The organism is Dehalobacter sp. MCB1, from assembly GCF_003590275.1.
Classification (GTDB): domain Bacteria; phylum Bacillota; class Desulfitobacteriia; order Desulfitobacteriales; family Syntrophobotulaceae; genus Dehalobacter.
The window spans coordinates 1-96,217 of the sequence record NZ_LXPC01000005.1 but is presented as its reverse complement, the minus strand read 5'-3'; the positions used below and the strand labels follow the sequence as shown (position 1 = coordinate 96,217).

Here is a 96,217-nt window from a genome sequence, read left to right as displayed (position 1 = left end):
ACACACTAATAAGGACTTGACTTAATGGCCAGCACAATGATCCAGAGAATAATGCTTGGGACCAGCACTCTAGCATATTTGAACGATGACAGATAAAAGATATTATCGGTCCCTACTTCGGCCCAGGTGTAACCAATCACTGTATTCTGGTAATACAGCGGTACAGCAACCGCAATAATACCCTGGCCGTTCCAGTCAATAACGCCCGTTTCATTGATAAATTTCGCATTCCCGGATTGAAAAAGCCGGAAGAACTCGGCATTAAGCTGATCCTTAACAACGGATTCCGCACTAGGTGCAAAAATAATATTCTGATCTATTTCCTTGTCAAAATAGCCCATGCGAATATTGGAGTACTTTGCGGAAAGGTTGGCAACATCCTGGCCGAGCAACGCATTCATTTCTGTTATCTTTTCTTCGTTAGAAAGATTGCGATCATCTTTGTAAAGCTTGATGTCCGTATAATGCGCTTGAATCTGATTTTCTAAAACTGACGCTGCACTCATCAGTTCAAACTCTTTCTTTAATACTTCTTCATCCCAATAAATATTTGCGATAAAAAAATATAAAATGACCATGATACCGAACATAAGCAAAGTTATCTTAATCATCGTCGACTGAATAATTGACTTACTGAATCCCATTCTTCTACCTCTTTCCACAAATGCCAATAACGTTCCAAAATATGCTCACTTGTGTAAACAGCTATTTATATATTACTTGTTTATATTACTTTCCATTATTTCAGAACTTTGGCATTAATTCAATAAGTTTCTTAAGAATAAGAAGCAAGAAACTGCAAATAATAACAGAAAAAAGTAACAAAGGAAGTATTTATATGGGATATTTTACAATAAAAAGTAGGAATTGGTCTACAAAATTATTTTGCTTTTTTATCATTTCTTTATTATTTTTTTCGGGATGCAGCATGCTGAATAAAATTACAGGCAAGCAGCCCGAAGAATCGGTAAAGTCCGAAACAGTCCCTAAACAGCTCGAAGACATCGAGTCATCGATCGAAAAAATCTTTAGCGTTTTAAAAGGGCCGTCCCTCATGGCGGAAGAAACAAAAGACCAGAATGAACAGACCCAAGCCGGTGGACAGAATCAAGCAGGTAGTCAGAATCAAACGAACAGTAAGAGTCAAACCGAAGGAGGCAGTCAGCAGCAAGAGCAGTCGGGACAGGACACCTCCGGACAGGCAAAGACGACGAATCAGACCCCGGATCCGTTACAGCAGGCAGCACTCGAAATTAGCCAGCTCCATAATCTTTGGAATGAAGTTATGCCTAAAATCAATCAAAAAGGCGCTGCCAAAAAACTTATCGAGAATTTCAGCGATGCCCTGAATACTCTTACAGAATCTGTGACTACCAAAGACAAAATGAAAATCATGATGGCCTTAAATGCCCTATATGAGAAAATTCCGGATATTTATGCGCTTTATCAAACCAATACTTCTCCTCAAATCAAGAATATCATCTATTTCAGCCGAAGCTCCATTTTGTTTGCGGAGTCTAAAGACTGGGAAAAAGCATCGGCGGCGATAAAAGAGCTTAAATCATCCTGGGCTATGTTCAATAACGCGCTGGAGGGGAAACAGCAGGATGATTCCAGCAAACTGGACCTATCCATTCTAGAGCTCGAAAAAGTGATTCAGGAAAAAAATACGCAGCTGGTGCAAATCAAAGGGAAAATCACGCTGGCCAATATTGCCGCACTCGAGAAGTCCTTGCAGGAAGCGGAGCAAAGCAAAAAGCAAAAGAAATAACAATCCAAAGCAAGGTAGGCCTGTTTCAGATTATTTTAACAATCACACTGGTAAAAACTTGGATTATTTGTACAATTAATTCTGTATTCCGGTATTTTTTTTCTGAAGTACTTTTTACAGCACCCTCAATGCCTTATAATAGTAGGAATAAGATGATTGATTTCAAGGCCAAAGGAGATACCAAATGAAAATACAGAATTTTAATAAAGTGCTGGTCGCAAACAGGGGAGAAATTGCGATTAGGGTTTTTCGGGCCTGCAAAGAGCTCGGGATCAGAACCGTTGCTATTTATTCGGAAGAAGACAAATACGCTTTGTTCAGAGCGAAAGCGGATGAATCCTACCTGATTGGTGAGAAAAAGAAGCCGATCGAAGTATACTTAAGCATTGGTGAAATTATTAACCTCGCTCTAAAAAAGGGCGTCGACGCCATTCATCCCGGCTATGGCTTCCTATCCGAAAACCCGGAATTCGCGGAAAAGTGTGAGGAAGCCGGTATTGTTTATATCGGACCGTCTGTTCATACACTTGAAAATCTTGGGGATAAAATCAAATCCAAACTGCTAGCCCAAAATGTAGGAGTTCCTGTCATTCCCGGCGTGGACAAACCGATGACTTCCGTGGACGAAGCTGTGGTCTTTGCCGAAAAATATGGATATCCCGTGATTCTGAAAGCGGCAGCAGGTGGCGGCGGAAGAGGGATGCGCGTCGTCTACAGTGAAAAGGACCTGGAGCGTGAATTTAATAATGCCAGAACAGAGGCTAAGAAGGCTTTTGGCATTGAAGATATTTTTATTGAGAAATACCTGGAAAGACCCAAACACATTGAAGTTCAAATTCTGGCCGACAAGTACGGCAATATCGTTCATCTGTATGAGCGGGACTGCTCCGTGCAGCGCCGCCATCAGAAAATTCTCGAATTTACGCCGGCTTTTTCGATTCCCCAGGAAGTCAGAGATCGCCTGTATCAGGATGCGCTTAAACTTTCCAGAGCTGTCAATTATGTTAATGCAGGCACTGCGGAGTTTCTGGTTGACAAGCACGGCAACCACTATTTTATTGAAATGAATCCCCGGATCCAAGTCGAGCACACAATCACTGAGATGACGACAGGGATCGATATTGTTCAGAGCCAGATTTTGATCGCTCAGGGCTACCCGCTAAATTCAAAAGAAATCGGGATTTCGTCCCAGGAATCGGTGGTTCCGCGCGGATACTCTATCCAGTGCAGAATTACCACGGAAGATCCGCTCTCAAACTTTATGCCGGATACAGGAAAAATTGACGTATACCGGACCAGTTCCGGTTTCGGCATCCGGCTCGACGGCGGTAATGGCTACACCGGCGCAAACATCTCACCTTACTATGACAGCCTGCTCGTTAAAATTATCTCCTGGGCCAGAACGTTTGAAGGAACCACGCAAAAAGCAATTCGTTCCGTTAAGGAAATGAATGTCAAAGGGGTCAAGACCAACGAAGCCTTCCTTATCAATGTCATGAATCACGAGAAATTCTTAAGCGGAGAATGTGATACCCATTTTATCGATGACACACCGGAGCTTTTTGACATCAAACCCAAAAAGGATTACGAAACAAAGCTTCTAAAATATATCGGCGAAAAAATTGTCAACGAAGTCAAGAGCACCAAGAAAGACTATAACATCGCCCCAGTCCCAAAAATTGAACTGCCTTCCGAACGTACAGGAATCAGAGACATCCTGCAGCAGCGCGGTGCTGACGGCTTCGTATCCTGGGTCAAAGACCAGAACAAACTACTGCTGACCGACACGACTTTCCGGGACGCGCACCAGTCCCTGCTGGCAACGCGGGTTCGGACCAAGGATCTTGTCTCGATTGCCGAAGCGACTTCCGTCCTGGCCAGTGATCTGTTCTCCATGGAAATGTGGGGCGGAGCTACGTTTGATGTTGCCTACCGCTTTTTACGGGAATCCCCCTGGCGCAGGCTGCAAAAACTCAGACAGCTCATCCCGAATATCCCGTTCCAGATGCTGATCCGTGGCGCCAATGCCGTAGGATATACCAACTATCCCGATAACCTGATCCGAGCCTTTATCCAGGAAGCCGCAGTACAAGGCATTGATATCTTCAGGATCTTTGACAGCCTGAACTGGCTGAAAGGCATGGAAGTGGCTTTTGATGAAGTGATGAAGACCGGGAAAATAGCAGAAGTATGTTTATGCTATACCGGGGATATCCTCGATGAAAGCAAAGAAAAATACTCGCTGAACTATTACCTGAAGATGGCGAAAGAAATCGAGAAGATGGGCGCCCATATACTTGGCATCAAAGATATGTCCGGTCTGCTGAAACCCTATGCCGCAGCTAAACTGATCAAAGCCCTGAAGCAGGAAATATCCATTCCGATTCACCTGCATACGCATGATACCAGCGGAAACGCTGTCGCCACAATTCTGATGGCGGCCGAAGCAGGGGTGGACATCGTCGATGCGGCGCTCAGTCCAATGGCAGGGACTACAAGCCAGCCTTCCATGGATTCAATCATTGCTGCGCTCCGCAATACCAAGATGGATCCGGGAATGGACCTCGATGATATTCAAAAGCTCTGCAATTACTGGAGTGAAGCCAGAACGTTCTATGAGCAGTTTGAATCCGGACTGAAATCCGGAACTGCTGAAATATACAAATATGAGATCCCTGGAGGCCAGTATTCCAATTTAAAGCCACAGGTGGAAAGTTTTGGTCTTGGCCACAAATTTGATGAAGTCAAAGCGATGTATATAGAGGTCAATCAGATTCTCGGTGACATCGTCAAGGTTACCCCTACCTCCAAAGTGGTTGGAGATATGGCCATCTTTATGGTCCAGAACGGACTGACCAGAAGAAATCTGCTTGAAAAGGGAAAAGCGCTTGCGTTTCCCGACTCAGTCGTCGACTATTTCAAAGGGATGATGGGCCAGCCGGAGGGCGGTTTCCCAGAAGAGCTGCAGAAAATTGTTCTGAAAGGACAGGATCCGATTACCTGCCGGCCCGGTGAAATTCTTGAAGCGGTCGATTTTGAAAAAATCAATAAAAAGCTCCAGGAAGAATACCATATAGAGCCCAATATCCGGAACGCCTTGAGCTATGCACTTTATCCAAAAGTATACAGCGATTATCTCAGATCCCTGGATGAATTCGGGCATCTCTATAACCTGGAAAGCCACGTCTTTTTCTACGGATTGAAAGAAGGCGAGACCAGCGAAATCGAACTTGACGAAGGCAAGACCATGATCTTGAAGTTGGTTGAAGTCCGCGATGTGGATGAAGAAGGCTATAAGACGCTGCTTTTTGAGATCAACGGTAACAGAAGAGAAGTACGGATCTTTGACCGAAACTTTGAAGAAAAAGAAAAGGTCTCCGTCACACTGATGGCAGACCCGAATAATCCAAAGGAAATCGCCTCATCGATCACCGGAATTATCTCCAAAGTATTTGTCAAAGAAAACGAAAAAATTATCAATAAACAAAGCATGCTGATCATTGAGGCCATGAAAATGGAGACAAATATTATGGCCCCAACGGACGGAGAAATCGAAAGCATCCTAATCAGCGAAGGCCAGCAGGTAAAATCCGGTCAACTGATTATTAAACTAAAGTAAAAAGAAAACCCGGCATAACAGAGTCCGAAGAGCGACACAATGTGCCCGCCTCGACATCTGTAATACCGGGTGTTTTTTCAATCATGGTTATTTACAATTTGGCAGCCGTATCTTTTACCGTCTCCGCCAGCTTCCGCAAGTGATCGATCGTGGCTGCATTTTCCTGAGTGGCCGCAGCCTGCTGCTGGGCGATCTGTCCCGATTCTTCAGCTGCATTGGTCATGTCGGTGACCGCCGAAGAAATCGACTCAATAATCTGCCGGACTTCTTCCGCTGCTTTTTTACTGTTTTCGGCTAACTTCCTGATTTCCTGGGCAACTACGCCGAACCCGCGGCCGTGTTCCCCGGCCCGGGCCGATTCAATCGCGGCATTTAGACCAAGCATATTCGTCTGATTCGAGATGTTTGTGATGGTGTTGATAATGACTTCAGTTTCATTAATTTTCTGGTTAGATTCCTGCGCCTTTACGGAGAGGGCTTGACCGACTTCGGCCAGTCTCCCGGCACCCATGGCGATCTCCTCGACCGCTGAGGCAATCTGATCCAGATAATTGGACAGCTGTACAGCTACCTCATTAACATCCTGCTGTTTCTTCCTTCCGGTCGCACATACCACCGTCCCGACAGGACTTCCGTTTTCATCAGGTATCGGTATATTAACTCCGCGAAACAACGTCCCGATCCGGACATTAAACACGGTCTTCCTGTTCTCTTTCATACATTTTTCGGTAGCTGTTCCCAAAACTTCATTACCGACTTCAATACCAATAGTAAGCTCTTCTCCCTCGGTTGCCTGAAGATACTTTTTCCCATCCGTCACGTATAAGGCCATGTCAGGAGGAAGAGCCTTAACAACATAAGGCAATATGCCGCAGAGTGCGTTAATTGCATCTTGTCCCTTGAGCAATTCCATTCTATTCCACCCTTACTCGAACAATTATTTGTACTTTATTTGGTATTCGACGCAATTAAGGCAATTCCTTTTTGTTAAAAAAATAACTTGTATATTCAACTTGAAAAAGAAGTCCGCTCAGCTTTTCTTCTGGCTAAGCGGGCAGTATTTGAATGTACCAGATAAAAAAGCCTGCAAGCAGGAGGAATACTGTCGTAGCAGTCCATCTGAGAATTGACAGGATTCCTTTAACTGAAGCTGCCAGGCTTTCAATATCTTTTTCTTTTTTGACGCACTCCATCTCCTGCTCTTTCATCCTTTCGTCGTGACTGCTAAGCATCTCCTTAATATCAAAGCTAAACTCCATTAACTGCTCGCACAAACTGTCTAGCCGTTTGGATTCCAGTACAGAGGAAGATTCCAAAATAGCCAGCCGCTCATCATGCTTCTGGAGTGTCTCTTCATGATCCTTCAATCTTTCTTCCAGTCCTTTCTTTCTCTTCTCAATCCCGTTGACAGCCATGACCCTTTCCTCCCTTCTTTTTCTTATTGCAACACCTCGCTGATCAGAGTATTGTCCTGGTCATAGGTCAGGAGATAGGTCTTGATTGCCTTGGCGGTTACGCCGTCTTCGTGATAATAGGTATCCGTCCGGACGGAATAATACGGCGGAGTTCCCCCGCTGAAGACCGACCGCTTGGCAAGCGTCCCATTCTCCCGTTTCCACTGCAGCTCAACAAAGACACCAAAAGCGTCTTTGTTGAGCTTATACAGGCTTAAACATTCCAAATGCGCTATCCGGTCCGAAAAATGTTCCGTAAGCGCATTGTCGATCACATCCAGGTTGTCGTTATAGTCTCTTAGCTCCATCTGTTCTGTTTCGGTGGGTTTTTTTAGATAGAGTTTCGGGGTGAAGAACGGCATTATGGTTGACCTCCTAATAAACTTTATAAATCATCCAGCCAGACATTAAAGGGCATCAGAAAAAACCAAAGGATAGCGAATCGAGGGCATATCTGACCATAGACATTTCCCTGTTTCTCGGTACAATCCTATATCCCAAGGCCGAGCCAAACATTGAGGATCATCCCGGATAAAAATTCAACCGCCAGAACGATGACGGTCCCGATGAGGCATTGTTGCCAAATTTTGAGGCTGTAATACTTCAAATGATAGTTTAGTTGGCCAACTAGCACCGTAGCTGTACCGCAGACGAAAAGCATTGATATATTTGTCCAACCTCTGGCGAAGCCCTCCATTGTCAGGTAAGTCATCCCCAGGATAAAGAAAAGGAACAACTGCTTCTTAATCATAATGATCACCCAATTCCGAGCAGGGTGTTCATGTTTGTAAGCATGTCTTCCGGCAACTGGCTTCTGTAGGTTATGGCTGTCACTTCTTCGATAGTCGTACAACGCTTTACCCATGCGGCTAAGTAATTATAATATGTTGTATTATAAGTGACATGAGCTTTCCCGGCAGCAATAATTGCTGAAAGCTCCTCAGCAGAAAAGTTCCTGCATAATGTACTGTCAGCATGATAAGGGAAGCCTGTAGCTCCGCCTGCCAGCTCGATACCGATAGCAGAAAGGTTCATCTGATCTTCTTCCTTCAAAGAAAAGTGTTCAACTCCCTGCGAAGTTGTAACATCAATACCCGCGTAGATTGCTTCTTTGCACGCTTTTGAAAGCTCATAGAGCTTATTTTCCTGATAGTCAACAAATGTTACTGGGGGAGTAATTGGCGGCATTTCTCCAAGATTCTTCTTTAAATCAATAAGTTCTTGCTCTGGAGTTTTACGTTCGACATAATTCTGGCTGAGATAAAATCCCCGTGATTTGCTGTAACAGTATTTTTGGGGAGCGACTTCAGAAGGTGCTTCGACGTCAAAAACCTCACCCATTGGATAGATGCAGCCATTGATCAATTTACCATTCTCTTTCTGTTCATAAGAATCCATAATGGATATAACTATTTCATTTTCGACCAAAATCATATTTAATTACCTCCAATCGTAACATGTAATTGTCTGTCCAATCGTACCGCCATTTACAGCAACACCCTCACCCTTTTTAATGAAAGTTATATCGGAAACTGTCAAATAACCGTTATTACTACTGTCATTTCTAATAACAACAAAATATTTTGCACTTTGCATTTTAATAAGGATTTCCATAGATGTACTATTTGTTGTGTATGTGCTTGCAGTTCCGACACTAATTGTCACATTATTTATAATAAACAAAATTGTTTTACTTGTATAACCATAAGTTACCCTAACAACGTTAGTATCAAATAATGCAATAGCAAGGTCTTGAACTGTCATGCTACTTTCAAAAACAACAGATGTATTAACTATAATATTCGTATCAGAAATACTTAAAATAACCGCTGTACCGTAATTACTATTGCTAACATCTTTATAAGCAAATATAACGCGACTAGAATCTAAAGGAAGTGAGCCACGATCAAGTATATTAAAACTGGCGGTGTGAGTGTCAATATTAACTGCCGTTCCTCCTGATATACTTGTATCAGATACCGTTAAAACTTTTGCTCGTATATAGTAAGTTGTTGACACAAACGATTCATATATTAACAAGGCTTTTGTTGTTGATAATATACTAAGCGTTGTGCCACCTTGATAACCGTCTGTCGCAGAATTAAAGATTGTTCCATTTGTCAATGTTGTATCGGTACAACTCAATGTACACGTTGCAACGGTTGTATTATATGCCCAGCTGCAAATTAACTTGTTTGTGTCTATTAATCTAAGACTTAAACTACTTGCCATGTATGTGCCATCTGTATACAAGTTTAACGCGGTATTAAGTGTAGGCGTTGTACCTGAAACCGTTATTACTCTTGCATATACATAATAATTATTTGGTTGTGTAAAATACAAGAGAACAGCTTTATTTGTATCCAGTTTTGCTAGTGATGTACCGAGGCAATAAGCGACGCTTGTTGTCACCGGAGTGCCTACAGTTACAGTTAAACCCGTTATTGTTAAAACAACAACTTTCATAGTGTAGCTGCTTAATTGTTCAACATAGGACACAAGTATTTTATAATCGTCAATTAAAACTGCGCTTATTGCCTGTGAATATGCTGAATTAACTACAGTGTTTGATACTTGATAAGTTGCGCTAACGGGAGACGCTTTTTCATTGATAAATTTGACCAAATCACCAGTCTCAATCGTATTGTCTGTAACCTCATAACTACCAATAATACTACCAAGCGGTTCTGGAAGCATTCCTGTTACACCAAATATAGATACACCTGCCTTAATGTTTGCCGCCACAAAATCAGCATCCGTTATTGTTACCTTGTCATCCACACCATCCCTGTACCCTTCTGAAGCAAGCAATTTTAAGGTTGTTCCAGAAACAGCACTAGAAAGTGCGGCTGTTTCTCCAGCTCTGTTGGGCATAGTTCCTGTATAAGTTCCGTTGTCATTTGTAAATGTATCTCCGGCTAGTACGTGACTGACAACGGCAGTTCCCTCACCACTAGCTTTGATAAAAAAACAGTCACCGATTTCATCGTACCAAATGGTATAAGCCTTGCCAGTGACAAGGCTTGGTGTATCTGTAGTGTTAGGCTTGTATAACGGTTTGTTGTTTATGGTTGTGGCAGCTCCATTATTATTTGCTGAAGCAATAAATGTTTTGGGGTGTCCATCTTCCAAAATTACGTTTGTAAGAGTAATTGCTGTAGCCGTTCCTCCTGCTGTTTGGTATACATAATCCGCCTTATGCTCCGCTAACGCATTCCCAATATTGGTATCAATTGCCTCCACCAAACTATTATGTGCGGCCAAACTGACGTTTTCATTGGCCAATGATTTCGGTAAGTTAAATTGAGTCGTATATTCCGGCATTCTTCTTCGCTCCTTTGTCCTTTATTGTTCATTTCAGATTGGTTCCTGCTCCGGATTCCAGGTTTCAAATTTCGCCCAGGTGAATTGGGCTGCATCCAGCTCAGCCCAGCTTAGCCCTGCCCCATTCAACGCTAACCAGGTCAGATACGTATACAGATACTCGACCATGAGGTGCGCTGGAATGGCCCGATTAATCGCTGGCTGAAAATCGGACATATTTGGGGGAATACCGTAAATACCGGCAAACTTGATCTGCACTTTGTTCTGCCCTGGGAGGTCCAGGACATCGACATTCCCATTTTGATAGCTTTCGGCCGTTGCTTCGATTAACGCAGCTGTGGTCGTACCGGCACCCCTAAGTTTGGCTTTAACAACACTCTGCCTGTAGCTTAACGGTTTGCTTTCATTTACAGAAATTCCAAGATACTCTTCCCAGTATTTGATGCCCCAGGTCGCCGTATCAACAAAACATTGGGAAAGGACATCCTTGACAGCGTCTTCCGCCAGGCCGGTATCCCGTCCAAAGGATTCCAATACCGATTTGATCGGCTCCTTCTCCGTTAGCCAGTTAGGAAGATAGGATTTGACGATGGTTATCCGGTCACTCATGCCAGCGTCACCGTCCCAGCTACTGCGACTTGGCAGTTATCAAAGGTAATACCGATCGCAATATTCGCTGTTCCTCCGTTAACCATAAGTCCGGTATGGTCCAATATCCCGGGGGTCTCGAGCAGTGTACTGCCGATCCTGGCAAAACTAACATAATCCTGTTTAAAAGCGATATCTTTCAGGTGATCCGTCAATAGTGCCCGAAAAGAATCTGTCACTTGTCCGAGCGTATAGTTTTCTGCGAGGGTGACAGTCGCCGCCACATTGATATCGACTCCGGCAGCTGATTCAACCGTCACCTCGGCCCCGACTGGTCTCATTGACTCAATATACGCCGCTGCGGCTACCACTATCTCTGCTTCAGCCGGTATTTTCTCCGAATCCACGATAACTACCTTGACGGTCCCGGCTCCATCCCACAATGGAAAAACCTTGGCATCGCCGACTCCGCTTACCTCTCCGGCCCATTGCAGGTAATGTGCTGCATTGCCGCTCGTCGCCGGATTCCGTACTTTCAGCAACAGCCTGGAAAGAAGGTCTTCATCGCTTTCCTGATCTGTCCCTCCGGTTATCGCGCTTTCATTCGTGATTTCCGTGACCCCCTGAAGAGCAACCTGCAATGTTTTGACTGCCCCTGCAGGAACATTGCCTGTGATTCCCTCCTCCGCTGCCTGAACAGAAATATCGACTGACCCATTGTCCTGGATAACTGCTGCCTTGGTCGATTCAAATCCAATTCCACCGTCGGTCAAAAAGATTGTTCCCTGGCCGATTGCTACACCCGGATTCCCTGTGACTTTGACGATTCCGGCTGCCTTTACAGCAGCCTTTCTGGTCAGCCCATGTTCTCCAGCCCTGTAATCGAGATATTGGCCGCTGGTCGTCTGTGCAAAAGCCAGAGTCAAAACTAAATCCAGACTGGTATACAGCTGGGCGATTTCCAACGCTGCAGGGGACAAAGCATCATGAATAAAACTGCCTTCCGTAGTATCTATCTCGGAAGGTACTTTGCTTTTTAGCCTTTGCAGGATTTCCTCATAAGTTTGTGCTTCAAACAACGACATTCACCTCTCCATAATCTGTTACGAGTGCACATGTAACTTTTAATGTTGCATTCTCCAAATTAACATTAAGATTTTTTACTTCTGTAATGTTTGGATTGACAAGTAAAGCCTCAGAGATGTACCGTTTTGCTTCACTCAGGGTCGCCTCTTTACTCAGACTTTGGCCAAAAAGGTTTTCCAGTTCGTGACCGTAATCCCAGGAGTACGCCAGATATCTACATCTTGGTACCCGCAAGGCTTTCATCGCCCAGATTTTCACTGCATCCTGCCCGGTTACGGTGCTTAGCTTTCCGTCGACCAATTGAAAACAGTCGCGGTCGAAATCCCAGGCGTACTCCCTCTGTATGGTTGTTTGATTGCTTGCTGTGGAATTTTCCTTTGTAACTGTTTCCAGAATAAATGGGAAAATTGATTCACCCATTTGGGCTCACCACCTTGCTTAAGACGATATAGGTTTGCTCTCTTTCTAAAGGAAGTAAAGCGACCAGAGCACCTTTTTGCAGACAACTCTCAATCTGAAGTACGCCCTCCGTCGTTTCGCCGTAACCTTCGGTTGTGGTTAGGATAGCCTGACGGTCATGATCAAGAAGGACATCGGACATTAGCAAGTTTTCTGAATCCAGCTGCAGGTCCCCCATTTTAATCCGGAGCTTCGGCGGTGGATTTGTCACCTGGCCGATACAGATATAGGGTGGATTATACTTTGATCCCTGATCCTGTATAAGCATTACCAGTTCTGAATAGGGGTTTTTTGGTTCCATGTTGATCCTCCTGTTTGCTTATTCGATATTGCTGAATTTCAGCCCGAGGTCCATCATATAGCTGCCATCCTGCCAGGTATGGGCATCCGTCGCGATTTCAAACAACCCCTTGAGTCCTGTAAACGGTTCTAGAATCTTTACTGATTTACCGGTAAGACATTCACTGTTCCCCAGGACGGAAATATTTCCGTTCCGTTCCAATCCTTTCAGCATGCTTTTCGCTACAGTTTTTGGATCGCTGCCGGCTTCCTTTTGATAAATTTCCTGAAGAACACCGTATTTCTTCATCCATTCTTGGCTCTCGACTTTACCCAGACTGTCTCCATTATCGTTATAGATCATGACCCGGTTGATCATATTTTCAATACTTTCAGAATAAGTGGCATCCGTAATATTCAGATTCGACCCAATAACTAGAGATGCTGTAATCGCTGTAATCGTCCCTTTTTCGAGTACAAACAACTTTCCATTCTGCATTTGGACGTTGTATCTTTTGCCGTTTTGCTTGCCCGCTGCTGTATAAGCCGCTGTAATAATCTCATACGGACTTTGCGCATTGACAAGCAGGTTTTGGATGATACCGGTTTTCTTGAGTTCCCCGACTGAAAGAACAAAATCACTGGCGATCCTGGCTGCAATCGATTCAGCCGTAGTCTTCTTAAAGTTATAGGTTGCTTTAGATTTAAGTAAGTAAATTAAGCTGTCATAGGCCGTCACGCGGATCATATGGTTTGACCTGGATCTTTCCTGGTAAAAAATAACCCCTGCAAACAGCTCAACTCCGTTATCATCCAACAGTTTGAGCATGTTGCCCGGGCTTAAGCTTATTTTCGGGATGTTTTCATCCGTTGAGGCGGTCACTTCAAGTTCCATCTTTCGGGCTGCTTGTTTTTCATCTCCGCTCCAGACAATTTTTTTGATTAGCTGGGTGATGTCGGTCCTTTGGCTGGGTTCAATCAAATAGATTTTCATAGCTTCAGCACCTGCCCGGCATAGATCAGATTTGGATTCTTGATGTTGTTCTTCGCTGCCAGAGTTGGATACTTTGCTCCATCGCCATAGAACCTTTTAGCAATAGCCCACAAAGTATCTCCTGATTTTACGATGTAGGATGGGGGCACATTTCTGTCGGATGATCTGGAGTTTTGGGATTGCGATGGACTTGTCGAAGATGTTGTTGATTCCGTCTGCGCAGTGATTTGCCGATATTCCTTCAGTTCAAGTATGAAATAAACATCTCCGGTACCTTCTCCCTTTTCGCCGTATTGAAATCTCTCAATGGACGCCGAAATATTGATGTCCGTTGATGTAATGATCAGTCTGACCGGTTTCCCAGACTTCCTCCAGCTTTCAATGCGACCAACACAGTCATAAGGAGACGGGAATCCGCTATACTGGCAAAAATAATACTCTTCCTTGGGAAAGAAAGAGTTCAAGGTGATTGTCGCCAGCTTTTCTTTGCCGATCAGGTTGATTTCCCCTGCATCCTGTATGTTAACTGTTGTATTCAGATTGCCCTGAGTAATATCAAAGGAGGACGGCGGGATCGGAAGCTGCAGTGTCTCTGTATTATTGTAGTTCTTGAGCCAAAATTCCAATGTGATTTACCTCCCTACTGCTAAGCCATATTTACAGCTGCCATCTTAATTTTACCGACAAGGGCATTAGCGACCCTGTCGATATCGGCCTGTTCACGAACAATGATCGTGTCCGAAAGTTTAGCGATGCTGACCGAACCAAAACCTGAGCGTATATTGTTGGTTTCTCTTTTGGTCAGAACAGATTCGCCTTCATGCAGGAGGGCAGGATAGTTATCATAAGGGACGCGGGGGATGCCGATGGCAAATTGTTTCGTATTATTTTTTTTCCCTTGACCAACAACTCCTATCCCTGTTGAATTAAATAGTTTTTGTAGCAAATTATCTATTATTGTTGCAGCAATTGATCCGACAACAACTGATATAACCGCTAGCGCTAAGGGATTCACTGCAAGGCTGCCTAATAACCCTGCAAACCCAAGGGAAGCACCTAGCGTTCCCAGTCTCCCCACTAATATTTTGGGAATTTGTTTTATCATTTGTTTTACTAAACTTGAAAAAATCCCTTCAAATATGGAGCTCAATCCAACCTTTCCGAAAATTTCAAGTTTGTCCTTAAATCCAAGTGTGCCTTTTTCCTTTTTTGCCGTAGCTATCTCATACATTATTTGTGGAAGAATAGTTAACGGTTTAGTATGACCTTTCACAAAAAATTTCTGGGATTTTTTCAGTTCTTTTAAAGCGGTTTCAGAAAGCCAATCGTCAAAAATAGAATACATTCTTTGTATATTATCAATGATAAAGCTGCCTAGATGCGTCGGTTTAGATTGTTTTTTTTGAGAAGGAGATTTATTTTTTTGGTTTTCAATATTATTGTATAACGCATAGCGATTAAAATATGGATTAGAATTTATTAGGTTACTGCGATATTTCTGACCTTTGCTTAATTCCTGTAAAAAATTCCCCCTTAAAGTTGTATCTTGCAAAATAATCACCTAGCTTTCAATTGTTCTTATAAAGCATTTAATAATATTTTTAACAATAAATAAACTTTAGCATCAAGAGTACTCGTTTTCTGGCATAAACCTCGATAATCCAAGGTATTATTTATTGTTCAACTTTTAATTCCCGAATCTCCTTCTCATAAAACGCCCTGATTACAAGCTTTTCTCCATACGGCAGCGAGGCAAGCACGGATGGACGGATGCCTTTGGTTACCCAATAGTAGTACAGCATTTCTGCCCAGCCATCCGTGCTGATTAGTTTTTTATTTCTTTAATCACGTCGTCTCCGAAGCCGCTAATTTCGGAAATAACATTGAAAATCATTACAATCTCACCCGGAAGCAGCAGTTTTTTTACTAGCTCAGCCGGTGTGGGAACTTTAAAATGGGCCATAAGCTCCTTATCTTTTAAATTCGGCTCAATCACACCTGCCAGTACCGTGGCCATCTGGACTTCTCCCATGTCGATCCCCTGAATCTGGCTATTGGTAAAGTCAGCAGCGGCTTCCTGGATTTCATTATATTTAGACGGCGATAACGCTTGACAGGTAAATACCGCCTGACCGCCAAACAAGGCGGAGAGTCTTGGTATTTCAACTTTCCGAATTGGAAGCTTGAATTGATCTGTATCTGCTTTTAACAGCAGTTCCAATGTATTCATTTTTTTTAATTCCTTTCATATCTATTTTACTTTCCGACACCCAAGATAAGCCTTGCCCAGCGTTGGCGCGGTAGCTGAGCATGCAAATCTTTTCTAGCCGGAATTTCAAAGTACAGCTTGCACTGACCTCTGATTGAGTCTCCGTAATGGATGGCCAGCGTCAAGCGGAGCACGATGCGAAGCGCGGGATTTTGTGTCAAGGATGACACAACGACCGAAAGCGGCCATCCATTACGGTGACTACCCAAAAAAAACAAATGTATCACTGTTGAAAAAACTAACAAAATTTTTCTACGCTTGAACCAGCGCAGGATCAATCACATCCAGCAAATCAAAATCGCTGAAGGTAAACGGGATCGTTTCCTCACCGTTTTTTCCTGCTTCCCAGTCAGCCAGGGACACTTCGTCAAACATCACGTTCTTTAGGACAATACGTTCCGAACCATAGGCATCGGGATCGGCCAGCTTGGAAACAATCGTGCAGGTGGTTCCCTTGCCATTTTTGATGTCCTGCGCGATCTTATTGATCATCCGGCTGGAAACCTTATGAAGCTTCAGGCTTCCTTTGCCTTCCCATCCGGTGACCTTATATCCTTTTGCCATTCGGCCACAGATCTGAACATCACTTTTCATCAGATTAATCTTGGCCTGAAGGCCGCTGCATTCAGCCACCTTTTCATCATCCAGCCAAATTTCGCCATGGGTTCCGTTCATAATTCTATCGGGACTCAGTGCCATAATTTTTCTCCCCTTTTCTTATTTATAAATAAATATCTATCTACTAGATGCTGATTTTCAGTTCAAAGTCTTCGATCGCATCCACGATTTTGATCGGTCCGGAAAGGAAGATCTTGTCTCCGGTATTGGCCTCTTTGATTTGCTGATCTGTCATCGTACTGGTATCTACCCCGGCGGACTGCAGATAAGTTTTCTGGGCAGTAATGTCGATATCGACAGAATTTTTTCCACGGTCCAACAGTTGCTGATTTTCCAGAGATTCGTAGTAGGCCCGGATCGCGGTAATCAGCAGGCATTTATTGTCATAGGTATTAGGCAGTTTCCCAATATACGCATCATTCGTGGTCTTCTTAATATCGGCATAGATCATATCCATGATATCCACAAGCTTAATCTTCTTAAAGGCTGCACCTTTATCCGCAGTCGTCGTAGTCAGACTGTTGACAGCGCGCGCAATCTTCACCTTTTCTCCATCATTCATCAGCACCAGTTTCCCGGCATCGATCGCCGTGTCAAACTGACTGTTTGTTAAATGCGGAACATCGTCAACTTCGGACAAGACCTGGAACGTCGAACTGATTGAAAGCGGATTTCCTGCCAAAATCCCAGCAATCCTGGAGCAGTAATTTGCCGCGCTGTATGTGGATCCGCCGATCACGATACTATCTGTGGCAAAATTGATAATTCCTTCGTGGTCGGCAGCCGCATTCGGCAGAACGGCTTTAACTCTGAGGTTCTGCGTGTCCCTTAAGCCTTTGAGCCAGGTTGCCATTGAAGCGGCATCAACCGAGCTGATCCCAGGGACTGTTAGATAGTTCCATTGCGACCCTTCCAAATAGGTCTGGGCATCCGTGTAATTCTCGGCTGTGGTTGGTAGGATATAGACCAACAGCTTCAGCGGTGGATTCACCCCGCCGGTAAAGGCCAGCTGGAGCTGTTCCTTGTTCGCGGTGCTGAGATCTGCGGGAATATCACTGCTCGTTTCGTAGACATTGGCTCCGTTGTGGACACTATCTTTCAGGATTAGCGCCACAATTCCGCGCTCTCCTCGGAGGATGGCTGTGTTTGCAGCCTCCTGAAACAAAATGTTGATTTTGGGTAATGGCATATTTTTTGCCTCCTTTTTATTTCCAATTTCATTAATCTGACTACTTTAATTAAAACAGGTTACAATTAAAAACGTTTATACCCTCTCAAAAACGTGTTTACATATCAAACTGAATTTGCATACTTCCGGCTAGCTCAGCCTGTCCGGAAGGCTCCGGTCTGCTTTCGGTGGTATCAAGGTTAAATCCAAGATAAATTTCTTTTCCTTTCGGTCCTCCGGTGATTTGCCGGATCTTGATTTTCCTATCCCCGACACTGAAGAAACCGCTGCTGAATAACTCCCGGATGTTTTCGTAGACTGTATACTGCATCGCTTTGTCAGGGTTGTTATTGGCATTCAACGCCGCATTAAAAATGACATATAAAATAATGTTTCGGGCATAAAAACGCTGGTTCTTATCTGTCTGTGTTTCCTGAATAAAGACCACAGAAAAAGAAGGTCTGCTAAAGCCTTCCTGTATCTCTTCCAGATAGATGTCATAATCCGGATAAGCGGTCTGGACCAGACTGCTGACCGCATCAATGATTGCTTGCATTTTTTTGTTCTTACCTCCTTTCCACCAAATCTATATTTTATGCACCCCGGCCCCTCCCTGCCTTCTGGATTGCATCGTACCCGCCGTTTCCAGCACTCCGTTTTAATACTTAAAATAAAAACGCCCTTACAAGGACGTTCCAATTAAGTTACCAAACTATGTTTGGTGTGATTCTCACTGTACTCAGCATACCCGAAATCTTGCTTCAAAATCGGCAAATAACCGGAAAAAGTTCGGAAAACTTTATCCGTTAAAAACCTTATTATCCAGATATGTTATTTGAATTAGATATGTTTTTTGCCTCAGATGATCCTTGGTTTTCGAGATTATTTCTCAAATTCTCTTTATCCATGGCCTGCAAAACAGCTTTCTCCTTCGTTGGAGCCACAATATAGTCATGCGCGGCTCCGGCGATCAACGCAACAAGAAAAGCATTAATGACGGCCAGTCCAATGTTTTCAGCACTAACTTCTTCCCGAATGACCAGTGTCCAAATAATAATCAGGAAGGAAATCAGGACAGAGGACGGACGCACGATCCAGTCCCCTGACCCGTCTTTGGAAATTCTCTTTCCCAATATTTTCAGGTAATCTTTCAGGAAAGATACAATGACGTAGACAGCAATTACTGTACCACCGAGTGATGAAAGATCCTGCAGGGTAAAAAAAGTCTGGGGCAACGTAATCGTATCCATAACTTCCTCCTTACTTTCCTTTACATAGATCAAGCACTTTTTGGCAGGTATCGTAGCGATCCATGCCGATGATATTGATTGATTTTGCTACTACCTGATAATTGTTGCCGATCACATAAACTTTTTCTGCACAGTCAATAAACTCTTTTGTCACATTCGCAAGGTAACATACCGGTGCCTTCAGATAATCTGCCAGATAAGCTGCTGCTCTCTCATCCGGACCCGGATTACATAAAATGATATTTTGAACCATCTTTTTTCCCTCCTCACTTGAATTCGCAGAAAGACTTTTTACAGGCCCTTCTTCATTCTCCATCCCTAGAAACACAGCTGGATCAATTTCATGATTGTTTGTCCACGGCGCTCTCCTGACCTCAAAATGAAGATGAGGGCCGGTGGTGTTTCCGGTTCTGCCCATCATACCGAGAATGGTTCCTTCATTGAGTGTCTGTCCGCGGGTCACCTTCATGGAGGCAAGATGGGCATGGATCAGATCGTAATTGCCATTCCTGGTTCTCAGGATAACGTAATTTCCCCACCCTGTCGGATCTGCACCCTGACCACCGGCATAGGCTGCCTTAATGACAGTGCCTGCAACAACAGCATATATCACTTTATTTTCTGAAATCAGATCAATTCCCTGGTGATAACCTTTACCATATACACTGTTTCTGACACCATAGGGGTAAGATACGCTTGCTGATTTTAAAGGCATCATCCGCTTTCCCACCTTTCCGATAGACCAAAGAAAATAAGACCTGTCCTTCATTAGATAAATATTCATAAAGTATCAGGTCTTATACATTAATATGTGGCTTGTCTCATTCTTGTGCGATTAGCCGGACTTAACAAGGTGTTTTACTTTCAAATAATCCCTAAGTTTCTGGTTAATGTTTTTCCGGCGATATCTTATGGTCTTTTCGTCCATATTCAATGCCAGTCCGATTTGCAAATTACTTTTTCTTTTTAAACCATAATACTGTTCACAAATCATTCGTTCCACGGGATCCAGCAAGTTTAGCGCAAAACCAATCCCCTCAATGGAAGATTCCAGATGCATGATCTCCATTTTTAGCCTAATCTTTTTTTCAAGCAAAATCACAAGCTCCCTTTGCGATTTTTCCATGGAGCGTGTAAATTCCGCATAAGCTTGCGCAGTTGGATCACAGATCAGGCCGTTTCCTCCTCCCAGGACGGGACGATAGCTCGAAACTGTTCCTTTGGAAGGAATAAGCTGATTTACATCCAATAATATTCTTCTGATATCTTCGGCATTCTTTTCCACTGCTTCCAAAGCTCTTTTCTTGACCTGCAGTTCATCTAATTTCCGGTAATAGCTTTGCAAGGCGGCTTCCATACCTTTCATAGCGGTGTCGTTCATGTTCACTCTCCTCTCCAGTTGTTCGTGTATGTTCTTTATGGAGAATACTTCCACTGTAACAAGCATACGTTATTTTCAAGGATTAATTCGGCAAAAGCCAGGAAAAAGTTCGGAAATCTCTTTGCATCGTCTGATTATTGATTCACACACAAACGGTCCTGCAGGTAAAGACTGAGCTTCTGATTAATTTTTTTCCTTCTGCACCGAATTGTTTTTTCGTCCATTCGAAGTTCTTTGGCAATTTGAAGATTGCTGTGCTCCTTAAGACCGTAACACTTCTCACATATTGTCCGGTCAACAGGGTCAAGTAAACTTAAGACATAAGTAATCCCTTCAATGGCTGATTCAAGATAGATGATCTGAATCTTCAGTTTGGCACTGCGGTGCAGCAACGCAGCTAATCTCTTCTCAAATTTTTCTACGGATGAAGTAAATTCATAATAGTTTTGCGCAGTCCTATCGCAAACGTACATACAACCGCCTGAAACAGCCATATATCGTGCAACGATCCCTTTAGAGGGTACCAGTTCATTGACATCCAGCAAAATATTTCTGATCTCCTCAGCATTTTTTCTAAGGTTTTTAATAATCCCCTTTTTCACCCACAATTCATTCAAGCTTCGATAGTAATTTTTCAGCATATCCTCTGTGTCTGTTATCTGTGATTTCCGCAAAACTTCACACCCCTTTTTTGTCCGGAACCAAATGTTCTTACGTTCCAATTCAAAGCGTATATTAATTATATTGCTACATTTTGTAGCAGTCAACTTATATTTTTGGAATTTTATGTTGTTATTTACATTTTGTCCTATTGAATTGCTACTCATTGTAGAGTAGAATATTTTCTTAGAGGTGATGATGTGGATTTTGGTGAAACTTTAAAATATTTGCGTGGGACGAAGAAAATTACGCAGAACCAGTTGGCCTTACACCTGGAAGTGTCGCGTTCAGCTTTGTCTTTGTATGAACTTGGTTTAAGAGAACCGGATTATAAATTTCTGCAAAAAATTTCTGATTTCTTTGGGGTCTCTCTGGATAGCCTGCTGGGTAATAACCCTGCGATGAACGAACTGCCAAATTTTAATAACGGACATACTATTCCTGATCTTGCTATGGTTCCAATTGTCGGCCGAGTCCCCGCCGGAACCCCAGCCATTCCTTTTGAAGACATTGAAGATTATTTGCCTGTTCCCCGTTCGTTTGTCCGTGAAGATGAATTGGTCTTTGCCCTGAAGATTAGAGGCGATTCTATGATTGATTTAGAAATCAATAACGGCGACCTCGTGCTGGTAAGAAAACAGCAAACCGCCCAAAACGGACAGACAGTGATAGCTAGGATCAACGGGGAAGAAGTAACCTGCAAAAGGTTCTACAAGGTTGATGATAGAATTACGCTGGAACCGGCCAACCCTGCCTACCGAGCGTTAGAACCTGATCATGTTGAAATTGTTGGTGTTGTGTTCAAAGTTATCAAAGATATTTTTTAAAAAAGCAAAAGAAGAATGAAAAAGCAAAAGACTTCGTTTCATTTAATTTGAAACGAAGTCTTTTGCTTGGGAAATAAGCCGTTTACTATTGATCCATCGGCTTATTTCTAGATAAGTATTTTCTTGCTTCCTTTTTTGTATAGATGATTGCTTCAACAAGCATTTTTTTATTTTCAAAGACTTTTGGTCCTGCTAATATTTCCGGTGTATTGTCATCCTCAGACAGGCAGAGTCTGGCTTTTTCCCCCATGCAGTCAATGATCCAAACTCTTATCTTCATAATAATTTCCTCCTCCTGATGTAAAAGAAGACCATGAAAGGAAATATTAATGGTTTTACTGCCGTGAAGCTATAACTTTTTTATTAATGTCAATTTTGTTAAGACAGATCTTCATGTTGAAATTGACTAAAAATTTATATGTATCTCCTCCCTTCGTATTTGGCTCAAAATCTTAATGAGTAAAAGTAATTATACCATTTACTTCCTGCGAAAATTGTAGAAATACTTGATTTTCATAAAAAAATGACCTTAGGATAGTACTTTCGTCCTAAGATCAAATACTGCGTTGACGTTTAACCGGTTGCCAGATCCTGGTGATTAATAATTATTATGTATATAGAATACATAATTCTTTATAAAAAGAATCATCTTATTCTCTTTTTTTTGATAAAATGGCTATGAGGATTTCAGCTTTATTTTTTATAAAGAAAGGAAATACAACATGCCAAAAAGGACCGATATTAATAGTATCCTGATTATTGGGTCAGGTCCCATTGTGATTGGACAAGCCTGCGAGTTTGACTATTCGGGGACCCAGGCCTGTAAAGCGCTTCGCAAACTGGGCTACAAGATCGTACTGGTCAATTCCAATCCTGCCACCATCATGACAGACCCCGGAATTGCTGATGTCACCTATATCGAACCATTAAACCTTGAAAGTCTGACGAAAATCATCGCCAAGGAACGTCCCGATGCCCTGCTGCCAAATTTGGGCGGTCAGTCGGCCTTGAACCTTTCCTCCGAGCTGCATCAGGCAGGCGTTCTTACGAAGTATAACGTCAAAGTCATTGGTGTTCAGCTGGATGCGATTGAACGTGGTGAAGACCGAATTGCTTTCAAAGAAACCATGAACAGGCTCGGTATTGAAATGCCCCTCAGTAAAGCAGCCTACAGCGTAGAAGAGGCTGAAGCGATTGCCCAGGAACTAGGGTATCCGGTGGTTATCCGCCCGGCTTACACCATGGGCGGAACCGGCGGTGGTCTGGTTTACAATGCTGAAGAACTGAACGTGATTGCGAGCCGCGGTATTGCCGCAAGCCTGGTCGGTCAGATCCTGGTGGAAGAATCCGTACTTGGCTGGGAAGAACTCGAGCTTGAAGTCATCCGTGATGCCAAAAACCAGATGATCACCGTATGTTTTATTGAAAATATTGATGCAATTGGTGTCCACACCGGCGATTCCTTTTGTTCGGCCCCAATGCTGACGATCAGTCCCGAGCTTCAGGAGCGCCTGCAAAAATATTCTTATTCTGTCGTCGAAGCCATTGAAGTCATTGGCGGCACCAATGTGCAGTTTGCGCATGATCCGAAGACCGGTAGGGTTGTCATCATTGAGATCAACCCGCGTACTTCCCGATCCTCAGCATTGGCCTCCAAAGCAACAGGTTTGCCGATTGCGCTGATCTCTTCCATGCTGGCGGCAGGGCTGACCCTGGACGAAATCCCGTACTGGAGAGACGGCTCTCTGGACAAATACACACCTTCAGGCGACTACGTTGTTATCAAGTATGCGCGCTGGGCCTTCGAAAAATTCCCGGGTTCAGTGGACAAGCTTGGAACTCAGATGCGCGCCGTCGGTGAAGTCATGAGTATCGGGAAAAACTACAAAGAAGCGCTGCAAAAATCCATTCGCTCTCTCGAGATCAACCGTTACGGCCTGGGCTTTGCGAAAGATTTCCATCAGCGGTCTCTGGAAGAACTGATGGCCATGCTGGCCGAACCGACCAGCGAGCGTCAGTTTATCCTTTACGAAGCGCTGCGCAAAGGCGCAGATATCCATGATCTGTACGCTTTGACCTATATCAAGCCTTACTTCCTGCAGCAAATGAAAGAACTTGTAATGCTGGAAGAAGAGATCTTAAAATACAGCGGCCAAAAGCTGCCGGATGAACTGCTGACTCAGGCCAAAAAGGACGGCTTTGCAGACCGTTACCTTGCAATGCTCTTAAACTTAAGTGAAGCGGAAATTCGTAAACAGAGAGTTGCTCTGGGGGTAGTGGAAGGCTGGGAAGCTGTCCCAGTAAGTGGCGTTGAAGATGCCTACTATTATTTCTCTACCTATAATGCTCCCGACAAGACCACAAGCAGCAACCAGCCAAAGGTAATGATCCTCGGTGGCGGACCGAACCGCATCGGTCAGGGCATAGAGTTTGACTACTGCTGCGTGCATACCGCCTTTGCGCTGCGTGATCTTGGCTATGAGACTGTCATCGTAAACTGCAATCCCGAAACGGTTTCTACGGACTACGATACCTCCGATAAACTATATTTTGAACCACTTACCGTTGAAGATGTCCTGAGCATCTACGAAAAAGAAAAACCACTTGGCGTAATCGTGCAGTTTGGCGGCCAGACCCCACTGAACATTGCAGATGAGCTCAAAAAAGCCGGTGTCAAGATTCTCGGCACAACCCCGGAAACCATCGCGCTGGCTGAAGACCGCGATTTGTTCCGTAAGATGATGGAAAAGCTGGATATTCCGATGCCGGAATCCGGAATGGCCGTCAACCTGGAAGAGGCGCTTGTTATCGCTGACCGGATTGGTTATCCTCTGATGGTCCGTCCTTCGTTTGTTCTGGGTGGACGTGGTATGGAAGTTGTTCACGACGCAGAGATGCTAAGCCGTTACATGGCAGCTGCGGTAGGCGTGACGCCCGACCGGCCGATTCTAATCGACCGTTTCCTGAGCAATGCGATCGAAGCGGAGGCCGACGCGATCGCGGACGGCAAGGATGCTTTTGTACCTACCGTCATGGAACATATCGAGCTGGCCGGTATCCACTCTGGAGACTCGGCCTGCGTCATTCCGCCGATCAGCATCCCTGAAAAGCACCTCGCAACGATTGTGGAATACACGAAAAAAATTGCCAAAGAGATGAACGTTATCGGGCTGATGAACATGCAGTATGCAATCGCCGACGACAAGGTTTATGTCTTGGAAGCAAATCCGAGAGCTTCAAGGACCGTACCACTCGTGTCCAAAGTCTGTAATATTTCCATGGCCCGTATTGCGACCGAAATTATGATGGCTGTCAATGACGGTAAGGAAACATCCGTTAAAAACTTGACTTCCAAAACAGTACCTTATTTCGGAGTCAAGGAAGCAGTTTTCCCGTTTAATATGTTTACCGAAGTTGACCCTGTACTCGGACCGGAAATGCGTTCGACCGGCGAAGTACTCGGCCTGGCCGATTCGTTTGGTCTAGCCTACTACAAAGCACAGGAAGCAACCAAGTCCCCGCTGCCGGAATCAGGTACTGTGCTGATCAGCGTCAATGACGACGATAAGCCTGCCGCACTCGAGGTGGCCAGGAGTTTTGCTCAGACCGGCTTTAAGATCATGGCTACAGAAGGGACCCACAAATTCCTGCTGCAGAACGGAATCGAAGCCGAAAGAATCAAGAAGCTGTATGAAGGCCGTCCGAACATCGTGGACAGTATCACCAACAAGGAAATCCATCTGGTGATCAATTCGCCGTCCGGCAAACGCAGCAAACATGCAGATGCCTATATCCGCAAAGCGGCAATCAAGTATAAGGTCCCGTATATCACCACGATGACCGCTGCCGCGGCAAGCGTCAAAGGCATTGCCGCCTATGACGCGAATGGCGCATCTGGAATAACCTTAAAGTCCCTGCAGGAATACCATGCCGAAATTAAAGGGTAACGCAGGCGTCCTATTAAGAATTTTTATTCTTCACAAGCTTTAGCTTTTCCATGACTTCCAGAAATTTGACGGAATCAATGGGTTTGGATGCATACGCGTCACACCCATATTCAAAGGCCTTTTGCACAAAATCCGATTCAGCCAGAACGGTCGTCATGATGATCTTGGCTTGTTTTTCACGTGGAACCCCTTTTTGTATTTCCAGATCACGAATAGCCTTTAACGCCCTGACTCCATCAACTTTCGGCATCATGACATCAAGACAGATCAGCTCATAAGGGCTCTCTTCCTTAAGCGACATCAGATAAGCATCGATTGCTTCCAGTCCGTCAACAACCAGATCGCACTCACCATATTCTGATAATAATTTGTACAAATATTTTCTGCTGGCTAAATCATCTTCAGCTATGAGTATCTTTAACATCCCAATCCCTCCTATTACGTCGTTATTTCGTACTTCATTGCCTAATAGCTTATAACTTAATTGCTAAGTGACTTTTTAAAAACATCATACGCTTCTTTAAATAAGCTGAAGTACTCAATCTCATCCTCAATATTATTTTTTCTTCTCGCCAATTCGATTTTAAAAGCACAGAATTTTAATTCATCTGCTTCGATCTGATTGCACAGGTTTTTCAGCCGATTGGCAATCGATTCTATGGCTTCATATTGCATGCTCTCAAAATGATCGTCGAGTTCTTTAACGCAATGCTCGATTTCCTGCATTACCGAAGTATAATGTTCAGTGTCTTTATTCCCAGATTTATTTGTAAAAATAATTTCGCCATGGTCCCCAAGCTCAACCTTATCCGGAAACTCTTGCCGGTCTCGACCCACAAAACTAATTTTTTCCATCAGACCATTGATGTCAATCGGTTTTGCCAGATAACTATCCATTCCCATCGCCAGAAACCTTTGTTCGTCACCCTGCAACGCATAGGCAGATACTGCAATAATTGGTGTATGGGTTCGGCTGCCTTCAGATTCTCTGATAATCTTCGTTGCTTCTATCCCATCCATCACGGGCATCTGGATATCCATCAGGATCAGGTCATATTTTTTTTTCTTAAAAAGATCCAGGACCTCCAAACCATTGTCTGCAGTATCGACCTGATGGCCCCTTTCCTTCAGCATGCGGCGAAGAAAGACTTGACTTACCTCATCATCTTCAGCAAGAAGAATATGCAAAGGCCGGATGATTGGGCTGATGTCAGGTCTAAGGAACGGTACCGTCTTGCTTTTTATTCCTATTTTAAATTTGATCGTAAAATAGAACGTGCTTCCTCTTCCTTTTTGACTGCTTACCTGCATGGTCCCACCCATTAGCTCGACTAGCTGCTTGGAAATTGCCAACCCCAGGCCTGTTCCGCCATATTTTCGGGTAATAGAACTATCGACTTGGGTAAATGTTTTGAACAGGAAGGTCTGATCTTCTTCGGAAATACCTATTCCGGTATCCTGAACAGCAAATTTCAGTTCAATGTCCTGATCTGTCTTCAGAACGTCGTTTACAGTGACAAATATTTTACCGGTATCCGTGAATTTTATCGCGTTATCAACCAGGTTATTTAGGACCTGCCTAAGTCTATTCGGATCACCGATCAGATACTTCGGGATGCTAGGATCGAGATCATACGTTAATTGAAGCCCCTTTTTACTGGCCCGTAGCGTATGCACCTTCGAATTCTTCTCAAGCAGATCATGCATGTCAAAATTGATGTTTTCAACAACGAGTTTCCTGGCCTCAATCTTGGAAAAATCGAGGATATCACTGATTAACGCCAACAGGGAGTTGGCACAGATTTTGGCCGTTTCGAGGTTATCCCGTTGTTCAGGATTCAAGTCCGTGGCCAGCGTTAAATCAATCATTCCGTTAATGCCGTTCACCGGCGTCCGGATCTCATGACTCATGTTGGCGAGAAATTCACTTTTGGCCCGATTCGCAGCTTCAGCTTCTTCTTTGGCCTTGATAAATATTTCCTCATTCTTTTTTCTCTCCGTAATATCCCGTGCAATGAGAATGAGATAGTCTATATGATTAAGTTTAAATTGCCGTATATTGATCTCAACGGGAATTTCTCTGCCATTTTTGGAAATATGGATATCTTCAAACACATAGGTTTGATAATTTCGAACTTGAGTCATTAATATATCCACTTCCGCTTTGCCTATTCTAGAGATTATCTTTGGCGAATGTCCGATCAGCTCATCCCGCGTATATTCGAGTCCTTTGCAGGCGACTTCATTCACTTCGACAATCGTGATTTCACCTTTTTCATTGACTTGCTCCAGGAAAATGGCATCTTTGGCATTTTCAAAGACGCTTCGGAATTTTTCTTCACTCTCGATTAGCGCCCGCTCCGAAGCTCTCCGCTCGGATATATCCCGCGCCAGGGAATATATGCATGTTTTGCCGTTAGTATTTATCAGATGTGCACTGACTTCAACCGGGATCTCCCTTCCGTCTTTAGTGACATGCACATGTTCGGCTGTATCGAATCCCTGCTGTATCAGCTTTTCCAATTGTTCAATTTGATTTTTCGTATCGTATTTAACGATATCCGGCAGATATAGCTGAAAGAGTTCCTCTCTCGTATAACCAAGTCTTTGACAGGTAATATCATTGACTTCAATTATTTTCCCGATCCGATCGTCATTCTCAATAATTTCAACGATATAGATTGCATCCGTAACATTGTTATATAAATTCCGATAACGTGTTTCGCTGTCCTGCAGCTGTTTTTCAATTTTTTTACGTTCGGTTATTTCTCTAAGCACGCACAACAATACCTGTTGACCATTGATCATCGTGGTCTGTGCGCTCACTTCAACAGGAACTATACTTCCGTCTTTCCGTTTCGTGTTTGTTTCGATAAAGAGTCCTTTTTCCACGGCAATCTTCAGTTGTTCTCTGGCAAACGTTACATCTTCTGCAAAATCAAAAACTGTTTTTTGCACAATCTCATGATGATCATAGCCATAAGCTTTCAAAGCTGCTTTGTTGGCTTCGAGAATTTTCCCATCCTGTGAAACGAACAGGATTATATCTCTGGCATTCTCCGACAACAGTTGATAGCGTTTTAAAGCGTCTTCAGCAATTTTTCTGTCGGTGATGTCCAGAATAATACCGATTAGTCCGGCATACTCACCTTCAAGGTCATAGTATGGGCCGCCGGAACTGAGACACCATCGATACTCCCCGTCATAATGTCTTAGGCGAAGCTCATATTCAAAAGATGTCTGATTTGCTTGTGCATTTTTTATAATTTTTTTATAAGCGGCTCTGTCTTTTGGATGTAAAGCTGATAACCATTTACTGCCCATACACTCTTCAAAACTCATACCCGTAAAATCCAGCAGATTTTTGTTCACGTAAGTTATTTCTTTTTCTGCGGAACGCCATATGGAAACCGGAAAATAATCCAACAGTTTCAGCTGAAAATCGTGGGACTTTACCAACGACGTTTTCAGTACTTTTTCTTCAGTGATATCATTTAAGGCTATTACAATATTTCTTTTGCCGTCTACCATCAGCGGAGAGATGCTGACTTGGAACCATAATTGTTTTGTTTTGCCGCCAAGAATAAATGTCTGGGAGAACTCAAGCCCCTCGATAGATTCATTGTTTTTTAGTGCCCGCAAGCCGGCACGTTTAATCTCACACTGTTTGCATTTCACTGCGTAGCCACAGCCCCTGGGATCTTCAAAGCCGACTGCACATTTGAAAGCCTGTCCGAATGTTTTACCAAGTACATCTTGTTCTTGCACATGCATCAATTTGAGCGCCGCATTGTTTACGTGGCTGATGTATGTCTGCTCATCGACAATGACCATATTGACCGGGGACGAATAAAAGATCGTCCTAAAATTTTCTGCTTCATTTTTATAGTTGTTTTCAATTTCTTTGATTCTAGTGATGTCCCTGAAAACAAAGATGACCCCTCTGACTTCACCGTCTTGTTCGATCACTGGGGAACTGCTTGCCGAAATACAGATGATTTGGCCATCTTTTTTGATCAATGCCGAATGGTTTTTTAAGCCCAGAGCTTTCTTTTTCCTAATGGTCAGCTCGATCGGAGAATCCATTATTTCTTTGGTTTCATTATTAATCACCGGAAAGACTTCTTCAAATGTTTTGCCCTGAACCTCTTCCGGAAGCCAGCCCGAAAGCTTGGCAGTGGAATCATTGATGTATAAAATGGTTCCCAGATGATCCGTATACACGACACCATCTCCAATACATGCCAAAGCTAACGCCATTTCATTTGTTGTGACATTGTAGCTTTTTTTGCTTTTATTCATTGGCCCTTATTCCTTACTTCAACATCGTACAAATCAACTGGGGAATGTTCATTAAAGAAGTTTGTCTTTCAACGGCCCCGATATCATAAGCGACTTTCGGCATACCGTAAACCACGCAGGAATCCCGGTCCTGACCGATCGTTCTGGCCCCTTTTCTTCTCATCTGCAAGAGTCCCTTAGCCCCGTCATATCCCATACCGGTTAAAATAACACCCAGCGCATTTTTGCCTGCTTCCTTAGCCACGGATTCAAATAAGACATCGACGGAAGGACAATGGCCGTTGACCTTTTCTCCTGTGAAACACTCGATCCTGTACCTATTCGCTATCTTTTTGATTTTGACATGCTGGTCGCCGGGTGCAACCAGGGCCATTCCCTGTTCCAGGTAATCTCCGGTCCGGGCTTCCTTGACCTTCAGTTTGGTCTGGTTATTCAGCCGCTCGGCAAACATCCGGGAAAAAACAGGAGGAATGTGCTGAACAACCACGATCCCCGGTATATTGGCAGGCAGCCGCTTCAGGATGCTGCAGACAGCTTCTGTTCCCCCAGTGGAAGCCCCGATCGCAATGATCTTTTCGGAATGATCGACAAGCTGGTTTTCGATTTTTTCCGCCGTATCCTTTAGCGACGGAAATATCCGTGCGACTGAAGCCACCTTGATCTTGATCTTTAACTCATTTAGAAAATTTTCCACTCTTTGTGCGGCATTCATATCCGGCTTGCCGACAAACTCGACAGCCCCTGCATTCAGCGCATCAAAGACAGCATCGCTTACCGTGCTGATCACAATCACCGGGATCGGGTACTGCGGCAGCAGCTTGCGGATAAATTCAATGCCGTTCATTTTGGGCATCTCGACATCACAAGTCATGACGTCCGGTTCAACTTCCAGAATTTTATCCCTGGCTTCAAACGGGTCTGCGGCCATACCCACGACTTCGATCTCCGGGTCGCTGGCGATTCCTCTGGCCAGAACCTCCCGGAAGACAATGGAATCATCTACAATTAAAACCCTAATCTTTTTTTTGGCCATGATATCAACCTACTTCTAAATATTATTCTTTTCTGTATACGGCTGGCATGACATATTTATATTGGGTTGTATCTTTGTTAAGCGATTCGGAATGTCCGATGAACAGGTAGCCGCCATACTCCGTCATGTCATAGAATTTCTGGACAAGCTGTTCTTTGGTCGGCCCGTCAAAATAAATCATCACATTCCGGCAGAAAATCACATGGAACTTCTTTTTAAAAGGAAATACCTTTTCTATCAGATTAAAGTTCCTGAAAATTACTTCATTTTTAATTTTTTCTACAACAATCGCATTTTCCCTGTCGAGCTTTCTAAAATAATTTGTTCTCCACAGTGCTGGCAGTGCCGCAATCTTATCATTGGCGTATTCGCCATTTCTGGCAATCGTTAAGGCTTTGCTGGAAATGTCGGTTGCGAGAATCTTCGTATCCCACCAGACTTTTTCCTTGCCAAAAAACTCATCAATGATCATCGCGAGGGTATACGGTTCTTCACCGCTGGAGCACGCCGCGCTCCAGATCCGCAGATCCTTATCTCGACAATGGGCCGCCAGTCTAGGCAGAACGTTCTCTTTTAAGAAAGTAAAATGCTCCGCTTCCCGCATAAAAAATGTATGGTTGGTGGTAATCTTATTAATAAAGGTGGTCATGGCCTCCCCACCGTTATGTGAAGTAATGAAATCGTAATATTCCGAGAAACTTTTAAAGCCGTTCTCGATAAGGACACCCTGCAGCCTGCCGTTAATCAGCGATTGCTTTTCTTTTTTCAGATGAATCCCATAATTGGCTTCGATATACGCTGCAAACTTCACAAATTCTTTTTCCGTTATCGTTATCATAACAGACCACCATCTTCTCCAACCATTTTTTCGAAAAGAGGGCCCCGAATCAGGCCCTCTTTTCTCTTGCATTTTACTTAGTACTTGCCGAATTCGTCGTCACTCAGGACAATTTTCTTTTTTGGCTTTTCCTTTAGTGCGGGAGCCGGACTGCTGCTGTTCATATTCTCGAGCATTTTCAAAATATCCGGGCTCATATTTTCGATCCCTTTTAACGAAGCGTACTGGCCGTTTTTCCGCAGCTTGAATTTGGCAACTTGAACATTCAGCAGCTCGGACTGGCTCGCCAGTTCCTCACTTGCAGCGGCACTCTCTTCAGCAGTTGCCGAGTTGGTCTGAACGACTTCCGCGACCTGAGCAATACCCTGGTTGACCTGGTTGATGCCAATGGCCTGTTCGTTGGAAGCTACTGCAATGTTGTTCACCAGGTTGGCTACCTTCGAAATTCCTTCGACGATATTGTTTAATTCCTTCGCCGTGTCGCTGGCAATCCGGGTGCCATTATCAACATTCTTGATCGAACCCTCGATCATATCCGTTGTTTCTTTGGCAGCATTGGCCGAACGGGCAGCGAGGTTTCTGACTTCCTCTGCCACAACGGCGAACCCTTTGCCATGCTGTCCTGCCCTTGCAGCTTCGACAGCGGCATTCAGGGCCAGGATATTGGTTTGGAAGGCAATATCGTCAATGACTTTGATAATTTTGGAAATATTATTAGAAGAATTGTTGATTTCATCCATTGCACTGAGCATTTCTTTCATCTGGCTGTTGCCCTGGGCAGCATTTTTCTTGGCTTCTTCGGCCAGCTGGTTTGCCTCATTGGCATTTTGGGCATTGAGTTTGGTCTGGGAACTAATTTCTTCCAGAGAAGCCGTCAGTTCTTCAATGGAACTAGCCTGCTCGGTTGCGCCCTGGGAAAGGGCCATGCTGGAATCGGACAGTTGTTTCGAGCCTGAAGCGACCTGCTCGGAAGCACTGTTGATATTACTGATCACTTCATTCAGGGTCAGCGTCATGGTCGAGAACGATTTAGCAAGCGCTCCGATTTCATCTTTGCCGCGGACATCTATATCGACATTTAGATCGCCGTCAGCAATTTTATCGGAAACTTCTACCAGTTTGCGGACAGGGTTTGTGATCGAGCGAGCCATAAAAAATCCGAGGATGATCGACAGAACGATTGCGGTCAATGTGGAGACGGCCAGTATAATTATAGTTCTGGTTTCTTTGGATGCAATACGATCTTTTGCCGTATCAATGTTTTGAGCTCTTTGCTCTGCCATTTGCGTATTTAAATCGATTAAGGCTTTTGTTTCCGGTGCAATTTTTGCCCCAACTGCCGTGATTTGTGCAGCATTGCCTCCTTTGACTGCGGCAAACAGCTCTCCACTTACCGCAGCGGTCCAGGCGTTGCTTCTCTCTACCATGGCCTTGTTCTCAGGCGTATTCTCCATGGCTAACAATTCCTCTTGCAGTTTGGTGCACTTCTGGGAAATCACATTGAAATCGTCAACATAGGACTGTTTTCCATACAACATGTAGGCTCTGGCCAGACTTGCTCCATCGGTGAAGCTTAAGGCCAGATCTTCATTAATTTGGAATTTCACAAATTCGACTTCTGTCATCTGATTAACGTCTTTGACCATAGAATTAACCTGAGTATAAGTGACTACAGAAATGATTGCCAGGATGACGACAATGACAATATAGCCGGCTAAAATCTTGGTTTGAAGCTTGTTAAAATTCATGATATTACCCCCTCACTAAGTGTAGATGTCAGGTTGGATAGTTCTTCTTCTTTTAATAATTTGTCGCAATCAAGAATGAGCTTGATACTGTTGTCGACCTTGCCGATTCCTTTAATGTATTTGTTGCTGGCACCTCCATTAACACTGGGAGGAGGCACGATTTCGTCTTCAGGGATGACAAGCACCTCGCATACGCTGTCCACGATTAGACCAATTGATATTTCCTGAATGTCGATCACGATGACGCAGGTCCGGTCACTATATTCCATAAATGGTTTTTTGAAGCGCAGGCGCACATCGATGACCGGAATGATCTTCCCTCTCAAATTGACAATTCCGCGAACATAATTGGGCAGCTCCGGCACTTCAGTAACCGGCTGGATACCGATAATTTCTGTCACGTACTTAATTTCAATCCCGTAGATTTCGTTGCCAAGAGAAAAGGTTAAAAACTTGTTTTTCTGAGTATCTTCTTCCAAAAAATCTTCTGCAATCATTTCTGCCATTAAAATCACTCCTTTCCTGTTACTTCTTCACAAGTCTGGTTATACTCTGGATGTCAAGAATTAGACTAATGTTTCCGTCACCTAAAAGCGTACACCCTCCTAACTCGTTATCTTTTTTAAAATTTTGAATGTAATACGGCAGTGCTTTCACAACGACCTGTTGTTCTCCAAGCAGTTCATCAGCAAATAGACAACAGGACTTTTCTTCATCTTCAACCATGATAAATATGCCCTGGCTGAATTCTGTAACCTCCGTTTTTACTTTGTACAGCGTATGGAGCCTGATAACCGGATAACACTCACCCCTTACCATAATCATTTCATTTCCGTCGGGATCTCTGATAATATCGGATTCTTTCGGTCTGAATGATTCTCTAATGGATATTGTCGGTATGGTATACCTTGAATTTCCGACTTTGATGTTCATTCCGCCGATGATCGCCAACGTTAATGGGATCTTCATCGTAATCGTAGTTCCTGTACCTTCAACACTATCTACCGAAACGGATCCGCCTACCGTCTGGATATTCTTGGAGACAACATCCATGCCCACACCTCTGCCGGAAAATTCCGAGATACTTTCCTTGGTTGAAAATCCGGGCAGAAAGATCAAATTAAAAATCTCTCGGTCGCTCATCTCCTGTTCAGATTTGATCAGTAGGCTGTTTTGTCTGGCCCTAATCAGGATTTTTTCTTTATTCAGCCCTTTACCATCATCTCTGACGATGATCAGAACATCACTTCCGGCATTTTTTGCTTCCAAGGTGATTGTTCCGGCTTTGGATTTCCCTGTCGCAACCCGTTCCGCGACCGCCTCAATCCCATGGTCAATCGCGTTGCGAATCAAATGCATCAGTGGATCAGAAATATGTTCAATGATATTTTTATCGACTTCCGTTTCCTCCCCGATGATTTCCAAACGAATTTCCTTGCTCAGCTTCTTGCTCATATCACGTACGATTCTATGCATTTTGTGGAAAGTCGTCGACAGTGGAACCATCCGAATCGCCATGACCATATCTTGTAATTCCCCGGTAATCTTTCCAAGCTGCCGGGCTGCCTTATAGAAATTATCAAGCTGCAGCCCTTTAAGGTCAGGGTTTTGGGTAACCATGGCCTCGGCAATCACCATTTCCCCGACCAGGTCCATCAGTCTGTCCAGCTTGACAACATTGACACTGATGATGCTTTGCTGGGCAGAAGATGAAGAAGAAAGTTGGCCTTCTTTCTCAGCCTTTTCCTCCCTTTCAGCTGTCTGTAGGACAGGAATCTGTGGGGTTAAGTTATTCTCATGCTGATTCATTACAGGTTCATCTTCCTGATCTTCGATCTGTTCCAACTTCAGCTCTCTGATGAAAATTGTCTGCATAAAGAATGCATGCATTTCTTCATAGCTTTTATCTGTCCTTAAGACTACTGTAAAGCCCTGTTCTTTAATGACCTGAGCACTCAGATCGTTTTCAATAATATCTTCCGGGGTGAAAATGTACTTGTCCGCAATTTCTTTCAAATTATGGATAACGGTGTAGGCTCTGATATTTTCCATTTCACAGCCATCCTGATAGAAAATTACAGCCTTGTACCAGCTTTTCTCAGCAGGAGTTTTTGTTATGTTCGGCGCAATATAATATTTAGACTTTTCTTCAGGTATTTTTTCGATTATTTCTTCTATCTTTTCCGGGATGTCCTTCGGCTTTTCAGCTGACTTTATTTTCGTTTCTTTCCTGGATGCAGGCACTATTTCTGCTAAAGGATTTTGTGATTTAAGTTGGTTTAGAAAATCTGCAATCGTCTCTTTCAGAGGCTGCGCATCTCCGTCAACGAGGTCTTTGGCCTTTACTTTTTCCAGTTCGACTTTGAGAAAATCGACACCCTCGAGTACAATATCCGAAAGCGCGGAGCAGTCGACCTCCCTGGGATCGTTTTCGCGGATGAAATAGAACAAGTCCTCGATTGAATGGGCAAGAGAAGCGATGTTGTCAAAAAGCATCATTGCAGATGAGCCCTTAATGGTATGCATGATCCGGAAGATCTCATTGACATCGTCTTTGGAAATATGATTGGATTTTTCACTGGCCAGAATGGAATGCTCTAGTTGTTCAAGCAGATTGGACGTTTCAAAAATATACAGGTCTAACATGGATTCATTGGAATAACTACCAGCCATTTTTATCTGCCCCCCAAACATATCGACTGACTATTTTAATGCATTCACCTGATTTAAGGTTTTGACTACGACATCTTCTTTGAACGGTTTGATAATAAAGGATTTTGCACCAAGCGCAACAGCCTGCCTTACCATACTTTCCTGTCCCATCGCGGAAACCATCACGACCTTGGCTTTCGGATCAAATTTCATGATTTCGGGTAATGCATCCAAGCCGCTCATCTCAGGCATCGTGATATCCATGGTTACGACATCAGGTCGCAAATGTTTATAGCTTTCCAGGCCTTCCAAACCGTTCGCGGCCTCACCGACGACCTCAAAACCATTGTTTTGAAGCATATTTTTGATCGCCAGCCGCATAAATGCCGCATCATCTACAATCAGTACTTTAATCAATGGACTCCCTCCTTTGAGGATTAATCTTGCCTTGAATGAAAGAACCCAGGATCGCATTGACTGCCTCCAAGCATTTCCCCCGTAAAGAGAAAGAATACTGCTGTAGTCTCCACCTCAAGCAAAGTGCTACGCAGGTACCAATAATGATATCAGTCAGCATCTCGCTCGATAGTTTCGGAGGTATTTCCCCTGTCTCCTGGCCTTTCTGAATAATTTCCTTTAAAAAGACAAACCGTGTTGAATAAATGTCTTCGACTTTTGATTTTAACGCTTCATCATAGCGCATGATTTCCAAAGATAGAAGTACTGCGGTGATTGACGGATAATTTTCGTAATACGAAGAAAGTGATTCAACAAGAAAAAAAATTGCTTCTTCCGCAGTTTCTTTCTGTTGGGCTGTAAGGAACAGGTCACTATCATACTGCGAGAAATAATCCAGGACGCCGAGCATCAATTCATTTTTGCTTTTGTAATGCTTATAGATGGCTCCCTCGGTGATATTCTGCTTTTTTGCAATCTCGCGTGTCGAAATTTGGTGGATTCCGTATTTATCGATTAGATCAATTGTCGTTAAGATGATGCTTTCTTTCCGATGTATTATTAAATTCATATGGTAATAAACTCCTGTCCTGGAAAGTAAGTGTTTACTTACCATCTTTTACACCTAATATACTGCATAATTTGTCGAATGTCTACAATTTTTGACATAATATTTTAAATATTTTGATATATTCTTCGTATGGCTAAATATATATTTGGATTGGCTTACATACAATTTTAGGGAATAAAAAAAGGCTTCCTGTTAAATCAGATAAGCCTGTTTCCCTATTTAATATTTTTTCGTTGAATTTGGATGAAAGGAATCAAAAAAGAGATTGATGCAATTTGATTGATCCAATCTCTTCTTTCAGCTTTATGATTCACAGCTTCCGGAACTGCAGTCCGATCCACACTCACCTTTTAGAGGTGATTTGATTTCAAATTGATCCCCATCGGGGGTGTCAATATAATTGATCACAACACCCTCAAGAACTTCTGCAAATTGCTTGTCTGCGACAATTTTAAGTCCATGCTGTTCATCAAATGTATCGTCAGGGGTCTTTGACTCATCCAGAGTCATGCCGTAATTCGGCCCCCTTCAGCCAATGCCGGCTACATAGAGCCGCAAGTAAGAATTATCCATGTTCTGAGTTACCATAATGTCTTTAATTCTCTTGGCTGCGATTTCAGTAACTTCAAACATAATTGCACCTCCTTTTTAGTCTGACAATCTTTATTCATATTACATGAATAAGAAATGCTTGTCAAAATGATTGAAAAACAAATTAAAAAGTTGTAGTATGTCTAATTAATTAGCAGATTTTACGTGTCGTCAAGCAGGTTATTAAACCGGTTTGTTGCTTTTATATATTTCACTAGTCCGTTAATCATAATTCCGGTTATGATTCCGGTAGGTACTGAAAACAGTAACATAACAGGCAAGTAGAAAAAGATCCCTGAAAACCTTAGAACCAAGGCTGCCATGGCCAATTGCCCAAGATTATGGGCTACAGCCCCTGCTACACTGATACCAACCATACTTAGACCTGCAGAAAAACGCAACAGCACTGCCATGATGATCGCAGCTGCAACAGCGCCTAAAAAGCTCATAAAAAAACCCATACCGAATAGGGTCCCACTGAGCAAAGAACCGAGGATTGTCCGTAGTACAGTAATTTGCAGGGCCGTCTTAAAATCAAAGACGACCAAAGCCACTAACGTAATAATATTGGCCAAACCCAGCTTCACTCCCGGTATAGGCAGCGGATTAGGGAACATACTCTCAAGATAATGAAGAACGGAGGCTTGAGCCACGAGAATGGCAATAACAGCCAGTTTCTTTGTTGATATCACATTTTTGACATATTCCATAACTGGATCTTCCTCCGAATTATGCAATCCCCTTCAGATCATGCAATTTTTATTTGCATTAAACCCATATAAGTACTATTATTCATACGAAACAGAAATTGTCAAAGGAGCCTTTTCAATGACCGGTATGAAATTAGGCCAATACGTCTATGGGAATTCCCTGCTCCATTTATTGGATCCCCGAACGAAAATATTGAGCTGCTTATTGGTCATTTTTTCGGTCATAATCACCAATAATTTGTATTTTCTGCTTTTCCTGGTCCTATTGATGGCTGCTGCCATTATTTCTTCCGGATTAAGCTATCAATTAATTCTGAGCGGTTTATTGAAATTAAGATATCTGCTTCTTTTCACGCTGGTCTTCCAGGGATTTCTCACGCCGGGCGAGACTGTGTTTATGGTTGGAAAGCTCGGCATGACCAAAGAAGGTCTGATCTTAGGGCTGATCAATATATCGCGGCTGGTTATTTTATTTTTAGGCTCTATGATTTTATTAATGACAACATCGTCCCTCAAATTGTCCGCAGGAATCGAATACTTGCTGCTACCATTAAGGAAATTACATATTCCTATTCATAATTATACAACCATCCTCAGCATTTCTTTTCGCTTTCTTCCCACTTTGTTTGAGGAAGCGACTATTATAAAAAATGCTCAAAAATCAAGGGGAGCCCAATTTGATTCATCAAATATTATCGTCCGGATAAAAAGCTATACTGCTATTCTGATTCCGTTATTTGAAGCTTCCCTAGTCCGGGCCGCTGACTTGGGTGAAGCAATGGACAGCAGGTGCTTTACTTCCCATCCCAATCAGTTAAGGTTAAACCGTTTGCAAATGAAACGTCGGGATATCCTGTTCTTAATCCAAATGACCGCCATTTTAGGCACAGGTATTATAATTAGCATTCTTCTATAAGTCAGGAGCCGAAAGTATGACTGGTCAAGGTATCGAATTCGTCAATGTCACAAAGCATTATAGAGATTCCTCCAAAGGAAAAACACCTGCGCTGAACGATATCTCCTTGTCGATCAGGAAGGGTGAATATGTTGGTTTGCTTGGGATGAATGGTTCGGGAAAATCTACCCTGGCCAGACTATTGAATGGCCTGCTTAAACCGACGGGTGGAAAGGTCTTTATCAATGGGCTTGATACGGCAAACATTGAACAACTGTCTGAAATCCGCAGACTCGTCGGTATGGTTTTCCAAAACCCAGATAATCAATTAATCAGTCCGGTTATTGAGGAGGAAATTGCTTTTGGCCCTGAAAATTTAGGGCTGCCAATTCCAGAAATCAATCGCCGGATTGATTGGGCACTCCAGGTGTGCGGCCTCGAAGACAAAAGGCATCATGCACCGCATCTGCTTTCAGGCGGACAAAAACAAAGGGTAGCTCTGGCTTCTGCCTTGGCGATGCTGCCTGAATACCTCGTTCTTGACGAGCCGACTTCGATGCTGGATCCGGCAGGCAGGAAGGAGCTGCTTGAGCAGCTGCGGGTCTTAAATAAAGAGAAAGACATGACCATTCTGATCATCAGCCATAATCCTGAGGATTTGGTCCAGGCAGACAGGCTGATTGTTCTGGATTACGGATCAATCTTTTTACAGGGGACCCCAAGGGAAGTCTATGCCAACGCCAAGTTGGCAGAACTGGGACTGGATACCCCCGTGGTTTACCAATTGATCAACCAATTGGGATCAAACGGATATCCTGTTCCCGAAAACGTCAAATCAGTCCGGGAGTTGGTGGATTATCTATGCCTGCAGTTGTAGAAACGAATCATCTTTCTTATACGTACTTACCCGGTTCAGTTTACGAACATCAAGCCCTCAAAGACATCAACATCTCTCTGTCCAAGGGAGAATTCCTTGGGATACTCGGACCTAATGGCTCCGGTAAATCGACACTTGCCCAACATTTCAACGGATTAATCCGGCCTACCTCCGGTCATATAACTGTATGCGGGATTCCAACTTCGGACCCTAAACGAAGTAAGGACCTTTGGAAAAAAGCAGGGCTGGTTTTTCAATATCCCGAACAGCAGATTTTTCAAACTACAGTCTTTGATGAAGTGGCCTATGGTCCAAGGAATTTGGGCCTGCCCGAAACAGAAGTCGCAGAAAGAGTCTATGATGCGCTGTGGCAGGTTGGTATAACCCAGGAAGATATTAATCATCTGGCCCCGGTTACACTGAGCGGCGGCATGCGAAGAAGAGTTGCCATTGCCGGGATGCTGGCCATTCAGCCGGAAATACTTATCCTCGATGAACCCATGGCAGGTTTAGATGCTGCCGGCCGGAGACTGCTTTCGGATATATTCAAAAAACGTCACGAAAAAAAAGAAACGACGGTCATAATTTCTCACAACCTCAGAGAAATTATGACCATCGCAGATAAGATTGCTGTCCTGGACAGCGGGTCCATGATTTTTTTCGGAGACATTAAAGACCTGCTGATGAAACCTAAAATTCTTGACCAATATCAACTGGAATTGCCGGAGTACTTGCAAGTTATATATTGCCTGGCTGAGAAAGGGTTTGCTATCAAAACGGACATCAGCAGTACGCAAGAAGCTGGCGAAGAAATTCTAAGATTTCTTCAAGAAAATAAATATGGGGCGTAACGAAAACTTTAGTTTAAGTTTCGATGCGCCCCCTGGGCCAAGTTGTGATACGGCCCCTTTTTACAGGTGAGCCGGCGGCAGAAAGTAAAATAAATCAATAGAATACGCCTTTAGGGGTGGTTGTGTTTTGTCCATTTTCCAAGCCTGAACATATCATATTCCAACAAATGTTTGGAATATTTTTTTGTTTCAGGAGGATGAATGCAGAGCATGTTTTTTGAACGGGAAGACTGGAAATTATTCAGAAATATGGAAACCTTGCCCCAAAAAGCGGGGGTGTCGAGAAGTAAATTGTCCAGGCTGGTTTGCAAGGAAATCACGGATAATGCGCTGGATCTGGGCGGCGATTGTGAAATCGGTTATGAGGGCGATTTTTTTTATGTTAAGGATCACGGCAGCGGCCTGGATCCGGAATTGTTTTCCATCAACAGGCCGCTACGGTCCTCTAAGTATTTGAGACTGCCCACCCGAGGGGCATTGGGTAACGGTCTGCGCGTGGTAGCCGGGGCGGTAGTGGCGTCGGGCGGCGAACTCTACGTTTCAACCCGAGGCAAAAATTATAAAATCCATTTTCAAAGCGACGGCACAGCCTTCCCGGAAAGCTTAAGCGATTATGACGAAGCCGGGACAAAAATCAGATTTGCTCTGGGCGGAATGCCTATCGATTCAAGCTGGGCAAGCCTGGCAATGGAATATGCCCAAGGTGAAACCTACCGGGGAAAGACCTCGCCCTATTGGTATACCAGTGAAAACTTTTTTGAATTATTTCAATCCTATAGCGGATCGGTCCGGGAACTAATCACGCAGTTCGACGGTTGTACCGGTGGGAAAGCCGGGAAGATAGCCGCAGAATATACCAAGACGTCTGCCGCTGCCTTGGAGTTTGATGAGACGGAAGCGCTTTTGGCTGAGCTCCGAGCAGCGGTTAAAAATGTGAGTCCCGAGAGGCTGGGGCGGATCGGCAAGCTGGATGAGTACAGTGGCTATTGTAAATCAGCCGGCACCTTTAAGGCCAGGACCGTCAAAGGGGAACACGACGCGGAAATAGCGTTTGTCCTTGAAGTGTACGCGACACCCTCCGATACGCCCCATATAACGGTACTGCTCAATAAATCCCCTGTGACCGGCGACGTCAATATTTACCACAATAAAAATTTGCTGAATATTTTCGGCTGCGGTTTAATCCTATGTGTAAAAGCCAAACCTGCCGTTATTCTGATCAATATCACAACGCCCTATATCCCGGTTGTGACGGATGGGAAAGAACCGGATCTCTCGGTCATCACCGACGCCATGGCAGAAAGTATTCATAAGGCGGTCAGCCGAGCCCAAAAATCCCTGCCGGGCGATGTGGCGGAACGAAAGAAATCCCAGAAAGAAGTCGTGGCGGCATGCCTGGAACAAGCCATTGCTAAAGCCAGCGGCAACGGCGAATACCGTTTCAGCCTGCGTCAGCTTTATTATGCCGTCCGGCCGTATGTGATCAAGGAAAGCGGCAAAGAACCGGATTACGCCTATTTCTGCACGGAGTTGATCAGCAGTTATGAAGCGCAGCACGGTGACATTCCGCTGATGTACCGGGATGAGCGGGGGACGCTGTACCATCCCCACTCAGGCCAGGATATTCCCATCGGTACGATCGCGGTGGAAAACTACCAGAAGCCCGTCTGGACGTTTAATAAAATCCTGTATATTGAAAAAGAAGGCTTCTTCAATGTACTCAAAGAAAAGAAAATCCCGGAGAAATATGATATGGCTTTACTCACCAGCAAAGGTTATGCCAGCCGGGCGGTCAAGGATTTGTTGGATGCGCTCGGGGAGAATTCGGAGGAAGAGATTACTTTTTTCTGTATTCATGACGCGGACGCATATGGCACGACGATCTATGATACCCTGCAAAATGAGACCAAAGCCAGGCCCGGCAGAAAAGTGAAGATCATCAATCTGGGGCTGGACCCGGAAGAAGCCGTCAGCATGGGGCTGGAAATCGAAAAGGCAGGAAAAACAGGCCGCAGGAAGGGCGTGGCCAGCTATATTGATCCCGAGTGGGAGAGCTGGCTGCAGTACTACAGAGTGGAACTGAACGCCATGAGTACGCCGCAGTTTCTTGACTGGCTGGAGGGAAAAATCAGGCTTTACGATAAAGGCAAAGTGATACCGCCCGAAAGTACCATGCTGGAGAGCCTGGATCACAGCCTTCAGGATCAACTCGGCCAAAAGCTTGCAGCGGAAATATTGGAACAAAATCACTATGCTGATCAGGTTACGCAAGCAGTCCGGCAAGTTAAAGAGCGCTGCGGCGACAGCCAAACCCGGTTAGCTGAGACAGTGCAGGCGGAGCTTAAGAAGGAGCCAGTCAATCTATGGAAGGATGTCATTAAGGCCGTGTCTGAGGATATGATTAAAAATTGCCGTTTTTGAGATTTGACTACACTAGTGTAATTAATCTTAAAACAGCTCAATTTTTAAACAGAGGCTGTGATGACCCTCAGGGAAAACCAGCCTTGCACAGATCCACAAGCGGACGTCAGTGGCAGCAGCGTAAAGAAAACAGAAAACCGCAGCGTTAAAACATGCCAACGGTTAGCATGCAGAAAGCAGCGGGGCTTTGGCATGTTAGCGAGGATTTTTGTTTTTAGCTGCGAGAACGAGGGAGCGGTGAATCTGTGCAAGGCGGCATCACCTAAAAAAGGAAAGACAGTTCTGATTGACGTCTAAAGACAATCTCTCGGGGGTCAAAAGGCTTAACGATATAATTGTCAACTCGGAAGCCAAGTGCTTTATTGTACCTTAGTTTGCATGATAACAGTACAATTGTTTAATTATGATGAGATATTAAGAGCTTTAAAGTCTTTTGGGGATAAAGAACACAAGAATTGATAGGCGTGGTACAATATTCTGTTTACTCCCTAACATCCGCTTGTTTGTCGATTTCATCAAATCTATCATTGCAATAAGCGATTTGCTCCTGGATATACTGGCATACTTCGTGCTCTTCACCAAGCGTTTTGCAAAACAATTCCAGTGATTTATTCAAATAGTTTTCTGCATCTTGCAAAATCTCAGTGCCTATACTTTCTAAGCTCAGATACATTTCTCCCAGGTTCAAATATACGTCAGCCAAAATATCGCTGTAGGTATCCTGTCTTTCCAGGGTAGCCATAGCTTTGGTAAAAAAGAGGATAGCACTGGAGTATTTCTCCTGAACCCGGTAGATTCCTCCCAACTTACGGTAAGTAAGTGCCGCGAAGGCCGTTTCTGTGCCAACATGTTCTTCACAAATTCTTACTGCCTCCAGATAACTGGTAGCCGCACTTAGATATGTTCCTGCATTAACATATAGGTCACCCAGATTAGCGTTAGCCGATGCAGTATAGGGATGATTCTCCCCGAAAACTTTTTGGTTTAGTTCCAGGCAATTTTTCCAGTGTTTTTCCGTTCTTTCCCAGTCTTTTGCCGCTAGATAATGCCTCCCTAATTGGTAATTGAGATGTCCCTTTTCTTCGTCGCTAATTGTCTCGTCTGCAAGCATGACTTCTGCTTTGACGATGACAGTTTCAAAATCCATTTGCGTATCGTCATGTCTGGCCAATAATTCGATTATTTTTGCTGCCTGACCATCTTTCCAACCCATTGATATACCCCCTCTTGCTTAAATCACTGTTATTACAACTGTTATTATTACATCAAGGACCATTTTTCAAAAATTGATACTATCACCCCGAACATAATCAACGCATAGAAAAGTTTGAATAAACCTTCTGCCAATTTTCCCCTTTTGCTTTGTTTTGCCGTGCATTTACAGGCGCTGGGGTTAGAAAATGTAGTTGCAGCCACAGACGACTGGTTTTGGGGTAACTCCCGTTTCTTGCTCTTGATTTTCCGTCCCACGGCGCGCCTTGCCTCAGCTACCAAATCAATAAAGCCACCAATCGGACAAAAGCCGAAGCACCAGAAACGCCGGAAGAATAACGCTGCCGCCAGTACGGAAACCAGTAAGAGCATCTCAATCCTGGTGCCGTTCAGATCAAACAAAGGTGAAAAAGGCTCGTAACTGGATACCGAAGGATTCTGAAAAAGAAAGGCTACCATCAGAGATATGAAAAGCAGGAATTTACGGGTCTTGTGCATAAAAGGTATCTTTTTGCCTAAGGGCAGGCTGATTTTGAATTTATTGGCGACTAAATATAACCCTTCCTGAGCTGCGCAAAAAGGGCATAGATATACACAATAATAGTTCTTACCGAAGATCAGCGGCGGCAGCAAAGCAATCATAAGGATAAGATACCAGATCAAGTTGTTTTTGATAACCGGGAAATTGCCCATAAATATTGAGGCCGCATGGGCAATTGTTGCAGGACGGTTTAACCAGAAGCCCATACCGGCTACGCTGGCAATTAGCAATATCGGCCGTAGTTTTCGAAGTTTTGAAGACATACTGAGAATCAGACAACCAGCAATGAGCATAGCTATGGCTAATTCCGCCCAGCCTAATTGCCATAATCCGCCGTTGGAGCTAGACGGTAAACCTAAAGCGGCAGTACGTACGCTCTCGGAGACAGAGTCAACACACATAGTAATGGCCCTGGTGGAGAGGGTAGCTCCGGAAATGCCGTCAATGTCTTTGCCGAAGGTGGTGCCATCAGCAATGTTCCGGCCCACGAGCTGAAGGTAGAAGCCTGATTTTTCAATGTTTTTCAGATATTGCGGAGTTTCTTTATATTCAAGAATTTTTACCTTCTGAATAACACCATGGGTATCAATAATTGTGCCTACCAGCATCTTCCCACCAAAACCAGAATATTTATCCAGACCAGCATAGCCTGTAAGATTGCCACTGGCATCAAAGACTTTGACGCTGTTGGCAGTGAGGGTCTCGGTAGTGCTGTTGGTGGGGAGCAAAACACCATAATAGGAATGAAGTTGAAGATCATGCTGATGCTCTTGATAATAATTAAACATCAATGCTAAAAAAAGAACTGCAATGGCAGTGATGGTTAGAAATTTCTTTTTTTTCATAATATAACCTTCATCACGTAATTGATTTAATATTTAGGAGCCGCCCGCGACGGCTAAGTCACGGGCAGCTAAGTACAGTAGTCCGTATGGATAATTAGCTTTCGTATTTCCAGTTATACATCCTGTCTTTGGGATCATTCCACCAGGCATCAATATCGGCCTGAGTGTAATCCTTCATTTCCGCACCGAAGCCGAAGGCCTCATCCATCTTGAAAAAGATAGAATTGAAAGCCGTCGTCTTGGACGATATCGTCTTGACTACGCTGTGTATCCAGGAATCCGGTTTACTATACGGACAAACGGCAATGCAATGGGCGCAACATTCGGACTTCTTGATCCAGTACTGCAGGCAGGTCCAAGAGTTCGTAATCCAGCGCTTTGCTCCGGGATTATTACCAGGGCAAACAATATTATCATAGCTTGGTTCGTCGTCCATAGGAACGGATTTAGATGGGCAATAGATGGCACATTTCTTGCAAGTTTTGCAAAAATTTACGGCACCGAAGGAAATGGGCTTATCGATAGCCAGTGGCATATCGGTCACCACTTTTGCCAGACGCAACATACTGCCGTATTCCGGGTTGATCAGCAAGCCGTGACGGCCGATTTCTCCGAGGCCGGCAGCAGCAGCCATAGGCACGGAAAGTGCAATCTCGTTATTACAGGGGATAGCATTATACCCCATTTCCCGAATGAAAGTAGCAATTTTTCCAATGCTTTCGTTCATTTCGGAGTAACCAAGATATACTGCGCTTTGCGCAAAAGCTGTATTGGCATATTTTGCCAAGAAGGAACCGTCCATTGGATAAGCTATGACGATAACTCTGTTCATGGCCTTGGGAATATGCCATTCTTTCTCAAGTTTTTCAGGTTTGGTGTATTCATCAGAAATAATTAAATCTTGGTGGGTTTTGCTTCTTGAATACCACCAATTTTCTTTCATCTCTGTAATACCGACCGCACATGGATTACAGAAAGTGGCGAATTTTTTGATGGTCTTACTGTTATTCTCTGGGGTATCCTCCCATTTGCCAACTTTATTAGTGAGAAGAGGCTCATAATTGGTACCCCAGTCGAGATTCTGTGGGTTGTACATATCAAACATCGTGGCTTTTTCAAAAGCGTAGTCACGGACGCTGAAACCAGGTTTACCGCTTTTCCATACTTGAGGCTTTATAGTACCGTCCATATAAGTAATCCAGAACTGACCTTCGCAGTATTGTTTAGCAAAATCGACATTATTATAGGCATGCATTTCTTGATTAAAACGTGGCAATTTGCTGCCGTCAGCGTAAGGTGGCAAATCATATGGCGGCGCATTCAGGTATTTGATGGCTCCTTTTACACCTGCCTGGGCAGGAGCCATATAATCTGCCATTGCGACTCCGGGGGTAGTAAGATTGATTGCACCTGCAGCAGCACCAATTGCGGTGGTGACACCGGCAATTTTCAGAAAGTCTCTTCTGTTAAATTTTTTTGATTCTTCATTTTGAATATTATTCTCTTTTTCTTCCATTTTTTTATTTTCCTCCTTCCTTATTCTTAGGCCCCCTGGGTCGGCTGGATATCTTTCTTCTTACTCAGATCTTTACGTATGCCGAAGATATACACTATCACACCGAGGACAACGAAGATGCCACCAAAGAAAAGGATCCCCATCCATCCTGCACGAGTAGCTTCTTCAGAAAAGCAAGCTAAGCTGAAAGCCGCGGCAAATACGCCGATCAAATACCAAATCACAAGTGCTGCCCACCAATACCAAGTGAGTTTTTTTAGTACAGGCCAGAAATAAATGAACAATCCACCTGTTAAGAGTCCAATAAGCCAAATCAAAAATGTCATAAAAAAGTCCTCCCTTCTTTACTTTACTGTTGAAGCCCTGATAAGAATGAGCCACTAGTACCAGATTGAGAGTGTCTTTGACCCTTTTTAGAGATTGGATTATTTTAGATAAATCCTCCCTTCATTTTTGACTTTTTAACCTTTAGGATAGACTTAACATGCGTCTCTGGACCGGATGCTACAATGGGTCAAAGATTATGGCTCCTGTAGCATATTCCCAATTAAATATATAAGTAAATCGTCGAGAGGTGGTTTCTTATCTGTAAACAATTTGTAAACTTCATTTACAAACTGTAACATTTTCTCCTAATTCTATTCCTTCGTCTGCGACATCCTCCGTGTCTTCAAGTTGACTGGCCATATAATTTATAGAATCTAAGTTCATCGGTTGGATTTGCTTGTACCCTAACGAAAAGATCCCCCGCGGCAATCTGGCGCGTGGTTTTGTTCATATCCAGTAAGGGACTTACTATTTTTCTTTGATAAGACAATGTATAGGAGTGACAAAGCACCGCAAAATAAAAAGGCTGTGGCCCATATTAGTACAATAAATCATATTCGCTGCCGCCGCATGCTGATGCTTTTGATAATAATTACATTAATGCTAAAAAAGAATTGCGATGACAGTAATAGCTAGAGATTTCTTATTTTCATAATATAACCTTCATCACGTAATTGATTTAATATTTAGGAGCCGCCCGCGACGGCTAAGTCGCGGGCAGCCTTCTGAATAAGGTACAGTAGTTTGTGTAGATAATTAGCGTTTGCGTTTCCAATTAAACATTCTGTCATTGGGATCATTCCACCAGGCATCAATATCGGCCTGTGTGTAGTTTTTCATTTCCGTACCAAAGCCGAAAGCGTCGTCCATCTTGATGAAGATGGAATTAAAGGCTGAAGTCTTGGAAGATATCATCTTCACGGCGCTGTGTATCCAGGAATCCGGTTTACTATACGGACAGTCGGCGATGCAGACCACACATCCTTCGGTCTTTTTGAGCCAGTACTCCAGGCAGGTCCAAGTGTTGACAATCCAGCGTTTGGCACCGGGATTATTTCCAGTACAGGCTATAGTAGTTCCTGGTTCATCTTCCATTGAAATGGATTTGGATGGGCAATTTATAGCGCACTTTTTGCAAGTTTTGCAGAAATCTGCTACGCCGAATGAAATGGGTTTGTCAATAGCGAGCGGCATGTCGGTTACTACCTTTGCCAAACGTACCATACTGCCGTATTCAGGGTTGACGAGCATGCCGTGACGACCGACTTCTCCCAACCCGGCAGCGGCAGCCATGGGCACGGATAGCGCGGAATCGTTGCACATGGGGATGGCATTATAACCCAATTCCCGGATAAACGTAGCAATTTTACCAACGCCTTCAGTCATCTCGGAATAACCGAGATATATTGAGGAAAGCGCAAACGCTGTGTCGGCATATTTTGCTACGAAGGAGCCGTCCTCCGGATAAGCGATTACGATGACATATTTCATAGATTTAGGAACGCGCCATTCTCCCTTTAACTTTTCGGGTTTGGTATATTGATCGGAAATAATAATTTTATCTTTTGCGCGTGTTGTTGAATACCACCAATTTTCTTGCATCTCAGTGATGCCGACCGCACATGGATTACAGAAGTTGGCAAATTTTTTAATAGCCTTACTGTTATTTTCCGGGGTATCCTCCCATTTGCCGCAGGCGTTGGGAAGAGGAGCCACGTAATTGGTGCCCCAATCGGTAAGTAAAGCATTGTACATATCTTTCTTAGCACCAGTTTCAAAAGCGTAATCACGAAGGCTGTACCCAGGCGCACCGCTTTTGCATTTATCAATCTTCAAAATGGTATCCAAATATGTTCGCCAGTACATACCATTGCAAAATTGATTGGCAAAATTTGGATCCTCAAAGGCCGTCATTCCCTCATCGAACCGCTGCAATTTATTGCAATCAGCAAAAGGCGGTAAATCATAAGGCGGCACATCCAGATATTTGATAGCTCCTTTTACACCTGCCTGGGCAGGAGCCATATAGTCTGCCATTGCGACTCCGGGGGTAGTAAGATTAATTGCACCTGCAGCAGCACCAATTGCGGTGGTGACACCGGCTATTTTCAGAAAGTCTCTTCTGTTAAATTTTTTAGATTCTTTGTTTTGAATATTATTTTCTTTTTCTCCCATTTAATTTATTTTCCTCCTTTCTTATTCTTAGGCTCCAATGGTCGGCTGGATATCTTTCTTCTTGCCCAGATCTTTACGTATGCCGAAGATATACACTATCACACCGAGGACAACGAAGATACCACCAAAGAAAAGGATCCCCATCCATCCTGCACGAGTGGCTTCTTCAGAAAAGCAAGCTAAGCTGAAAGCCGCCACAAATACGCCAATCAAATACCAAATCGCAAGTGCTGCCCACCAATACCAAGTGAGTTTTTTTAGTACAGGCCAGAAATAAATGAACAATCCGCCTGTTAACAGTCCGATAAGCCAAATCAAAAATGTCATAAAAAAGTCCTCCCTTCTTTACTATTGAAGCCCTGATAAGAATGAGCCACTAGTACCGGATTGAGAGTGTCTTGACCAGAGATTTGATTATTTTAGATAAATCCTCCCTTCATTTCAAATTTTTTAGGTTAATGACTATGGTTCCTATGATGTAATCCGAATTTAGTATATAAGTAAATCTTCGAGAGGTGGTTTCTCAATTGTAAAAAATTCATAAACTGCCGTTTACAGATTATTACACTTTACCAAGTCTCGCCCCAGAATAAAAAAAATGACCTCCCACTAAAAGTAGGAGGAATGTAACAAAGGCTAATGTTATGTTGGAGTCTATTTAAATCTCAGCCGGGAAGGCAACCTTAAAACAACTTACTCCGTTTGTGCTTTCAACTTCGATCGTCCCACCGTGCAGAATTATCAACTGCTTGGTTATCGCTAGTCCAAGACCTACCCCTTCCGAATTACGGGCCTTGTTAGCCTTATAAAATCTTTCGAAAATATAAGGTAAATCCTCTGGACTAATTCCTTCACCGGAATTACTAATGGTAACACTCACCCATTTCCCGTCTTCACTACTCTCCACTAAAATATCACCGGTTTCCGGCGTATAGCTTGCCGCATTTTTAATAAGGTTATCAAAAATTTGAACCAGCCTTAGCTCATCTCCTCTGATATAAGCGGCAAAATATTCGTCGAAGGTAATACGCATTACGATTTTCTTTTCAGTGAATATCGATTCGAATTTTGCAATACTTCGCCGCAATAATTCAGCAATATCTACTCGTTCATACTCCAGTTTAAAGTCTGATGATTGAATATGCGTTAAATCCATAAGATCATTAATCAATTGGGACATCCTCAGTACTTCATTAAGGATCATTTCGGTATAATATACCTGCTTATCTGATGATACTTTTTTTTCTATTATAACCTGTAACATACTACGAATAACTGTAATCGGAGATCTAAGTTCATGGGAGACATTCTCTAAGAATCGTCTTCGAGCATCCTCTGTGTCTTCAAGTTGGCTGGCCATATAATTTATAGAATCAGACAGTTCTTTAAGTTCATCGGTTGAATTTGCCGGTACCCTAACGGAAAAATCCCCAGCGGCAATCTGGCGTGTGGTTTTGTTCATATCCAGTAAGGGATTTACTATTTTCTTTGATAAGACAATGTATAGGAGCGACAAAGCACCGCAAAATAAAAAGGCTGTTGCCCATATTAGTACAATAATCATATTCGCTGCGGGCGCATAACCCTGGTAAGTACCATGATAAACTATGGCTCCCTTAACCTGCCCCTGCCTAATAAATGGGACGGTATAGTAATAGTACTCTACTCTATTGGTATCGTTAATAAAAGTAGAACACGTTTGCTTGCTGTCATTAAAACACTTTTCTATATCCCTGGTTAAAATCATGTTGTTTTGGAGCGGGGCCTTCTGTTTGGTATCCAATATTATCTGTCTATATTCATTATAAATTAGGATCCTGGAATTTATTACGGCCAAATTATCTCGTTCAATGATATTCCTGGCAAATTCGTCACTGCTAATGTGTTGATCCAGCAAATTGAAGTATAATTGTCCGATTTCCCTGCTATCCTTCATAAGACGGTTGAATCTATTTTGTTGAATAAAGGAGTCAAGCGTAATGGAAAAAAGGAAATTAAGTATTATACAATAAATAATCAAGGACAATGCAAATGTCAAAATCAATTTGCGCCTCATTTAGCAACCTCAAGTTTATAACCTATCGTCCATACGGTTTTGATTTCTACTTTATCAACCCCTTTAAGCTTAGCCCTTAGCCTATTAATATGGACATCCACTGTTCTGGTTAAACATGAATTTTCAAAACCCCATATTTTTTCCATTAGTTCAATTCGGGTAAACACTTTGTTTATGTTGGTCGCCATTAGGTATAACATATCCATTTCCTTAGGAGAAAGTGATATATCTTTATCTCTAAAACGAATTAGATAATTGGCCGGATCTATTGTTAATTTCTCTATTTTTAGTGGAAGAAGTACCTTCTGCTCCTCCGGATTGATACGCCTTAACATTGCTTGAACCCTAAAGACAATCTCTCGGGGGTCAAAAGGCTTGACAATATATTCGTCAATTCCAAGTTGGAAGCCAAGTGCCTTATTATGAAAATCCCCACTAGCAGTCAGTAAGAAAATTGGGACTTTTGACTTATTGCGGATATACTTGCAAACCTCCCAGCCGTTCAGCTCAGGTATCATTATGTCCAAAATAATCAATGCATAGCTATCCTTGCCGAATTTCCTGATAGCCTCCTGCCCATTATAGCAACAAACCACCGAATAATCTTCTTTCTCCAGATAGAGCTTCAATACCTCACACACATTAATATCATCATCAACCAACAGAATGGCTTCACGTGTTTTCATATCCTGCTCAACTTCTCCTTTCCGAATTTCCGGTAAATTAGCCAGTAAACAGAAAAGTGAATTCATACTCTTAGTTACCTGTATAACAATCGTTCAACTACGCAATTCTCATGATATAGAAACTAGAAGCTGTTGTGGCCTACAAAACATAAAAACGAATTGGCGATGTACAATAAATATTTGCTATATCCTTTTGTCTCTAATCTTTAAATCTGTTCATGAACATCAATGTTTTGGAGGGAGACAAAGGGTTTTTCTAAAATTTGAAACTGGCCATCACCTTATTAAGCTCGTTAACGCTTTCTTGTGAAAGGTTTGCAAATTTAGATAGTTTATCTGATTTATTGAACATATTGACAGCCTTCTGAGCTATCACACCCGAACCTTCCGCCACCTCGTCATTTGCATTAGCTATACCTTCTATGGAGTTGACCATTTTTTGCACAGACACAGACAATCGCTGTGCCGTAGCCCCAAAATCTTTGACTATACTGCTAATCTGATTGCTATCCATGGTATATTGTTCACCGGTCTGAACGAAGGAATCATAGTCCTTAACGACTTTAGAATCAATGAACATTAGCAACTCTTCGGAATATTGCACAAGATTGTTTACCGATGCAATTACGTCTTTTGTAATTTTTTGTATTTCGGTTACAGCTTTGCTTGAGTCTTCCGCGAGTTTTCTAATCTCATCCGAGACAACAGCAAAACCCCTTCCTGCCTCACCAGCTCTCGCAGCTTCAATAGCTGCATTCAAAGCAAGCAGATTGGTCTGTTTGGTTATGGACAAAATAGAATTTGTGAGGAGATTGATTTCCTCAACAGTCTTTGATTTTTCAATAGCTTCCCTCAGCTTTTCATTCGTGTTTGAATAGATGTTATATGCTGAGTTCCTTGATTTATTTGAAACCTCTTTAAGTTCTTCTGCGCGCTTGGAAATTTCTTGTGTAGATTTCCTGCCTTGTTCTACCTTTTTCTCAATTGTTTCTATTGCAGATATGAACTCATCAGACATTTCTCTCATCAGAATCGTAGACGCCGCTGTCTCTTCCATGGAAGCGCTTAATTCTTCAGTTATTGCTGAAACCTCTTCGATTTGGGAATTCAGTTCGACGGTGTCATTACTGACATTGGCAACAGTACCGGAAACACCGCTTATAGCCTGTGAAACACCTAATATTAGCGTTCGCAGATTGTTTGTCATAGTGTTTATCGAACTCGCAAGAATTCCGAATTCATCCATTTTTTTCACCTTGATCTGTTCGACGTTTATCTCCCCGTTGCTGATTCTTTTTGCAATGTTGTTAATATTGTCAAGTATCTTTAATGTAGATTTTGACAGAAAAGAAAATAGTATCAGGGAAATAAGACTAAAAAGCAGTATCCCGATAATCGTATATAATTTTAAATATGGGAGTGAACCGTAAAACTCTTCAGTAAAAACGCCTATCCCAAATGTCCAGCCCCAAGGCTCAAAATATCCGACTAAACCTACTTGATCTCTTGCCACCTTGTCATTAGGATTTTTCCAGGGATAAACAAGAACCTTCTGATTAATATCGTCGCCGACACTTGGTTTTTTTGCAAGATTTATAAGCTTTTCAATATAGTACATTTGGGCAGCGGGGACCACATCTTTAAGGTTTTTATCCTCATATCCGTAAACATGCATAACAACACTGTAGTCGTCGAGACAAGCCCACAAATGGCCGTCTTGTTTATATGTAAAGGGTGTTTTTTTAAAATCCCGAGTATTTTTCTGGGTATCCAGAGGGCCGTCAATAAATGTCTTTGCTTGTTCCTGCGCTTCTGCCAAAGACAGCTTTCCCTGCTTAACCTGCTCGTCAAGTACTTTACATAACTGAACCGCAGTATCAACCGTATTCTGTAGATCTCTGACTCCAGCAGTATAAAGCTCACTTTTGGCGGTTTGATAAATTAAAATTCCCACCATCGATGATGCCAGTATCATAAATACGAGAACGATTAGATTGAGCTTCCATCTAATGCTAATTGATTTTTTTACTTGCATATTTGACCTCCATCCATAATAAAGAATTACTACCACATTAGTTACCCAAATAGTCTGCTAACGGTCAAGTCACATAGTGGATGCCTGTACCGCATAGAACATTATTTTTTGCCGTCTATCTTCATTACGGACAACGTCCATGTAAATATAATTTTGCAGCTTTTTAATAGGATAAAATTTATTTTGTAAGATTCTATAAATATACCCTATCAATAAATATTAAGCCTATAAACTGCTTTACAATTGGAAGAAAATCTTAAAAAACAGATATTAACGACATGGTGCGGCGCTAAGTGAAGCTCTGATGCGGAACGTCGCTGTTGTACATGAATGGCATAACAGTCGAAAAGCGAATGGCACCATGTCTTCAAACTCAGCTTAGCCAAAAAAATGCTGATAACAGTCTAAAAAACTATTATCAGCGTCATATTTGTTAGTGTTATTCTGTACATTCATGGCGGCCTCAGCCTCTTTATATACTTGAGAAAATCACTTACAATTGGGGCTTACTTTCAAGAGATTTCTACATAAGCAGAATATCTACTTACATAGGGTTTTCCATAATCACTAAGCAATTGTAGAAAAGGATACTTTTGTCTTTATATGATTAGGTCTCTAAAAACAATTTAACATACTCGTCATTTATTAATCGATTAGAAACAAAAAGCTTTTGCTGGGAAGATCTAATTTTCCCTTCAGATCTATACTGATTGAAGATATTGCACACTGTAACCCTGGATAAGCCAATGAGTTGCGCGATTTGGGTATGTGACAGGTTAATCGGCAACTCATACCAATCCCTTGCTTCCCTATATTCCATGTATTGAAGCAAAGTAATAAAGAAATATACTAGCTTTTTCTCCGAAGGAAAATACGTAGATAAATTAATCATTTGATAAGCACTTTTACATCTGGTGAATATACTATCAATCATCTCAAGATTTAAATCGATATCCTCTCTCATCCCCTGAATCAGAATGTCCCGGGAAACCAAGTAAAACTCACAGTCTCGGATAGCTTTGAAAGATAAGGGAATCGGCACCTGGTCTAAAGCCGCTGCTAAGCCAAAAGGCCTTTTTGGCCCAAGTATAGAAGCAATCCTAGAATCCCCGGCAGGATTATTGAAACAAAGAGCAACCCAACCTTCGACAATGTAGTACCCATGTTGCACAATTTCTCCTTCATGCAAGATGGTGGTTCCTTTTTCAAAGCTCTTTTTAAAGCCCTTTTCCTTCACATAATTAAAGAACCTGTCACTGGCTGGCGGATTCGCCCACTGTAAATACATAGAAGAATGCAACACATCCATATTCATTCCTCCTGAAAGCAATTGATGATCTTTTAATTTGCCCTATTAATATTTAGCAAAAAGTCCATCGCTTTTCTCCGTAAATACTGTGTCTCCACAAAATGGATGTCAGTAAACATTTCAGACAATTGCCCACTTTCCTGGTCTTTTCTCAGACGACCTCCGAGATATCCGCGCTCTTCTGCTGTAAGTCCAATTTCTTCCGCCTCAATCACTGCATCTAAAATCCGATCCCTGATCATTCTCTTAGCTGCTTCTTCCTTACATTCCTCCAATAATTCGTCAGCTGTTATCTTTCTACCCATCAAATAATTGATGAGTTCGATCCCGTCGACATTCTTGATTTCCTTGGCAAATTTATTGTACAAATCTTCCGCTGCTTGATTAAGATTTTCTTCTCCAAATTCATATTTACTCTGCGCGATGATGGCCTGAAACACAATATTAAGATTGCCTTCCCATTCTTTGGACTTTTTTTCCTCAAAGATTTTCTCAGTCAGTTTCTGCTTTAAGTCCTGAAGCGTTTTCAGACTTGGATCAATTTCCTGAATAATGTCTTCCGTCAGTTCCGGCTTTTCAATTCGAAATACACGTGTGATTTTAATGTTAAATATAAGTTCACGTCCCAATAAATGTTGAGATTGAAGAATATCCGATTGTATCGTCTTTTTGAAGATTACTAGGTCTCCCGTCTTCTTCCCAAGTAGGTTTGAGGTCAATTTCGGTATCAGCGCATCGTCGCCTACTCTGAACTGGTAATCGTATTCTCGTACTACCGGAACAGATGTATTTTCCTCCACCCCTTCCATATTTATTATAACATAATCTCCTATTTCAATACTTTCATTTTTTTCTATTTCAATTTTTTCCAAAGAATTTATTAAATGGTTCATTGCCTCGTCTATTTCATGCTCTTTAACAGATGTATCAAAAAACTTGAGGTTTAATCCTTTATATTGTCCCAACTCGAAATGCTTCATTTCTACATTCCTCCGTCATTATTCTCTGCTTGTTATTAACTGCCCTAATCTAAAGAATTCACATTGGTCGTAAGATCACTGGGTAAAAAATGATTTATATTTGTTTGAGTTATATCATTGTGATTCGCCCCGAGTATTCCTACCGATTGAAGCATCACAAAAATATGGGCTGAAGCAAGAAAAAGAATCAAAATTGTAAAGAGCAGGTCTTTTACCCTTCCTCTTTTTTGTTCTTCCATCGGTTCCATATTTGTTTCCATGTTCTTACCCCCTTATTTCGCCAGCGATTAATGAGATTATATATAAAACCGACCGGACAGAAAAATTGGCAATAAAATCGATTGAAAAATAAACTCATAAATAAGAAAACAGGCAGCATCAGCCATATCACCCACGTGGCTTTTAACAGGAAAAGTGCACCAAAAGGCTGGTAATCCAGTGTCCCGTAGTTTCCTAAACAGGTCCCAAGTATGAGGGCAACCCACAGAATAGTCGATGGAACTAACTTAAGTTTTTTTATCACTGGCTGCGATATTCCCAGTGGTTTGAAACCTGCTACTTTGTTAAGAAACTCCTGTGCGGCCCCAAAAGGGCAAATCCAGGCACAGTATAGATTTTTCCCTAAGAAAATGATAAATCCCAATGACCCGGCTATAAGCACATACCATTTAATGTTGGTTATCCCGGGAATTTGCAAATGGATCAGGGAAAACAACAAATTGGCCGTTGCAAATTGGTTGATGAGAAGTCCCAATACACCGATGCTCACCAGTAGAACCCAGATCCTTATACGGACCAATTTTTTGACATAAACTCCTGCTAGCGCGATGAGGTACATCACAATCATCGCTAATTCCTTCCAGGTAAGTTGGAACACATCATATGGATTAGTCCATGCTGTGTTAAAGATCTGCCTGGAAAGGTATAAGTTCCCCCCGTTAACAGCTTCAGCCACCGCATGCGAAGAAACGGTTGAACCGCTTATCCGATCGATGTAGTTGGTTGTCTGATTACCGGCCAAGTAGCCAGAATAACCGGAAGCCCCTCCCAGATAAATCGGTTCCTTAACAGAAAGACCATTAAAGCTATTAAAGTAATCTTGCTTATACAGCCTTTCAAAAAAATCCGGAGTCTCGCCTTGCTTTGTGACCAGTACTTTTTCCACCATACCTTTTTCATCGATGATACTCATGGTTTCAACTTTTGACTGATACCCCATCGCTGAATCACAAACCGCATAGTAACATCCTCCCGCCGCTTCCACTTTATAAGCGGGTTTCGTTCCAATGATTTTCTCGATCGACGTGACACCTGAAATGTTTTCTTGGATCAGTGCCTTGTAATCCACAGCCTGGTCCGCCCAAAAAACGCTATAAATAATTGCTGCAATGGCTGTTATGGATAAAAAAAACAAATAATAAAACTCTAGATTTCTCTTTTTCCCTTTCATTTTTTATCCCCTGCTGTCCTTTAGATTAATGAGTCAAGGAAGCAAGCCACTTAATACCCTTGAAGATATCAAGTGGCTTTCTTGTTTGTCGTAGATTATTTTAACCTCAATGGTCATTTGTGTTTATCTTTGATTTAACGTACCTTTTTGTATGCTTCTAAGCTGAAATAGCATCTGCTTTTTCTTTTTTTGCCTTTGCCCCACGGTTAGCCAGCCTATAGGTAATGATGGCAGGAATAAGGGCAGTGCCGCCAAAGAATATAAATCCCATGGCTATGGCTTGGTATTCATGCTCCTTAAAGCTTTGATACCCCCAGGCCATTGAAAACACCAGGAAAAAGTTCGCAAGAAATCCACAGAGCTGCAGGGGTATGGTAGCTTTTCCCTTGCCCTTTAAATACCACCAAATACCGTATTGAATAAGCAATAATATTACACCAAAACTCATCCAAATCAACAAATCATAAATTTTCATAATTTTTCTCTCCTTTTCAAAGCCTTGTTTTCAGACATTGAATGATGGATATTGACTAATAACAAAAGACGATTATTTAATAAGATCCGGGTTATTCCAGAAGTCTCTTACCTTGTTTGTGACATAGCCCGATGAAATTCTTTCGTCAGGATCCACCGGCCCACCGTAACCGAACCATTCATCAAACTTACGGGCCGCATTCTGTACCACTGGCACTTGAGTTGCGATTCTGGCGACATCGTGGTTCCATGTCTTGAGCTTATTCCACGAGCATACCGCTACGCAGTTTGAGCAGCTGGTACAGTTAAGGCCCCAGAAAGAGTTACACCGGGCAGCATCAACATGCCATTTTTCAACATACGGATTCTCGGATGGACCGCAATCCTCCGGTTGTATGACTCTGGCTTCTTTCTCATGGGAAATGGCCTGTCCGGGACAAGCATCCGCGCACTTTTTACACAGACGGCAAAATTCACGCACTCCGAACTTGACCGGCTTGTCAGGAGCAATTTCCAGATCAGTATAGACTTTGGCAATACGTACCCTGGGACCATACTTCTGGGTAATCAGGAGTCCGTTTCTACCTACCTCTCCCAGTCCGGCCTGGACAGCAATCGGAACCGTCAAACTTGTATCGTTTCCTGAAGGAATAGCGCCGTAACCAAGATTTCTCAGGAAGGCCGCTATTTTATAAGCCACTTCTGCCATGTTTGAGTAACCTAAACCCGTACTTGCATCAGCAATAGCTGACGGACTGGCAAGGGTTGATTCATAATCCATCTCTACAGCAAATGTTATGATACTTTTTGGCTTAAAGCCTGCATATTTTACAAAGTCGGCCTCAAAAATATCATTTCCGTAAACTTCTGCTTCCTTAGTCGCGAGAAACTTTGTCTTATTATATGGCAAATATGCCGTTCTGCCACCCGGAAGAGTAAAGGCCTTTTGTCTCGGCCTTGCCCATTGGGAATAAGTCCAGCGTTCGTCATAAGGTGCAATTCCGACGAGATCCGCTCCGAGTAATTTTGATGCTTTTTTGAAGATTTTACTGGCTTCTTCCGGGGATTTAAACTTCCAGTTCTTCCCTTGCTTCTGCAGGGCTAATGCCGATGAACTGTCCCAAGTGTATAATCCCGGAACAAATACCGGCTGCTTAGAGGACTCATTAGTTGCCGGATCTATGGGATATCTCTGAATGATACCACTCGGGCCACAACCTATTGCAGTAAATCCGCTAGCATCCTTTTCCAAAAAAAATCCTGCGGCAGCAAAAGCTTGATCCAGTAAAGTCCAACCATCTTCATTTATGGGGGAATCAGGTCCGTAATACCTGGCATAATAACTAAGACCTGTTTCAACAAGTGTTGCCGGACGGCCCTTGATTCCCAGTTTTTCGGCGTTCAGCAGGGGTAAGTCTTTCCCCGTATCTTTCTTGCCGGAGATCTTGGAAACATCGTCGATGACAAATTTAACAGGCTTCTTGTTCTCTTCCGGCTCATAAACTCTCAGATAAAGATTTTTATCTGCCGGAAAACGCTTGTAATTTTCAGTCACCTTATAAGGAAATTCCGACAATTCCTGAACCGGCGCCACAATGTCTGCCGCTTCCGCTACTAAGGGACTAAATGTTTCCTTTGCCACCGTAGCTGAGGCTACTGCAGCTGCAGCGGCACCTAGCAATGAGGCTTTCAAAAAGCCTCGTCTGTTAATGTTATTTCCCATGCAATTTTTCCTCCCTTTTAAAAAATATAATAACCGATATGATTATACTTCTTCTAAAATATTGTACCTATTAAATGCTTTACAATTTGCAAAATATACGCCTTCTAATCATGGTTACCCAAACTGAGAAAAGCCACTTAATGCCATTGAAGTATTAAGTGGCTTTCTTGTCTGCATTAAATATTTGTACACATTGATAATTCTATCTTTGATTTAACGTACCTTTATCTCTAAGCTGAAATAGCATCTGCTTTTTCTTTTTTTACCTTTGCTCTGCGGTTAGCCAGCCTATAGGTAATGATTGCAGGAATAAGGGCAGTGCCGCCAAAGAAAATAAATCCCATGGCTATGGCTTGGTATTCATGCTCCTTAAAGCTAGAATATCCCCAGGCCATTGCAAACACTAGGAAAAAATTCGCAAGAAATCCACAGAGCTGTAGGGGTATGGTAGCTTTTCCCTTACCTTTTAAATACCACCAAATACCATATTGAATAAGTAATAATATGACACCAAAACTCATCCAAACCAACACATCATAAATTTTCATAATTTTTCTCTCCTTAGTTTATTGGATCAAGATTATTCCAGAAATCCTTTACCAAGTTCGTGCAATAGCCGCTCTCGATTCTTTCTTCCGCGTTCACAGGGCCACCGTAGCCGAACCATTCATCAAACTTGCGCGCCGCATCTTGAACCAAAGGAATTTGGGTAGCAATTCTAGCTACATCGTGGTTCCATTGCTTGATCTTATTCCACGAACATACCGCAATACAGTTTGAACAGCCCGCGTTATATCCCATCCAGGAAAGACAGCGTCCAGGGTCAACTTGCCATTTTTCCGTATAGGCAGCGATTGAATCACCGGATTCCTCAGGTGTCTGAATACGTGCTTCTTTCTCATGAGAAATAGCTTGACTTGGACAAGCATCTGCACACTTTTTGCAAAGGCGGCAAAACTCGCGAACCCCGATACTGATCGGCTTGTCAGGTGTAAGATCTAAATCAGTATATACTTTAGCCAGACGTAACCGGGGTCCGTATTTTTGGGTGATCAGCATTCCGTGTCTTGCTGCTTCTCCTAGACCCGCTTGGACTGCAATAGGAACACTCAGTCCGGTATCATTTCCCGAAGGAATGGCATTATACCCAAGATTTCTAATGAATGTGGCGACCTTGTAAGCAATTTCTCCCATCCGTGAGTATCCCTTGCCTACGGCGGCATCTGAAATAAGTGAAGGAGATGTACGGGCAGCTTCGTAATCCATCTCTATCGCAAATATAATCACATTTTTTGGCGTGAAGCCGGCGTATTTTTCCCAATCGGCCTCAAAAACATCAAGTCCGTATACTTCTACTTCCTTGTTCGTCATGAATTTTTGAACGTTAAAGGAAGAATAGGAAGTTACGCCGTTCACATCTTTGGTCGCTTGGTATCTTGTCCTCGCCCAGTTGGAATAGGTCCAACGGTCGTCATAGGGTGCAATCCCAACCAGGCTTGCTCCGTAAAAACGAGTAGCTTTTTTAACAACTTTACTTGCTTCTTCCGTTGATTGAAATTTATATTGCTGTCCCATCTGACGTCTCATTGCCGCCACGGAATTGTCCCAATTAAATAATCCTGGAACCCATACGGGTTCTTTAGCCTTTTCGTTGGTTTTAGGATCAATAGGGTATTGGCAATTTAATCCGCCTGGACCGTTTCCGGGCGATGTTAATCCGTTATAATCCAGTTCTATCGACCAGCCCCCCTCTGACAAAGCTTCCTCCAGTCGGGTCCAACCCACTAGATTAGAACGGTGACCCTCGAGGAAACCGCCATTTTGAGTCCAATACGAAATGCCTGTCTCAGATAATGTTGCCCTTCTGCCCTTTATCCCGAGGTACTCTGCGTTGATTAAGGGAAGGTCCTTCCCTGTATCTTTTTTACCAGTAATTTCGGAAACGTCATCCTTCAGAAATTTGATTGGCGTCTTGTTATCTTCAGTATCGAAAATTCGCATCCAGTAAATTTTATTGCCCGGAAAACGCCGATACTGATCCGTAACCTGATAAGGAAATTCGGAAAGTTCTTTGACAGGTGCTACAATGTTAGCCGCTTCTGCAACCAAGGGACTCATTGTTTCCTGTGCAACCGTAGCCGAAGCTACGGCAGCTGCAGCGGCACCTAACAATGAGGCTTTGAAGAAACCTCGTCTATTAATGTTTTTTCCCATATAATTTTTTCCTCCATTTAAAAAAGTATAATGACTAATATAATTGTACTTATACCTTCTACTTCTGAAATCTCCTTAACTGGTGCCACAATATCGGCGGCTGTGGCCACCATGGGGCTGACTGTTTCCTTCATTACACTGGCGGAAGCTGCTGCTACCGCAGCTGCACCAAGCAGCGAGCCTTCTGTTAATGTTGTTCCCCACTTGTACAATCTCCTCCTTATAGAATAAATAATATATTTGGTAAATTTATTATAGTTGATGCAAGATAAACAAGCTGTATGCATAACTACACATCGTAAGGTAGGAATATTCATGCAGTTTAGGCAGTTCAGCATTGTTAGGATGCAATTCTTACCATGATAATACTAAGAAAATTGTATTTTTAAATACAATTCACAAAGTAAATATGAATGAATTTAAATCACGACTTGTATTTTGAGATCTTTGGTGTATCAGGACACAATATTATGGAGTAGTTAGGTTGTACCCATGTCGGGCACACAAAGACAACCCCATGAAATAAAATCATGGGGTTTACTAGATTAGTACTTTTGCTTTTTGTCCAGATTCTTTGACAAAATCAGTTAAAATCAGCAGTTCCTAAGTCCATAATGACGAAATTCCGATTGAATCCGAGTCTCAAAGTCTTTGCAAAAATATATCTGACGACGAGTTATTTTGATTAATCCACTTTTTTTGAGATTGTTTAAATGCATTGTTACATTTTCGCGGGTTGAACCAATAATATCGGCGATTTCCTGATGTGAAAAACTGTATTGAGCTCGGTACCAACCGTAATCTTCTATGTGATTTAGTTTACAGAGATTGCGCAAAAATAATAATAACTGTTGTTTTGGGCTATAGAAAGATGAACTTTCTACGCTGTCATTTAAAACAGCTATAATGTCACACAAGCATTCCATATAAGCAAATGCTAACATTGGATCACATATTATACCTTCCAGAGTTTGTTTTTTAGAGATATAAAATAAGGTGGTGTCTTGATAAGCATTTACTTCATATTGAGGGCTTTCAAAGCCCATAACGACATCGATAATGCCGTAAATCCCCCCGGGTCTTAAGATTCCAAGAGTTCTTTGCTTGCCGTTCAAACCTAAAGAACGAATTCCCAGCAAACCATCTTCCAAACAGTAGACGTTTGTCAATTCTTCTCCATATTCTAAAAATACTTGTCCCTTTTTGACTACCATGCGTTGATTGAATTTTTTTATATAGTCAATAATTCTCCTCCTTGTATTGAGCCAGGGATAATTTGAAAGATGAGACAAAGTATCATCATCCTTAGCCACCCCAATAACCTCCTTTAAAGTGAAAAAGCCAAAGGCTTAAATTTCAAGAAAAACACGCCTTACCCAATCATAAAAGTTATGAAGAAAAAAACAGTGCGATAAGAAAACGGTCAAACACAAAAAGGTAACAACTAAATCCCGTGAACATTGGTTTTTCGGTAAAATAAGATGTCATACAAATCAACCAAAAATAGGATGTTATCACTGTTCATGTGAAAAACCAGTCAAAGAAATTGAAAGGGTACTCCAATATCATGGTTATTAAATCAAAATCATTATAAATTAGATCGTGAAATGATTCAAGGTAAAACCGCTTTACCGACAAGTTTTACTTAAAAATGGACATTTTGAAATTTAGAGATTGCCATAGATTATTTTGCGGACCTTAAAAAATTTCACGTTTCAAATTATTATCAAGCAAAAAGTCCCTTGCTTTTTGGCGCAGATACTGCGTCTGTAAGAGATTGATGTCATCAAACTGCACAGGAATCTGCCCATTGTTCTCTTTATCGATTATTCGTTCCTCTAGATAACTGATTTCATCTGCTGTCAGACTAATACCTTCTTTTTCAATCACAGCATCGATAATACGCTCTCTGATAACTCTCCTGGCTGCTTCGTCCTTACATTCGGCCAGCAGTTCGTCAGCCGTTATTCCTCTATGGATCAAATAAGTCATTAGTTCCATATTGTCAACATTTTTGAGTTCTTCCGTAAATTTCTTGTACAAATCTTCTGCCGCCAAATCTAATTTTTCCTCATCAAATTCATATTTGCACCGTTCAATTAGAGCTTGAAACACCAGATTAAGATTTGCCTCCCGTTCCTTAACCTTTTTTTCCTGGGTGATCCTCTCTGTCAACATTTTTTCAAAGTATTCCAAGTTTCTTACATTAGGTTCTATTCTCTGAATAAATTCTTTAGTCAGTTCAGGTTTCTTTTCAATAAGAACGCTTTTAATTTTAATGGAAAAAGTAATCATGCATCCCCACAAACGCTGAAATTCAAAGGCATCGGGCTGAATAACCGTCTCAAAATTTACAGTGTCACCCATCTTCTTTCCCAGAAGGTTGGTGGTAATTTCCTGTAATACATCATCACTGCCTACTCTAAATTTTGAACCAAAATCTCTTATAACCGGTACAGATGTTCCCTTTTCCATAGCTTCAATATCTATTATTACGTAATCACCCTTTTCAATCGGTTCATTTCTTTTTTCTTCTTCAATTTCGTCAAAAGAATTTAAGATATAATCTATGGCTCGGTTTATGTCGTTCTCTCCAGCTGACGTATCAAAACGCTTGACGTTTAAGTCTTTATATTGTCCAAGTTCGAACTGTCTCATTCTATCATTCCTCCTAATAATTTCTATTTGGATTCACAGTTGTCATCCTCTTTAGCTATTTATGAATATTACGAAGATGAACCAGATAGTAGCTGAAAATACTATCTGGTTCAATTCGAACCCAAAACTATTACAATGTTGTTAAGGTGCAATAGTATCGGATTTCTTATTTGTTGCCTTTGCTTTAAGGTTAGCCAACCTATAGGTAATAATTGCAGGAATAAGGGCAGTGCCTCCAAAGAAAATAAATCCCATGGCTATAGCTTGGTATTCATGTTCCTTAAAGCTGGAATATCCCCAAGCCATTGCAAACACCAGAAAAAAGTTCGCAAGAAATCCACAGAGCTGCAGGGGTATGGTAGCTTTTCCCTTGCCCTTCAAATACCACCAAATACCGTATTGAATAAGTAGTAATATTACACCCAAACTCATCCAAATCAACACATCAAAAATTTTCACAATTTTTCTCCTTTCAAAGCCTCGGCTCAGACAATCAGCGATGGGTAAACTTGATAGCAAAAGATGATTATCGAATAGGCTCCGGATTATTCCAGAAGTCTCTTACCTTGTTTGTAATATAGCCCGATGAAACTCTTTCGTCTGCATTTACCGGTCCGCCGTAGCCGAACCATTCATCAAACTTACGGGCTGCATCCTGGACCAATGGAATTTGAGTTGCAATTCTGGCGACATCGTGGTTCCATGTTTTGAGCTTATTCCATGAGCATACCCCTACGCAGGTTGAACAGGAGGTACAATTATTAGCCCAGAAAGAAGCGCACCTAACAGCATCAACATGCCATTTGTCGGTATATGGATTCTCGGATACCCCACAATCCTCCGGTTGCAGGACTTTGGCTTCTTTCTCATGGGAGATGGCCTGCCCGGGACAAGCATCCGCACATTTTTTGCACAGGCGGCAAAATTCGCGTACCCCGAACTTGACCGGCTTATCAGGAGCGATTTCCAGATCAGTATATATTTTGGCAATACGTACCCTGGGACCATACTTCTGGGTAATCAGGAGCCCGTTCCTTCCTGCTTCTCCCAGTCCAGCCTGGACGGCCATCGGAACACTCAAACCTGTATCGTTTCCTGACGGGATAGCGTAGTAGCCAAGGAACCTCAAGAATGTAGCTATCTTATAGGCTACTTCTCCCATGTGTGAGTAACCTAATCCCGTGCTTGCATCTTCAATAACTGACGGAGTGGTAAGACTTGCTTCAAAATCCTTCTCTATAGCAATTACTATGACACTTTTCGGCTTAAAGCCTCCATATTTTTCAAAATCGGCGTCAAAACAAACATTTCCATAAACTTCTGCTCCCTGACTCGAGGCAAACTTTTGCACATCCCAAGGCAAGTATTGGGTTCTGCCATCTGGAAACGTAAAGGGCTTAGATTTCGGCCTCGCCCAATTGGAATAGGTCCAACGTTCCTCATAGGGTGCGATTCCGACGAGAGACGCTCCGAGGAATTTGGATGCTTTTTTTACAATTTTACTAGCTTCTTCCTCGGAGTTAAATTTCCATGGCTGGCCTTGCTGCCGCATGGCATCTACCGATGAATTGTCCCAACTGAACAATCCCTGGATAAATACAGGTTGTTTGCCCATTTCATTGGTCTCCGGATTGATGGGATAATGTTGGATTATCCCAGCCGGGCCAGAAGCTATTGCAGTAAAACCGGTATAATCCAGTTCTACCGACCAGCCTGCGGTAGATAAAGCTTGTTCCAGTAAAGTCCAGCCCTCTCTCTTTTCGAGAGGGTTAGGAACGTAATGCACTTGATAAAAACTAAGAGCTGTTTCAGTAAGTGTTGCTCCACGGCCTTTGATTCCCGCTTTTTCGGCGTTAAGCAGGGGTAAGTCTTTCCCCGAATCTTTCTTGCCGGTAATCTTGGAAACATCATCGATGACAAATTTAACAGGATTCTTGTTCTCTTCAGGATCAAACGCTCTTAGATAGAACTGCTTATCTGACGGAAAGCGCCTGTAATTTTCAGTCACCATATAAGGAAATTCCGAAATTTCCTGAACCGGTGCCACAATATCGGCGGCAGTGGCTACCATGGGACTGACTGTTTCTTTTACTACACTGGCGGAAGCTGCTGCTATCGCGGCTGCACCAAGTAGCGAGCCTTTAAAAAAGTCCCTTCTGTTAATGTTGTTCCCCACTTGTATGATCTCCTCCTTATAGATTAAATAATAAATTGGACTGAATTTATTATAATAAATGTAAGATAAATAAGATGTTTGCATAATTACACATCGTAAGGTGGGGATATTCATGCAGTTTAGGCAGTTCAGCATTGTTAGAATACAATTCTTGCCATGATAATACTAAGAAAATTGTATTTCTAAATACAGTTCACAAAGTAAATATGAATAAATTTGCAGTTTACAGAAAGGCATGAAAATGGTCGCACAAAGACAAACCCCATGAAATAAAATCCATGGGGTTAACTAGATTAGTACTTTTGGTCTTTGTCCAGATTTTTTGACAAAATAGGTTGAAATAATCGTAAAAATATGGATTGCATAGTATTCTTGTCCTGAATCTCTTAATTTACCATATTAACATTCAGCAAAAAATCCATTGCTTTTCTTCGTAAATACTGGGTCTCCACAAAATGGATGTCAGTAAACATTTCAGACGATTGCCCACTTTCCTGATCTTTTCTCAACCGATCTTCGAGATATCCGCGCTCTTCTGCTGTAAGTCCAATTTTTTCCGTCTCAATCACTGCGTCTAAAATCCGATTCCTGATCATTCTCTTAGCCGCTTCTTCCTTACATTCCTCCAATAATTCATCAGCCGACATCTTCCTGCCAATTAAATAAACGATCAGTTCCATACCTTCGGCTTTTTTGAGTTCTTCGGCAAATTTCTTGTACAAATCTTCCGCTGCTTGATTTAGACTTTCTTCTTCAAATTCATATTTACTCTTCTCAATCAGCGCCTGAAATACGATATTAATATTGGCTTCCCATTTTTTGGCCCTTTTTTCATCAAAGATTTTCTCAGTCAGTTTCTGCTTCAAGTCCTGTAGCGTTTTCAGACTTGGATCAATTTCCTGAATAATGTCTTCCGTCAGTTCCGGCTTTTCAATTATAAACACCCTTTTGATATCAATGTTAAACGTGATCTCACGTCCCCAATATTTTTGAGAATCAATAGAAATAGGTTTTATTATGGTATCAAAAATGACTTTGTCTCCCGACTTCTTCCCCAGTATGTTTTCATTTAATTCACATATCAGCCCATCGTCGCCTACCCTGAACTGGTAATCGCACTCATTTAGCACCGGTACTGATATATTCTTTTCCACTCCAACAATATCGACGAGTACATAGTCCCCTAATTCAATTGGCTCATTATTTTTATTAATTTCGCTTTCTTGCGAGAAGTTTACTAAATAATCCATAGCATTATTAATTTCATGCTCTTTAACCGATGTATCAAAACACTTGAGGTTTAATCCTTTATACTCTCCAAGCTCGAAATGCTTCATTTCTACATTCCTCCATCATTATTCTCTGCTTGTTATTGATTGCCCTAATCTGAAAAATCAGCGATCCGCCCTGAGTATTCCTACCGATTGAAGCATCACAAAAATATGGGCTGAAGCAAGAAAAAGAATCAAAATTGTAAAGAGCAGGTCTTTTGCTCTTCCTCTTTTTTGTTCTTCCATCGGTTCCATATTTGTTTCCATGTTCTTACCCCCTTATTTCGCCAGCGATTAATGAGATTATATACAAAACCGACCGGACAGAAAAATTGGCAATAAAATCGATTGAAAAATAAACTCATAAATAAGAAAACAGGCAGCATCAGCCATATCACCCACGTGGCTTTTAACAGGAAAAGTGCACCAAAAGGCTGGTAATCCAGCGTCCCATAGTTCCCTAAACAGGTTCCGAGTATAAAGGCAACCCACAGGATGGTTGGTGGAACGAGCTTAAGTTTTTTTATCACTGTCTGCGATATTCCCAGTGGTTTGAAGCCTGCTATTTTGTTAAGAGATTCCTGCACTGCTCCAAAAGGACAAATCCAGGCACAGTATAGATTTTTCCCCAAGAAAACAATAAATCCCAATGACCCGGCCATCAGCACATACCATTTAAGGTTTGTTATTCCCGGAATTTGTAATTGGATCAGGGAAAACAACAAGTTGGCGGTAACAAATTGGTTGATCATAAATCCCAGTACCCCAATGCTTACCAGTAGTATCCAGGTCCGTATACGAACCAATTTCTTGATATAGACTCCTGCAAGTGCGATGAGGTACATCACGATCATCGCTAAGTCCTTCCAAGTAACTTGGAACAGATCATAAGGATTTGCCCATGATGTGTTAAAGATCTGCCTGGAAAGGTACAAGTTTCCACTATTTACAGCTTCAGCCACCGCATGCGAAGAAACAGTTGAACCGCTTATCCGGTCGACGTAGTTGGCTGTTTTGCTGTCGGCCAGGTATCCGGTATAACCGGAAGCCCCTCCCAGATAAATAGGTTCCTTCAGCGAAAGACCGTTAAAACTATCGAAATATTTTTGTTTGTAGAGCCTTTCAAAAAAAATCGGAGTCTCACCCTGCTTTGTGACCAGTACTTTTTCCACCAAACCTTTTTCATCAATGATACTCATCATTTCAATTCTGGACTGATACCCCACAGCCGAATCACAAACGGCATAGTAACGTCCTCCTGATGCTTCCACCATGTAAGCGGGTTTTGTACCAATGATTTTTTCAACCGAGGTGACACTGGGAATGTTTTGTTGGATCAGTGCCTTGTAATCCACAGCCTGGCCCGTCCAAAAAACGCTATAAATAATTGCTGCAATGGCTGTTATGGATAAAAAAAATAAATAGTAAAACTCTAGATCTCTCTTTTTTCCTTTCATGTCTTTGATCCTCTGCTGTCTTTAATTAATGGATTAAGGAGAGCAACCCACCCAATACCATTATAGTTAATGTAAGATAAACAAGATGTTTGCATAATTACATATCGTAAGGCGGGAATATTCATGCAGTTTAGGCAATTTAGCATCGTTAGAATACAACTACTACCATGATAATACTAAAAAATTGTATTCCTAAATACAGTTCACAAAGGAATGAATTTGAAAATCACGACCTATATTTTGAGATCTTTGGTGTATCAGGACGCAATATTATGGACACCGATGCCGACAGACAAGAAAACGTACTTTTAGAAAGAATCTCGAGTCGAGACGACCTTAACAAACTCGTTATATGGAAAGCCATGTTCAATATATTAAAACCGTCCGTAATCCAAACAAGCAGCGCAAAAAATGCATACAAATACATACGCCCTAAAGGCTACGGATATATTCAGTTAGAATCTAAGTGGTACGGTATAAAAATATTCGGAAAGGTAATTATAGTAAAAATATTAATTAATACTTAGGTAGAAATGCAAAATATTTGAGGGTAGTATGTTTAAAAAACTGTTGAAGAGCGCTTTAGGCTTTAGCGGCAAAAAAGGCTCTGGCAAGACAACTTCCCGACAACCTGTAGAAAAGCGGCCCCTCTCTGCAGATTATGATGATAATTTACAGACTTTACGGCAAGTTTTCGACCAATGTTTTGATATTCTCTTCCGCGAATTTTCCATTAATGCCGATACACCTCTACGTGCTTTTATTATTTATGTAGCCGGATTAACCAACCATGAAATGGTGAATGATCACTTATTGAAGAGTATCATGCAGGAAACGGCTAATTTACCGTCATCTGTGCATCTGTCCAAGGCCAATGCACAGCAAGTCATTCAAGAACGTTTAATCAATTTGGACGAAACCAGTACGACGACTGATTTAATTGAACTCGTCCAAAAAGTTTTAGAAGGCAATACCGTCCTGATTCTGGACGGATCGTCTACTGCGATTATTGCCGGTGTACGGGGTGTAGAGGGTAGAGCAATCGACGAGCCTGACAGCGAACCTGGGGTGAGGGGACCAAAAGACGGATTTGTGGAAGCCCTCAACACAAACATGAGTTTAATCCGGCGCCGAATAAAAACCAGCCGTCTCAAAGCGGAAACTTTCGAGACAGGACTGTTGACGAAGACCAAACTGGCAGTATGTTACATCAAAGGGATCGCCAATGATAAAGTTGTGCAAGAGGTCAAGCAGCGGATTGGCAGGATTAATATTGATAGTGTGCTCAGCAGCAACCAGATTGAAGAATTAATTATGGATGAGGCTTTCTCTTTATTCCCCCTTGTACAGTACACCGAGCGGCCGGACAAAGCAGCGGCTTCCTTATTGGAAGGACGGGTTGTTATCTTAGTGGATAACTCACCAATGCCCCTGATTGTTCCGGTAACGTTTATTTCTCTGCTCCAGGCTGCCGAGGATTATTACAATAACGCGGTATTCGCCACTTCAGTCCGGCTTTTGCGCTTTGTTGCCTTGAACATTGCGTTACTACTGCCGGCCTTAACCGTGGCAGCTTTCTCATTCCACCAGGAGTTGCTGCCAACAGCCTTAATAAGTACTGTTGCAGGCGCCCGGCAAGGCTTGCCTCTGCCAATCGTTTTAGAAATTCTGATGATTGAATTCGCCTTTGAACTCTTGCGCGAAGCCGGAGTACGCCTGCCCAAGACGATTGGTCAAGCTATCAGTACTGTTGGTGGTTTGGTTATTGGGCAGGCGGCAGTGAACGCGGGCCTTGTCTCACCAATCTCGGTCATTGTTGTGGCGACTACAGCTATCGCTTCATTCACGATCCCAAACTACGCTGCAGGTACTGCGCTGAGAATTTTGCGGTTTGTTTTGATTATCCTTGCAGGTTTTTTCGGCGGAGTGGGAATCATCTCCGGTCTAATGGTTATTCTATTCCATCTCTGCAGCTTACGTTCTTTCGGTATCCCCTACTTATCACCTATTGCCCCCTTAAGCCCGGGTGACTTAAAGGACACCATGGTACGTGCGCCCTGGTGGGCTATGCTCAGGCGGCCATGGATGTCCGTCAGCAATGAGCCGGTCAGGCAGGACCCTGATCAAGGTCCGCTAAAACCGGATAAGGGAGGGCAAACGCCATAAATACGGAAAAGCTTTCAAGTAGGCAGATTGCTGTGCTGCTGTACATCATCATCATGATTTCAGGACTTCTGCTTATGCCCGGGCTGACGGCTGAAAAAGCGAAACAATCCGCCTGGATAGCGATTGCTTTAGCCTCACTTCCCAGTTTTTTTTGCTTATGGATTGTTTGGAAATTGGGTAAACGGTTTCCAAACAATACTTTGCCTGAATATGCAGAAATCATCCTGGGCAAAGCCTTAGGCAAGGTTGTAGGCGGAGCCTATATATTATTTTTCCTTTTGGTTAACATTCTATCCGTATGTGAGTTTTCCGAATTCCTGACAGTCTGCTTTATGCCACAAACCCCGGCAATAGCTCTTAATGCCATCCTTGTCCTCATCGGGGCTTATGCAGTATTGAAAGGGATTGAAGTCATTGCCCGTGCAGCTCAATTCGTATTTCCCTTATTCATGATTTCTTTACTTATTCTATTTGTATCCGTATTACCCGCGGTGAAACTAGGAAAGCTGCTGCCTTTTCTTGAAGGTGGGATCAAACCTGTGATTTGGGGGTCTATCCCCTCCATATTCGTGTATGGTGAGATTATTGTATTGGCTATCCTGCTTCCCATGGTCAACAAGCCTGAGGAAATAAAGCGCAAAGGTGCTTTTGCCTTATTGACAGTGGCTATTTTTCTCTCAGCAGGTATGATGTTCACCTTAATGATATTTGGATCAAACCTCTCTGGGGATTTGTTGTTTCCTTTTTGGTATCTCAGCAAATATATAGAGTTTGGTAGTTACCTTCAGCGAGTAGAAGGGTTAATCCTGCTCCTTTGGATGATCGGAATGATCATTAAAATTGCAATTTTCTATTATTTAACGTGTTTTTCAACAGCCAAAACCCTGGGTCTGAAAAGCTATAAACCGGTTATTTACCCAATGGCGCTTATCTACCTCCCAGCGGCAACTTTTCTGTTTCGTAACACAGCAGAATTCCGTCAGTTTCTTGAATTGTACTGGCCGTATTTAGGATCCATTTTCGAACTGGTGTTGCCTTTGATTCTTTTGTTCGTAGCCGTAATCAGAAAAAAGCAAAGGAGAGTTAGCCGGTGAAAAAAAAATACCGAATTTTAGGCCTATCCATACTAATTATTTTACAGTCTGCTATAAGCACCGGCTGTTGGAGCAGTAAGGAAGTTGAAAGCCTTGCCGTTGTCACCCTCATGGGAATTGACTATACAAACGAAAATGGCAGCGACATGTGGACAATATCTGCAACAATCTTAAACCCGCTCGGCCAGGATAAAGAAGGAGATCAATCAAGCGGAAAAGGTAGTCAGGAAACATTATTGGTAGGTACCGGAAGGACTCTGCAGGAGACTATTTCAGCCTTTCCTGCCCACTCATCTCGTACACCTTATTACGGTCATATAAGTGCTTATATCATTGGTGAGAAGACCGCCAAGGAAAAAATGTGCGAATTTACTGAGGCCAATATACGATATTGGGAAAACCGTCCAAGAACATTAATAATCATAACAAAAGGAAAAGCTCTTGATGTATTGCAAGCGGGACCGGCAGTCGATAAGCTGCTCTCTAAAGAATTGAAGGAATTAGGTATGAAAAAAGCGTTAGCCACCGGTTATTCCTACGGTGTAACTTTGACTGATTTTGCGGAGGGGTTAAAAAGTCCTGACAGGGATCCGGTAGCGACTCTGGTCAATGTCGTTCCTCCGGAAGTCCCGGGATTGGGACAGCAAAATCTGATGGAGGGATTAGCTGTTTTCCAAGGGGGTAGACTCATAGGTTGGTTGAATAAAGAGGAAACTATGGGATATTTATTAATAACGCAAAATATCAACAATGGGCATATTCCGCTAGTGGTTACAAAAGATAATATACTATTCTCATATTACTTTGCTACTACAAAAAGTAAAATCCTATCGGTGGTAACCGGTGGTAAAATCACTTACCGTGTAAACATTAAAGTTATAGGTGCAATTGCTGATAATTCAGGATTAAGACTAAAAGCAGAAGATATTAAAGCACTTGAAAATGTAATCGAAGACAGGCTGCGGGATCTGTCCATACAAGCAGTTGATAAGGCCAAGGAATACAATTCAGATTTTCTTGGTTTTACAGAAAAACTCCATCGTACTAACCTCTCGGCATGGCAGACGCTAGGACCGGACTGGCGGAAAGCTTTTAGCACAGCGGAAGTAGAAATCGTGGTCGATGCTAAGATCGTCCAAACCGGGATGATGGGGGAATAAAATATATTGCAATATCAATTACAATTGATATTGTATCGTTAATTAAATCTCTACGCTTCCTTCGAATACCTTTTCCGGTTTTCCTGTCATATAGACTGTCTCATCCGTATATTTGACGACCAAATCGCCGCCTTTTAGCTTCACCAGAATATGTTCTCCTTTTTGGCAGAAGCCGTTCAACACTGCAGCGACAACAGCCGCGCAGGCGCTGGTACCGGCCGCAAGCGTTTCGCCGTTGCCGCGTTCCCAGACCCGCATTTTCAGGGTATTTCGGTCAATCATCGTAACAAATTCCACATTGACTCTTTCCGGAAATAACGGAGAATATTCGAAGGCCGGTCCTTCAGTATCCATCTGAATGCTTTCCTGGTTCTCCACAAAAAGCACACTATGCGGATTCCCCATGGAGACACAGGTGATGCGGTAATCGCGACCGGCAATCGTAACTGGCTGGTTCACGATAACCTCTCCCGGCAATTCAACCGGAATCTTCTGAGGTTCCAGCTCCGCCGGCCCCATATCTACGCAGACCGAATTGACTTTCCCGTTTTGGATATAGAGTTTCAGTTTTTTAATTCCGCTCAAGGTTTCAATCGAAATCCGTTCCTTAACGATGATCTCGTTATCATACAGATATTTCCCAATGCATGTCAGTGCATTGCCGCTCATTTTGCTCTCGCTGCCATCCAGATTGAACATCTGCATCCTCGCATCAGCTTTGTCGGACGGACAGATCAGCACAATCCCGTCCCCGCCGATACCATAGTGCCTGTCGGATAAATAAACACTCAGGGATTCGGGACTGACAATCTGCTGATTGAAGCAGTTGAAATAAATATAATCGTTGCCGCAGGACTGCATCTTCGTAAAGGTAAGTCGACGCCGTTCGCTGCGCATATGGTTGATGTCCACAAGCTCCGTGTTGTTCTGGGAATACCGGCTCTTCAGACTGTTGGCCAGGGCGTTGGCTGTATCCAGTGAGGTCAGACACGGAATCGCCGTTTCGACCGCTTTACGGCGGATTTTGACACTGTCCAGACCGGGCAGCCTGCCTTTGGCGGAAGTCGAGATAATATAATGGATCTTGCCACTTTCCAGCAGCGTTTGGATATTGTCATGCTCTGATTCATGAATCTTCTTGACCGGAATCACCTGCAGACCCGCCTGCTCCAGCACTTTGGCCGTTCCGCCGGTCGCATAGAGCTTAAAGCCCAGCTCGCTGTATTTCCTGGCGATATCAACCATCTCCGGCTTATCGCTGTTGCGAACCGTAACTAAAACGCCACCCTGCTTCACCATCTTGTACCCGGCAGCCACCAGTCCCTTATAAAGCGCCTCAGCGAGGGATTTGCCAATGCCCAGCACCTCGCCCGTCGACTTCATCTCCGGACCCAGCTGCACATCGACATCAATCAGTTTTTCAAACGAAAATACCGGAACCTTAACCGCGACATAAGGCGGGGTTTTATACAGCCCTGTGCCGAAGCCCATATCGGTCAGCTTTTCGCCAAGCATCGCCCGGGTCGCGAGGTCAACCATCGGCACGCCGGTCACTTTGCTGATATACGGGATCGTCCTTGAGGAACGCGGATTCACTTCAATGACGTAGATTTCTCCGGCATGAACGACATACTGAATATTGACCAGCCCCTGGGTGTTTAAGGCCAGGGCTAGTTTTCTGGAATAGTCGATGACCCGTTCCGTCAGCTCCCCGCTTAAGTTCCAGGCAGGATAGACCGCAATCGAATCACCGGAATGGATACCGGCCCGTTCAATATGCTCCATGATCCCAGGGATTAGAATCTCTTCACCGTCACAGATCGCGTCAACTTCGATTTCAATACCCGACAGGTATTTATCGATTAGTACGGGATTTTCGATATTGTAAGTCAGGATAATGTCCATGTATTCACAGATATCCTGGTCACTAAACGCAATAATCATATTCTGGCCGCCCAGTACATAGGAAGGGCGCATCAGGACCGGATAGCCGAGCTTATTCGCCGCCTGCAGCGCTTCATCGGTGTTCATCACGGTATGTCCCTGAGGCCGTTTAATGGAGAGTCGTTCCAACAAAGCGTCAAACCGTTCCCTGTCCTCGGCCGCATCGATGCTGTCGGCCGGTGTGCCCAGAATCCGTATCCCCTGGGCTTCCAAGAACTTCGTCAGCTTAATGGCCGTCTGTCCGCCAAAAGCTACGACGACGCCATAAGGCTGCTCCGTATGAATCACATTCAAAACGTCCTCATTGGTCAGCGGTTCAAAATACAGCCGGTCGGCCGTGTCAAAATCGGTCGAGACGGTCTCCGGGTTATTATTGACGATCACGACCTCATAGCCTGCTTTTTTCAACGCCCACACACAATGTACGGAAGCATAGTCAAACTCGATCCCCTGACCGATTCGAATTGGGCCGGAGCCAAAGACAATAATTGTCTTCTTGCTGCTGTTCCTGGCTTTAATAAACTGCTCGGCCTCATTGGCTTCATCGTACGTCGAGTAAAAATACGGGGTCTCCGCCTCAAATTCGGCTGCGCAGGTATCGACCATTTTGTAAGAAGCCCAGCGTTTCTGATAGATCCCCTGCGCAATCCCCTGTTCAATCCTGCTGCCTGAAAGCCGTTCGATTACTTTATCAGGGTACCCGAGTTTCTTGGCTTCTTCGTACAGCTCCTGCGTCAGAGGTCCGACGGCCAGCTCTTTCTCCAAAGCTGTAAGGTGAGCCAGTTTGTATAAGAACCAGAGGTCAATCTTGGTGATCTCGTGAATCAATTCGCAGGAAATGTCCCTTTGCAGCGCTTCGAATATCACAAAAAGCCGTTCATCGTTGCACACTGTAAGCAGCTGTTCAATCTCGGCATCCGTCAGTTTCTTGAGTTTGGGCAGGTTCAAGCTGTCCAGGGAAATCTCCGCTCCCCTGACCGCTTTCATAATGGCCTGCTCAAAGCTCACGCCGATCGCCATCACTTCACCGGTTGCTTTCATCTGCGTACCCAGTGTGCGTTTTGCGTAAACAAATTTATCAAACGGCCACTTGGGCAGTTTCACCACGACATAATCCAGCGCCGGTTCAAAACAGGCATAGGTCTTCCCTGTAACGGCGTTTTTAATCTCATCGAGCGTATATCCAACCGCAATTTTCGCGGCGACTTTAGCAATCGGATATCCGGTCGCCTTGGAGGCCAGAGCTGAGGAACGGGATACCCTCGGATTCACCTCAATCACGGCATAGTCAAAGCTGTCCGGATGCAGCGCGAACTGGCAGTTGCAGCCGCCTTCCACTTCCAGGGCTGTAATGATATTCAGCGCAGCCGAACGCAGCATTTGGTATTCTTTGTCCGAAAGTGTGACAGCCGGCGCGATAACGATGCTGTCCCCGGTATGCACTCCGACCGGATCAAAATTCTCCATACTGCAGACGGTAATTACGTTGCCCGCCCGGTCCCGCATCACTTCAAACTCGATCTCTTTCCACCCGGAAATACATTTTTCAATTAGGACCTGGGTAATCGGTGAAAGCCTCAGACCGTTGGCCGCAATTTCCTGCAGCTCGGTTTCATTATAGGCAATCCCCCCGCCTGTTCCGCCCAGCGTAAAGGCCGGACGAACGATGACCGGATAGGAGATCTCTGCTGCAAAAGTGAGGGCCGCGGGGACATCCGTCACGACCAACGAAGGGATGACAGGCTCGCCGATCGCTGCCATGGTATCTTTAAACATCTGCCGGTCTTCAGCCTTATCGATCGTTTCCGGATTCGCGCCCAGAAGTTTGACGCCTTGTTTTTCTAGAAATCCTTCTTTGGCAAGCTGCATGGAAAGTGTCAGGCCGGTCTGACCGCCTAACGTAGATAAAATGCTATCCGGTCTTTCCTTAATGATGATTCTTTTGATGGTCTCCAGTGTTAAAGGTTCAATGTAGATCTGATCGGCCATCGCGTTGTCCGTCATGATCGTTGCCGGATTGGAGTTGATCAGAACAACTTCCAGTCCCTCTTCTTTCAAGGCCCTGCACGCCTGAGTCCCCGCGTAATCAAATTCAGCAGCCTGTCCGATGACGATCGGTCCTGAGCCAATGACCAGTACTTTTTTTATTTCTTGATTTAACGGCATGTTAAGCAGTCCTTCCTCATCAGAGCAATAAATTGATCAAATAAATAGCTGGTATCCAAGGGTCCTGCCGAAGCTTCCGGATGAAACTGTGCCGAGAAAGCCGGCATATTCAGATATTCAATTCCTTCGCAAGTCCCGTCATTGGCATTCTGAAAACGCATGCGAGCATGAGCAGGAAGGCTGTTGGCAACAACCGCATAGCCATGGTTCTGGCTTGTAATGTAAACCCTGCCGGTTTTCAAATCTTTCACCGGCTGATTAGCGCCCCGGTGCCCGTATTTCAGCTTGGACGTTTCGGCACCCTGCGCCAGGGCCAGCAGCTGATGTCCGAGACATATCCCGAAGATCGGCAGACCGGAGGCAGAAAGCTTCTTCAGCTCTGCGATAATTCCCTTATTGTCGGCCGGATCTCCCGGTCCGTTAGAAAGCATGATCCCGTCCGGGTGCAAAGCCAGGATACTTTCGGTGGATGTCTCAGCAGGCACCGTGATAACCTCACAGCCGCGTTTGATAAGTTCACGCCGAATATTTTCCTTCGCTCCGAAATCCCACAGGGCTACCCGGCATACGCCGGATGCTTCTTTAGTGTCCACTGTCGCTACATCTCTAGATGTGACAACGTCAACGGATTTACCTATATCACTGGTTGGGACTATTTCAATGGCTGAGATGCTTTTCCCGGTTACATCGGTGTTCTCGGTCGATATTGTTTCCCTGCAGGAAACTGTCTGAACCGCGTCCGTAATTTTATAGCCATTAATCTCAGCCAAATCTTTTTCAAAATTATTCAGGGTGGTGGTAATTTTGGCATTCATCACACCAACCTCGCGGATAATCTTGGTAAGCTCCCGGGTGTCAACACCGTGAACCCCGACAATATTTTGCGCCTTTAAAAAAGCGTCAAGCTCTCCTTCACAGCGAAAGTTGGAAGGAACTTGACACCACTCCCGGACAACATAGGCCTTTACTTTTGAAGAATTACTTTCAAAATCTGCCGAAATAATCCCATAATTCCCTATCAAAGGGAACGTCTGAACCACAATCTGCCCGTAATAACTCGGATCGGTCAGGGTTTCGAGATATCCGGTCATTGCAGTAGTAAAGACAATCTCACCGACTGCCTCTCCTACTGCCCCGAAAGGTTTCCCTTTAAAAACCCGGCCATTGGCCAGGATGATATACACATTCTGCTGCACGCGGATCCCTCCGTAATTCTTATTTCAACAGACTGGTCCATCAGTCTGTTTGCGTCACTAAATAAAGTAGATGAAAAAAAATTATTCAAATAGCATTATACCATGGGAATTGATGAATATAAAATCTTCAAACTCCGTCTTTTCATGCTTGTTGATTATCCAAGCCGGTTTTTGCTGGTCATCACGAGCTCTACCCTGAAGCCTTTGCGGCTTTGCCGGACCGTTGCAGCCATGAATCCGAAGAAGATAAGTGACCATAACCCGCCAGTCAACAGAATTCCAAGGGATATCCGGAACAGAGCCGGCCAAAATAACGGACGGCTGAGAAAATATAACCCGCCGAGCAGTCCTGACTGTACATTCCATTCGAAAGTGACCGGTGGGAGCATCCGAAGCGCTGAGACCAATTCGGCAGGAGGGAATAAATAACATAGACTTAAACCCAAAATAAGGATGAAACAAAAATTGATTAGATACATCATTAGCGAAGCACTTGGCGATATCCGCATTTGTGGTTTGTCCGGATTATAGCGGCAGTTCTTGATGGAATAATATAGCCCGATGGCACTGGAACCCAGGCTTAAAAAAATTGCCGCCAGCGCCAGGATAAGCGTTAAGCCCGTTGAAACTCCGATTGCCAATGAGGTGCCAACCAGAAGGGCTTCCATCAATAGTAACGTGGGAAGCACAGCTGCAGTTAATTTCCCCCAGACGACAGGCCACCCTGCCAAAGGCACACTATTTAACAGCCAGTCGGACTCCCCCTCTCTGCCAAACGCCTGCAGGGCTAAATTGCCGCTGAACATAATCGTATACATGATAAGAACCATGACCAAACTAGAGACACTCGATGCCGAAGCATTGAACAGGAACTGAACCACGAAAAAGGCCATAATGATCAGAGGGATCAAATAGCCAAACCATTCCCTGGTATCCCTTTTTAAGGACAGCAAATCTTTTTTGGCCACGGCCCACATGCCTGCCCTCATCGGGGCTGGCAAGACCACTGTTTCCTGGTCCTGTCCAACAGTCTCGAAGAAAATCTTTTCCTGTTGGCGCTTCGTCGTATCGGTGCTGGAAACCGAATGTTTTTTGCGCCGCCTTCCGCCATCTCCCTGGCTGATAGAAATGAAGCCCTGTCGGAATCCCCGTTCCAAAAGAATCAAGGCAATCAGAAAAAGGAACGCACTGAAAATAAGGATTAGAAGATTCCATCCCAGTCCAGCTGCAAAGCTGTCGGATATTCCGCTAGTTAAAGCAAGTGAAGCCCATCCCGACGGGAAAAAGTTCATGACGTCAAGCAGCTGCTCTTTGCCTGCCAGCATGGCCCCGATATCTAGTTTACCTTGACTGCCCAGCATCATTCCCGGAATCTGAAACACTAACGCAATCAAGACACCTGCCAGCGCTCCCATCAGTCCAACGGCTTCTTTGCTCCTGTGAGGTGGAACAATACGCATAACCAAAAGGTTCAGCAGTTCGGCCAGAGCTGTCCCGGTAAGCCATAAACCGCAGCCTGAAAGGAAGACAAGAAGATAATAGGATGCTTTGGCCTCAAAAAGCAAACCACAGAACACCCCCGGCAAAAAAGCAAATAAGACCGCAATTAAAAAATTGCTCATAAGTACAGAGACCGTTTTTACTGCAAAAACGACCCGGGTAGGAACCGGTGCCATGAACAGAAGTTCCAAATCTTCGGACATATACAGCGTTGCAAAAGCTGCCGTAAGACCAAAGAAGATCTGGCTGGCCAGTCCAACTAGAAAGAACAAGGAGAGGAAACCCTGAACGGTCTCGGGCTGCATCGATTTCAACATCCCATAGGATACAGCCCCCATGGAAATCAGAAAACTCGAAAACACAATTATCAGGATACCCATTCCGATGAAAGTTCTCTTTTGTTGATGTTTCATCGTATTAAGTGTTACCCGCAGCTGATTTTTCAGCAGCAGGATAAAATCTTCAACAAAAGGCTTTTCTGCAGGCGGGGTATCCAAAGGGGGCGGTATAATCATTTTCACCGTTTATTCCTCCAGGCTTTTAATTAATTCGGCATTTTCACGGACTCCGGTAAGCTCCAGGAAAATATCTTCCAGGCTTTCCCCGCCGTGTCCAACTTTTTGCCGGAGTTCTTCAGGGCTGCCCTGTGCAATCAGCATGCCATCTTTCAAAATACCGACCCGGTGGCACATTCTCTCCGCAATCTCAAGAATATGGGTCGAAACAAATACCGCAGCACCCTGCCGGGCCATTTCCTGAAGAATATCTTTAAGGAGGCGTGCGCTCGCCGGGTCAAGACCCACAGTCGGCTCATCCAAAAGAATCACCTTGGGCTGATGAATTAAGGCCCCTGCCAAAACAACCTTTTGTCTCATACCGTGAGAGTAGCCCTCTAACAGCTCATCTGCGCGCTCCATGAGACCGAACATTCCTAAGAGCTGCTCAGCCCGCTCTTTGGCAATACCTTTTGGGACTCGGTACAGGGCTGAAATAAGGTGCAAAAATTCACGGGCTGACAGTTTGTTATACAACTTTGGTTGGTCCGGTACATAAGCCATTATGGCTTTGGCCTGAGTGGGCTGCCTGCGAATATCGTAATCACAGATGGAGATCTCCCCTTCACTGGGATCCAGCAATCCGGTAAGCATTTTAATCGTTGTTGTTTTACCGGCACCGTTCGGTCCCAAAAAACCGAAAATTTCTCCGCTTCTTACCTCCAGGTTTAGATCGTTGACAACCGGCACTGAACCATACCTTTTGCTTAAACGATTTGTTCTGATCAAGACCCTTTCCATTGCGTACCTCCTGCTAACTTTTTTTGGCTTAGGACCTGTTCATAAATTGAAGGTTGAATCTCGCTCTTCACTCTTCATTATAATAATCGTGCCCTTGTGATACTGTTCTTTCCATATTTCGCGTTAACTTGATCAATCACTTTTGTCAGGTTTTCCATATCTTTTTGAGGTTCATCAAACAACGTCAATTGCTCAGTATGATCCGTTAAGTTATTCAAGGTAATTCCAATTAGTCTAAGCGGCTGATTCATAGAGAGCCCGCGCAAGAGGGCACAGGCTTCATGGTAGATCAGATCATCCAGATCTGTGGCCTGAGGGAGGGTGCTGGAACGAGACAGGGTCCTGAAATCTGGATAACGTGCTTTCAGCGTGATTGTTTTCGCTCTCAACGCATGTTTGCGCAGGCGTCTTCCGACATCCACCGTTAGCTTCAGCAGCTCTTTTTCAAGTACGTCGACATCAGCAATATCTGATGAGAATGTCGTCTCCCTGCCAATGGATTTCGCCATTCTGTCGGTTTCTACGGGGCGGTTGTCAATACCCCGGGCGAGTTCGTAAAGCTGTTTGCCCATGGCACCGAATCGTTTCGAGAGAGTACTTTCATCCAAAGTACGCAGATCTTTCACTGTTTTGACCCGAAGCTCATGCAGCTGTTTCGCCGTTTTGATGCCGACCCCCCACACTCTTTCTACTGCCAGAGGATCGAGAAACTCCTGTACTTTATCCGGAGGGACAACGACAAAGCCGTCCGGCTTCTGCAGATCGGAAGCAATCTTGGCGAGGAATTTATTGGGGGCCAAACCCACTGAAGCCGTCAGGTCAAGTTCCTGCCGGATACGTTGTTTGATCAGCACGGCGATATCTTGGGCAAATCCAAAAAGAGCCGTTGATCGCGTAACGTCCAAGAAAGCTTCATCAAGGGACAAGGACTCGACGAGCGGCGTGTAGGACAAAAATATTTCGTGTATCTGGTCTGAGGCTTCCTGATATTTTTGCATATTAACAGGGAGAAATGCGGCCTGCGGACAGCGTCTGAAGGCCTCGGTCATGGGCATCGCAGAATGAATGCCAAATTTACGGGCCTCATAAGAAGCAGCAGAAACAACACCCCGGCTGTTTGGCTTGCCGCCCACGATAACAGGCTTTCCGAGTAAGGCTGGATGATCTCTCTGTTCTACCGCGGCATAGAAAGCATCCATATCAATATGGAGTATTTTTCGATGGTTTTGCCATTGTTTCATAAATCAATTATACCACTATGTGCTCGACGTTTTCCATGCCATCCGTGGTGATTGGTCGTTTTCGGTCTAATGAATGAAAGTTGGGCTGGAATCATAAAAAGATGGCCCCAGCGCAAGACAGGGATCATCTTCTAAGTGCATCATACCTTTTAAATTATCCTTCACATGGGGTCGGCTTCATTGGTTCCATCATGTTTTACAGCTGTCTCATTATCCTCAGCTTTTTTCTCTGCTCCCCCATCATTGCTCTGTAACACATTTGTGTCTTCCTTTTGTTTAGGTTCTTCTTGGGAAACCTTTTCTTTTGGGGATGTATCTTTTAAGCTGTCCATTATCGTGTCACTCTGCATACTCATCGTATTTGTAAATTCTCTTGTTAATTCATTCATTATCTTGCGACCTTGTCTAACCATTTTTCCAATTGTTTTTGCAATTACGGGCAAATCATCGGGGCCAAAAAGAATCAAGGCGACAAATAAGATTAATGCAATTTCTGTTAAACCCATTTAAATCACCTCTTCCTCTTCTCGCTTCAGCATTTTTGTTCTTCTTCTTACTACAATATACCCTACCCAAATACTGATTTCATAGAGAAGATACATTGGACCGATAATCAAAACCTGGGTCATCAGATCGGGTGTTGGAGAAAGAACAACAGCCAATATCACAATCACAAAAAAGGCCCATTTTCTATATTTTGCGAGAGCCTGAGGAGATACGACGCCTATTCGGATTAACAATATCAATACAATGGGTAGCTGGAAAAACAATCCAAAGCTGAGCGCCAAAGTGAAAACAAAATTAATATAGGAAGACTTGGTGACAAATGGTGTTGTATCGATTGCCCCTATCCCTGCCAAAAGTAGAAACTTTAAGCAGATAGGCAGCACAAATAAAATAACAAAAGCTGCGCCTGCAAAAAAAAGAAGAAGAGATGAAGGAAAGATGAAATAGAGATACTTTCGTTCATTCGATTTCAAAGCAGGCAGGATAAAACTCCATAACTGCCATATGATGATGGGCAAAGCCACAACTACACCCAAAATGAGTGATACTTTTAACTTGACCATTAACGGTTCCATCGGTGTTGTCGTTATAAAATGCACCTCACTGAGACCGGCCATTGGTATCGCCAGGAAACGAAATGCATAATCACTGAACACCCATCCCAGTATTGCTCCGATCGCAATCGCATATGCAGAAAATAAAAGCACTTTGCGCATTTCTTTAAAGTGGCCAAAGAAAGACATTTCGTCACTTTGCTTCTTCCTACGTTGCACAGTACAAACCCCTTTCTTTTCCTGATCTAATTAAAACTAATTCTTCCAAATACGGTCTACTCAGGAGTCTCTGGTTTAAACATTTCTTTCATTTTATCGGATAATACCATCTTGCCGTCAGTATCAATGATCAGGCCCCATGCGTTATTCTTTTCGATTAATTGCAGGCCCTTTTCAGGACCTAATACGAAAGCTGCTGTAGCCAAAGCATCCGCCATTGTCGGACTCTTCATGACGACAGTACAACCGCTGACCCCTTTTGAAGGGTACCCAGTACGAGGGTCAAGAATATGACTGTATTGTATTCCATCAACAGTAAAAAACCGTTCATAGTTACCTGATGTATCGATTGTAAGATCCTCTAATTCAACATAGCCAATGATTTGTTCTTTGTTTAAAGGATCCCTAATTCCGATGTGCCAAGGCTTGTTTCCGTCTTTCTTGCCTATGACATAAATGTTCCCGCCTGCCGATACCATCCCTGATAGAATATTACGGCTCTTAAATGTCTCTAATGCTTTGCTTACAGCGTAACCCTTAGCAATTGCTCCTAGATCTAAACTCATTCCCTTTTTAACTAAAAAGACGGTCCTTTGTTCTTTATTCAAAATTACTTTTTTGTAATCAACAAGTTGAATTGTTTGAGAAATCTGTTCCTGCGATGGTACAAATTTGTCAGAACTATCCCTTTCTCCAAATTTCCATAATTTAGCTAAAGGGCCAATCGTCGGATCAAAAGCGCCATTGCTTAAATCCGCAATTTTCAAGGACTGTTCAATAACATCAAAGGTTAATTCCGATACTGCGACAGGTTGTTCTCCTGCATGAATATTGATAGCGTATAGCTCACTATCAGGCGAGAACTTATTAAGTTTGGAATCTAGTTCTTTCATAATGCCGAGAGCTTCAACTACTGCCTTCTTTGCTCCCCAGCCATGAGCCTCAACATATACTTCTGTGTCAAAAAACAATTTGCTTTCTTGATAATTAACATTACGTTGATAATACGCATAACCTTGCCAAGACGATATAACAATAATGGCCAATAGAAACAAAAGTATCTTAAAGCTCTTTTTATGATACATGCTGACTTATCCTTCATTTGCATTAAAATAACATTTCTATCGCGTTATGCTATGCCTCTTTTATTGTTTCACTCTCTTCCTTTTGGCCATCAGAAGCATTCCTGAATTCCTTGATACCCCCGCCTAAAGCTTTTCCTAATTGGGGCAGCTTTCCTGGTCCAAATATAATTAGGGCGATGACCAAACCTACGACAGCTACGGTTGGGGTAATCATTCCAAAAATTGATTGCATTTTTATCTCCTCCATTTTATATAATTAGTTTGGACTCACAAAAAATTAAGAATTTCCTTGCTTATAGATTATCTCTAGATATAAAGTATTATTCAATATATCCTAAAGTAAATAATAATTGTTTGTAGAGTTAGTGTCAATATTCGTCCACCAAAAGCTCCTAAAAACCATCTAGCTGTTCCTGATGTTAAGCACAAAAAATGATTTAAGAAAGAACGTTTCTTATACAAATGGTTATTCAGATCCCGCATTCTCTATAGGATAGGTTAATTAGGCCCAGATACTAATGACATGGTGCCATCCGCAGCAAATTTATAAAAATGCTGATAATAGTCTGTAAGGGCTATTACCAGCATCACATCGTTTTAGAATTATTCTATTCAGGGGGCCCCAACATTTGACAGAGAACCTTTAATTATTAATGCGTCTGTGGCGCTTGAGCAACCGCTGGATACTTGTACATCTCCGGCCACTCCAGCCACCATCTGTATTTATCGATGCTTTCCGTGCCGTACCCAAACATATCGTCAATTGTTTTCAGCAATTTTGCAGAAGCTTCATTTTTACTTCCAATCCAAGTTCCAGCCTGGTGGAACCAGGAATCCTCCTTGGAGTTCCAGGGACAGACCTTCATGCACCGTCCGCAGGACACTCCGTCTTCGTTGAGTATCCTGAATTCTGCACATTTTTTCATGTCGCTGTTCCAACGCAGGTATCCGTTGTACTCCACAAGATCCGAATCATACGTAATGGATTGGTTCGGACAGTTTTCAGCACATTTTTTACATACTCTGCAGAAATCCTGAAGGCCAAAGTCAATTGGTTTGTCGGGTGCCAGCGGCAAATCGGTGGTAACAGCAGCAACTTTATGCCGAAACCCCAAGCGGGGATGAATTGAACAGTCACCGGTACGGGAAAGCTCCCCCAACCCTGCTGAAATAACTGCGGGCGGCATGACTGCGTTATAGTTAAACGCATGCTGCGCCCTGGCATTATACCCAAGGCTCCGGATATAGGTAGCTAAAATAACTGCGATGTTCCCGGTTGCATGATAACTCTTCATAGACATTGCACCACTGATTCCGTCATACCCAGTGGATCCCAGCATAGTTTGGAGATTTTGATCGACCATCACGACGATGACGTAAGGCAAGCGTTCTGTTACCGGTATGACACATTCTTCTACAGGTTTGGTCATCAAACCAGCCTTATCCGTAAGCTTTTGGGAATAATAAGCATATTCCGGCATCTTGCCGATACCGACTTCATCAGCGCGCAAAAAATAGGCGGCATCTTTAATATGCTGGGACATTTGTTCCGGATCAGGGATCTCCAGTTTTTGAGGTGATGGCTTTCCTTCAACCGCAGCGGGCGGAGCAACAAACATGCCTGCATTGGCTATTGCCGCTCCAAAAGGATGCCTGAAAAAGAAACTCAAAGACGCCGCTTGTGTCTTTTTATTAGGAAGCATCCCCCTGGTAGCCAGGTTGAATCCCATATCAGCTTCACTGAAATTCTTTACTTTTCCAACAATCTTTGTTGTACCTAACCACTGATCATTGCTCTCCACAAAACGTACTGTCGCGCTGCCATAGTCATGCTCAGGATGAAGTTTTGACCATTGTCCTTTTGCTGCAGCAGTATACTTCAGACTTGCTCCGGCCGCGTTGGCTACTTTGGCAGGAGCTTTTATCGCTCCAATCACTCCCATCGCAGAGGCTGCAACGCCAGCTTTGAGAAAATTCCTGCGGCTTAGCTGAAACTTTTTCTCTTGTCCATCAATCACCGAATTTTCACATCCTATCAAACTTGTAATTCACTTTTATTTCCCGCTTTTTTCACACCAATGAAGCCCAGCAGGCGGGCCTGAACAACAGCAAGAACCACAGAGATTCCCATAAACAGGAATATTGCTGTACTTGTTGCTTTGACATGCCCAACCGATGCATTAATGTAGATAAAAGAAATTCCCATCCAGGTAATCCCATACCAGATAACAAACAAGGCCCAATTCACTACTGTTTTCCACATTTGTTCCTTTTTAGCGCGGGGCTTAATAAATAAAATACCGGCTAAAAATAATACGCCTGCTAAAAAGATTAAGAATGTACCCATCATTTTCACCTCCCTTTTCATGATTCAGTTGTGATGACTATAAGTACATTGTATTAAATGATTTTATTGGAAGTTTAGTTATACAACTAAAACGATACATCTGGAAAAAATTTTTTATTATAAATATCAGCCAATACTAAAAGTATAACTGCTAAAACAAATGTCTGTTCTCAGGCTTACTAACATAGCTGTCGACAAATGGAACAAAATAGAGTAGGGCATATCGTAAACGTTTATTGGAAAACGTTTCGCGACACGCCCTAAAAAACAGTGTGTCATATGATTCTAAAACTAGTTTGATAGGCTTCGCATTTTCTTTGTTCTAAAAGATTGCCAGCATAAACAAATAGCTAAAAACCATTTCCTGTCCCATATCCCAACTCATTCCAATAGCGGGATCTTGGTCTGTAAGTTCCGGGTGCTGTTTAAGTATTTCATTCCAAGAGATCAATAATTTATCTTCCATTGCAAAACCCACCTCCTATTAATAAATACCATACTCCATAACAAATTTATTTACGGCGATAATGTTTTCTGATTTGCCATCCTGTGCTGCAATCAGCTCCCTGTCGGTGGCAAAAATGTATCCGCCGCCGGGGGCCATTATATCCAATATTTCCTTGGCCTTGGCGATACATTCTTGTTCAGTTCCATATTGCAGTAAAGTCGCCGGGAAAAGTCCAACAATGCACATGGTATCTTTCAAACTTTGCTTAATTTCTTTGAAATTTGCATGTTCAAACCAGCCAAATGATTTCTTCGCCGGCAATTCTTGAAGATGATCGTAATAGCGTGACCAGTCGCCTTCATAGAATCCAAGAACACAGACGTTTTGAGCAGCAAAAAAGTCCATCATCTTTTTAAAGGCCGGCCAGTAAAACTTGTCAAAATCCGTCCGTTTTATCATGGTTGGCAAATGCATCGGGAGAAAAAGCACTTTGGGGGTCGCTTTCGGCGGCGCCATATGAACCTGTCCCATACCGAACCTCAATATAATAGGCAGTAAGGCTTCAATCGCTTCTAAGACTTCCTCCGGGCGGCGGCGCATGTCCCCGAACATTCCTTTAATACCGCGGTACATATCCGCAATTAAATCCATCGGGTGAATAAGTAAGCCATCCCCTAAGAGAGGCATTCCCTGTTGAGCAAGCACACCCGTTATTCCCCCCGATTTTGCTCCATAAATTGCAAAGTGCATGGCGCCTCTGGCCAAAGCCACGTCTTTCGCGGGAGAAGACTTCGCCAATTCGGCAAATTTTCTTGGTAAAATCTTTTCAACAATGAATCTTAACGGATCTATATTAAATTCGGGATATTCGTCTTCGCTCATTATCCCGGCTTGTTCGTCACTATACTGGATAATATTATCTTTACTTAAATAGTTATAACTTTTGCTTCCCAGCGACTGAAGCAGAACGGCAGGCCTGTTAGACACCATATGAAGCATATCTACCGGAATATCATTGGCTACTTTCACAATGGCTTTCGCGCATTTATCCAGATCAATATCGATTTGGGCCGGCGTATAACCTCCATAGTAGGCGCACCATGTCCCATAAGTGCCTAACACAGGAACACGGTCGGCTTGTTCCAAATTTATTGTCTTGAAAATACGGTTTGAACGTTCTTGATACGGCATCATTACGTTGCTCATGATTTATTCCACCCACCTTTGACAAATTTTTACGCCTTCAGCGGCGTTTGTCGAAAAGGCGTCCGCACCTATGCTTTTACAAACGTTCTCATTAACGGGTACGCCGCCGATAATCACCTTAACTGAATTTTTAAGGCCTGCTTCATTAAGCGCATCAACCGTTTCTTTCATACTGTCCAGCGCCAAGGTGAGTACGCCGCTTAATCCGACAATATCAGGGCTAACCTCTTTTACCTTGTCCACGATCTGGCTGACCGGAACATTGATCCCCAGGTCGATTACCTCGAAGCCTGCGGCTTCTACCATGGATCTGAAAATATTTTTACCGATGTCATGAAGGTCTCCGGAAACGGTGGCCAGGACAATTTTCCCGCCTTTTGCTGAGGACCCTACGCTTAAAGCCGACTTGAGCTTGTCCATGACGTTTTGCAGCACTTCTCCGGCGAAGACTAAGTCCCCGATAAAGTACTCGCCCGAATCATAACGCTCACCCACGAGCGTCATACCTTGCTGACAAGCTTTAACAACTTCTTGAGCTTCGGCGGCGTTATCGTCTTTGCTTAGTACTTCATCAATCGCCTTGTTTAACACGTCTTCGTCCAAATCGGACATCGCTTGAGTCAGTACTTTCAAATCCACCACTTTCAATCATCCTCCTTTTAATTCCTCTTTGATACTGGTTAGCTCCTACAGTTTTGCCTCGTAATGGTATCTCATATGTCTATACATGCAAAATATATCAGAACTTTTTATATTTTGATAAGCTGTTGCCAACGAATTATTAAAATTTGTTGGCAGCAGTCGCTAATAGCACCTATTTACTGACGAATTTTTAACTTCCCGCATCCGGCGACTTAATGTTTAAAGACAGGTCCTGAAAGATCGGGGGGTGTATACTTATACAATTCGGGCCACTCCAGCCACCATTTATATCTCTCTATCTGTTCCGTTCCATACCCGAACATATCGTCAATTGCTTTCAGCAATTTCGCAGAAGATTCGTTTTGACTGCCTATCCAGGTTCCCGCCTGGTGGAACCAGGAATCCTCCTTGGAGTTCCATGGGCAAACCTTCATGCACCGCCCGCAGCCTTGACCGTTTTCGTTAATTATTCTGAGTTGCGTACAGGTATCACTATTCAGGTTCCATCGCATATATCCGTTGTACTCGGTCTGATCCGTATCCGTCGAAATTGATTGGGTCGGACAGTTTTCCGCACATTTTTTACATACCCTGCAGAAATCCTGGATCCCAAAATCAATCGGTTTATCAGGCGCCAGTGGCAAATCAGTGGTTACAGCAGCCGCTTTATGCCGGAATCCCAAACGGGGATGAACTGTACAATCACCGGCACGGGACATTTCCCCTAAGCCTGCAGATATGAGAACCGTCGGCATTACTACTTCATAATTGACAAAATGACTTGCCCGGGCATTATATCCAAGAGCACGGATATAGTTGGCCAAAATGACAACAATGTTTGCGACCGCATGATAACCCCTTAGTGACTGCGAGCCGCTAATCCCATCATATCCAGTCGACGCCAGCATGGTTTCCAAGTGTTGGTCAACTATCACCGCGATGACATAGGGCAGCCGTTCCGTTACCGGTTTAACACATTCTGACACCGGTTTGCTCAATAACCCGGGAACGTCAACAATCTTCTCCGAATAATATCCAAACTCAGGCATTTTTCCGATAGCGACATCGTCAGCGCGCAAGAAATAGGCAGCATCTTTCATATGTTGTGACATTTGCTCAGGATCAGGTATCGGTAATTTTCTTGGGGCGGCCGGTCCTTCAACTACAGGGTCCGGCCCTACTAAAGAAACTGTCATCAGCTGTGCCAATGGAAAAGGATGCGCAGGAAGCGCCAAAGACGCAAGCTGTATCCGGGGATCTGGGAGCAACCCCCTGGTAGCACGATTAAATCCATTATCTGCTTCACTGACATTTTTGATTTTCCCAACTATTTTTGAGGTACCCAGCCACTGATCATTGCTTTCTACATAACGTACCGCAGCACTGCCGAGGTCATGTACCGGATGCAGCTTGGACCATTGCCCTTTTACTGCAGCAGTATACTCCAGACTTTCTCCCGCCGCATTCGCCGCCTTGGAAGGTGCCTTGATTGCTCCAAGTACGCCCAAGGCCGTGGCTGCAGCACCGGCTTTGAGAAAATTTCTGCGGTTTACGTGATAACTCTTTCCATCTTCATCACTCATTTTTTTCACTCCAATCAAGCTTGTAGTGTACTTAAACTTTCCGTTTTTTCACTGTCTATTTTTCCCTAATGCCGAAAAAATGGGATCCGGAGGCAAGGGTTCAGTCAAGATGCTTACAGGAGGGATCTTATACAATTCAGGCCACTCCAGCCACCATTTATATTTATTGATGGTTTCTGTGCCATACCCGAACATATCATCAATCGATTTTAATAATTTTGATGATGTTTCATTTTTGCTTCCAATCCAGGTACCAGCTTGATGAAACCAGGATTCCTCTTTGGAATTCCAGGGACAGACCTTCATGCACCGTCCACAGCAAACACCGTCTTCATTACTGGCCCGGAATTCGGCACATTTGTTCGTGTCATTGTTCCAACGCAAATAGCCGTTATACTGACCCATATCACTATCAATGTTGATAGCTCCGGCAGGACAATTTTCCGCACATTTCTTACATATGCGGCAGAAGTCGAGTAACCCAAAATCAATTGGCTTATCCGGTGCAAGCGGCAAATCCGTAGTGACCGCAGCAACTTTATGGCGGAATCCTAACCGGGGGTGAATTGTACAATCGCCTGTACGGGATAGTTCTCCTAATCCTGCGGCTATAATAACAGGCGGCATGACACCGTTATAATCCACAGCATAATTTGCCCTGGCATTATAACCAAGATTCCGAATATATTGGGCTAAAATAGCGGAAATAACCCCAGTTGCGTGATAGCCCCTAAAGGACTGAGAAATGCTGATCGCGTCATAACCTGTCGAAGCAAGCATTGTCTCCAAATGCTGGTCAACCATAACCACGATTGCATACGGCAGGCGTTCGGTCACCGGCCTTACCAATTGTTCTCTGGGCAACTCCACGTACTGTCTTCCCGGAAAAGGCGGATAAATACATTTGGTATCATAGTAGGCATACGAAGGCATCCTGCCTATACCTACATCATCAGCCCGCAAAAAATAGGCAACATCCTTAATGTGTTGTGACATTTGCTCAGGATCAGGAATCTCCATTTTCTTCGGGGCAGGAATGCCTTCCAGAAAACCTGCCACCATACCGGCTCCCATGATGATTGCACTGCCAAAAGGATCCTTGGTATTCATGTTATAAAGCCCCAATTGACCCCTTTGACTGACTTTCCCCGCGGCAATCTGTTCAAATCCTCCATCGTATTCGCTTGGATTTTTGATTGGACCTATTATCTTTGAGGTTCCCAACCACTGGTCATTATGTTCTACAAAACGTATTGTTGCGCTACCCATGTCATGCACCGGATGCAGTTTGGACCATTGTCCCTTTGCCGCAGGCGTATACTTCACGCTCTCGCCAACCGCACCCGCCGCTACGATGGGTGCTCTCAGAGCTACCGCCGCCCCCAGAACCGCAGCTCCGACACTGACTTTGATAAAATTTCTGCGGCTTACTTGAACCTTTTTTTCTTGTTCGAAAGCCACCATGTTTTCACATCCTATCAAACTTGTAATTCACCTGTACTCCCCGCTTTTCTCACACCAATGAATCCCAGCAGGCGGGCCTGAACAACGGCAAGAACCACAGATATCCCCAGAAACAGGAATATCGCTGTGCTTGTTGCTTTGACATGTCCAACCGATGCGTTCATGTAGACAAAAGAAATCCCCATCCAGGTAATCCCATACCAGATAACAAACAAGGCCCAATTAACTACTGTTTTCCACATTTGTTCACGTTTAGCGCGAGGTTTAATAAATAAAATACCGGCCAAGAATAATACGCCTGCTAAAAAAATTAAGAATGTACCCATCATTTTCACCTCCCTTTTCATGATTCAGTTGTGATGACTATAGGTACATTGTATTTAATAATTTTGAGTGAAGCTTAGTTGTATAACTAAAAACTATACATCTACAAAATATTTTTGCTGAACTGTTGACTGGAAAATTCAATAGAGACACCGGCAATCTGCAATAATACAAAAAAAATACTCCATCTCTCTAATGAAATGGAATTCAAAAAATAATCTGTACAAAATGAATTGTCAAACTTAATTCTAATAAATATATTTATAAATATGCTTCTCATGGGTTAATTCTTTAAGTTTTTCCAGATCATGAATAATTATTTTGTCTTTCTTCTTTTCAATAATTTTTTGCTCCTTTAAATACTTTAATACTTTGGAGACTGTAACATAATGTGCTCCTGTTATCTCAGAGATAAATTGCAATGATAAGTCCATACGTATTTCGTAAGAATCTCCTACCGATATTCCATTGGTAAGATAAAGTCCATTCAGCAATCTTAAGATTCTAATCGTTGGATTGTAAAAGTCTCTTTCTATCGTTTGTCTCATATAATAACTTACTTTGGAAAGACAATTTCTAAGCACTTCAAAGATCATGTCTTCATCTTGACGGAAAATAATTCTGAGATGCTCTTCGAAAAAAAGACATACTTTAGAATCTTCTATGGCAACCGCATAAGCATCATTTTCACTTTCCATCTTATACAAACGACCCAAAATTCCATTTTCTCCTGAAAAATAAATCACTCTTTCCCTGCCGTCTTCCGTCATCAAGTTCAAACTTATCCTTCCGGAAAGCACATAAACCAGCATATAATCCTTACCTCCCGGTAAGATCACATTACTGTCCTTAGCATAGGTTTTTACTACTCCTATATGCGTGAATTCCCTCAGTTTTTCAATCGGATAGAAAGTGTCAGGAATAGCCCTTGCCCCCTCGCATCTTCCATAATCGTATTGCATACGCTTCCTCCTTCCTAATTATTACCATCCCCAGGATTTATTTTGCCACCCACTAAATCCCTCTTGTAATAACAGATACGTCTCGCAACCAAATTCTACACCAGAAAACAATTAAAAACGTAACAATTGAATCTAGTCCGCGCCAGGAAGAACAGATAAACCAAATACCGTACTTAAAAAGCAATACAAAGCAAGTGCATATATTTCACATTATACTTAAATTTATTATACAATTATTTTTGCTATTTTAATTTAATATATAACTAAAACCTTGAGTTTTACACTTTTAGTATTTCCTCTGACAGGTCTGCAATACTCAGAAAAAGATAATTCTTTCTACTATTAGATTAAGTATTACTAAGAGGCACGT

At 43.2% G+C, this 96,217-nt stretch carries 88 protein-coding genes; 11 read left to right on the top strand and 77 right to left on the bottom strand.

Going from position 1 to position 96,217, the window contains the following annotated elements:
- Nucleotides 1-5: 5 nt before the first annotated feature.
- Nucleotides 6-644 carry a hypothetical protein gene (locus A7K50_RS03695; protein ID WP_243103626.1) on the bottom strand — a complete coding sequence of 213 codons (639 nt, stop codon included), beginning with the start codon at nucleotides 642-644 and terminating at the stop codon, nucleotides 6-8.
- Between the two features lie 284 nt (nucleotides 645-928).
- Here A7K50_RS03695 and A7K50_RS03690 point away from each other — a divergent pair, with 284 nt between their 5' ends.
- Complete coding sequence (locus A7K50_RS03690) at nucleotides 929-1,771, top strand: hypothetical protein (protein WP_119774683.1); 843 nt, start codon at nucleotides 929-931, stop codon at nucleotides 1,769-1,771.
- 184 nt (nucleotides 1,772-1,955) lie between these two features.
- Nucleotides 1,956-5,390 carry a pyruvate carboxylase gene (locus A7K50_RS03685; protein ID WP_119774678.1) on the top strand — a complete coding sequence of 1,145 codons (3,435 nt, stop codon included), beginning with the start codon at nucleotides 1,956-1,958 and terminating at the stop codon, nucleotides 5,388-5,390.
- Between the two features lie 91 nt (nucleotides 5,391-5,481).
- On the opposite strand, the gene A7K50_RS03680 is transcribed toward A7K50_RS03685, so the two are convergent.
- From A7K50_RS03680 to A7K50_RS03580, 22 genes are all read right to left on the bottom strand, one after another.
- Nucleotides 5,482-6,303, bottom strand: coding sequence for a methyl-accepting chemotaxis protein (locus A7K50_RS03680; protein ID WP_119774677.1), 822 nt, complete (start codon nucleotides 6,301-6,303; stop codon nucleotides 5,482-5,484).
- 133 nt (nucleotides 6,304-6,436) lie between these two features.
- Entirely contained in the window at nucleotides 6,437-6,805 is a 369-nt protein-coding gene (locus A7K50_RS03675; protein ID WP_020492207.1) for a hypothetical protein, read from the bottom strand.
- Between the two features lie 23 nt (nucleotides 6,806-6,828).
- Nucleotides 6,829-7,206 (bottom strand): hypothetical protein, encoded by a 378-nt coding sequence (locus tag A7K50_RS03670; protein ID WP_119774676.1) that lies wholly within the window; start codon nucleotides 7,204-7,206, stop codon nucleotides 6,829-6,831.
- Nucleotides 7,207-7,334: 128 nt separating this feature from the next.
- Entirely contained in the window at nucleotides 7,335-7,595 is a 261-nt protein-coding gene (locus A7K50_RS03665; RefSeq protein WP_243103625.1) for a hypothetical protein, read from the bottom strand.
- A gap of 5 nt (nucleotides 7,596-7,600) precedes the next feature.
- Nucleotides 7,601-8,278 carry a hypothetical protein gene (locus A7K50_RS14145; RefSeq protein WP_199698218.1) on the bottom strand — a complete coding sequence of 226 codons (678 nt, stop codon included), beginning with the start codon at nucleotides 8,276-8,278 and terminating at the stop codon, nucleotides 7,601-7,603.
- 6 nt (nucleotides 8,279-8,284) lie between these two features.
- A complete protein-coding gene (locus A7K50_RS03655; protein ID WP_119774675.1) occupies nucleotides 8,285-10,168 on the bottom strand; it encodes a hypothetical protein in 1,884 nt (627 codons plus the stop codon).
- A gap of 33 nt (nucleotides 10,169-10,201) precedes the next feature.
- On the bottom strand, nucleotides 10,202-10,777 hold the full coding sequence (locus A7K50_RS03650) for a putative phage tail protein (RefSeq protein WP_119774674.1): 576 nt from the start codon (nucleotides 10,775-10,777) through the stop codon (nucleotides 10,202-10,204).
- Nucleotides 10,774-11,841, bottom strand: coding sequence for a baseplate J/gp47 family protein (locus A7K50_RS03645; RefSeq protein ID WP_119774673.1), 1,068 nt, complete (start codon nucleotides 11,839-11,841; stop codon nucleotides 10,774-10,776). The genes A7K50_RS03650 and A7K50_RS03645 overlap by 4 nt, the downstream gene beginning before the upstream one ends.
- Complete coding sequence (locus tag A7K50_RS03640) at nucleotides 11,828-12,262, bottom strand: DUF2634 domain-containing protein (RefSeq protein WP_119774672.1); 435 nt, start codon at nucleotides 12,260-12,262, stop codon at nucleotides 11,828-11,830. The genes A7K50_RS03645 and A7K50_RS03640 overlap by 14 nt, the downstream gene beginning before the upstream one ends.
- Nucleotides 12,255-12,602, bottom strand: a complete 348-nt coding sequence (locus A7K50_RS03635) for a DUF2577 family protein (protein WP_119774671.1) — start codon at nucleotides 12,600-12,602, stop codon at nucleotides 12,255-12,257. Before A7K50_RS03635 ends, A7K50_RS03640 begins: the two co-directional genes overlap by 8 nt.
- A gap of 18 nt (nucleotides 12,603-12,620) precedes the next feature.
- Nucleotides 12,621-13,574, bottom strand: coding sequence for a hypothetical protein (locus A7K50_RS03630; protein ID WP_119774670.1), 954 nt, complete (start codon nucleotides 13,572-13,574; stop codon nucleotides 12,621-12,623).
- On the bottom strand, nucleotides 13,571-14,200 hold the full coding sequence (locus A7K50_RS03625; protein ID WP_119774669.1) for a LysM peptidoglycan-binding domain-containing protein: 630 nt from the start codon (nucleotides 14,198-14,200) through the stop codon (nucleotides 13,571-13,573). Before A7K50_RS03625 ends, A7K50_RS03630 begins: the two co-directional genes overlap by 4 nt.
- A 20-nt stretch (nucleotides 14,201-14,220) precedes the next feature.
- Entirely contained in the window at nucleotides 14,221-15,135 is a 915-nt protein-coding gene (locus A7K50_RS03620; RefSeq protein ID WP_158582034.1) for a hypothetical protein, read from the bottom strand.
- Nucleotides 15,136-15,247: 112 nt separating this feature from the next.
- Nucleotides 15,248-15,376: a hypothetical protein gene (locus A7K50_RS14440; RefSeq protein ID WP_020492197.1), complete on the bottom strand. Its 129-nt coding sequence runs from the start codon at nucleotides 15,374-15,376 to the stop codon at nucleotides 15,248-15,250.
- A gap of 23 nt (nucleotides 15,377-15,399) precedes the next feature.
- Entirely contained in the window at nucleotides 15,400-15,804 is a 405-nt protein-coding gene (locus A7K50_RS03615) for an XkdN-like protein (RefSeq protein ID WP_119774667.1), read from the bottom strand.
- A gap of 291 nt (nucleotides 15,805-16,095) precedes the next feature.
- Complete coding sequence (locus A7K50_RS03610) at nucleotides 16,096-16,542, bottom strand: phage tail tube protein (protein WP_119774666.1); 447 nt, start codon at nucleotides 16,540-16,542, stop codon at nucleotides 16,096-16,098.
- A gap of 43 nt (nucleotides 16,543-16,585) precedes the next feature.
- Nucleotides 16,586-17,650 carry a phage tail sheath subtilisin-like domain-containing protein gene (locus A7K50_RS03605; RefSeq protein WP_119774665.1) on the bottom strand — a complete coding sequence of 355 codons (1,065 nt, stop codon included), beginning with the start codon at nucleotides 17,648-17,650 and terminating at the stop codon, nucleotides 16,586-16,588.
- A 97-nt stretch (nucleotides 17,651-17,747) separates the two neighbouring features.
- The gene (locus A7K50_RS03600) at nucleotides 17,748-18,185 is read right to left on the bottom strand and encodes a DUF6838 family protein (protein WP_119774664.1); all 438 of its coding nucleotides are present in this window, start codon (nucleotides 18,183-18,185) and stop codon (nucleotides 17,748-17,750) included.
- Between the two features lie 262 nt (nucleotides 18,186-18,447).
- Nucleotides 18,448-18,879 carry a hypothetical protein gene (locus A7K50_RS03595; RefSeq protein ID WP_020492192.1) on the bottom strand — a complete coding sequence of 144 codons (432 nt, stop codon included), beginning with the start codon at nucleotides 18,877-18,879 and terminating at the stop codon, nucleotides 18,448-18,450.
- A gap of 10 nt (nucleotides 18,880-18,889) precedes the next feature.
- Nucleotides 18,890-19,597 carry a M23 family metallopeptidase gene (locus A7K50_RS03590; protein WP_119774663.1) on the bottom strand — a complete coding sequence of 236 codons (708 nt, stop codon included), beginning with the start codon at nucleotides 19,595-19,597 and terminating at the stop codon, nucleotides 18,890-18,892.
- A gap of 117 nt (nucleotides 19,598-19,714) precedes the next feature.
- Nucleotides 19,715-20,260, bottom strand: a complete 546-nt coding sequence (locus A7K50_RS03585; RefSeq protein WP_119774662.1) for a sigma-70 family RNA polymerase sigma factor — start codon at nucleotides 20,258-20,260, stop codon at nucleotides 19,715-19,717.
- Nucleotides 20,261-20,394: 134 nt separating this feature from the next.
- Nucleotides 20,395-20,934, bottom strand: coding sequence for a hypothetical protein (locus tag A7K50_RS03580; RefSeq protein WP_243103624.1), 540 nt, complete (start codon nucleotides 20,932-20,934; stop codon nucleotides 20,395-20,397).
- A 186-nt stretch (nucleotides 20,935-21,120) separates the two neighbouring features.
- Between A7K50_RS03580 and lexA the strand changes: the two genes are divergently transcribed.
- Nucleotides 21,121-21,747 carry a transcriptional repressor LexA gene (gene lexA / locus A7K50_RS03575; protein ID WP_119774661.1) on the top strand — a complete coding sequence of 209 codons (627 nt, stop codon included), beginning with the start codon at nucleotides 21,121-21,123 and terminating at the stop codon, nucleotides 21,745-21,747.
- Nucleotides 21,748-21,832: 85 nt separating this feature from the next.
- On the opposite strand, the gene A7K50_RS03570 is transcribed toward lexA, so the two are convergent.
- Nucleotides 21,833-22,027 carry a hypothetical protein gene (locus tag A7K50_RS03570; RefSeq protein ID WP_119774660.1) on the bottom strand — a complete coding sequence of 65 codons (195 nt, stop codon included), beginning with the start codon at nucleotides 22,025-22,027 and terminating at the stop codon, nucleotides 21,833-21,835.
- A 442-nt stretch (nucleotides 22,028-22,469) separates the two neighbouring features.
- Here A7K50_RS03570 and carB (A7K50_RS03565) point away from each other — a divergent pair, with 442 nt between their 5' ends.
- On the top strand, nucleotides 22,470-25,694 hold the full coding sequence (gene carB / locus A7K50_RS03565) for a carbamoyl-phosphate synthase large subunit (RefSeq protein ID WP_119774659.1): 3,225 nt from the start codon (nucleotides 22,470-22,472) through the stop codon (nucleotides 25,692-25,694).
- Between the two features lie 13 nt (nucleotides 25,695-25,707).
- On the opposite strand, the gene A7K50_RS03560 is transcribed toward carB (A7K50_RS03565), so the two are convergent.
- The 11 genes from A7K50_RS03560 to A7K50_RS03510 form a co-directional block, all read right to left on the bottom strand.
- On the bottom strand, nucleotides 25,708-26,118 hold the full coding sequence (locus tag A7K50_RS03560; protein ID WP_119774658.1) for a response regulator: 411 nt from the start codon (nucleotides 26,116-26,118) through the stop codon (nucleotides 25,708-25,710).
- Nucleotides 26,119-26,174: 56 nt separating this feature from the next.
- Nucleotides 26,175-29,996, bottom strand: a complete 3,822-nt coding sequence (locus A7K50_RS03555; protein WP_119774657.1) for a PAS domain S-box protein — start codon at nucleotides 29,994-29,996, stop codon at nucleotides 26,175-26,177.
- A 13-nt stretch (nucleotides 29,997-30,009) separates the two neighbouring features.
- On the bottom strand, nucleotides 30,010-31,029 hold the full coding sequence (locus A7K50_RS03550) for a chemotaxis response regulator protein-glutamate methylesterase (protein ID WP_119774656.1): 1,020 nt from the start codon (nucleotides 31,027-31,029) through the stop codon (nucleotides 30,010-30,012).
- Between the two features lie 22 nt (nucleotides 31,030-31,051).
- On the bottom strand, nucleotides 31,052-31,867 hold the full coding sequence (locus A7K50_RS03545; protein WP_119774655.1) for a protein-glutamate O-methyltransferase CheR: 816 nt from the start codon (nucleotides 31,865-31,867) through the stop codon (nucleotides 31,052-31,054).
- Between the two features lie 77 nt (nucleotides 31,868-31,944).
- A complete protein-coding gene (locus A7K50_RS03540) occupies nucleotides 31,945-33,615 on the bottom strand; it encodes a methyl-accepting chemotaxis protein (protein WP_119774654.1) in 1,671 nt (556 codons plus the stop codon).
- Entirely contained in the window at nucleotides 33,612-34,121 is a 510-nt protein-coding gene (locus tag A7K50_RS03535; protein ID WP_119774653.1) for a chemotaxis protein CheW, read from the bottom strand. The genes A7K50_RS03540 and A7K50_RS03535 overlap by 4 nt, the downstream gene beginning before the upstream one ends.
- A gap of 19 nt (nucleotides 34,122-34,140) precedes the next feature.
- Nucleotides 34,141-36,288 carry a chemotaxis protein CheA gene (locus A7K50_RS03530; RefSeq protein ID WP_119774652.1) on the bottom strand — a complete coding sequence of 716 codons (2,148 nt, stop codon included), beginning with the start codon at nucleotides 36,286-36,288 and terminating at the stop codon, nucleotides 34,141-34,143.
- Between the two features lie 30 nt (nucleotides 36,289-36,318).
- Nucleotides 36,319-36,684: a response regulator gene (locus A7K50_RS03525; RefSeq protein ID WP_019225081.1), complete on the bottom strand. Its 366-nt coding sequence runs from the start codon at nucleotides 36,682-36,684 to the stop codon at nucleotides 36,319-36,321.
- The gene (locus A7K50_RS03520; protein ID WP_119774651.1) at nucleotides 36,677-37,294 is read right to left on the bottom strand and encodes a TetR/AcrR family transcriptional regulator; all 618 of its coding nucleotides are present in this window, start codon (nucleotides 37,292-37,294) and stop codon (nucleotides 36,677-36,679) included. The genes A7K50_RS03525 and A7K50_RS03520 overlap by 8 nt, the downstream gene beginning before the upstream one ends.
- A gap of 303 nt (nucleotides 37,295-37,597) precedes the next feature.
- Entirely contained in the window at nucleotides 37,598-37,804 is a 207-nt protein-coding gene (locus A7K50_RS03515; RefSeq protein WP_119774650.1) for a hypothetical protein, read from the bottom strand.
- 242 nt (nucleotides 37,805-38,046) lie between these two features.
- Nucleotides 38,047-38,595 (bottom strand): Gx transporter family protein, encoded by a 549-nt coding sequence (locus A7K50_RS03510; protein WP_119774649.1) that lies wholly within the window; start codon nucleotides 38,593-38,595, stop codon nucleotides 38,047-38,049.
- 118 nt (nucleotides 38,596-38,713) lie between these two features.
- On the opposite strand from A7K50_RS03510, the gene A7K50_RS03505 reads away from it, so the two are divergent.
- The 4 genes from A7K50_RS03505 (at nucleotide 38,714) to A7K50_RS03490 (ending at nucleotide 43,639) form a co-directional block, all read left to right on the top strand.
- The gene (locus A7K50_RS03505; RefSeq protein ID WP_119774648.1) at nucleotides 38,714-39,511 is read left to right on the top strand and encodes an energy-coupling factor transporter transmembrane component T; all 798 of its coding nucleotides are present in this window, start codon (nucleotides 38,714-38,716) and stop codon (nucleotides 39,509-39,511) included.
- A 16-nt stretch (nucleotides 39,512-39,527) separates the two neighbouring features.
- Nucleotides 39,528-40,367 carry an energy-coupling factor transporter ATPase gene (locus tag A7K50_RS03500; RefSeq protein ID WP_119774647.1) on the top strand — a complete coding sequence of 280 codons (840 nt, stop codon included), beginning with the start codon at nucleotides 39,528-39,530 and terminating at the stop codon, nucleotides 40,365-40,367.
- A complete protein-coding gene (locus tag A7K50_RS03495) occupies nucleotides 40,352-41,218 on the top strand; it encodes an ATP-binding cassette domain-containing protein (RefSeq protein ID WP_119774646.1) in 867 nt (288 codons plus the stop codon). Before A7K50_RS03500 ends, A7K50_RS03495 begins: the two co-directional genes overlap by 16 nt.
- Before the next feature lie 201 nt (nucleotides 41,219-41,419).
- Nucleotides 41,420-43,639: a hypothetical protein gene (locus A7K50_RS03490; protein WP_119774645.1), complete on the top strand. Its 2,220-nt coding sequence runs from the start codon at nucleotides 41,420-41,422 to the stop codon at nucleotides 43,637-43,639.
- A gap of 481 nt (nucleotides 43,640-44,120) precedes the next feature.
- On the opposite strand, the gene A7K50_RS03480 is transcribed toward A7K50_RS03490, so the two are convergent.
- The 24 genes from A7K50_RS03480 to A7K50_RS03365 form a co-directional block, all read right to left on the bottom strand.
- Nucleotides 44,121-44,852: a tetratricopeptide repeat protein gene (locus A7K50_RS03480; RefSeq protein ID WP_119774643.1), complete on the bottom strand. Its 732-nt coding sequence runs from the start codon at nucleotides 44,850-44,852 to the stop codon at nucleotides 44,121-44,123.
- Between the two features lie 47 nt (nucleotides 44,853-44,899).
- On the bottom strand, nucleotides 44,900-46,237 hold the full coding sequence (locus A7K50_RS03475; RefSeq protein ID WP_119774642.1) for a 4Fe-4S binding protein: 1,338 nt from the start codon (nucleotides 46,235-46,237) through the stop codon (nucleotides 44,900-44,902).
- 94 nt (nucleotides 46,238-46,331) lie between these two features.
- The gene (locus tag A7K50_RS03470; RefSeq protein WP_119774641.1) at nucleotides 46,332-47,753 is read right to left on the bottom strand and encodes a reductive dehalogenase; all 1,422 of its coding nucleotides are present in this window, start codon (nucleotides 47,751-47,753) and stop codon (nucleotides 46,332-46,334) included.
- Nucleotides 47,754-47,779: 26 nt separating this feature from the next.
- A complete protein-coding gene (locus A7K50_RS03465) occupies nucleotides 47,780-48,079 on the bottom strand; it encodes a hypothetical protein (RefSeq protein ID WP_119774640.1) in 300 nt (99 codons plus the stop codon).
- Between the two features lie 757 nt (nucleotides 48,080-48,836).
- Nucleotides 48,837-50,255, bottom strand: coding sequence for a reductive dehalogenase (locus A7K50_RS03460; protein ID WP_119774639.1), 1,419 nt, complete (start codon nucleotides 50,253-50,255; stop codon nucleotides 48,837-48,839).
- 27 nt (nucleotides 50,256-50,282) lie between these two features.
- Complete coding sequence (locus tag A7K50_RS03455; protein ID WP_119774638.1) at nucleotides 50,283-50,582, bottom strand: hypothetical protein; 300 nt, start codon at nucleotides 50,580-50,582, stop codon at nucleotides 50,283-50,285.
- Nucleotides 50,583-50,913: 331 nt separating this feature from the next.
- Nucleotides 50,914-52,002: a HAMP domain-containing sensor histidine kinase gene (locus tag A7K50_RS03450; protein WP_158582033.1), complete on the bottom strand. Its 1,089-nt coding sequence runs from the start codon at nucleotides 52,000-52,002 to the stop codon at nucleotides 50,914-50,916.
- 305 nt (nucleotides 52,003-52,307) lie between these two features.
- Entirely contained in the window at nucleotides 52,308-52,997 is a 690-nt protein-coding gene (locus A7K50_RS03445) for a response regulator transcription factor (RefSeq protein ID WP_158582032.1), read from the bottom strand.
- A gap of 256 nt (nucleotides 52,998-53,253) precedes the next feature.
- Nucleotides 53,254-55,068: a methyl-accepting chemotaxis protein gene (locus A7K50_RS03440; RefSeq protein WP_147363119.1), complete on the bottom strand. Its 1,815-nt coding sequence runs from the start codon at nucleotides 55,066-55,068 to the stop codon at nucleotides 53,254-53,256.
- A 571-nt stretch (nucleotides 55,069-55,639) separates the two neighbouring features.
- Complete coding sequence (locus tag A7K50_RS03435) at nucleotides 55,640-56,347, bottom strand: Crp/Fnr family transcriptional regulator (RefSeq protein ID WP_243103623.1); 708 nt, start codon at nucleotides 56,345-56,347, stop codon at nucleotides 55,640-55,642.
- A gap of 26 nt (nucleotides 56,348-56,373) precedes the next feature.
- On the bottom strand, nucleotides 56,374-57,321 hold the full coding sequence (locus tag A7K50_RS03430; RefSeq protein WP_119774633.1) for a trigger factor: 948 nt from the start codon (nucleotides 57,319-57,321) through the stop codon (nucleotides 56,374-56,376).
- Nucleotides 57,322-57,365: 44 nt separating this feature from the next.
- On the bottom strand, nucleotides 57,366-57,581 hold the full coding sequence (locus tag A7K50_RS03425) for a hypothetical protein (protein ID WP_119774632.1): 216 nt from the start codon (nucleotides 57,579-57,581) through the stop codon (nucleotides 57,366-57,368).
- Complete coding sequence (locus A7K50_RS03420) at nucleotides 57,533-58,771, bottom strand: 4Fe-4S binding protein (protein ID WP_119774631.1); 1,239 nt, start codon at nucleotides 58,769-58,771, stop codon at nucleotides 57,533-57,535. The genes A7K50_RS03425 and A7K50_RS03420 overlap by 49 nt, the downstream gene beginning before the upstream one ends.
- Before the next feature lie 157 nt (nucleotides 58,772-58,928).
- Nucleotides 58,929-59,246, bottom strand: a complete 318-nt coding sequence (locus tag A7K50_RS03415; protein ID WP_119774630.1) for a tetrachloroethene dehalogenase — start codon at nucleotides 59,244-59,246, stop codon at nucleotides 58,929-58,931.
- 72 nt (nucleotides 59,247-59,318) lie between these two features.
- Nucleotides 59,319-60,968 (bottom strand): reductive dehalogenase, encoded by a 1,650-nt coding sequence (locus tag A7K50_RS03410; RefSeq protein WP_119774629.1) that lies wholly within the window; start codon nucleotides 60,966-60,968, stop codon nucleotides 59,319-59,321.
- 230 nt (nucleotides 60,969-61,198) lie between these two features.
- Nucleotides 61,199-61,516, bottom strand: a complete 318-nt coding sequence (locus A7K50_RS03405; protein WP_119774628.1) for a tetrachloroethene dehalogenase — start codon at nucleotides 61,514-61,516, stop codon at nucleotides 61,199-61,201.
- A 13-nt stretch (nucleotides 61,517-61,529) separates the two neighbouring features.
- Nucleotides 61,530-63,182, bottom strand: a complete 1,653-nt coding sequence (locus A7K50_RS03400; RefSeq protein ID WP_119774627.1) for a reductive dehalogenase — start codon at nucleotides 63,180-63,182, stop codon at nucleotides 61,530-61,532.
- Between the two features lie 17 nt (nucleotides 63,183-63,199).
- Entirely contained in the window at nucleotides 63,200-63,394 is a 195-nt protein-coding gene (locus A7K50_RS03395; RefSeq protein ID WP_119774626.1) for a hypothetical protein, read from the bottom strand.
- A gap of 381 nt (nucleotides 63,395-63,775) precedes the next feature.
- Complete coding sequence (locus A7K50_RS03390; protein ID WP_243103622.1) at nucleotides 63,776-64,495, bottom strand: Crp/Fnr family transcriptional regulator; 720 nt, start codon at nucleotides 64,493-64,495, stop codon at nucleotides 63,776-63,778.
- Between the two features lie 385 nt (nucleotides 64,496-64,880).
- Nucleotides 64,881-65,840, bottom strand: coding sequence for a trigger factor (locus A7K50_RS03385; RefSeq protein WP_119774625.1), 960 nt, complete (start codon nucleotides 65,838-65,840; stop codon nucleotides 64,881-64,883).
- Nucleotides 65,841-65,981: 141 nt separating this feature from the next.
- A complete protein-coding gene (locus A7K50_RS03380) occupies nucleotides 65,982-66,299 on the bottom strand; it encodes a tetrachloroethene dehalogenase (protein WP_119774624.1) in 318 nt (105 codons plus the stop codon).
- Nucleotides 66,300-66,366: 67 nt separating this feature from the next.
- Entirely contained in the window at nucleotides 66,367-68,016 is a 1,650-nt protein-coding gene (locus A7K50_RS03375) for a reductive dehalogenase (protein ID WP_243103621.1), read from the bottom strand.
- 386 nt (nucleotides 68,017-68,402) lie between these two features.
- Nucleotides 68,403-69,353: a trigger factor gene (locus tag A7K50_RS03370; RefSeq protein ID WP_119774622.1), complete on the bottom strand. Its 951-nt coding sequence runs from the start codon at nucleotides 69,351-69,353 to the stop codon at nucleotides 68,403-68,405.
- 128 nt (nucleotides 69,354-69,481) lie between these two features.
- The gene (locus A7K50_RS03365; RefSeq protein ID WP_119774621.1) at nucleotides 69,482-70,744 is read right to left on the bottom strand and encodes a 4Fe-4S binding protein; all 1,263 of its coding nucleotides are present in this window, start codon (nucleotides 70,742-70,744) and stop codon (nucleotides 69,482-69,484) included.
- A 555-nt stretch (nucleotides 70,745-71,299) separates the two neighbouring features.
- Between A7K50_RS03365 and A7K50_RS03355 the strand changes: the two genes are divergently transcribed.
- From A7K50_RS03355 to A7K50_RS03345, 3 genes are read left to right on the top strand one after another with little or no spacing between them, the layout of a single operon-like run.
- Complete coding sequence (locus tag A7K50_RS03355) at nucleotides 71,300-72,910, top strand: spore germination protein (protein WP_119774619.1); 1,611 nt, start codon at nucleotides 71,300-71,302, stop codon at nucleotides 72,908-72,910.
- Nucleotides 72,907-74,004 carry an endospore germination permease gene (locus tag A7K50_RS03350; protein ID WP_119774618.1) on the top strand — a complete coding sequence of 366 codons (1,098 nt, stop codon included), beginning with the start codon at nucleotides 72,907-72,909 and terminating at the stop codon, nucleotides 74,002-74,004. Before A7K50_RS03355 ends, A7K50_RS03350 begins: the two co-directional genes overlap by 4 nt.
- Nucleotides 74,001-75,164: a Ger(x)C family spore germination protein gene (locus A7K50_RS03345; RefSeq protein ID WP_119774617.1), complete on the top strand. Its 1,164-nt coding sequence runs from the start codon at nucleotides 74,001-74,003 to the stop codon at nucleotides 75,162-75,164. The genes A7K50_RS03350 and A7K50_RS03345 overlap by 4 nt, the downstream gene beginning before the upstream one ends.
- A 42-nt stretch (nucleotides 75,165-75,206) precedes the next feature.
- On the opposite strand, the gene carB (A7K50_RS03340) is transcribed toward A7K50_RS03345, so the two are convergent.
- The 18 genes from carB (A7K50_RS03340) to A7K50_RS03260 all read right to left on the bottom strand — a co-directional run bounded on the left by carB (A7K50_RS03340) (nucleotide 75,207) and on the right by A7K50_RS03260 (nucleotide 95,847).
- A complete protein-coding gene (carB, locus tag A7K50_RS03340) occupies nucleotides 75,207-79,274 on the bottom strand; it encodes a carbamoyl-phosphate synthase large subunit (protein ID WP_119774616.1) in 4,068 nt (1,355 codons plus the stop codon).
- Nucleotides 79,265-80,470: a carbamoyl phosphate synthase small subunit gene (locus A7K50_RS03335; protein ID WP_119774615.1), complete on the bottom strand. Its 1,206-nt coding sequence runs from the start codon at nucleotides 80,468-80,470 to the stop codon at nucleotides 79,265-79,267. Before A7K50_RS03335 ends, carB (A7K50_RS03340) begins: the two co-directional genes overlap by 10 nt.
- Before the next feature lie 155 nt (nucleotides 80,471-80,625).
- A complete protein-coding gene (locus A7K50_RS03330; RefSeq protein WP_119774614.1) occupies nucleotides 80,626-82,491 on the bottom strand; it encodes a hypothetical protein in 1,866 nt (621 codons plus the stop codon).
- A 3-nt stretch (nucleotides 82,492-82,494) separates the two neighbouring features.
- Nucleotides 82,495-83,265 carry an ABC transporter ATP-binding protein gene (locus A7K50_RS03325; protein WP_119774613.1) on the bottom strand — a complete coding sequence of 257 codons (771 nt, stop codon included), beginning with the start codon at nucleotides 83,263-83,265 and terminating at the stop codon, nucleotides 82,495-82,497.
- A 77-nt stretch (nucleotides 83,266-83,342) separates the two neighbouring features.
- Nucleotides 83,343-84,506, bottom strand: coding sequence for a DNA polymerase IV (gene dinB, locus A7K50_RS03320; protein WP_119774612.1), 1,164 nt, complete (start codon nucleotides 84,504-84,506; stop codon nucleotides 83,343-83,345).
- Between the two features lie 161 nt (nucleotides 84,507-84,667).
- On the bottom strand, nucleotides 84,668-85,012 hold the full coding sequence (locus A7K50_RS03315; RefSeq protein ID WP_119774611.1) for a twin-arginine translocase TatA/TatE family subunit: 345 nt from the start codon (nucleotides 85,010-85,012) through the stop codon (nucleotides 84,668-84,670).
- On the bottom strand, nucleotides 85,013-85,786 hold the full coding sequence (gene tatC / locus A7K50_RS03310) for a twin-arginine translocase subunit TatC (RefSeq protein WP_119774610.1): 774 nt from the start codon (nucleotides 85,784-85,786) through the stop codon (nucleotides 85,013-85,015).
- Between the two features lie 56 nt (nucleotides 85,787-85,842).
- A complete protein-coding gene (locus A7K50_RS03305) occupies nucleotides 85,843-86,871 on the bottom strand; it encodes an FAD:protein FMN transferase (protein ID WP_119774609.1) in 1,029 nt (342 codons plus the stop codon).
- A 49-nt stretch (nucleotides 86,872-86,920) separates the two neighbouring features.
- Nucleotides 86,921-87,103, bottom strand: a complete 183-nt coding sequence (locus A7K50_RS03300; protein ID WP_119774608.1) for a twin-arginine translocase TatA/TatE family subunit — start codon at nucleotides 87,101-87,103, stop codon at nucleotides 86,921-86,923.
- Between the two features lie 418 nt (nucleotides 87,104-87,521).
- Entirely contained in the window at nucleotides 87,522-88,889 is a 1,368-nt protein-coding gene (locus A7K50_RS03295; protein WP_119774607.1) for a reductive dehalogenase, read from the bottom strand.
- A 17-nt stretch (nucleotides 88,890-88,906) separates the two neighbouring features.
- Nucleotides 88,907-89,221, bottom strand: a complete 315-nt coding sequence (locus A7K50_RS03290) for a dehalogenase (protein ID WP_119774606.1) — start codon at nucleotides 89,219-89,221, stop codon at nucleotides 88,907-88,909.
- A 319-nt stretch (nucleotides 89,222-89,540) separates the two neighbouring features.
- Nucleotides 89,541-89,684, bottom strand: a complete 144-nt coding sequence (locus tag A7K50_RS14140; RefSeq protein WP_165904894.1) for a hypothetical protein — start codon at nucleotides 89,682-89,684, stop codon at nucleotides 89,541-89,543.
- 18 nt (nucleotides 89,685-89,702) lie between these two features.
- On the bottom strand, nucleotides 89,703-90,872 hold the full coding sequence (locus A7K50_RS03285; RefSeq protein WP_165904895.1) for a uroporphyrinogen decarboxylase family protein: 1,170 nt from the start codon (nucleotides 90,870-90,872) through the stop codon (nucleotides 89,703-89,705).
- Between the two features lie 3 nt (nucleotides 90,873-90,875).
- The gene (locus A7K50_RS03280) at nucleotides 90,876-91,514 is read right to left on the bottom strand and encodes a cobalamin-dependent protein (protein ID WP_119774605.1); all 639 of its coding nucleotides are present in this window, start codon (nucleotides 91,512-91,514) and stop codon (nucleotides 90,876-90,878) included.
- Between the two features lie 212 nt (nucleotides 91,515-91,726).
- Complete coding sequence (locus tag A7K50_RS03275; protein WP_119774604.1) at nucleotides 91,727-93,097, bottom strand: reductive dehalogenase; 1,371 nt, start codon at nucleotides 93,095-93,097, stop codon at nucleotides 91,727-91,729.
- A 48-nt stretch (nucleotides 93,098-93,145) separates the two neighbouring features.
- Nucleotides 93,146-94,558: a reductive dehalogenase gene (locus A7K50_RS03270; RefSeq protein ID WP_119774679.1), complete on the bottom strand. Its 1,413-nt coding sequence runs from the start codon at nucleotides 94,556-94,558 to the stop codon at nucleotides 93,146-93,148.
- Between the two features lie 17 nt (nucleotides 94,559-94,575).
- Nucleotides 94,576-94,887, bottom strand: a complete 312-nt coding sequence (locus A7K50_RS03265; protein WP_119774603.1) for a dehalogenase — start codon at nucleotides 94,885-94,887, stop codon at nucleotides 94,576-94,578.
- A gap of 246 nt (nucleotides 94,888-95,133) precedes the next feature.
- Nucleotides 95,134-95,847 carry a Crp/Fnr family transcriptional regulator gene (locus tag A7K50_RS03260; RefSeq protein WP_119774602.1) on the bottom strand — a complete coding sequence of 238 codons (714 nt, stop codon included), beginning with the start codon at nucleotides 95,845-95,847 and terminating at the stop codon, nucleotides 95,134-95,136.
- Nucleotides 95,848-96,217: the final 370 nt, after the last annotated feature.

Bases quoted from the DNA above. Each gene is read 5' to 3' on its own strand.
- A7K50_RS03285 (WP_165904895.1), bottom strand. From the start codon at position 90,872: ATGAGCAACGTAATGATGCCGTATCAAGAACGTTCAAACCGTATTTTC.
- A7K50_RS03630 (WP_119774670.1), bottom strand. From the start codon at position 13,574: ATGAAAATCTATTTGATTGAACCCAGCCAAAGGACCGACATCACCCAG.
- A7K50_RS03610 (WP_119774666.1), bottom strand. From the start codon at position 16,542: ATGGCACTGAGTCCCGATAGAATTATGAACGGAACCCATGGCGAAATT.
- A7K50_RS03550 (WP_119774656.1), bottom strand. From the start codon at position 31,029: ATGGCCAAAAAAAAGATTAGGGTTTTAATTGTAGATGATTCCATTGTC.
- A7K50_RS03605 (WP_119774665.1), bottom strand. From the start codon at position 17,650: ATGCCATTACCCAAAATCAACATTTTGTTTCAGGAGGCTGCAAACACA.
- A7K50_RS03505 (WP_119774648.1), top strand. From the start codon at position 38,714: ATGACCGGTATGAAATTAGGCCAATACGTCTATGGGAATTCCCTGCTC.
- A7K50_RS03560 (WP_119774658.1), bottom strand. From the start codon at position 26,118: ATGTTAAAGATACTCATAGCTGAAGATGATTTAGCCAGCAGAAAATAT.
- A7K50_RS03530 (WP_119774652.1), bottom strand. From the start codon at position 36,288: ATGGCTGGTAGTTATTCCAATGAATCCATGTTAGACCTGTATATTTTT.
- A7K50_RS03535 (WP_119774653.1), bottom strand. From the start codon at position 34,121: ATGGCAGAAATGATTGCAGAAGATTTTTTGGAAGAAGATACTCAGAAA.
- A7K50_RS03595 (WP_020492192.1), bottom strand. From the start codon at position 18,879: ATGGATACGATTACGTTGCCCCAGACTTTTTTTACCCTGCAGGATCTT.
- carB (WP_119774659.1), top strand. From the start codon at position 22,470: ATGCCAAAAAGGACCGATATTAATAGTATCCTGATTATTGGGTCAGGT.
- A7K50_RS03420 (WP_119774631.1), bottom strand. From the start codon at position 58,771: ATGAAAGGGAAAAAGAGAAATCTAGAGTTTTATTATTTGTTTTTTTTA.
- A7K50_RS03325 (WP_119774613.1), bottom strand. From the start codon at position 83,265: ATGGAAAGGGTCTTGATCAGAACAAATCGTTTAAGCAAAAGGTATGGT.
- A7K50_RS03515 (WP_119774650.1), bottom strand. From the start codon at position 37,804: ATGACTCTGGATGAGTCAAAGACCCCTGACGATACATTTGATGAACAG.
- A7K50_RS03290 (WP_119774606.1), bottom strand. From the start codon at position 89,221: ATGATGGGTACATTCTTAATCTTTTTAGCAGGCGTATTATTTTTAGCC.
- A7K50_RS14140 (WP_165904894.1), bottom strand. From the start codon at position 89,684: ATGGAAGATAAATTATTGATCTCTTGGAATGAAATACTTAAACAGCAC.
- A7K50_RS03370 (WP_119774622.1), bottom strand. From the start codon at position 69,353: ATGAAGCATTTCGAGCTTGGAGAGTATAAAGGATTAAACCTCAAGTGT.
- A7K50_RS03600 (WP_119774664.1), bottom strand. From the start codon at position 18,185: ATGCAAGCAATCATTGATGCGGTCAGCAGTCTGGTCCAGACCGCTTAT.
- A7K50_RS03405 (WP_119774628.1), bottom strand. From the start codon at position 61,516: ATGAAAATTTATGATGTGTTGGTTTGGATGAGTTTTGGTGTCATATTA.
- A7K50_RS03635 (WP_119774671.1), bottom strand. From the start codon at position 12,602: ATGGAACCAAAAAACCCCTATTCAGAACTGGTAATGCTTATACAGGAT.
- A7K50_RS03665 (WP_243103625.1), bottom strand. From the start codon at position 7,595: ATGATTAAGAAGCAGTTGTTCCTTTTCTTTATCCTGGGGATGACTTAC.
- A7K50_RS03265 (WP_119774603.1), bottom strand. From the start codon at position 94,887: ATGGGTACATTCTTAATTTTTTTAGCAGGCGTATTATTCTTGGCCGGT.
- A7K50_RS03490 (WP_119774645.1), top strand. From the start codon at position 41,420: ATGCAGAGCATGTTTTTTGAACGGGAAGACTGGAAATTATTCAGAAAT.
- A7K50_RS03355 (WP_119774619.1), top strand. From the start codon at position 71,300: ATGTTTAAAAAACTGTTGAAGAGCGCTTTAGGCTTTAGCGGCAAAAAA.
- A7K50_RS03545 (WP_119774655.1), bottom strand. From the start codon at position 31,867: ATGATAACGATAACGGAAAAAGAATTTGTGAAGTTTGCAGCGTATATC.
- A7K50_RS03410 (WP_119774629.1), bottom strand. From the start codon at position 60,968: ATGGGAAATAACATTAACAGACGAGGCTTTTTGAAAGCCTCATTGCTA.
- A7K50_RS03455 (WP_119774638.1), bottom strand. From the start codon at position 50,582: ATGACATTTTTGATTTGGCTTATCGGACTGTTAACAGGCGGATTGTTC.
- A7K50_RS03300 (WP_119774608.1), bottom strand. From the start codon at position 87,103: ATGCAATCAATTTTTGGAATGATTACCCCAACCGTAGCTGTCGTAGGT.
- A7K50_RS03670 (WP_119774676.1), bottom strand. From the start codon at position 7,206: ATGCCGTTCTTCACCCCGAAACTCTATCTAAAAAAACCCACCGAAACA.
- A7K50_RS03430 (WP_119774633.1), bottom strand. From the start codon at position 57,321: ATGAAGCATTTCGAGTTGGGACAATATAAAGGATTAAACCTCAAGTTT.
- A7K50_RS03470 (WP_119774641.1), bottom strand. From the start codon at position 47,753: ATGGAAGAAAAAGAGAATAATATTCAAAATGAAGAATCAAAAAAATTT.
- A7K50_RS03480 (WP_119774643.1), bottom strand. From the start codon at position 44,852: ATGGGTTGGAAAGATGGTCAGGCAGCAAAAATAATCGAATTATTGGCC.
- dinB (WP_119774612.1), bottom strand. From the start codon at position 84,506: ATGAAACAATGGCAAAACCATCGAAAAATACTCCATATTGATATGGAT.
- A7K50_RS03555 (WP_119774657.1), bottom strand. From the start codon at position 29,996: ATGAATAAAAGCAAAAAAAGCTACAATGTCACAACAAATGAAATGGCG.
- A7K50_RS03495 (WP_119774646.1), top strand. From the start codon at position 40,352: ATGCCTGCAGTTGTAGAAACGAATCATCTTTCTTATACGTACTTACCC.
- A7K50_RS03640 (WP_119774672.1), bottom strand. From the start codon at position 12,262: ATGGGTGAATCAATTTTCCCATTTATTCTGGAAACAGTTACAAAGGAA.
- A7K50_RS03445 (WP_158582032.1), bottom strand. From the start codon at position 52,997: ATGAAAACACGTGAAGCCATTCTGTTGGTTGATGATGATATTAATGTG.
- A7K50_RS03415 (WP_119774630.1), bottom strand. From the start codon at position 59,246: ATGAAAATTTATGATTTGTTGATTTGGATGAGTTTTGGTGTAATATTA.
- A7K50_RS03500 (WP_119774647.1), top strand. From the start codon at position 39,528: ATGACTGGTCAAGGTATCGAATTCGTCAATGTCACAAAGCATTATAGA.
- A7K50_RS03685 (WP_119774678.1), top strand. From the start codon at position 1,956: ATGAAAATACAGAATTTTAATAAAGTGCTGGTCGCAAACAGGGGAGAA.
- A7K50_RS03315 (WP_119774611.1), bottom strand. From the start codon at position 85,012: ATGGGTTTAACAGAAATTGCATTAATCTTATTTGTCGCCTTGATTCTT.
- A7K50_RS03425 (WP_119774632.1), bottom strand. From the start codon at position 57,581: ATGGAAACAAATATGGAACCGATGGAAGAACAAAAAAGAGGAAGGGTA.
- A7K50_RS03460 (WP_119774639.1), bottom strand. From the start codon at position 50,255: ATGGGAGAAAAAGAAAATAATATTCAAAACAAAGAATCTAAAAAATTT.
- A7K50_RS03645 (WP_119774673.1), bottom strand. From the start codon at position 11,841: ATGTCGTTGTTTGAAGCACAAACTTATGAGGAAATCCTGCAAAGGCTA.
- A7K50_RS03465 (WP_119774640.1), bottom strand. From the start codon at position 48,079: ATGACATTTTTGATTTGGCTTATTGGACTCTTAACAGGTGGATTGTTC.
- A7K50_RS03690 (WP_119774683.1), top strand. From the start codon at position 929: ATGCTGAATAAAATTACAGGCAAGCAGCCCGAAGAATCGGTAAAGTCC.
- A7K50_RS14145 (WP_199698218.1), bottom strand. From the start codon at position 8,278: ATGATTTTGGTCGAAAATGAAATAGTTATATCCATTATGGATTCTTAT.
- A7K50_RS03655 (WP_119774675.1), bottom strand. From the start codon at position 10,168: ATGCCGGAATATACGACTCAATTTAACTTACCGAAATCATTGGCCAAT.
- A7K50_RS03450 (WP_158582033.1), bottom strand. From the start codon at position 52,002: ATGATTTTAACCAGGGATATAGAAAAGTGTTTTAATGACAGCAAGCAA.
- A7K50_RS03260 (WP_119774602.1), bottom strand. From the start codon at position 95,847: ATGCAATACGATTATGGAAGATGCGAGGGGGCAAGGGCTATTCCTGAC.
- A7K50_RS03510 (WP_119774649.1), bottom strand. From the start codon at position 38,595: ATGGAATATGTCAAAAATGTGATATCAACAAAGAAACTGGCTGTTATT.
- A7K50_RS03435 (WP_243103623.1), bottom strand. From the start codon at position 56,347: ATGAATATGGATGTGTTGCATTCTTCTATGTATTTACAGTGGGCGAAT.
- A7K50_RS03385 (WP_119774625.1), bottom strand. From the start codon at position 65,840: ATGAGACAGTTCGAACTTGGACAATATAAAGACTTAAACGTCAAGCGT.
- A7K50_RS03570 (WP_119774660.1), bottom strand. From the start codon at position 22,027: ATGAAGATAAGAGTTTGGATCATTGACTGCATGGGGGAAAAAGCCAGA.
- A7K50_RS03475 (WP_119774642.1), bottom strand. From the start codon at position 46,237: ATGAAAAAAAAGAAATTTCTAACCATCACTGCCATTGCAGTTCTTTTT.
- A7K50_RS14440 (WP_020492197.1), bottom strand. From the start codon at position 15,376: ATGCTGTACTACTATTGGGTAACCAAAGGCATCCGTCCATCCGTGCTT.
- A7K50_RS03540 (WP_119774654.1), bottom strand. From the start codon at position 33,615: ATGAATTTTAACAAGCTTCAAACCAAGATTTTAGCCGGCTATATTGTC.
- A7K50_RS03695 (WP_243103626.1), bottom strand. From the start codon at position 644: ATGGGATTCAGTAAGTCAATTATTCAGTCGACGATGATTAAGATAACT.
- A7K50_RS03400 (WP_119774627.1), bottom strand. From the start codon at position 63,182: ATGGGAAAAAACATTAATAGACGAGGTTTCTTCAAAGCCTCATTGTTA.
- A7K50_RS03590 (WP_119774663.1), bottom strand. From the start codon at position 19,597: ATGATGCCTTTAAAATCAGCAAGCGTATCTTACCCCTATGGTGTCAGA.
- A7K50_RS03275 (WP_119774604.1), bottom strand. From the start codon at position 93,097: ATGAGTGATGAAGATGGAAAGAGTTATCACGTAAACCGCAGAAATTTT.
- A7K50_RS03615 (WP_119774667.1), bottom strand. From the start codon at position 15,804: ATGAATACATTGGAACTGCTGTTAAAAGCAGATACAGATCAATTCAAG.
- A7K50_RS03650 (WP_119774674.1), bottom strand. From the start codon at position 10,777: ATGAGTGACCGGATAACCATCGTCAAATCCTATCTTCCTAACTGGCTA.
- carB (WP_119774616.1), bottom strand. From the start codon at position 79,274: ATGCCGTTAAATCAAGAAATAAAAAAAGTACTGGTCATTGGCTCAGGA.
- A7K50_RS03675 (WP_020492207.1), bottom strand. From the start codon at position 6,805: ATGGCTGTCAACGGGATTGAGAAGAGAAAGAAAGGACTGGAAGAAAGA.
- A7K50_RS03305 (WP_119774609.1), bottom strand. From the start codon at position 86,871: ATGTATCATAAAAAGAGCTTTAAGATACTTTTGTTTCTATTGGCCATT.
- A7K50_RS03520 (WP_119774651.1), bottom strand. From the start codon at position 37,294: ATGAATTTAATAATACATCGGAAAGAAAGCATCATCTTAACGACAATT.
- A7K50_RS03585 (WP_119774662.1), bottom strand. From the start codon at position 20,260: ATGAACGACACCGCTATGAAAGGTATGGAAGCCGCCTTGCAAAGCTAT.
- A7K50_RS03680 (WP_119774677.1), bottom strand. From the start codon at position 6,303: ATGGAATTGCTCAAGGGACAAGATGCAATTAACGCACTCTGCGGCATA.
- A7K50_RS03365 (WP_119774621.1), bottom strand. From the start codon at position 70,744: ATGAAAGGAAAAAAGAGAGATCTAGAGTTTTACTATTTATTTTTTTTA.